Below are 110,964 nucleotides of genomic sequence, written 5' to 3' on the forward strand. Positions count from 1 at the left end.
TCGTCGGCGGCACGTTCCCGGCGGCGGAGCACACCTTCCACTGACGCCCTCACGACCACTGCCGCACCACCGACAGCCCGCCGACTTCCCCCATCGGCGGGCTGTCGCCTGCTGTCGGCCCGCTGTCAGCGACATGTCGGTGACTTGTCGGTGAAGGCTGGTCTGATGGTGTCCATGACGCGAAACGACAAGAACCTCAGGGACGGCAGGAACGCCGTCGAGGTGCGGGGGCTGGTCAAGCACTACGGCGAGACCAAGGCGCTGGACGGTGTGGACCTCGACGTACGCGAGGGCACCGTCCTCGGCGTGCTCGGCCCCAACGGCGCCGGGAAGACCACCCTCGTACGCTGCCTGTCCACCCTGATCCTGCCCGACGCGGGGCACGCGGTGGTGGCGGGCTACGACGTGGTGAAGCAGCCCCGGCAGCTGCGCCGCACCATAGGCCTGACCGGGCAGTACGCCTCGGTCGACGAGAAGCTCTCCGGCTGGGAGAACCTCTACATGATCGGGCGGCTGCTCGACCTGCCGCGCAAGAAGGCCAGGTCCCGCGCCGACGAGCTGCTGGAGCGCTTCTCCCTCACCGACGCGGCGAAGAAGGCCGCGATGGACTACTCCGGCGGCATGCGGCGCCGGCTGGACCTGGCCGCCTCCATGATCGGCAGCCCGGCCGTCCTCTACCTGGACGAGCCGACCACGGGACTCGATCCCCGTACGCGCAACGAGGTCTGGGACGAGGTGCAGCGGATGGTCGCGGAGGGAGCGACCGTGCTGCTCACCACCCAGTACATGGAAGAGGCCGAACAGCTCGCCAGTGAGCTCACCGTCATCGACCACGGAAAGATCATCGCCCGGGGCGGTGTCGACGAGCTCAAGGCCAAGGTCGGCGGCCGCACCCTGCAGATCCGGCCCTCCGACCCCGCCGAACTGGCCGCGATGGCGCAGGCGCTGCGCGAGACCGGTCTCGACGGCGTCGCCGGCGCCCAGGCGGTCCCGGACGAGGGACTGCTCTACGTACCGATCCTCAGCGACGAGCAGCTGACCGCCGTGATCGGCCTGCTCGGCACCCGGGGCTTCTCACTCGCCCATGTCGCCACCGCGCTGCCCAGCCTGGACGAGGTGTTCCTCGCCATCACGGGCGACAAGGCCCCCGTCACCGACACGATTCCCCAGGAGGTCGCGGCATGAGCACGACGACTCTGACACCCACCGACGCGGCCGCGTCCGCACCGGCCAAGGCTCTCCACGACGAGGGCCGGATCGGGCTGCGGAACAACCTGCGCCACATCGGGGCGCTGGTGCGGCGCAACCTGCTCCAGATCAAGAAGGATCCGGAGTCGATGTTCGACGCGCTCCTGATGCCGGTCATCTTCGTGCTGCTGTTCGTGTACGTCTTCGGCGGCTCCGTCGGCAGCAGCCTGGGCGGCGACCGTCAGGACTACCTGAACTACCTGATCCCCGGCCTGATGGCGATGATGGGCATGAACATCGCCATGGCGGTCGGTTCGGGTGTCAACGACGACTTCCGCAAGGGAGTCATGGACCGGTTCCGCACGATGCCGATCGCCCGCTCCTCGGTGCTCATCGCCAAGATCGTGGTCGAGCTCGGCCGGATGACGGTCGCCACGCTGATCCTGCTGGGCATGGGCTTCGCGCTCGGCATGGAGCTCCAGGGATCGGTGCTCGGGCTGATCGGGGCGATCGCTCTGGCGGCCGCGTTCGGCGCCGCCATCATGTGGATCTTCATCCTGCTCGGACTGAGCATGAAGACGGCCCAGGCCGTTCAGGGAATGGGGATGATCGTGATGATGCCGCTCCAGTTCGGGTCCTCCATCTTCGCCCCGACGCAGACGATGCCCGGCTGGCTCCAGACGTTCACCGACTACAACCCGCTGTCCAACCTGGCCGACTCGGCGCGCGGACTGATGATGGGCGGCCCGCTCGGCAACTCCGTCTGGCTGACGCTCGGCTGGACCGTGGTCATCACCGTGGTGATGGCCCCGCTCGCGGTGTCCAAGTTCCGCAAGAAGTCCTGACTCCCACTCAGTCCGCGGACGCGTCGACGAGGGCGTTGGCCTCCTCCAGGGAGAGGCCGACGCCCTCGTCGTACGCCGCCTCGTAGGCCTCGTCCCCGAGGACGCCGCGGACCACTTCCTCGGCCGCGGTGTAGTTGTCCCGCTCCATCGACGTCGGCACGTGCCCGTTCGGCAGCAGCGCCCTTCGGGCGCCCAGCAGCCGCGCCGCGTGGGCAGCCCGGCGCTCCCCGCCCAGCCCGCCCAGCGCCCGCGCCACGGTGACCAGGTAGTGCACGTTCATCTGCGGCGCCACCATCTGCGACAACCGGTCGTCGGCCCGTGCCAGCGCCTCCCGGCTCCGGGCCAGGGCCTCCGCGTACAGCCCCTCCTGGCTGTCCAGCCAGGCCAGACCGCCCAGCACGAACGCCTCGAAGAACTCCACCGTGGACGCGGAGCTGAACTCCCCCTGCAGCGTGACGAGTTGTTCACGGGCCTCGACCGTGCGCCCGGACGCCCCCAGCCACATGGCCAGGAAGAACCGGGCGAACGCCGTCCCCTCGTGCCCCGCGTGCCGCCCCTCGACGAGCACCTCCCGGAAGATCACTTCGGCCTCCGGGCCGCGGCCGAGTTCCACCAGCGCGGCGGCGTACCGGGTGCGGAGCACCAGCACCTGGGCCTTGGCACCGAGCTTCTCCGCGTAACCGATCGCGGCCTGGTAGTCCTCGGCCGCCCGGGCGAAGTCGCCCGTCTTCTCGTTGGCCTCGCCGCGCGAGGAGAGCGCCTCCGCCGCGCCCCAGTCGTCGCCGAGACGGCCGAAGATGCCCAGGCTCTCGTCGGCGTCCGCATGGGCCTCGCCCGCCCAGTCGGGCCGGTTGGCCAGCACGTTGGCACGCACCTGGAGCGCGGAGGCCAGCTCCCACTCGTATCCGAACTCCCGGGAGGCGCGGACCCTCTCGTTCAGCAGCACGCGCAGATCCGAGATGTCCCCGGTGAACATGACGGCGAAGAACCAGAGCGAACCCGGACTGCGGCAGGTCTGCGGCTGCCCGGGCCGGTAGGTGGCGGCGATGACGCGCAGGCGCTCCATTCCGTCCGAGTTCATCCAGACGTCCATGGCGTCGTCCATGCCCGCCAGCTGGACCAGCGCCACCTGACGCCGCGCCTCCTCCAGCAGCTCGGGGCCCATCGGCGGGGGCGCGTCGGTGCAGCGCTCGTGGAGGGAGGGAGCGGGGCGGGCAGGCCCGGCGAACGGGTCGGGGCCCAGCGCGGCGGCGGCCTCGGCCCACTGCAGAGCATCGCTGCGCAGATCGCGCATCTGCCAGTACCAGGCGAGCGAGAGCACCATGCAGAACGATTCCTGCTCGTCGCGGGCGGCGATGGCGCGCCGCAGGGCGGTGCGCAGATTCTCGTAGTCCCGCTGGATCAGTTCGAGGGCGGCGAGCTGTCCGGCGCCCCGGAGTTCGGGGTCGGTCGTACGGGCCAGCTCCCGGAAGAACACGAGGTGCCGGCGTTCGACGACGTCCCGCTCCCCCGCTTCGTCGAGCCGTTCGGCGGCGTACTCACCGACGGTCTCCAGGAGGCGGTAGCGCATCCGGCCGTCCGCGGCGGGGGCGGCGACGACGAGGGACTTGTCGACGAGCGAACCGAGCACCCCGGCGACGTCGTACGCGTCCCCCGGCCGGTCCGCGCAGACCGCCTCGGCGGCGGCGAGCGTGCAGCCGCCGGAGAAGACCGACAGCCGGCGCAGGGCGGTGCGTTCGTCCTGGTCCAGGAGGTCCCAGGACCAGTCGACGACGGCCCGCAGGGTCTGCTGGCGCGGCAGTACGGTGCGGCTGCCGCTGGTCAGCAGACGGAAGCGGTCGTCGAGGCGGTCGGCGATCTGACGCGGGGTGAGCATGCGCAGCCGGGCGGCGGCGAGCTCGATCGCGAGCGGGAGCCCGTCGAGGCGGTGACAGATCTCGGCACAGGCCGCCGCCGTCCGCTCGTCCGCGTCGACCCGGAAGCCGGACAGCGCGGCGGCGCCCCGCTCGGCGAGCAGGCGCAGCGCCATCGGGTCGGGCAGCGGGTCGACCGGCCGGACGAACTCGCCGGGTACGCCGAGGGGTTCACGGCTGGTCGCGAGGACGGTGAGCCCCGGGCAGCGGGCCAGCAGATGGTCGGCGAGGGCCGCGGCCGCCTCGATGAGGTGCTCGCAGTTGTCCAGGAGCAGCAGCATGCGCCGCCCGGAACAGTGATCGGTGAGCCGGGCGAGCGGTTCGCCCGCGCCGCGCTCCGCGGCTCGGAGCTCCTCGGCGCCCGCCCCGCGCAGCACGGTCTCGCGCCCGCCGAGCGCGGTGAGGACGGCCTCCGGCACCGCTTCGGGGTCGTCGACGGGCGCGAGCTCGGCCAGCCAGACGCCGTCCGGCCAGGCGGCGGGGCCGACGGATTCGGCGGCCTCCTGGGACAGCCTGGTCTTGCCCGCGCCGCCGGGGCCCAGGAGCGTGACCAGCCGGGCCCGGATCAGGTCCTCGCGCAGGTCGGCGATGTCCGCCTCACGTCCGACGAAGCTCGTGAGCCGGGCCCGCAGATTGCCCGGCCGCGCGGCCAGGGGGGCGACGGGAGCGGGGGCCGGGGCGGGCGGGTCCTGGTGCAGCAGCCCGTCGTACAGGGCGCGCAGTGCGGGGCCCGGGTCGGTGCCGAGCCGGTCGGCGAAGAGGGTGCGCACCTCGTCGTACGCCGAGAGCGCCTGCGCGGTGCGTCCGGCGTCCCGCAGCGCTCTGATCCGGAGGGCCTGCAGCGGCTCGTCCAGCGGGTGGTCGGCGCAGAGCCCGGCGAGTTCCGGCAGGGTCTCGTCGGCACGGCCCTGCGCGAGGACGGCCTCGATGCGGGTCCGGCGCGCGTCCAGCCGCCTGGCCTCCCAGCGGGCCGCCGCCACGGCGCGGTCCGGCAGATCGGCGAGGGCGGGCCCGCGCCAGAGGGCGAGCGCCTCGTCGAGGACGGTGGCGGCCTTCGCCGCGTCGCCGTCCTGCAGCGCCCGGGCTCCCTCGCCCGTGAGCCGCTCGAAGCGGTGCAGGTCGACGGCGTCCGGATCGGCGGCGAGGCGGTAGCCGTTCGCCGCCGATTCGACCGCGTCCCGGCCCAGCGTCCGCCGGAGCCGGCCCACGAGGGCCTGAAGGGCGCCGGGGGCGTCGGCGGGCGGGTCGCCGTCCCAGACCTCGTCGACGAGCACCCCGGGCGGGAGCGCCCGGCCGGGGCTGAGGGCGAGCACGGTGAGCAGGGCGCGCAGCCGCGCCCCGCCGAGGGTGACGGGAGTGCCGTCGGAGCGGAGAGCGCGGGTGGTACCGAGGATGCCGTAGTGCACGCGCCCATTGTCCGTGAAGGCCCCGTCCTCCGGGGAACTGCCACCCACCCGTGAGACGTTCTCGCGGTGTCACCCGTACTCTCGGGGGCTCCAGCCGCCGTCCAGCCCCAGGAGTGCCGCCGATGACCACCGCGTTCCGCCGACCCAGCGACCGGCGGGTCAGCCCGATCTTTCTCGGGATCGTCGCCGTCATGGCCGTGTCCGGCTGGGCGGTGTGGACGGGCTTCGCGGAGCAGACCGGCTTCGCGGTCTTCCTCTTCGTCACCGCGGCGTGGATCGTCTCGCTCTGTCTCCACGAGTACGCACACGCGCGCACGGCGCTGCACAGCGGCGACATCTCGATCGGGGCGAAGGGCTATCTGACGCTCAACCCGCTCAAGTACACCCATGCCCTGCTGAGCATCGTGCTGCCCGTGCTGTTCGTGATCATGGGCGGCATCGGCCTGCCGGGCGGGGCCGTCTACATCGAGCGGGGCCGCATCAGCGGGCGCTGGAAGCACAGCCTGATCTCGGCGGCCGGCCCCCTGACGAACGTCCTGTTCGCCATCGTCTGCACGGCGCCGTTCTGGCTGGGCGCCCTGGACGGTGTTCCGCTGTCCTTCCGGCTCGCGCTGGCGTTCCTGGCGCTCCTCCAGGTGACGGCGGCGATCCTGAACTTCCTGCCGGTCCCGGGCCTCGACGGCTACGGGGTGATCGAGCCCTGGCTGTCGTACAGGATCCGGCGTCAGGTGGAGCCGTTCGCGCCCTTCGGGCTGATCGCGGTCTTCGCGCTCCTGTGGATCCCGGAGGTCAACGGATTCTTCTTCGACGCCGTGGACGCGCTCCTGCGGGGCCTGGGCGTCAGCGAGGTCGAGACCTACTGCGGGCTGGACACCTACCGCTTCTGGCAGGAGTGGTTCGGTGACCAGGATCCGGGCTGCGCGCTGATCCGCTAGCCGGCGACGGCTTCGGCGTCGGATTCCGCCTTGTGCCTGCGCAGGTAGAACCACGCCAAGTTCGACGAGAGGCCGGCCAGCAGCACCCATACGACGCCGAGCAGGATGCTGCCCTGGACGAAGGAGACCACGGCCGCGGCGACGGCGAGGACGCAGACGATGCTGGCGTAGAGAGCGAGGCGGGGCATGAGGGCTGGTGCTCCTGTCCGGGGATGGTGCGCGGTCCCGTCCAGTGTCCCTCATGCCCGGTTCGGCTCCGGGCAGGGCCTCACACGTCGGTGGTGCGCAGCCCCGCGTGTGCCTTGTAGCGGCGGTTGACGGAGATCAGGTTCGCCACCAGCGACTCGACCTGGTGCGCGTTGCGCAGTCGGCCGGCGAAGATGCCGCGCATGCCGGGGATACGGCCCGCGAGCGCCTGCACGGTGTCGGTGTCGGCGCGCGCCTCCCCCAGCACCAGCACATCGGTGTCGATCTCCTCGATCGTCTCGTCCTGGAGGAGCACCGCCGACAGGTGGTGGAAGGCGGCGGTGACCCGGGAGTCGGGCAGCAGGGCGGCGGCCTGCTCGGCGGCACTGCCCTCGTCGGGCTTCAGGGCGTAGGCGCCCTTCTTGTCGAAACCGAGCGGGTTGACGCAGTCGACGACGAGCTTCCCGGCGAGCTCCTCACGCAGCGACTCCAGCGTCTTGGCGTGGCCGTCCCACGGCACGGCGACGATCACGATGTCGCTGCGGCGCGCGCACTCCGCGTTGTCCGCGCCCTCGACGCCATGGCCCAGCTCGGCGGCGGCGGCCTCGGCACGGTCGGCGGCACGCGAGCCGATGACGACCTTCTGCCCGGCGCGGGCGAAGCGGTAGGCGAGGCCGCGGCCCTGGGGGCCGGTTCCGCCGAGTACGCCCACGGTCAGGCCTGACACGTCGGGGAGGTCCCAGGGGTCCTTGGCGGGGGGCTTGGGGGTGCTGCCGGTGTCATTCGTAGTCATGGCGCCGACCCTACTGCCAGGTAGTGAAGCGGAACCTCACCTCGTCGCTGTGCGACGCGTATCACTGCGGGAGGTTCCCGTTCGGGTGGATCGCACGCGATCGGGCCGCCGACAGGCCGGGAGAGCGGCATGATGCCGGGTCATGGATGCCGTACGTGTCGCGTTGCTGCGTGAGGTGCTCGCCGGGACGGAGTGGCCGGCGGCGGCCCGGGGGTTCGCCCGGACCCTGCGGGCGTCGGTCGTGCCGCAGGGCGGCGGGCTGCTGCTGGTGGGTACCCAGGCCTACGAGCCGTGGCACATGGCCGCGCACCTGGTGGACGAGTCCACGTGGTCGGGTCTGCCGCAGCTGAGGCCCACGCTCGTACGCCACCGGGTGGAGCCGGACGACCCGGTGCACCTGGCCGTCGGTCTGGGCCGGATCGAGACGGCCGGGCGCGGCGAGACGCTGCTCGTGGTGGCGCCCGAGCAGCCGGACGGCGGCCTGCTGGAACGCGTGCACGACGCGCGGCGCGCGGGGGCGACGGTGCTCGCGCTGGACGGCGGCGACCCGGAGGTGCGGGGCCTCGCCCATGAGGCGCTCACGGTCAGCGACAGCGACGACGTCGACCTGGACACGGTCCAGCACCTGGTCAGCGCGGCCGCGGGAGAGAACGGCGCCCCGTCCCCCCGGGGCCGCCGCACGTTCCGCGACCGCCTCTCCCGCCTGGCCGACGAGCTGACGGCCCCGCCCCCGGCCCGCTGGTGAGGGGCCCGCCCCGCGGTGGGCATGGGCCCCGACGGCCTAGTCGGGGGCCTCGTCCGTCGGCCGGTCCGTGCGGTCGTGCCACTTCGGGTCGGTCTCCCACTCCAGGTTCCGCTCACGCGCCGTGTCCATCGCGCGCTGGGCCTCCCCCGGGGTGGCGTACGGGCCGAAGCGGTCCTTGCCGGGGCACTCGGGGCCCTCCTCGACCTTCTTGTGTTCCAGGCAGTAGTACCATTCGCCCGGTTTGCCCACCGCGCGCTTCTTGAACAGGGCCATCGCAGGATCCTTTCCTCTTTGCCATGGTGCCCCGAGGGCGCTGGTTAGACTCGCTGGCATGTCTGGCCAGTCGCTCCTCGCACCAGGGGAGATCACTCCCGTCCGTTCCGTTCCCGGAAAGATCCGGCGCCCCGAGTACGTGGGGAAGCCCGCCCCCACGCCGTACACCGGGCCGGAGATCCAGGACTCCGACACCGTGGAGCGCATGCGGATCGCGGGCCGTATCGCGGCGCAGGCGATGGAGGAGGCCGCGAAGCACATCGCGCCGGGGGCCACCACCGACGAACTCGACCGGGTCGCCCATGAGTTCATGGTGGACCACGGGGCGTACCCGTCGACCCTCGGTTACCGGGGCTTCCCGAAGTCGCTCTGCACCTCGCTCAACGAGGTCATCTGCCACGGCATCCCCGACTCCACCGTGCTGCGGGACGGCGACATCGTGAACCTCGACGTCACGGCGTACATCGACGGCGTGCACGGCGACAACAACGCCACCTACCTCTGCGGGGACGTCGACGAGGAGTCACGGCTGCTGGTGGAGCGCACCCGGGAGTCGCTGAACCGCGCCATCAAGGCGGTGCGGCCCGGCCGGCAGATCAATGTGATCGGCCGCGTCATCGAGTCGTACGCGAAGCGGTTCGGCTACGGGGTGGTGCGGGACTTCACGGGGCACGGGATCAATTCCTCGTTCCACTCCGGTCTGATCATCCCGCACTACGACAGCCCGCACGCGACGACCGTGATGCAGCCCGGGATGACCTTCACCATCGAGCCGATGCTCACGCTCGGTACCCATGACTACGACATGTGGGACGACGGCTGGACCGTGGTGACGAAGGACCGGAAGCGGACCGCGCAGTTCGAGCACACACTGGTGGTGACCGAGACCGGGGCGGAGATCCTCACGCTTCCGTAGCGGCCCGCTTTTGCCGACAGGTGGTCGGGAACCTGTTGACTTAGGTAAGCCTAAGCAGGAGGATCGGCGTATCGGTGCGCGTCAGCATGTACAGCCGCTACCGGTTCATACGTTTCTGTCCGGACTTCCTGTCCCCCTCGGTCCCCGGAGGCCCGCCTTGGACTCGACCGCCACCACCACGCCCTTCTCGACCCTCATCCGCACCGCTTCGCACGAGCAGCACACGGAGGCCGAGTCCTCGACCTTCATGAGCGACATGCTCGGCGGACGGCTCGGGGTGGACGCCTACACGCGCTACACCGAGCAGCTGTGGTTCGTCTACCGGGCGCTGGAGGACGGCGCGGAGGCCCTGCGCGAGGACCCGGTCGCCGGACCCTTCGTCCAGCCGGAGCTGATGCGCACGGCCGCGCTGGAGCGCGACCTCACCCACCTGCGGGGCGAGGGGTGGCGCGAAGGGCTGGAGCCGCTGCCCGCCACCGCCGCGTACGCCGCGCGGGTCGCCGAGTGCGCCCGCGAGTGGTCCGCCGGGTACATCGCGCACCACTACACCCGCTACCTCGGGGACCTCTCGGGCGGCCAGATCATCCGTGGCACCGCGGAGAAGACCTGGGGCTTCGACCGCAAGGGCGACGGCGTGCGGTTCTACGTGTTCGAGCAGATCTCCAACCCGGCCGCCTTCAAGCGGGAGTACCGGGAGCTGCTGGACGCGGTGAACGCCGACGACCTGGAGAAGCAGCGCGTCATCGACGAGTGCAAGCGCGCCTTCGCGCTGAACACCGCCGTCTTCCGTGAGCTGGGCGAGGTGTTCCCGCTCAGCGCGTGATCAGGACGCGGACACGAGAAGGACGCGGCCGCCGATCTCCATCGTGCCGTCCGGCGCGGGTGCGGTGAGGATCTGGGAGCCGCGTCCTTGTGTGATGTTGAGGGCCCGGCCGAGCTCGGCGCTCAGCAGCATGGCCGCCGCACCGGTCGCCTCGTCCTCGTCGATGTTGTCGTCGCGCCGCGGGAAGGCCCGTGCCCGTACGCGCCCGGCGGCCTCGTCCTCCCAGGCCCAGACGTAGAGCCAGCCCTCGCCGGGCGGCGGCCCCGTCAGGGCCTCGACCTCGGCGACGGAGGCGTAACGCTCCAGCGTCCTCGGCGGCGCCCATTCCGGGCGGGCCGTGATCCAGGTGAACTCGCCGTCCTGGCGGGCCGTCACGTCCCCGACGGGCAGCTCCAGGACCTCCAGGTCGAGCAGCCAGGCCGCGCCGACGAGCGGGTGCCCGGCGAACGGCAGCCGCAGCCCGGGCGTGCGGATGTCGACGGTGCCGCGCTCCGGGTCGTCCACGAAGACCGTCTCGCTGAAGCCGAGTTTCCGCGCGAGCGCCTGCCGGGACTCGTTGCCGGGATACCTGCGCCCGTCGCGCACGACGCCCAGCGCGTTGCCGTGGCGGCCGTCCGGGCCGCAGAACACGCGCAGTACGTCGATGCCGTCGGGTACCTCGAAGTCGTTCACCTCCGCATTCAAGCACCGTGCGGGGCCCACCGGCCCCGGGCGACGAAGCAGCCCGGGGATCGGGGGCTCCCCGGCCCACCGGCCGGAGCACCCCTCGTCGTACCGAAAAGGCTTGCTTGACCCGCGCTTGACCTCCCCATGGGCTTCCCATGAGTCGGCCGTGACCAGCCCGTTCCCCGCGCCCCCGGATGAGATCTGAATCACCGGCCGGAGAGGTACAGGCCAGGTAAGGCTCGGTTAAGTTAGGGCCGCCTCACCCAGTAGTTCTCCGCCGTTTCCCGTTCTTACGTCCCCGTGGAGCCCGCATGCGAGCCGTTCGTTTCTCCGTCGTCACCGCTGCCGCGACAGCGGCCGCACTGACCGTCGTCACGGGCTGCGCCGAGAAGAGCGACAGCAAGGGTGACGGCGCCGTCCACGTGGTCGCCAAGGACGGCTCATGCGAGGTGTCGTCGACGAAGATCCCCGCCGGCCACGTCGAACTCGCCGTGGAGAACAAGGGATCCAAGGTGACCGAGGTCTACGTCCTCTTCCCGGACGACCGGATCGTCACCGAGCGCGAGAACATCGGCCCGGGCACCAAGGCGAAGATCACGGCCGAGATCAAGGCCGGCACGTACGAGATCGCCTGCAAGCCCGGCATGAAGGGCAAGGGCATCCGCCAGAAGGTCGAGGTCACCGGCGGCGAGGCGGCGGCGCGCAGCCCCGAGATGGACACGGCGGTCGCCGGCTACCGCACCTATGTGCAGGCGCAGGCCGACGAGACGCTGCCCAAGGTGAAGGTCTTCACGGACGCCGTCGCCGCGGGCGACATCGAGGCGGCGAAGAAGGCGTACGCCGGCTCCCGGATCGGCTGGGAGCGCACCGAGCCCGTCGCCGAGTCCTTCGGCGACATCGACCCGAAGGTCGACGTCCGCGAGGACGGTCTCGAGGACGGCCAGAAGTGGACCGGCTGGCATCGCCTGGAGAAGGCCCTGTGGCAGGACAAGAAGCTCGGCGCCGAGGAGAAGGCGCTCGCGCCCGTCCTCTACGCGGACCTGCTGGACTGGCAGAAGAGGGTCGGCAGGGCCGACATCACCCCGACCTCGATGGCCAACGGCGCCAAGGAGCTCCTCGACGAGGTCGCCACCGGCAAGGTCACCGGGGAGGAGGAGCGTTACAGCCACACCGACCTGGTCGACTTCAAGGCGAACGTCGAGGGTGCGCAGAAGTCGTACAGCCTCCTCAAGCCGATCGCGTCGAAGAACGACGCCGCGCTGACCGCCTCCCTGGACAAGCAGTTCGCGGCGCTGAACACGCTGCTCGACCAGTACCGCGCGGACAAGGCCTCGTACGACTTCACCTCGTACGACAAGGTCGGCAAGTCCGACCGCAAGGAGCTCTCCGACGCGGTCAACGCGCTCGCTGAGCCTCTGTCCAAGCTGGCCGCCGCGGTCACGAAGTAGCGGGGGACCTCATGACCGATACCAATGACACGGCCGGGGGCCCCGTCCCGTCACGCCGGGCGCTGCTCGGCTGGGGCGGTGCCGGGCTGGCGCTGGGCGCCGTGGCGGCGGGCGGCACCGTGGCCGCGGTGCGCTCCGGCGGGAGCACGGAGCCGGCCTCGGACGGCGGCGCGGCGGTGCCCTTCCACGGGGCTCACCAGGCGGGGATCGCCACCGCGGTCCAGGACAGGCTGCACTTCGCCTCCTTCGACGTGACCACGGAGGACCGGGCCGAACTGATCGCCCTCCTCAAGGAGTGGACCCGGGCCGCCGAGCGGATGACGGCCGGCCAGGCCGTGGGCGAGGGGGCGTACGGAGGGCCGGGTGAGGCCCCGCCGGACGACACGGGCGAGGCGCTGGGCCTGCGGCCGTCCCGGCTGACGCTCACGCTCGGCTTCGGTCCGTCCCTGTTCGCCAGGGGCCGCTTCGGCATCGAGGACCGGCGCCCCGAAGCACTGGTGGATCTGCCGAAGTTCCCCGGCGACAACCTGGACGCCGCCCGCAGCGGCGGGGACCTGTGCGTCCAGGCGTGCGCGGACGACCCGCAGGTCGCGGTGCACGCCATCCGGAACCTCGCCAGGATCGGCATGGGGCGCGCCGCCATCCGCTGGTCGCAGCTGGGTTTCGGCAAGACGTCCTCGACGACGCCCGACGCTCAGACCCCGCGCAACATGATGGGGTTCAAGGACGGCACCCGGAACATCTCGGGCACGGACGACGCCGCCCTGAAGAAGCACGTGTGGGCGGCCGGCACGGGAGACGCCGGCTGGATGGCCGGCGGTTCGTATCTCGTCGCCCGCCGTATCCGGATGCACATCGAGACGTGGGACCGGGCCCCGCTCCAGGAGCAGGAGGACATCTTCGGCCGGGACAAGGGCGAGGGTGCCCCGGTCGGCAAGGCGAAGGAGCGCGACGAGCCCTTCCTGAAGGCGATGCTGCCGACCGCGCACGTGCGGCTGGCACACCCGGACACCAACGGCGGGGCGACGATCCTGCGCCGCGGCTACTCCTTCACCGACGGTACGGACGGTCTGGGCAGGCTCGACGCGGGGCTGTTCTTCCTGGCCTACCAGCGGGACGTGCGCACGGGCTTCATCCCGGTGCAGCGCCGTCTCGCGGCCTCGGACGCGCTCAACGAGTACATCCAGCACGTGGGTTCGGCGGTCTTCGCCGTTCCGCCCGGCGTCCGCGACACGGACGACTGGTGGGGCCGGGAGCTGTTCTCATGACCGACACCGTGGAGGGACCGGCATGTTCGGCAATTATCTGATCGGTCTGCGCGAGGGCCTCGAAGCCGGCCTGGTCGTCTGCATCCTCATCGCCTACGTGGTCAAGACCGGCCGCCGCGACGCGCTGCGCCCGGTGTGGGCGGGCATCGCCATCGCCTGCACCATCTCGCTGGCCTTCGGCGCCGCGCTCGAATTCGGTTCCCAGGAGCTGACGTTCGAGGCGCAGGAGATGCTCGGGGGTTCGCTGTCGATCATCGCCGTCGGGCTCGTCACGTGGATGGTGTTCTGGATGCGGCGTACCGCGCGGCATCTGAAGAAGGAGCTGCACGGCAAGCTGGACACGGCACTGGCGATGGGCACCGGCGCCCTGGTGGCCACCGCCTTCCTGGCCGTGGGCCGGGAGGGCCTGGAGACCGCGCTGTTCGTATGGGCGTCGGTGCGGGCGAGTGGCGAGGGGTCCTCGTCGCCCCTGGCCGGGGTCCTGCTGGGCATCGCGACCGCGATCCTGCTCAGCTGGCTGTTCTACCGGGGCGCGCTGAAGATCAACCTGTCGAAGTTCTTCACCTGGACGGGCGGCATGCTCGTGGTGGTGGCGGCGGGCGTGCTCGCCTACGGCGCGCACGACCTCCAGGAGGCCCGCTTCCTCGGCGGCCTTCAGGACAAGGCGTTCGACGTCACCACCACCATCCCGCCGGACAGCTGGTACGGAACCCTGCTGAAGGGAGTCTTCAACTTCCAGGCCGATCCGACCGTTCTCCAGGTCACGGTGTGGGCGCTGTATCTCATCCCCACGCTCGTGCTGTTCCTCGCCCCGGTAGGGTTCAGGCCGTCGGTGCGGATGACGGAGCAGAAGGCGCAGAAGGCGACGGATGACAAGGCTGGGGCGGCTGGCGGCGGGGCTCGCGACGACGACGGTACTCGTCGTGACGGCGAGCGGCTGCGTGACGGTGCACGGTGAACTGGAAGTCGTGCCGGGAGCGACGAAGTCCGAGGCCGCGAAGGCCCTGGAGGACTTCCTCGTCGCGTACAACGAGGCGGACAAGGCCTACGATCCGGCGCTCGACGAGGACCGGGTGACCGGTTCGCTCGGCGCGATCAACCAGGCCGGTCTGGCCGCACGGCAGAAGAACAGTCCGGAGGGCAACGCGGACCACAAGCCTCTGGAGCTGACCGACGCCTCCTACGTCATTCCCAAGAAGGCGGGCTGGCCGCGCTGGTTCGTCGCGGACGCGGACTCCAACCGCGACCAGGACAGCGGGAAGCAGGACACCCGCTGGCTGCTGACGTTCGTCCGCACCGCGCCGGACGCGCTGTGGAAGGTCTCCTATCTGGCGGTCGCCTCCGCGTCCGAGATCCCGGAGTTCCGCAAGGACGCCGACGGCTGGGCCGAGCCCGTGCCCTCGGCGGACACGGACGCGGCACTGGCGACCCCGCCGGCGGAGCTGAGCACCACGTACACGGGCTACCTCAAGGACGGTGCCCCGGACGTGTTCGCTCCGGGGTCGATGACCTCGGGCTGGCGGGAGGCGCGGAAGAACACCCGCAGGGCGGGCTTCTCCTACCAGTACGTCGACCAGGCGCTGGATTCCGGGACGTTCGCGCCGCTGGGCCTGACGACGGAGGACGGCGGGGCACTGGTCTTCTTCAGCAGCAAGCACTTCGAGCGGCAGACGGCGGCGGAGGGACTGCGGCCGACCGTCTCCGAGGACGTGGAGGCGCTGCTGACCGGCGAGGTGAAGAGCACCCTCACCAAGGAGCGGGTCTCCAGTCAGCTGGTCTACGTGCCGAAGAAGGGCGCGGGGAGCGGCGCGGACGGCAAGGTGCGCGTGCTGAACCGGCTGCCCGGTCTGATCGCCGCGCAGGGGTCCTGACCGCCGTCAGCCGGGAGGCGGATTCCGCCGGGCCGAGTGCGTGAGCCGTTCGGCGAAGGCTTCGACGAGGCCGCGGAGCTCGTCCGGGCGTTCGATGACGAACGGCCGGTCGAGCGAGGCGAGTACGGCGGGCAGCCAGTCGAGCCGTTCGACGCGCAGTTCGACCCGGGACCAGCGCTCGGTCTCCGTGTCCCCGTCCTCCGGGGACGGCGGTTCCTCCACGATCGCGATGCCTGCGGGAAGCCGGGCTTGGATGTGCTCGGCCGTGCCCTGGACGCGGAGGGTCACCTCGTGCCGGTACGGCGCCGTGGCGAGCGCCGTCAGTACGCGCTTCGCCGGGTCGAGTCCCTCGGGGGGCTCGAACGAGCCCGGCAGGGTCCTCACCTCCGTGATGCGGTCCAGCCGGAGCGTCCGGTCCTCGCCCGCCGTGAGGTCCGCGGCCGTCACGTACCACTTGCCCGAGTGGGCGACGAGTCCATGAGGGTGCAGCGTGCGTTCGCTGCGGCGGCCGTCCGACGAGGTGTAGCGGATCGAGATCGGCCGGTGGTGGTTCACCGCGTCGGCCACCGGGAGCAGGATCCCGGAGTCCGGGGCGGGCGCTTCGCCGGACGGAGCGGTGAAGGTGAGGGCACCGAGCACGGCGTCGAGCCTGAGGCGCAGCCGCTCAGGCAGTACCCGCCGGATCTTGGCCGTCGCCGTGTCGGTCGCCGTGCCCGTGGTGGAGGTCAGTCCGGCCCGTCGCCCCGCGACGAGGCCGAGCAGCACGGCGAGCGCCTCGTCGTCGCTCAGCATGAGCGGGGGCAGGCGGTGACCGGGGGCGAGCCGGTAGCCGCCGTAGCGGCCGCGCACCGACTCGACGGGCACGTCGAGGTCGGTGAGGTGGTCGACGTAGTGCCGCACCGTGCGCTCGTCGACGCCGAGCCGGTCGGCGAGTTCGGACGCGGTCCGGAGGCCTCCGGACTGCAGGAGTTCCAGCAGGGTGAGCACGCGGGCGACTGGACGGGGCATGTCCGGAAGTCTCCCCCAGATACCGGGCGGGTTCCGCCCGGTATTGGTCGTAGCGTTCGGTCAGAAGCACCGAACGACCAGGAGAGCACCCATGAACTTCGTCTCTGTCCGCATCATCACGGGCGACATCGTCCGCCTTGTCGACTTCTACGAGCGTGCCACCGGAGTGGCCGCCGACTGGTCCACGGAGGACTTCGCCGAGATCAGGACCGCCTCGGCCACCCTCGCGATCGGCAGCACACGCACGGTCCCGCTGTTCTCACCCGGTTCCGCCGGCCCGGCCGACAACCGGAGCGTCATCCTCGAATTCCTCGTCGACGACGTGGACAGGGTGCACGAGAACCTGACCGGGGTCGTGGAGGAGTTCGTCAAGGAGCCCACCACGATGCCGTGGGGCAACCGCTCACTCCTGTTCCGCGACCCCGACGGCAACCTGGTGAACTTCTTCACCCCGGTCACGCCCGCCGCCGTCGAGAAGTTCGCCCGCTGAGGGCAGGGCGTCAGCGGCTGAGCGGCCAGGCCACCGCGTCGTGGTCGAGGTCGCTCGCGTCGGCCGTGTCCGCGTACTGCGCGCAGGCGTCGGTGAGCGTCTCGAGCAGGGTCAGCGGATCGGGCAGCGGGTTCTCCGGGCCACGGATCCAGTGCACGTCCAGCTCACCGGGAAGCCGCGCGGGCGGCAGGAGGACATAGCTGCCGCGGCAGTGCCAGCGGAGCCCGGGATGCTCGTCCATGGTCTCGGGGTGGCAGTCCAGCTCGCAGGGCCACCACTCGTCCTCGTCGTCGGGGGTGCCGCGGGTGGCGGTGAAGAAGAGCATCCGGTCGGTGCCCGACTGGGCCACCGGGCCTACGTCGATGCCCGCGGCGATGAGCCGGTCGAGGGCGGCGCGCCCCGCCGTGAGGGGGACGTCGAGGACGTCGTGGATCAGGCCGGTCGCGGTGATGAAGTTGGCCAGCGGCTGGTTGGCGGCCCAGCGCTCGATCTGGGCGCGGTCCGTCGTGGACTGCGTCTGCCAGGCGAACGAGACGGGGTGCCGCGCGGGGGTCGGGCAGCCGATGCGCTCGCACGAACATCGGTATCCGGACGGGTGCGCTGCGGGTGAGATGGGCATTCCTGCCTCGGCGACGGCCAGGAGCAGCGCCAGCCGCGCCGCGTCGTCGGCTTCCGGCTGCGGTTTCGGCCGCCTGCGCAGCCACTGGGAAATCCTGCCCTCTGTGCCGCGATAGCGGCCGGAATCGGCGCCCATCTATCCCCTCACCTCAGCGGTTACCTCTCCATGGTCCCACCATCCTGCTCCTCGGGTGGCCAGAGTTCCGAAGCGGGGTGCTCGGGCGGTCGCGCAGAGGTCGGCGCACTCGTACGGAATGTCATGGATTGCACCGTCGGGCTCATGGTCCGACCAGGAGCCCCCGCAGGGTGAGATCGACGACCTGGTCCGCGTACGCGTGGGTGAGCGGAAGGGTCCTGAGCAGCCAGCGGTGGGTGAGCGGGGCGACCAGGAGCTCCAGCGCGATCCGCGGATCGATGTCCGCGCGCACCTGGCCGGCCTCCTGGGCGGCCCGCAGGCGTGTGACATACAACTGGAGCTGCGGTTCGAGCAGATTTTCGACGAATTGGGCCCCGAGTGCGGGATCGATGATCCCCTCGGCGGCCAGGGCCCGGGTGGGTGCCGCGCTCACCGGGTCGTTCAGCCCGTCGACCGTGGCCCGCAGGACCAGCTTGAGGTCGGCCGCCAGATCGCCGGTGTCGGGGATCCCGTACGCGCCGCCTTCCGCCTCCGCTTCCGCCGCCTGCCGGTCGATCGAGTCGAGGAACGCCTCCATGAGCACGGCCGCCTTCGACGGCCACCAGCGGTAGATCGTCTGCTTGCCGACCCCGGCCCGGGCGGCGATACCCTCGATCGTCGTCCTCGGGTAGCCCACCTCTCCCACGAGTGCGAGCGCGGCGTCGTAGATCGCGCGTCGGGAGCGGTCGCTGCGGCGGGTGGAGTCGGGGGCCTTCCGAGGTGACATGCGGGTCAGCCTAGAGGTTCACGGTCCGATACGTATCGTCTTGCCGCGCCCGCGGCCACCCGCCCGGGGTCCGCGCGAACCACCCGAACGGATCACAGCGCAACGGCCCGGCACGGCGCACCATGAACTCACGCACACACCCGTGCGCATCCCACCGTTCCGCGGCCGAACGCCGCCGTTCGCGAGGAGCCTGCATTGACCCGTGACGCCACCCCTCGTCGCTACCTGATGTGCGCCCCGTCCCACTTCGAGGTCACGTACTCCATCAATCCGTGGATGGATCCGTCGAAGCCCGTGGATCTGCCCCTGGCCACCACCCAGTGGGAGGACCTGCGCGACCGCTACCGGGCCCTCGGCCACACCGTGGAGCTCCTCACCCCCCGCCCCGACCTGCCCGACATGGTGTTCGCCGCCAACGGGGCCACCGTGATCGACGGCAGGGTGCTCGGCGCCCTGTTCGCCTACCGGGAGCGGTACGCGGAGGCAGAGGCGCACCTGAAGTGGTTCCGGGCCAACGGCTTCACGGAGATCCATGAGCCGGCCCATGTCAACGAGGGCGAGGGCGACTTCGCCGTGACCGCCTCGTACCTGCTGGCCGGGCGGGGCTTCCGGTCCAGTCCGCTCTCCCACGACGAGGCGCAGGAGTTCTTCGGGCGCCCGGTGATCGGCCTCGATCTGGTGGACCCGCGCTACTACCACCTGGACACGGCGCTGTGCGTACTGGACGACGCGGCGGACGAGATCATGTACTACCCCGGGGCCTTCTCGCCGGGCAGCCGGTCCGTGCTGGCCCGGCTCTTCCCCGACGCGCTGCTGGCCGAGGAGGCGGACGCCGCCGCACTCGGCCTCAACGCGGTCAGCGACGGGCGCCATGTGCTGCTCCCGCAGGCCGCCATCGGGCTCTTCGGCCCGCTGCGGGACCGGGGTTTCGACCCCGTCCCGATGGATCTGGGCGAGCTCCTCAAGGGCGGCGGCAGCGTGAAGTGCTGCACCCAGGAGCTGAGGCCCTAACCCTCCTCCGGCGGCGGCCAGGCGTCGCCCCACGCGGTGTCCCTGGCGGCACGGTAGAGCGCGCCGTGCCGCTTGGTGACCGTGGCGCGGCGCAGGCCCTCGTCCCGGGTGCAGAGCTCCAGCAGCACCTGCCCCTTGCGGATCTGCGGCCTGCGGATGACCCGTGCGCCGACCGGGTCGGTGGCGAACCTCGTCGCCACGACGTAGCTGAACTTCTCGTCCTCGTGGCTGAGCGAGCCGCCCTTGACCTGCCGGTGCAGCGAGGAGCGGCTGACCCGCGCCGAGAAGTGGCACCAGTCCGTGCCGCGCTCGATGGGGCACGCGTCGTCGTGCGGGCAGGGTGCAGCGACGCTCAGCCCCGCGGCGATCAGCCGGTCGCGGGCCTCGATGATCCGGTCGTAGCCGTCGGGGGTGCCGGGCTCCACGATCACCACGGCCTGCGCCGCACCGGCGACGGCGTCGACCAGAGCGGCCCGGTCGGCGGGGGTGAGCTCCTTGAGTACGTAGCTGACGGTCGCCAGGTCCGTGGGGGCCGGCTCCAGCGCCGTCCCGATCCTCGCCCGCTCCCAGGCGGCGTGCCGCAGGGCGGGGATGCCGGAGGCCGCGGCCAGCTCACGGCCGAGCGCGAGGGCCGGCTCGGACCAGTCCAGGACCGTCGTCCGCGGCCCGTCCCAGGCCCCGGCGACCGCCCAGCTCGCCGCGCCCGTGCCGCCCCCGAAGTCGGTGTGGGTGGCGGGCGCCCAGTCCGGCGCGGCCTCGCGGAGTGCGGCGAGGCAGGACCGTACGGCCTCGAACGTCGCGGGCATCCGGTAGGCGGCGTAGGCGGCGACGTCCGAGCGGTCCCGCAGGATCGGGGCGTCGGTCGGCGTGGTCCCGCGGTAGCTGGCGATCAGCCGGTCGACGGCCTGCGCGGCCTGCGTCGGGGGCAGCCCGTCGAGCAGGGCGGCCAGCGCGGCACGCAGGGCTTCCGCGGTGGGGAGGGTGGCGTTCACCGCCGAATTGTAGGCGCAGTGGGCCCGCCCTCCGCAGTCCGGTGGTCCGGCACGGAACCGGGACGTAACGGGTACAGAACCGAACTGCTCTTCGCCCAGGGCCCGTTGCTACGCTGACCGCGCCGCGTCGGGAATCGCTCAGGGATCGGCCGGCTCATCGGGGGGACCTTGAGGCAGAGAATCGTGCGTCTGGCGCTGGTGGGCGGGGTACTCGTGCTCGCCCTGCTCCTCCTGACGGCCACCTGCCGGGGCGGCGGGGCCGGCACCGAGGGCGACGACGGGCCGGAGAAGCCCGTGAAAAGGAGCGGACCCGCGACACGGCTGGACGTCCCCGCGGAGTACGCGACGGGGCGCGGCTGGGAGATCGTCGGCGCCGGACCCGACTACGCCGTCTCGCACACGACGGGCCTGCTGGCCTATCTGGTGGAGGCACCCGGGCACCGCTACCGGCTGCGGACCCTGGACACGGAGACCGGCCGGGCCGGCTGGAGCGGCGAGGCCTGGCGGCCGCCGGACGCGCTGAACTTCCCGAAGCTGCTCACCGTCGCCAAGGACGACCGCCAGTTCTTCGTGGCCTGGTCCTACGGGAAGACGGGCGACGGGCCCGCACCCGAGGGGAGCCTCGTCTCCCTCGACGTGTACGACGTGGTGGACGGCGAACGCCGGCGCGTCGAGGTTCCGTGGACCGGTGCGCCGACCGTCACGGCGACCGGACCGGGCGTCCTGATCAGCGACGGCCGGGCGAACAGCGCGGTCGTGGATCCGGTCAGCGGTGAGGTGTCGGAGATCGCCGCGTCCACGGTGGCGTACCCGAAGGGCTGCACGGCCTGCAAGCAGCTCACCGAGGTGCGCGGGCAGACGGCGAAGGGCCTGCTGCTGAGCGGGGTACGCGAATTCTGGGTGCGGGGCGGCTGGTTCAGCAGGAGGACCGCGCCGGAGGGAGCGGACCCGGCGACCGGGGTGCCGACCTCCGTGACACCGGGCCTGATCCTCGCGAAGTGGCGGCTCGCCGAGGGCGCGAGGCGGGCCGCCACCCACCAGTTGTGGGCGGTCCACGACGCGGTGAGCGGGAAGCCGGTCGTCTCCGTCGAGTGCCACGCACCGGCCATGGAGCCGGGGCGTCATCCACGGGCCGTCGTCTCGCCCTCGGGCGGCTACCTGGTGGCGGGGAACCTGGCCTTCGACCTGAAGGCGAAGAAGGGGTTCTGCTTCGAGGAGGAGGACGGTTCGGCGCGGCTGACGTTCGCATCGGTGACGGACGGCGGCAGCGCCTACGGCGCGACGACCGCACGGGACGCGGACGAGGCGCTCGAGGGCGACGGCACCGGCCCGGTCACGATGAGCTTCACGACCTGGTCCGTCGAGGCGCTGCCCCCGAACACGCGGCTGCCGGAGATGGAGACCTCGGGCGTCGGCGTCTTCCGCTGGACGGACCGCAAGGACAGGCTGCACCTTCTGGGCTACCCGCGCGTGGGCTGAGCGGCCGGGCCCCGCCCGGCCGCTCCCCCTTACTTCCCGAGCCGCTCCCGCGCGGCGCCCGTGGTGCGCCACGGCCGGCACAGCAGCAGGAAGCACAGCACCGCGGACAGGGCGCAGACCACCTGCACCACGGCCATCGGCACGGCGGTCTTCTCACCGGCGATCCCGACGAGGGGCGAGGCGATGGCGCCGATCAGGAACTGGGACGTCCCCAGCAGCGCGGAGGCGGAGCCGGCCGCGTGCCTGGTGCGCATCAGTGCCTGGGTGTTGGTGTTCGGCATCGCGAGGCCCATCGCGGACATGAGCACGAACAGCCCGGCGGCCACCGGCACCAGGCCGACCTCGCCGAAGACCCCGGACGTCATCAGCAGCAGCGCGACCGCCGCGACCGAGATGACGGCGAGGCCGAAGCCGAGCGCCTTGTCCAGGCTGACCCTGCCGACGAGCAGCTTGCCGTTGATCTGGCCGACGGCGATCAGCCCGACGGAGTTGATCCCGAAGAGCAGGCTGAAGGTCTGCGGGGACGCGCCGTAGATCTCCTGGACGACGAACGGGGACGCGCTCACATAGGCGAAGAGCGCGGCGAAGGCGAGGCTGCCCGCGACCATGTAGCCCGTGAACACCCGGTCGGCCAGCAGCCCGCGCATGGTGCGCAGCGCGTCGCCGACACCGCCGGTGTGGCGCTGCGCCGCCGGCAGTGTCTCGTGGAGCCACTTCCAGACGACGAGGGTGAGCAGCACGCCGATGAAGGTGAGGACGACGAAGATGCCGCGCCAGTCGGTGAACTGCAGCACCTGGCCGCCGATCACGGGCGCGATGACCGGGGCGACTCCCGAGATCAGCATCAGGGTGGAGAAGAACCGGGCCATCTCGTCGCCGTCGTACAGGTCGCGTACGACGGCCCGGGAGATCACGATGCCGGCGGCGCCCGCCAGGCCCTGGAGGAGGCGGAAGCCGATGAGGAGTTCCGCGGTGGGGGCGACGGCGCAGATCGCGGTCGCGAGCACGTAGACGACCATGCCGAGGAGCAGCGGCTTACGCCGGCCCCAGCGGTCGCTCATCGGGCCGACGACGAGCTGGCCGAGCGCCATGCCGGTGAGGCAGGCCGTCAGGGTGAGCTGGACCGTCGCGGCCGGGGCGTGCAGCGCGTCGGTGACCTCCGGGAGTGCCGGGAGGTACATGTCCATCGAGAGGGGCGGCAGCGCGGTGAGCCCGCCCAGCACGAGGGTGACCAGAATTCCGGCCCGTCGTGCGGTGGTCGTGGAGGCGGCCGGGAGACCCGGCGCGGTGGTCGTGGAGGCGGCCGGGGCACCCACAGCGGTGGGGGTGGTGGCCGGGGCGTCATGTACGGCGCCCTTGCTGCTCGTCGGTATGTGCTCGTGTTCTTGCTGGGCCCGGCTCACGCCGCTGTCCGGCATCCTCGTCTCCGCTTCGTTGAATCCACATCTATGCTCTCAGCTCAGCCGTAGTGGTCGATACCTTTTTGCTGGGGAGCGGGCGGGCATGAGTGGGACTGTGCGTTGGGGTGTACTGGCGACGGGCGGCATAGCCGCGACCTTCACCGGGGATCTGCTGGCGATGAAGGACTCCGGTGCCGAGGTCGTGGCGGTCGCGTCCCGGAGCGAGGCCTCCGCGAAGGCGTTCGCCGACCGGTTCGGGATCGAGCGGGCGTACGGCAGCTGGGCGGAGCTCGTCGCGGACGACACCGTCGACGTCGTCTACGTCGCCACCCCGCACTCGGCGCACCGGGAAGCGGCCGGGCTCGCTCTGCGGGCCGGCAAGCACGTGCTGTGCGAGAAGGCGTTCACGCTCAACGAGCGTGAGGCGCGGGAGCTGGTGGATCTGGCCCGTGAGCGCGGGCTGTTCCTCATGGAAGCCATGTGGACGTACTGCAATCCGCTCATCCGCCGGATGACCGAGCTGGTGGCGGACGGCGCGATCGGCGAGATCCGCACGGTGCAGGCCGACTTCGGCTTCGCGGGCGACTTCGGGGCTGAGCACCGGCTGCGCGATCCCGCGCTGGGCGGCGGCGCGCTGCTGGACCTCGGGGTCTACCCGGTGTCGTTCGCGCAGCTGCTGCTGGGCGAGCCGGACCGGGTGCAGGCGGACGCGCTGCTGTCCCCGGAGGGCGTCGACCTGAACACCGGGATGCTGCTGGGCTGGGACTCGGGGGCCACGGCGCTGCTGAGCTGCTCGATCGTGGGGAACCTGCCGACCGTCGCGTCGGTCACCGGCACGGCGGGGCGCATCGACTTCCCGCAGGGCTTCTTCCACCCGGAGCACTTCCTCCTCCACCGGGCGGGCCGGGAGCCCGAGAAGGTCGTCACGGGCCCGGGCCCCCAGGGCCTGACGGGCATGCAGTACGAGGCGGCCGAGGTGACGCGCGCGCTGCTGGCCGGCGAGAAGGAGTCCCCGCTGGTGCCGCTGGAGGGCTCCCTCGCCGTGATGCGGACGCTCGACGCGGTACGTGACCGTGCCGGCGTCCGCTACCCCGCGGACGAGCGCGCCTGACCTCGTGCGGGGCCGGGTTACGCGGGGGTGAGCCCCGGGTTCCCGGCCTCGGTCACGAAGGAGGCGGCCGTGGTGACCGGCGCGCCGGGCGTGGTGACCGCCGACACCGTACGGAAGTCGGCACGCGCCTGCTCCGTGCCGAGGGTGACGAGCGCGTAGCCGCGGCGGCCGTTGTAGAACTTCATGTGCGGGTTGGCCTGGGTCAGGTTGTTGAAGTTGGCCGGCTTCTCGGAGCCGTCCTTGCCGCTGGCGATCGAGGTGGCCACGACCTCCGTGCCGACGGTCCGGGACGCCGGGTCGTCGAAGTCCTTCTTGAGGTCGAAGGCGTAGCCGACGTGCACGTCGCCGGTCAGGACCATCAGGTTCTCGATCCCGGCGGCCTCCGCACCGTCCATGACGCGCTGCCGGGAGGCCGGGTAGCCGTCCCACGAGTCCATGGAGAGCTTGTAGGCGTCGGTCGGCACGTCGCGCCGCTGGGCGAAGGTGACCTGCTGGGGCACGACGTTCCAGCGGGCGTCCGAGGTCTTCCAGCCGTCGAGCAGCCAGCGCTCCTGGGCGGCTCCCGTCATGGTGCGCGCCGGGTCCTCGGACTCCGGTCCGGGGACCTTCCAGCCGTCGCCGTACGCCTGGTTGCTGCGGTACTGGCGGGTGTCGAGGATGTCGAACTGGGCGAGCCGGCCGAAGCGCAGCCGGCGGTAGAGCCGCATGTCGGGGCCGGTGGGGCGCTGCGGGGTGCGCAGCGGCTGGTTCTCCCAGTACGCGCGGTAGGCGGCGGCCCTGCGCAGCAGGAACTCCTCCGGGGGGACGCTGTTCTCCGGGGTGTCCCCCGCGTAGTTGTTCTCGGTCTCGTGGTCGTCCCAGGTGACGACGAAGGGGTGCGCGGCGTGGGCGGCGCGCAGGTCCGGGTCGGACTTGTAGAGGCCGTACCGCATGCGGTAGTCCTCCAGCGTCAGCGTCTCCCGGTTGAAGTGGTCCGGCAGGACGCGGTCGGTGTAGTTGCGGGCGCCGCCGACGGCGGTGACCGCGTACTCGTAGAGGTAGTCGCCGAGGTGGAAGACCACGTCGACGTCCTCGTCCGCGAGGTGCTGGTAGGCGGTGAAGTAGCCGTCGTGGTAGGCCTGGCAGGAGACGGCGGCCAGGGTCAGGGAGCTGTTGCGGGCGCCCCGGGCGGGTGCGGTGCGGGTGCGGCCGGTGGGGCTGGTCCAGCTGCCGGCACGGAAGCGGTAGTAGAAGTTCCGGTCGGAGTCGAGGCCGTCCACGTCCACATGGACGCTGTGCCCGAATTCCGGGTGTGCGGTGGCGGATCCGCGCCGGACGACCCGCCGGAAGCGCTCGTCGCGGGCGATCTCCCAGCGGACCTCGACGCGCTCGGCGGGCAGCCCGCCGTCGGCCTCGTACGGTCGGGGCGCGAGTCTCGTCCACAGGAGCACGGATTCCGGCAGCGGGTCCCCGGACGCCACCCCGAGAGTGAACGGATCCTCGGTGATCTTCCGCGCGTCGAGCTCGGCCGCGGCCGCGGTGCCCGCACCGGGCAGGTTGACCGCGAAGGCCAGCGCGGCGGCGGCACCGGTGACGGTGAGGAAACGGCGGCGGCCCACACCGGATCCGAGCCGCTGCGCCGCGCGGCGCAGTTCGGCGGAATGGCTGTACTGACCGGGCGTCCTGCTCATCTGTGCGGGTGTCATATGCCCCTCCCCTGCCGGATGTTGTCAGAGGCATTGGAGTGCGGGGCGACGACCGGCCGTTGGCGGGTACACAACGTCCTTATGGCGGTGTGATGAGCACCGGGTGCCGGCCGCCGCGAAACCTCCCGTACGCTGCCGGGCCATGAACGCTGAGCAGAGAATCGCTGTCGTCACAGGTGCGGGATCGGGGATCGGCAGGGCCGTCGCCATCACTCTTACGGGTGCAGGCTGGACGGTGGCCCTGGCGGGCCGTCGGGCCGCCGCCCTGGAGGAGACGGCCGCCGCGGCCGGCCCGGGCGCCACGGTGTGCCTGCCCACCGACGTGAGCGACCCGGACGGGGTGGCGGCGCTCTTCACCTCCGTACGGGACCGTTTCGGCCGGCTGGACCTGCTCTTCAACAACGCGGGTACGTTCGGGCCGAGCGCGACGCCCGTCGAGGACCTCGCGTACGAGGACTGGCGGACGGTGGTGGACGTCAATCTGACGGGAACGTTCCTGTGCGCACAGGCGGCGTACCGCCTGATGAGGGAGCAGGACCCGCAGGGCGGCCGGATCATCAACAACGGCTCGGTCTCGGCCCACGCGCCGCGCCCGCACTCCATCGCCTACACGGCGACGAAGCACGCGGTTACCGGCCTGACGAAGTCGCTCTCGCTGGACGGGCGGCCGTACCGGATCGCCTGCGGGCAGATCGACATCGGCAACGCGGCGACCGACATGACGGAGCGGATGAGCGCCGGGATCCTCCAGGCCAACGGCGAGGTCGCCGCCGAGCCGGTCATGGCGGCGGACGATGTGGCCCGGACGGTCCTTCACATGGCCGAGCTGCCGCTGGAGGCCAATGTGCAGTTCGCGACGGTACTGGCGACAGCGATGCCGTACGTCGGCCGAGGCTGATCCACTCAGGTCCACTCGGACCCGCGCTTGCCCGGACCACGCCGGAACTCGCTCCCGAATGACGGAGTTTGCGGGTTTCCCTCTCCGCGTCCGGGCAAGCGCATGCTGCCCGTATGCTGCTGACCTTCACCGGATGAACACAGAAGGACCACAAAGCATGCGCATACGCACCGCCGCGCCCCTCGCCCTGGCCGCCGCCACCGCCCTGGCCGGCTCGCTCCTCGCCACGGCCCCGGCCTCGGCGGCCTCCCACCAGGGCGGTCTGCACCTCGGCAAGATCCAGTACGACAGCCCCGGCAAGGACACCCGGACGAACACGTCCCTGGTCGCCGAGTACGTGGACATCCACAACAACGGCACGTCCAAGCTGCAGCTCAAGGGCTACAAGCTGAAGGACAACACCGGCTACACGTACACCTTCCCGAGCTTCGGCGTCGCCGCCGGGAAGACGGTCCGGGTCCACACCGGCAAGGGCAGGAACTCCGCGGCCCACGTGTACTGGAACCGTGGCTCGTACGTCTGGAACAACACCGGCGACAAGGCCCGGCTGATCAAGCCGAGCGGTGCGCTCCTGGACTCCTGCTCCTGGGGGAAGGGCACCGGCGTGAAGGTCTGCCACTGACCACAGTGAAGAGGCCGCCGCGGCCGGGGGGTCCGCCGAGCGGCCGGGGGTGGCGGTCCGGGAGGTCAGGACCCCGGGCCGTCACCCCGCGGAACCCGTGCGGCCCGCCCCGGACCTCGAAGGCCGCCGGCGGGAATGCGCGGCCGCGTCCCCCGGTTGAGGTGCGGCATGAGCTCACACACCGCCACCGACGTCCTCCGCTACACCGCGTTCTCCGCCGATCCCGGCGGAGGCAACCCGGCAGGGGTCGTCCTGGACGCCTCCGGGCTCGACGACGCGGCAATGCTCGCGGTGGCGGCGGAGCTGGGCTACAGCGAGTCGGCCTTCCTCACCTCGCCGGACGGCCGCGGCGGGTACACGCTCCGCTACTTCAGCCCGAAGGCCGAAGTCCCCTTCTGCGGCCATGCCACGGTGGCCGCCGCCATCGCGCTCGCCGAGCGGGACGGCCCGGGCGACCTGGTGTTCTCCACGCCCGCGGGCACGGTCCCGGTCACCGTCACCCGTGAGGGCGACGAGCTCCGCGCCACCCTCACCAGCGTCGAGCCGCACACCGAGGACGCCGGCCCCGAGGACGTGGCGGAGGCCCTGGCCGCCCTGGACTGGCGCGCCGCCGAGCTGGACGCCGCACTGCCGGCCCGCATCGCCTACGCGGGCGCCCGCCACCTGGTGCTGGCCGCCGCGACCCGGGAGCGGCTGGCGGACCTCTCGTACGACTTCGCCCGGCTGGAAGCCCTCATGCAGCGGCTCGGTCTGACGACGGTCCAGCTGGTGTGGCGGGAGTCCGCCACGGTCTTCCACGTCCGCGACCCGTTCCCGGTCGGCGGGGTCGTCGAGGACCCGGCGACGGGCGCGGCGGCCGCGGCGTTCGGTGCGTACGCCCGCGAGCTCGGCCTCGTCCCGCACGACGCCGTCCTCACCCTGCACCAGGGCGCCGACATGGGCCGCCCCGGCACCCTCACCGTCGAACTGAGGCCGGGTGACGCACGGATCAGGGTGTCCGGGACGGGGACCCGTATCGGCTGAGTCCCTGAGCGGGGCTCAGCTCACGTACACGCCCGCCCGCGCCGCCACCGCCGCCGCCTCGGCCGCCCGGTCGGCGACCGCCTCGTCGAGGGGGTCGCCGCTGGCCAGCAACCGGTAGTAGAGGGGCGCCGACACCGCCCGGATGACCTCGCGGGCGTCGGTGCCCCGGGGAAGCTCGCCCCGCTCCACCGCCGCGTCGACGCAGCCGGCCCACTCCTCGATGCGTACGGCGTAGAAGCGGTGCAGGGCCTCGGCCGTCCGGGCGTCGCACGTCGCCGCCGCGACGACGGCGGTGAAGAGGGGGCCTTGGTGCGCGTCGGTCAGCGTGCGCACCACCAGCCGCGCGTTGGACCGGAGGTCCTCGTCCAGGGAACCGGTGTCCGTACGCGGGACCGACTGCTCCGCCATCTCCGTCAGCAGGTCGGCGACCAGTCCTGCCGTGGTGGACCAGCGCCGGTAGACCGTCGTCTTGCCGACCTCGGCGCGGCGGGCGACGTCCGCGAGGTCGAGCCGGTCGAAGCCGTGCTCGACCAGCGCGTCACCGGCCGCGCGCAGCACGGCCTCCCGCACCCGGGCCGTACGACCGCCGGGTCTGACCGTGCCCGGCTCCACATCCCCTGCGTCCACGAAAGGCCTCCACTTCCGTCACCGGCCCCTGCCAGGAGACAGTACACACTAACGGGAACACGGGGCCGTTAGCTCTCGAAGGTCCGCCGGGTGAGTCGGGCCCGGGTGGAGGGACGCGGGCGCGGCAGGATGACGGCATGGCACCACCGCTGACCGTTCCCAGCATGACCGCCGGAGCCGACTTCGTCCTGCGCCCCTGGGAGATGAGCGACCTGCCCCTCGTCCGCGAGGCGGCGGAGGACGGCTACATCCCGCTGGTCACCACGATCCCCACGCCGTACTCCGACGAGGCTGCCGAGGCCTACGTCAGGCGCCAGTGGGACCGGGCGGCCGACGGGGACGGATATCCGTTCACCATCGCGCGCACGCGGGACCGACGGCCGGTCGGCTCCATCGGGCTCTGGCTCGCGGACGCGGACGCGGGCCGGGCGACCCTCGGCTACTGGATGACGGCCCCGGGCCGTGGCCAGGGCGTCGCGGGAGCGGCCCTGCGCACGGTCACCGCCTGGGCCCTGCACGAGCTGGGCATCCCCCGGGTGCAGCTCCTCATCGAACCCTGGAACACGGCCTCGGTGCGGACCGCCGAGAGCGCCGGCTACCGGCGCGAGGGTCTGCTGCGCGGCTGGCAGGAGATCGGTGGCCGGCGCCGGGACATGCTGATGTACGCCCGGCTGAACGGCGACCGCCCTTCCGATGACCGGTCACCCACCGCGAGCTGAACACGAGACGTTACGATCACGGGCACCGCGGTGGTGCCGCGGTGCCGCAAGCCACCGAAATCCCCGGGAGAGCCGAGCCTTGTCCGAACCGCGTATCGGCGTATCCATCGTGACCATGGGAGACCGCCCGCAGCAGGTCGAGGCGCTGCTGGCGTCGGTGGCCATGCAGGACGCGCGCCCCTCCCGCGTGGTCGTCGTGGGCAACGGCTCGCCGCTCCCCGACTACAGCTCCTTCCCCGGCCTGACGGGGCTGGCCGGCGGCGTGACCATGCTCGAACTCGACGAGAACCTCGGCTGCCCCGGCGGCCGCAACGAGGCCCTGGACGCGCTCGCCGCCTACGGTGACGTGGACGTGGTGATCGAGCTGGACGACGACGGCCTCCTGGTGGACAAGGACGTGTTCCGCAGGGTCCAGGAGCTGTACGCCGCGGACCCGCGTCTCGGTATCGTCGGCTTCCGCATCGCTGACGAACACGGTGAGACCCAGCGCCGGCACGTGCCGCGCCTCCGTGCCAAGGACCCGATGCGCCGGGGCCAGGTCACCGCGTTCCTCGGCGGCGGCCACGCGCTCTCCATGAGGATGCTCGCCGAGACCGGCCCCTGGCCGGCCGAGTTCTTCTTCACCCACGAGGAGACCGACCTGTCCTGGCGGGCGCTCGACGCGGGCTGGAAGATCCTCTACGAGCCCGGCCTGCTGCTCCAGCACCCCAAGACGTCTCCGGCCCGCCACGCGGTCTACTACCGCATGACCGCCCGCAACCGCGTCTGGCTGGCCCGCCGCAACCTGCCCCTGCCCCTGGTCCCCGCCTACCTCGGCACCTGGATCCTGCTCACCGCGGCCCGCACCCGCTCGGCCACCGGCCTGCGCGCCTGGGCGGCCGGCTTCGCCGAGGGGCTGCGCACCGAGTGCGGTGAACGGAACCCGATGCACTGGCGCACGGTGTGGCGGATGACGCGCCTGGGCCGCCCGCCCCTCGTCTGACCGCTCGGCCCAGGCCGCCCGCCGCTCAGCCGGCGGCCGTCCACCTGTACCGCACGTCCGGCTCCTTCTCCTCGTTGCGGGCGCCGTCGTCGTACGCCTCGGCGACGAAACCGTGCCGCTCGTAGAAGGCGCGCGCGGCGGAGTTGCGCTGGAAGGTGTACAGGCCGAGCTCGCCGCGCGAGGCCTCCTTCACCCGTTCCAGAAGCAGCGTCCCCAAGCCCCGCCGCAGGGTGTCGGGCCGCAGATAGAGCTGGTCGAGCTCGTCCCCGTCCAGCGAGGCGAATCCGAGCAGCTCCCCCTCCTCCCCCTCGGCCACCCACACCCTGCAGCCGGGCAGCACGCCATGGGTGATCCACGCGAGCGTGTCCTCGTCGCTGTGCACCCGCGGCAGGTAGGGCAGCGCGGCGGCCCGTGAGGCCAGGAAGACCCGGGTGATCGCCTCCGCGTCCCCGGCGGTCGCCGTCCGCAGGCGTACCGATGTGTTCCGGTTCATGCTCCGCTCCCCCGTATCGGTGAACGCACAGATATAGCAGGGGTGTCGGCCGGGACGGCGGGTTCCGCCGCCGTAACGGGGCGAGCGTTGCATAATGCCGCCTTGAGGCACCACCGACCGCCCGACCGAGGAGCCCAGCCATGGCTTTGACCCGCACCGAGCGTGAGCAGTTCCTGGCCGAACCGCATATCGGCGCACTGGCCGTGGACGCGGCCGAGGAGGGACGGGCCCCGCTCACCGTGCCGATCTGGTACCAGTACGCACCTGGCGGCGACCTGTGGATCATGACCGGTCGAGACTCCCGCAAGGGGACCGCCATCGCCCGGGCGGGCCGCTTCAGCATCATGGCGGACCGTCTCACACCGACCATCCGCTACGTCTCCGTCGAGGGCCCGGTCATCGCCACGCTGCCCGCCACCCGCGAGCAGCTGGTGGAGATGTCCTCGCGTTACCTCCCCGCCGAGAAGGTCGAGGGCTACGTCGACTTCGCCTGGAAGGAGCACGGCGCACAGGTCGTCATCCACATGCGCCCCCAGCGCTGGCTCAGCTCGGATCTGGGCCAGGTCTGAGCCTGCGGCGCAGGGGCATGGAGGCGCCGGTTCCGGAAGATCTTCTTCGAGGCGATCTTGCGGCATAGATCGTTTAGGGTCTGGGCAGCATGAGGGCGCACATGATGGACCATCAATTTGTGGCTCAAAATGCGCACTTCAAGTCAATGGGCGTCATTTTCGATCGCCCGGTCACGGGGCGGGGGCCTGTGAACTGTCTCAAGAGAGGACCCGCCACATGCCGCAGGACGTCACATTCGACCTCCCCTTCAAGACGCCGGTGAGCGAACACCTGGCGTACGCACGGGAGCACCACCTGCGCTGGGTGTGGGAGATGGGCCTGGTGCGCAGCCAGGCCGGCTTCGAGGAGTACCAGTCCTGGGACCTGCCGCAGGCGGCGGCGCGTACGTACCCCTACGCCTCGGCCGAAGACATGGTCGTCCTGATGAACTGGTTCTCCCTGGCCTTTCTCTTCGACGACCAGTTCGACTCCGGGAGCCCGGACCGCGCCGACCGCATAGCGGAGGTCGCGCGGGAGCTGATAGCCACACCCCTGCGCCCCGCCGGGACGCCTCCCCGCGTGCTCTGCCCCATCACCCTGGCCTGGGCCCAGGTGTGGGCCCGTCTCTCGGATGGTATGTCCCTGACCTGGCGGACGCGGTTCGCCGCCTCCTGGGGGCGCTTCCTCGTGGCCCACACCGAGGAGGTCGACCTGGCGGCCGAGGGGCGTGCGGGAACACTCGGCATCGAGGAGTACGCGGAGTTCCGCCGTCGCACGGTGGGCATCCACCACAGCATCGACGCGGGTGAGCGCAGCCGCGGCTTCGAGGTGCCGGCGCAGGTGCAGGCGCACCCGCTGATGGTCAGGATGCGGGACCTCGCCGCGGACACGATCGGCTTCATGAACGACATCCACTCCTTCGAGCGCGAGAAGCGCCGGGGGGACGGTCACAACCTCATCGCCGTCCTGCACCGGGAGCGCGGCTGCACGTGGGAGGAGGCCGCCGCCGAGGCGTACCGGATGACGACGGCGTGCCTCGACGAGTACCTCGCACTCGAGACGCACGTCCCGGGGATGTGTGAGGCGCTCGGCCTCGGCCCCGAGGAGCGGGCCCAGGTCCGGATGGGCGTGGAAGCCATCCAGCACTGGATCAGCGGCAACTACGAGTGGGCGCTGACCTCGGGCCGTTACGCCGCCGCGAAGGAGGGCCCGGCCGCCACGGCGGAGCTGGCGGGCCGGGGATCGCTGGACGATCTGCTCACCGTCTGACACCCGCGTCCCCGCCCGGCCGGAGGATCCGGCCGGGCGGGGACGCGGGGCGCGGTCAGACCGCGGTGAACTCGACCGGGAGGGTGTCCAGACGCGCTTCCCAGGTGGAGGCGGTCGAGGTGAGTTCGCCGGCGGGTACGGACAGACGCAGTCCGGGCAGCCGGTGCAGCAGGGTGTCGACGGCGGTCTCGATGATGGCCTGGCCGATGTTCTGGCCGGGGCATTCGTGCGGACCTCCGCTGAACGCCAGGTGCGACTGGTTGCCGTGTACGGAGACACCCGAGTCCGGGCGGATGTCCGGGTCGAGGTTGCCCGCGGCGAGCCCGAGCACCAGCAGGTCGCCCTCCTTGATCTGCGTACCGCCCAGTTCGAGGTCCGCGGTGGCGAAACGCCCCGGGAGGACCGCCAGCGGCGGGGTGCTCCACATGACTTCCTCGACGACCTCGGAGACGGCCCGCTGGCCGCTGACGAGCCCCGAGAGACGGGCGGGGTCGGTGAAGACCGCCTCCAGCACCCGGGCCAGCAGGTTGCTGGTCGTGGTGTGCGCGGTGATCAGCACCAGACGCAGATGGCTGAGGATCTCGCCCTCGTCGAGTCCGGCGTCGTGCGCGAGCAGCCCGGTGGTGAAGTCGGGCCCGGGTTCGAGGCGCTTGCGCTCGGCGAGCTCCCCCAGGATCTCCATGATGCGGTCGTTGTGCGCGAGGGCGTCCGGACCGCCCTTGATGACCTGGGCGCAGGAGACCGCGAGGCTTCGCCCCTCGGCGGCCGGGAGCCCGAACAGCCGCGTGAGCACGAGCATCGGCAGGTACTCGGCGTACTCGCCCACCAGGTCGGCACTGCCCTTGCCGGCGAACGCGTCGATCTGCTTGTTCGCGAAGTGCGTGACATGGCGCCGGATACCGCGCCCCGCCAGGGTGTCCAGGTTGTCGGTGACGGCCCTGCGCAGCCTGCGGTGCGGCTCGCCGTCCTGGGAGACGCAGTCCGGACGCCAGCCGAGCATCTGCATCAGCGGCGAGGTGTCCTCGACCTCCCCCTCCTTCCAGTCCCGCCAGATGCGCGAGTCCCGGCTGAACTGGAGGGGGTTGTCGAGCACGCGCCGGCTCTCGCGGTAGCCGAGGACCAGCCAGGCGCGGACGTCCCCCTCCAGGAGCACCGGTGCCACGGCTCCGTGTTCCTTGCGCAGCCGTCCGTAGATGCCCTGCGGGTCGATCGCCGCGTCCGGCCCGTACAGCCGGGTCAGGTCGTCGGCGCCGCCGTGCATGACGGGGCAGCCCCGGGTCGCTTCCCCGTCGGCCGGGTGGTCGGTCATCGGGGCTCCAGAGCGACGGCGGAGCGTGCCTTGAGGTGACGTATCAGCGCGATCAGCACGTCACGGCTGGAGTTCCGGTCACGGGCGTCGCAGGTCACGACCGGCGTGTGTTCGGGAATGTCCAGGGCGTCCCGGATCTCCTCGACCGGATGGTCCTTGGAGTCGGGGAACACGTTCAGGGCGATGACGAAGGGCACGTCCTGCCGCTCCATCTCCTCGATGGCCCGGAAGCTGGAGGCGAGCCGGCGGGTGTCCACCAGGACCACCGCCCCGAGGGCGCCCTTGAACAGGCCGTTCCACAGGAACCAGAACCGCTCCTGCCCCGGGGTCCCGAACAGGTACAGCACCAGCTCCTCGTTGATGCCGATCTTGCCGAAGTCGAGGCTGACGGTGGTCTCCTGCTTGTCCGCCACCCCGATCAGGTCGTCGACGTCCACGCTGGCCTGGGTCAGCGTCTCCTCGGTGGTGAGGGGCTTGATGTCGCTGACCGAGCGCACCAGGGTGGTTTTCCCGGTGCCGAAACCACCGGCGATCATCACCTTCACCGAGCGGGTGCCGCCTCCCGCCGTCTGCCGGTCGGGATGGTCAAAGCCTTTGAAGTCCACTGAGTACCTCCTCAAGGAGCGCGAGGTCGGGCCCGCGGCCGGCTCCTGACGCCGGGATGGGATCACGGGCTTCGACGCGGCCTGCGTCCAGCAGATCGGCCAGGAGCACCGCGAGAATGTTGAAGGGCAGTCCGAGGTGGGCGCCGAGTTCGGCCACCGACAGCGGATCGCGGCAGCGCCGGAGTATCTCCTCGTGCTCGTGCTGCAGACCGGTCCCGGGTGCGGCACGGGAGATGATGAGTGTCGCCACGTCCAGGGTCGACGCCGAACCACCCGGTCCGCTGCGCCCCCCGGTGAGGACGTAGTAGCGCTCGAGACCGGGTGGGTCCGTGGGCCGGCGGGGACCGCTCATCCAGGATTCTCCTCCAGGCGCGGACTCGTGCCGAGGAGCTCACCCATCCTCCGCGCCAGATCCCTCATCTGATGGCCGAGCAGGCCCTGGTCGAGCCCTTCCCTGGCCAGCACCCCGAGGTAGGTCTCCACACCTGCCCGCACCACGAAGAGATGGCCGCCGTCGACCTCGATCATCGCCAGGCGGAGCTGTCCCGCGTACGTGGGGAATTGCTCGGCCACCGGCTGCGCGAGCGCCTGCAGCCCCGCGACGACGGCGGCGAAGCGGTCCACGTCGTCGGGGTCGTCGGCGCCGTAGGAGGTGATGGCCTTGCCGTCGCTGGAGGCCACGAGGGCGAAACGTATCTCCCGGATGCTCTCCGTGAGATCGCGGAGCGCCCAGCTCACGTCGGTTCCCTGTTGCGTCATGTGGACTAGTCGCTCTCTTCAGTGCGGTTGGACTCACGGCCGGCAGTCGTCTCGCGGGCGCCCGGGTCGGCGTCCGCGGTCGACTCCCCTGGTGGAGCGCTTTCGCGCCCGGCCGTGGCGAAGGCGGCGAGACCGGCGAACGAGGCGTCCGGCGGCACGGCGACCACGGACTCCGTGGTCCGGTCGGATCCGCCCGGCCGGGCTGTCGGCGTGTCCGCCCGCCTGCTCCTGCGTCGCGGCAGGCCGCCGGGCGTGGTGTCCATGGCATCGATGGCTTCGGTGCTTTCCACGGGCACGGCGGCCCGGGCCGGCTCGGGGACCGGCTCGGCCCTCTCCACGGCGGGCCTGGCCGGCTCGGTGACGGGGACGGGCAGATGGCTGAAGTACTTGTGGGGAACCACCACGACCACCGAGGTGCCGAGCCACGGCGAGTCCGCGAAGGTGACCCGGATGCCGTAGCGGCGCGCGAGGGCACCCACCACGCGCAGGCCGAGGTTGGCGTCCTCCGAGATGCCGCCCAGGCCGGGTCCCTGCGAGGTACCCGCGATGGCCTGCTCCGCCTCGCGCTTGCGCTCGTCGCTCAGACCCTTGCCCGCGTCCTGGATCTCGATGCCGACGCCGTTGGGCACCTCCTTGCCGGAGACGACCACGGGCTCGGTGGGCGGCGAGTAGCGTGCCGCGTTGTCGAGGAGGTGCGCGAAGATCAGCGTGAGGTGGTCCACCAGACCGCCGTCGACGCCGAGTTCGGGCAGATGGCGGACCTGGATGCGGTTGAAGTCCTTGATGCGTCCGATGCCGCCGCGGACCACGCTGAGCAGTCGCTGCGGCTCCTGCCACTGGCGTCCGGGCCGGTCCGAACCACCGAGTACGCCGATGCTGGCGGCGAGACAGTCGGCGGGGCCGATCTCCTGGTCCAGCTCCATGAGGCCCTGGGCCACGGCGGGCAGCCGCCCGTGTTCGCCCTGCATCTCGTGGAGCCTGCCGCGCAGCCGTCCCGTCAGGACGTGGATCCGGCTGCCGATGCCGACCACGGCCTGCTCGGCCGACGTGGAGCGGTTCAGCTCCTCCTCCACGGCGAGCAGCGCGGTCCGCTGGACCTTGCGCAGTGCGGCGCGCAGCTCCGGACTCGCGTCGGCCTCCTGCGCGGCCTCGGCCAGGATGTCGTCGATGGCCTCGCCGTCCCGGAGCCGCGCGACGGCTTCGGGGAGGTGGTGGTCGCCGAGCCTGACGACGACGGCCTGCTGGAGCGCGAGCCGCTCCTCCGTCGCGCGGGCCCGGTCGGCCATGTCGGCCTCGTACGCCTGGGTGTGCTCCGCGAGCCGGGCCTCGAAGGTGGCCGCCTGCTCGCCCAGCTGCGCCTCGAGGGCGGAGCGCTCGGCCGCGAATCTCTGCTCCCGGCCCCGCACATCCGCGTACAGCTGCTGGGAGTGCTCGACCTGGGCCGAGCGGAATTCGTCGTTCGCGCGGCCGAGCCGGGCCCGGGTCCGCACGAGGAGCCGTACACAGACCGCACCGGCGACGGTGACCGCGGCACCCGCGAACGTCGCGGGTATCTGGACCTCATCGGGCCCCGCCACCGCGGTGACGACGGTTCCGGCTCCTAAGGCCAGCGGCATCAGCCACCAGCCGTACCAGGCGACCGGTGCGCGTGCCGCCGGGGGTGGAGTGGCAAGTTCCATCTGCATCCTTCGAGAGCAACACAATCGAACAGGGGGAATCGCGCACACGCCGCAACGCCGCACGCGGAGCGGGCAGCGCGGCGGCGGCCGAGTGAGTTCGAGTCAACTCGCCGCGCCGCAGGGGAGCCTATCGGGTCACGGACGCAAGTGATCAACTCCCCTCCGCATACCGGAAGGTATGGGATCGGCCTCTGGCCGGAACCCGACTGCGGCCGTGGCGCCGATGCGGATGAAGGCGTCGGCACGGGGTACGAAGCGGAGGGGGCGTGGACGGGGCCGCCCCGGGCGGGAAAGCCGCCAAATGACCGGAAAGGGCCTCAGGTGCCGGACGGAGCCCCTTCACCCCGGCCCCGGACGGGAGTTCGGGAGGGCAGACGAGCGGGGAAGAAGGGGCAGACTCCCCGCACCCCTTCGGACATCCGGTGTGCCCCTGGGCTTGCTGACACGCGGACCGGCGCGGTCCTACCGTCAACTGGTGGACCTATGGACTTCTTTGGAACCCGCGTCGACCACGGTGGATCCGGGCAGCAGTACGACCGTCCGGCTGCGGCTGCGGAACACCGGCGACGTCGTCGACGAGTACCGCTTCGAGCCCGTAGGCGACATCGCCCCCTGGATGACGGTGGAGCCGCAGACGGTCCGGCTCTATCCGGGTACGACCGCGACGGTGGAGCTGACGATCGCGCCGCCCCGCACTCCCGACGCGACGGCCGGGGCGAATCCGTACGCGGTGCGGATCACACCGACCGAGCACCCTGAGGCCACCACGGTCCCCGAGGGCAACGTCACGATCACCCCGTTCACCGAGCTCAGGGCCGAGCTGGTCCCTCCCACGGTCAAGGGGCGCTTCCGGGCCCGGCCCAAGCTGGCCGTCGACAACCTCGGGAACACCAGGCTCACCGCGTCGGTCAGCGGGAGCGACAACGGGGACTCCCTCTCGTACGACATCCGCCCGGGCAGCATCCAGGTCGAGCCGGGCCGTGCCGTCTTCGTCGACGCGACGCTGAAGCCCCGGCAGATCACCTGGTTCGGGTCGAAGGAACAACGGCCCTACACGCTGGCCGTCCAGAGGTCCGGGGCGCAGCCCGTCGACGTGGACGGCACCTACGTCCAGCGAGGGTTCCTGCCGGGGTGGCTCGCCACGGCACTCGGTATCGCCCTGGCCCTCACCATCACGTTCGTCGTCATCTGGCTCGCCTACAAGCCGCAGGTACGCAGCCTCGCCACGGAGAAGGTCGCCGACTCCCCGGTCAGCACCCTGCCGCCGTCCGCTTCGCCCCCGGCCCAGCCGTCGCCGCAGGCCGAATCCAAGGCGCCCACTCCGGATCCCGCACCGGAGAAGGAGGACTCCGGCGCGGGCGCGCCGGAGGAGCCTCCCGCCGGCGGCGGGGAGCCCGAGGAGCCGGCCGCCCCGGCGCCTGGATCCCACATCATCAGCAAGGCCGCCGGTTTCTGCATCGAAGCCACGGATCAGGTGCAGGGCGAAGCCAGGGACGGCACGCGTCTGACCATCGGGAAATGCGAGGAGAAGGCCAACCAGAAGTGGGAGTTCCTCGGCGACGGCACCGTTCACTCGCTCGGCATGTGCATGGACGTCGCCGGGGCCGGCAAGGAGGACGACACCCCGATCCAGCTGGCCCGGTGCACCGGCGTCCCGGCTCAGAAGTTCGTACTGAGCGGCGAGGGAGACCTGGTCAACCCGCAGGCGAACAAGTGCGTGGACGCGAACAACCTCGGCCGCGCCGACGGGGACGTGCTGCGGCTGTGGACGTGCGCCGGAGTGGCCCATCAGAAGTGGCGGATCGAGGGCTGAACCGCGCGGCCGGTGTCGTCGCGTCGTAGGCCGGAGGGCCGAAGTGGTGACAGCCGCACCGTCCTCCAGCGCGTCTGTGTCCGGGCGCCCCTCCGGGGCACGAGGGTGAAAGGGCTGCGCACCGGTCCGGCCGTGGGACGGCGTCGGCCGTCTGCGGCTTCCGGGACGACGCCGTGCACCCGTCTCCTGGGGGCCGCAGGGCGCGTCCGTTCTCCCTGGAATGGAGTGATCCGCATGGCCCGGGCCCGCCGCCTGATCCTGGCTCCGCCATCCGAGGTCTGGCGGCTTCTCTCGGACGGCTACCGTTACCGGGAATGGGTGAGCGGCACGCGGCAGGTCCTCGCCGTCGACTCCCACTGGCCGGACGTGGGCGCCCGGCTGAAGGTCCGCGTCGGCGCAGGCCCACTGGTGATCGACGACACGTGCGTCGTCCGCATCTGCGAGCCGGAGCGCCGTCTGGAACTGGAAGCGAAGGCGGATCCCTTCGGTGCGGCCCGCATCGCGATGTATCTGACTCCCTGGGCTCAGCACACCCTCTTCCATCTGACCTGGCACCCCCTCCGAGGCCCCGGGACGCGGATGCACGGACTGCCCGTGGACTACGTCGTCGGCGTCCGCAACGGGGTGATGCTCACCAAGTTCGCGCGCATCGCCCTGCGCGAACGCAATGCGGGCGCTCAGGGCACGCCCCTCCCCAGCTGACCTCTGACGCCCTCGCAGCCCGGCCGTGGCAGGGCAGCACGGGACTCGGAGGCGGAACCGCTGGTGGCGGCAGACGAGTCGGGCTGTACGCCGGGTTCTGTCGCCCGGTCGCCTCGCGGCGGCCGGGGAGACGGCCATCCATCTAGGACCGGCATTGCTGCCGGTCTCGTGCGGTCTACCCGCGAACTCGGGCGGGCAGCCCTCGGACGTTCGCGCAGGAGCACCGGGGTGCTCCCTCTTGACCTTGCTCCGGGTGGGGTTTACCTAGCCGCCTGAGTCGCCTCAGGCGCTGGTGGTCTCTTACACCACCGTTTCACCCTTACCGGGGACCGAGGTCCCCGGCGGTCTGTTTTCTGTGGCACTGTCCCGCGGGTCACCCCGGGTGGCCGTTAGCCATCACCCTGCCCTGTGGAGCCCGGACGTTCCTCGGGAGGATCCGGGGATCCTCACGCGGCCGTCCGCCCGGCTCGTCTGCCGTGGTGACCATGCTACCCGGCGGGGCCGGCGGTGAAGGCCGCGATGCCGGCCTCCCAGGCCGCCGAGAGGTCGGCGCCCGGGGGGAAGCGGCCGTTGAGCTCCAGGACCACCATTCCGTGGGCGAAGGCCCAGGCCGCCCGGGCCCGGTCCTCGTCGCCCCCGGCGGCACGGAACAGCGGGGCCGCCGCCGCGTCCGCCGCCCGCGTGGCGGGGAGGGTGCGGCCCATGGTGAGGAGGTAGAGGTGCGGGTGGGCCAGGGCGTAGGTGCGGTACGCGGTGGCGAGCGCGGAGAAGGAGCCCGGGGCCGCCGCCTCGGCTGCCGCCAGGACCCCGGCGGTCTCCCGGAGCATCTCGGTGGCCAGCGCCTCCACGACGGAGGACTTGTCCGGGAAGTGCTTGTACAGGGACGGCGCCTTGACGCCCACCCGGTCCGCCAGCCGGCGCATGGTGAGCGCTTCGGGGCCTTCCGCCTCCAGCAGGACGCGTGCGGCGGCGATGATCTGCCGGGGTCTGCCGGCCGCGGGGGCGGTGGCGAGGTCAGTCACGCATGAGACCTTCCCTGGTACGGAGTCGCTACGCAGTCCGCAGCCGAGGACGTGATCGTACGAGATGCGGACAAGCCCCCCTCACTCGGGCGCGAACAGCACCTTCGACGAGCCGGGGTCGGCCTGGACGAGGCGGACCCGCAGCCGTTCGCCGAGGGGGAGAGGGTCTTCGGACTCGATCCGGGCGACGATCGCCGGGTCCTCGATGTGGACGGTGCCGACGGCCGGTTCGTTGTCCTTGACGTCGATCACGTAGCCGTCGAAGACCTCGCCGGCCTTGTCCCCGAGCAGCGCCGCCTCGACGAGGTCGACGCACTCGCGCTCCACGGTGTTCGCGCGGCGGGCGCCCTCGGCCATCTCCTCCGGCAGTCCGGGCAGCGCCTGGAGCACCCATTCCGGCGGCTGCCGTCCGGCGACCGCCGCGAGGCACAGCTCGGCGGCGTGACGGTCGACGAGGCGGCGCAGCGGCGCGGTGCAGTGCGTGTAGAGCTCGGCGACGGCGGCGTGCACGGCGGGGGCGGGGAGGTCTCCGTGTTCGAAGACGGAGTAGCCGGCGCCGCGCAGGAGCGTGGTGCACTCCTGGAGGAACGCCGCGTGGCTGCCCTTCGAGGGGTCGAGGGAGCGCACCACTTCGGCGTACGGGACGTGGTGCGGCCAGTCGATGTGCAGGGCTTCGGCGGAGCGCCTGAGCCGGGTGACGGCGCCGTCGGGGGCGACCGGCAGCGTACGGAGGATGCCGGTGCCCGAGTCCCGCATGAGCCCGGCGGCCGCCATGCCGGTGAGCAGGGAGATCTGGGCGTTCCAGCCGTCGGCGGGCACGGGCGCGCGGTAGTCGAGGTCGTAGCCGCCGTCGCGTTCGACGATCTCCTGCTCGGGCACGTCGAGCGAGATGCCGCCCCGGGCGAGCTCCTGCTGTTCGCGCAGCAGGCCGATGTCCTTGAGCAGGGCGAGGGGCTCCTCGGCCGTTCCCGCGTCGATCTGCCGCTGGACGCCCGCGTGGTCGAGCTTCGCGCGGCTGCGCACGAGGGCCCGGCGCACGTCGGTGGCGACGGTACGGCCCTCGGTGTCGAGGTCGATCCGCCAGAGTGCGGCGGGGCGCGTCTCACCGGGCAGGAGGCCGGCGGCTCCCTCGGAGAGCACCGGGGGGTGCAGGGGGACCTTGCCGTCCGGGAAGTACAGGGTGGTCACCCGCCGGTGGGCCTCGGTGTCCAGCGCCCCGCCGGGCCGGACGAAGGCAGCGACGTCGGCGATGGCGTAGTGCACGCGGAAGCCGTGCGCGCGCCGCGCGAGATGCATCGCCTGGTCGAGGTCGGTGGAGGCCGGCGGGTCGATCGTGAAGAACGGCAGGTCCGTGGCGTCCTGGTGGCCGGAGAGATCCGGGGACTTCGCCGCCTCCCCCGCCTCGGCGAGGACGGCGGGCGGGAAGCCGTCGGGCAGGCCGAGCTCGGTGCGCAGGGCACGCAGGGCCGCCCGCAGCGGGGTGCCGTCTGCGCCGGTCATGTGGAGGTGGCGGCGGGGCATGCCATCGAGCCTAGGCCGGGGCGGTGGGGTCGGCATCCCGGTCTCCGGGGCGGGCTCCGGGTGGACCGGCCCGTACCCTTGCCGGGGGTTCCCACGCGCCGCGGAGCCCTGTGCCGCGTGTGAAGGAGAAACCCCCGTGCTCGTGCTGTTGCCGCCCTCCGAAGGTAAGGCCGCTTCAGGGCGCGGGGCACCGCTGAAGCCGGAGTCCCTGTCCCTGCCGGGCCTCTCCGACGCCCGGGCCGCGGTCCTCGACGAGCTGGTCGAGCTGTCGATGGCGGACGAGGAGAAGGCCCGTGAGGTGCTGGGCCTGAGCGAGGGGCTGCGCGGCGAGATCGCGAAGAACGCGGAGCTGCGCACGGCCGGGACGCGGCCCGCCGGGGAGATCTACACCGGGGTGCTGTACGACGCCCTCGGCCTGGCCTCGCTGGACACGGCGGCCAAGCGGCGTGCCGGCAAGTCGCTGCTGGTGTTCTCCGGGCTGTGGGGCGCGGTGCGGGTGGGCGACCGGATCCCCTCGTACCGCTGCTCGATGGGGGTGAAGCTGCCGGGCCTGGGAGCGCTGAACGCGTACTGGCGCGCCCCGATGGCGTCGGTGATGCCGGAGGCTGCCGGGGAAGGACTGGTCCTGGATCTGCGCTCGTCCGCGTACGCCGGGGCGTGGAAGCCCTCGGGCGAGGTCGCGGAGCGCACGGCGAGTGTGCGGGTGCTCCAGTCCCAGATGGTCGACGGGGTGGAGAAGCGGTCCGTGGTCAGCCACTTCAACAAGGCGACGAAGGGCCGGATGGTCCGCGACCTGCTGCTGGCCGGAGCCGCCCCGAAGGGCCCGGCGGAGCTGGTGGAGGCGGTGCGCGACCTCGGATACGTGGTGGAGGCGCAGGCCCCGGAGCGTGCGGGGCGGCCGTGGGCGCTCGATGTGGTGGTCACCGAGATCCACTGATCCACCGCCGACCCACCCGCGATCACGTTGCAGCATGCGCAACGCGCGTTGCGCAGTGTGCGGTTCTCGCGGCAGGATGACCCCATGACCTCCTCCGTGCCCGCCGCCGTGTCCGCTTCCGTCCTGGACCTTGCCCCCGTCGTCCCCGTCGTCGTGCTGGAGGACGCGGCCGACGCGGTGCCGCTGGCGCGCGCGCTCGTGGCGGGCGGGCTGCCCGCGATCGAGGTCACGCTGCGGACGGCCGCCGCTCTCGACTCGATCCGGGCGATCGCCGCGGAGGTCCCCGACGCCGTGGTCGGCGCCGGCACGGTGATCTCTCCGGCGCACGTGACCGAGACCGTCGCGGCCGGAGCGCGCTTCCTGGTCAGCCCCGGCTGGACGGACGCCCTGCTGGACGCGATGAAGGCGTCGGGTGTGCCGTTCCTGCCGGGCGTCTCGACGACGTCCGAGGTGGTCGCGCTGCTGGAGCGCGGGGTCACGGAGATGAAGTTCTTCCCCGCCGAGGCCGCGGGCGGCACCGCCTATCTGAAGGCGCTGGCGTCCCCGCTCCCCCAGGCCCGGTTCTGCCCGACGGGCGGCGTCTCGCTCGCCTCCGCTCCGTCCTACCTGGCGCTGCCCAACGTGGGCTGCGTGGGCGGCAGTTGGATGGTCCCGGGCGACGCGGTGGCGGCGAAGGACTGGGCGCGCGTGGAGCGGCTGGCCGCCGAGGCGTCGGCGCTCGGCGGCCGCTGAACCGTACTACCGCAGGTGGGAGGTGTCGTTGAGGAGCCTCAGCGACGGGTTCCCGTCCGCGTAGTACGCCACCGTCGAGACGGACGCGGGCGAGAGCTCCATGCGGAACAGCGACTCGGGCGGTGCGCCCAGCGCGAGCCGGACCAGGGTCTTGATCGGGGTGACGTGCGTGACCAGGAGCGCCGTGCGGCCCGCGTAACGGGCGATCAGCCGGTCGCGCGTCACCGACACCCGCTCCGCCACCTCGGCGAAGCTCTCGCCGCCGCCCGTGGGCGCCGCGTCGGGGGACGCCAGCCAGGTGGTGAGGTCGGAGCCGTAACGCTCCCGCACCTCGCCGAAGGTGAGCCCCTCCCAGACCCCGAAGTCCGTCTCGCGCAAACCTTCCTCGATACGGACCTGAAGGCCGAGCCTGGCCGCCACGGCCTCCGCCGTCTCACGGCAGCGCCGCAGCGGGGAGCTCACGACCTCCTGGACGGTGCCCCGGGCGGCGAACGCCTCGGCGGCGCACGCCGCCTGGTGGCGGCCGGTCTCCGAGAGCTCCGGGTCGCTGCCGCCGCTCCCCGAGAACCGCTTTTCGGGGGTGAGGGCCGTCTCGCCGTGGCGGAGCAGGATGAAGGTGGCGGGCACGCCCAGGTCGGGTGCGCTCCCCCAGCCCACCTGCGGGGTCGCGGACGCGCTCTGCGCGGCGCCCTCCGGGGGGCGGGCGGCCGCCATGGCGGCGCGGACCCTCGCCGCGCCCGCCGCCGCGTCGCCGGGCGGTCCTGACCGGGGCGGCGGATCCGGGACGACCAGCGTGCGCACCGTCTCCACGTCGGCCGTCGAGGCCGCCGGGTCCCACTGCCCGCCCCGCTTGCCCGCGTCCATCGCCTCGTTGGCGAGCCGGTCGGCGTGCTTGTTCTCCGCGCGCGGGATCCACTCGTAGGTGACCGAGGAGGCGGGCAGGACACGTCCGGCCTCGGCGGCGAGCGGCTTCATGCCGGGGTGCTTGATCTTCCAGCGGCCCGACATCTGCTCGACCACCAGCTTGGAGTCCATCCGGACACGGACCTGCACGTCCGTGTCCGGGAAGAGCTCCTTCACCGCCTTCAGGCCGGCGATCAGGCCCCTGTACTCGGCGACGTTGTTCGTCGCGACGCCGATGTACTCGGCCTTCTCGGCGAGGGTGTGGCCGTCGGCCGGGTCGACGACGACAGCGCCGTAACCCGCGGGTCCCGGGTTGCCCCGGGAGCCACCGTCGGCCTCGACGACCAGCTGGCGGGGAGCGGACATTACAGGCCCGACTCCGAGGTGCGGACGAGGATGCGGTGGCAGTTCTCGCAGCGCAGCACGGTGTCGGGGGACGCGGCCTTCACGTCGTTGACCTCGGTGATGTTCAGCTCCAGGCGGCAGCCCTCGCAGCGGCGCTGGTAGAGCCGTGCGGCGCCGACGCCGCCCTGCTGGGTGCGCAGCTTGTCGTACAGCTTGAGCAGGTCGGCGGGGACGGCACCCGCGACGACCTCGCGGTCCTTGGCCACGGTGGCGGCCTCGGCGTCGAGCTCCTGGGAGGTCGCGTCCCGGCGGGCGGTCGCGTCGTCGACCTTGGCCTGCACCGCGCTCACGCGCTCGGTCAGTTCGGCGACGCGCTCCTGGGCGGACTCGCGGCGCTCCATGATCTCGAGGACGACGTCCTCCAGGTCGCCCTGGCGCTTGGCCAGCGAGGTGATCTCACGCTGGAGGCTCTCCAGGTCCTTCGGCGAGGAGACCGCGCCGGAGTCGAGCCGCTGCTGGTCGCGGACGGCGCGCTGACGCACCTGGTCGACGTCCTGCTCCGCCTTGGTCTGCTCGCGGGTGGTGTCGCTCTCCTCGGTCTGCGAGGCGACGAGCAGGTCGCGGAGCTGCGCGAGGTCGCTGTTGAGCGAGTCCAGCTCGGCGTGCTCGGGCAGCGAGGTGCGCTTGTGGGAGAGCTGCGACAGACGTACGTCGAGTGCCTGGACTTCGAGGAGTCGGATCTGGTCGGCGGGCGCGGCGTTCAGTTGGGGGCTCCAGAAGAGTGGTGGGTGGTCCAGGGGTCGGTGACCTGCTTCGAGACATGGACCCGCAGGTCCCATCCGTGGCGGTCGGAAATTGCGTCGAGCTGCGCGGCGGCCTGCTCGCACCAGGGCCATTCGGTGGCCCAGTGTGCGGCGTCGACGAGGCCGAGCGGCGAGTGCTGGACGGCCTCGGAGGCCGGGTGGTGGCGCAGGTCCGCGGTGAGGAAGGCGTCCACACCGGCTGCGCGTACGGCGTCGAAGAGGCTGTCGCCGGAGCCGCCGCTCACCGCGACCCGGCGCACGGGGGCGTCGGGGTCGCCGGCCAGCCGGACGCCCTGCGCGGTGACGGGCAGCCGGGCGGCCGCGCGGGCGGCGAGGTCGCGGAGGGTCTCGGGGTGGTCGAGCTCGCAGATCCGGCCGAGCCCGCGGCGCCCGTCGGCGTCGGTGGGGTCCGGCACGAGGGGGCCCGTGACCCGCAGGTCCAGGGCGCCCGCGAGGGCGTCGGACACCCCGGGGTCGGCGGTGTCGGCGTTGGTGTGCGCGACGTGCAGGGCGATGTCGTGCTTGATGAGCCCGTGCACGACCCGGCCCTTGAAGGTGGAGGCCGCGACCGTCGTCGTACCGCGCAGATAGAGCGGGTGGTGGGTGACGATCAGCTGGGCGCCGAGGGTGCGGGCCTCGTCGGCGATCTGCTCGACGGGGTCGACGGCGAAGAGGACCCGGTCGATCTCCGCTCCGGGATCACCGCAGACCGTGCCGACGGCGTCCCATCCTTCGGCCCGCTCGGGAGGCCAGAGGGCGTCGAGCTCGGCGATGACTTCAGACAGACGGGGCACGTAGGAAAGGCTACCTGTCCGCCGTGGCCCGGCGCCCCTGGCCGCCGGGGCCCGTGCAGCGGGACCGGCGGCCAGGGGCGAATCGTTACAGGGCGAGGCCGTTCGCCGTCACTTGACGAGGTCGGCGCGGAGGTCGTCGAGGACCAGGTTCGCGGAGGTGACTCCGAGGCCCAGGTACCAGGTCTCGTCGGAGACGTCCTTGGCCTGGCCGGCCTTCACCGCGGCGAGGTTCTTCCACAGCGGGTTGGCGCGGGCGGTGTCGCGCTTGGTGGCCTTCGCGTCGCCGTAGACACCGGTGAAGATCCAGTCTGCGTCCGCCTGGTCCATGTTCTCGGAGCTGATCTCCGCGGCGAGGTCGTCGATCTGCTGGTTCTTCGGCCGCGGCAGGCCCACGTCCTGAAGGATCGTGCCGATGAAGGATGCCTTGGCGTAGAGCCGGATCTTGTCCGGCATGTAGCGGACCATGGAGACGGTCGGCTTGTCCGGGCCGATGTCCGCGCCGAGCTTCTTCGCCTTCGCCTCGTAGGCCGCGAGCTCGGACTCCGCCTTCGCGGTCCTGTCGAGCGCGGCGGCGTTCAGCAGGTAGTTCTCCTTCCAGGTGAATCCCGGGCGGATGGAGAACACGGTCGGCGCGATCTTCGAGAGCTCGTCGTACTTGTCCGCCGCGCGCAGCTGGCTGCCGAGGATCAGGTCCGGCTTCAGACCGGCGATCGCCTCCAGGTTGAGGCTGTTGATCGTCCCGACGCTCGCCGGGTTCCCCGCCTCCTTCTTCAGGTACGACGGGATGGCCTCGTCGCCCTCGGACGGGGCGTAGCCGACGGGCTTCACACCGAGCGAGACGACGTTGTCGAACTCGCCGACGTCCAGCACGACCACGCGCTTCGGCGCGGCTTCGAGCTTCGTGCTTCCCATGGCGTGGGTGAGCGTACGGGGGAACTCACCGGCTTCGGCGTCGGTCCCGTACGCCGCCGTCTTCTTCGCGGCGTCGGCGAAGTCCTTGCCGCCCGTGGCGACGGCCGCCTTCTTGTCTCCGCCCGCGTCGCCGCCCGCCGCCCCGCCGGCCGTGTCGTCGCCGCACGCCGAGAGGGAGAGGGCGGCCGCCACCGCGAGACCGATCGCGGCGGTGCCGCGGCGCCTGAAGGACATGTTCTGCTCCAGTTCGGGACATACACAGGAAATTCTTAGGGAAGGCTCACCTTAGCCCGCACGGAACCGGCAGCACAGCCACCCCCGGCTTCGCAGGCGAACAGGGACATCGGCACCCTTATGTGTGAAGTGGCGTAGCTCGTGTTGTCCGGTGGGGAGTGCGAAACCTAGCTTCGGTTGCCGGAGGTGACCGGACCATGACTGCCTGTGCCATCGAGGACGAGACCGCCGGAACCGCGAGGACCACCGCGGCGGCCGGCCCCACACCCGAGGCCGCGGAGCCCGACGGGCCGGCCGAGCCCGTGAAACCCCTCGGCGCGGGCGCCCCGGACGAGGGCGCGGACCCGGCCGGAGCGGGGACGCCGGACGAGGACGCCGATCCGGGCGGGGCGCGGACCGGCCCCGAAGGGACTGCCGCATCCACCGGATCCGGGCCGCACGAGGGGCCCGACGGCGCAGTCGCCTCCGCCGGTACGGGCCCGCACGGCGCATCCGGCGGGGCAGCCCCCTCCCTCGTTACGGGCCCGCACGGCACTTCCGTACCGCCTGCCCCCTCCGCACCACCGGTCCCGTCCGAGCCGCCCGCTCCCCCCGCACCACCGGTCCCGTCCGAGCCGCCCGCTCCCCCTGCCCCGTCGGCACCCCCCGCGCAAGCCGCGTCCCGCGGGGACCGTGCCGGAGCACCCCGCCCCCGGACGCCGTCGCGCCTCGTGCCGCCCGCGCTCACCCTCGCCGCCGACCACGCCTACGCGGCGCGGCTCACCCCGGCCGGGGAGGCTGAGGGGCCCGGCTGGTTCCCCGAGCGCTGGACGCTGGACGGCCCGGAGCCCTACGCCGTGCCCCTCCCGCTGGACCGCCCGGAGGACGCCTCCTCCGACGTACTGCCGCTCTCGGACGGGCGGGTCCTGATCCGGCGGGAGGTGGAACCCGGCACGCACACGTTCTCCCTCCTCTACCCGACCGGGCCCGGCACGGGCGAGGTCTCGCTGGGCGCCCTCGACTGCCCGGAACTCGTGCTCCTCCCCCCGCCCCCGGACGGCATGAGCGCCTACGCCCTGCTCCCCGGTGAACGCTCCACCGGCGTCTGGCTGGTGGCGGGCGGCGCGTTCGGTCCCGAGCATGTCGCCGATGTCCCGGGACGCTGTTCGGGCGGCGTCTGGCTCGACCGCGAGGGCCGGCTGCTGGCCCTGGACCGGCAGATGCCGGGCGGTGGCCCGGTGAAGGCGGTCGTCGTGGACCTGGAGCGCGGCGGGGAAGTCACCCCTCTGCTGCAGATCGCGCCGGAGAGCAACGACCGGCTGCTGATGGCCGACGCGGACAGCGGCCTGCTGCTGGTCCGGTCGGACGCGCCGGGCCACGACCGGCTCGGCTGGGGCGTGCTCGGCAGCTGCCTCCCCATGCGTTTCCCGGAGTGCCTGCGCACACCGGACGGGACGCTGACACCGTTCGCCGTGCAGCCCGGCCAGATGCTGATGCCGGAGAGCTGCGCGGTGGCTCTGCGGATCGACGGGGCGGCGGGCAGCTGGGTGGGGCTGTGGCGTCCGGCGGGGCGCCGGCTGCACCAGTTCGCGGCGCCCGGCGGGTGGATGACCGGATCCGGCTTCTGGACCCGGGAAGGGGTGCTGCACCTGCCCTACTCGCAGGAGGGCGCCCCCTGTGCCGTGGCGTTGCTGGAGGCTCCCGTGGACGATCCGCACCCGGCCGCCGCGTTCGGAACGAACACGTCCGATGCCGCCCCGGCCCGCGGCGTGTGCACGCCCGTTCCCCTGGGGCAGGCGCCTCTCACCGGGCGTACGCCACCTGGATAAACTCGGCTCCGGGCTACGCAGCCGTTCCGCGCGGAAGCCGACGGTGACCGTGACGGGGTGGCGGCGGGCTGCGACACACACGTAAGCGATTGCAACGGGGAGACTTCCCACATGTCTGAAGCCCGAACCGACACGACCCAGACGCGTCCGCCCGAGGCGGACGCGGAACGGGTCGAAGCCGGCGGCTACGGAAAGCACCGAGGAGGCGCATCTGCGGAGAGCGTGACGGCGCAGCCGCACGGCCGTCACCGCCGTCCCTCCGAAGGGGGTGGCAGCGCGGCGGCCTGAACCGCTCCGTACCGCATGCGGGAGCCGTCGCAGCCGCCCGGCTGCGGCGGCTCCCGGCGTCACGGCGGCTGCGTCCCGCCCCCAACAGCGCGCGCACCCAGGACATTTGTCATCGCGGAGTCCGTACACACGCCCCTGCCGCCGGGGGCGCCCCGGTCCGTAGCGTCGTCGCCATGACACGGACAACGGGGACCAAGGGGAAGGGACCTGCGGTGGTGTTCACCGCGGCGGTCAAGACGTTCGGCCGGGCGGGGAGCACCGTCCGGGCGGTCGACGGTATGGATCTCACGATCGGACGGGGCGAGACCGTCGCCCTGCTGGGCCGCAACGGCGCGGGGAAGTCCACGGCCATCAGTCTGCTGCTCGGCCTGAACGAGCCCGACTCGGGGACGGTGCGCCTCCTCGGCCGCGCCCCCGGCCGGGCGGTCCGCGCCGGGCTGGCCGGGGCGATGCTCCAGGACGGCCGCCCGGTCCCCCGGGTGACGGTGGGTGAGCTGGTCCGCTTCGTCGCGTCCCTCTACCCGCGCCCGCTGCCCGTGGCCGACGCGCTGGCCCTCGCGGGGGTGACGGAGTACGCGGGCCGGCGCGTGGACAAGCTGTCCGGGGGTCAGATCCAGCGCGTCCGGTTCGCCGTCGCGCTGGCCGGCGGTCCCGAACTGGTCGTGCTGGACGAGCCGACATCCGCTCTGGACGTGGAGGCGAGGCGCGCGTTCTGGGCGTCGATCCGGTCCTTCGCCGAACGAGGTAACACCGTCCTGTTCTCCACGCACCATCTGGAGGAGGCCGACGGGAACGCCGACCGGATCGTGGTCCTGCACAAAGGCCGGGTCGTCGCGGACGGCAGCGGCGAGGTGATCAAGCGGTCGGCGGGCGGCGGTCTGGTCTCCCTCGACCTGGCGGGCCGCTCGGCCACGGAACTCGGGTCGCTCCCCGGCGTCCTGGGCGTCGAGGTGCGCGGGGGCCGGGCCCTGCTGCGTACGGACGACTCGGACGCGACGGTCGTCGAACTGGCGCGGATCGGCGCGGTACGCGGTCTCCAGGTCGGCAGGGCCACCCTGGAGGACGCGTTCCTCTCCCTCACCGAACCGACGGCCGACCTGGTGAAGGAGGCCGCGTGATGTTCCCCTACATCGCACTCGAGATCCGGCGGACCCTGCGTGACCCCACGTTCCTGATCTTCGGGACGGGCATGCCGGTGATGATGTATCTGCTCTTCACCAATCTCGGCGGGAGCGGCACCTACGACGACTGGAAGGCCGCGTCGATGGTCGGCATGGCGGCGTACGGGGCGCTCGGCTCCGCCATGGCCATCGGGACGGGCATAGCGTCGGACAAGTCCCTGGGCTGGCTGCAGCAGTTGAGGATCACACCGCTGGACCCGTGGCGCGCGGTGACGGGCCGCGCGATCAGCGGCTCGGTGACGGTCCTGCCGACCGTCCTGACCGTGCTGCTGGCCGGGGCGCTCGTCAACGGGGTGCGGCTGGCGGTCTGGCAGTGGGTCGCGCTGGTGCTGCTGCTGTGGACCGGCGCGCTGCCGTTCACCCTGCTCGGCATCGGCAACGGGTACCGGCTGACCCCGCAGGGCACCGGTGTGGTCAACGTGGCCTGCCTGATGGGCTTCGCGCTCGTCGGCGGGCTGTGGTTCCCGCTCGGCGCGTTCCCCGGATGGCTGCGCGCCGTCGGCGGGTTCACCCCCGCGCACGGGTTCGCCGACCTGGGCTGGTCGACGATCGCCGGGCACGCCCCGGGGGCCGGGTCCGTGGCCGTACTGGGCGGGTGGCTGATGCTGTTCGGCGGGTACGCCGTGATGTCCTACCGTCGGTCGGCGAGGACCATGTGAGTGGAGCGACCGTGTCCAGGAAGACGAGGAAGGGGAACAGGCGGCCCGGCCCGCCCGGACCGTACGCCCTGCTGCCCACACTGCTGATGGGACTCGGCGCGTTCTCCAACCTCCTGCAGGGCGAGACGTCGAACCCCTGGGTCGGCGGTCTCGGGCTGCTGGCCTTCAACTCCCTCTACATCTCGGTGGTGTTCCGGGGCTTCGACAGGAGGAGGCGGGAGAGCGCCACGTCCTACGCGCTGCTGGCGGCGATGGGTGCCATCACGTTCGGTCTCGCGATCGCGTACGGCGGCAACTGGCTGCTGTTCTTCCCCTTGTTCGCACTGGCCTGCGGGACGATCCTGCGCGGCCGGCGGCTGGGCATCTGCCTGATCGTCCTGGCCGGGTGTGCGTGCGCGGTGGCCGTGTGGCGCGGCGACCACGTGTCGGAGCCCTGGACGATCGGCTACGGCACCTTGATCTCCGGGGGTGTGACCGCCGCGATCCTCACCCTGTCCGAGACGGTGATGGAGCTGCGCGCGACCCGTCAGGAGCTCGCACGGAGCGCCGTCGAGCAGGAGCGGCTGCGCTTCTCGCGCGACCTGCACGATCTGCTCGGCCACACCCTGTCGGTGGTCGTCGTCAAGTCCGAGGCGGCCCGCAGGCTCGCTCCGCACGACATCGACGCCGCGCTCGCCCAGGTCTCCGACATCGAGTCCGTGGGCCGCCAGGCCCTCACCGAGATCCGTGAGGCGGTGACGGGCTACCGCCAGGGCAGCCTGGCCACCGAGCTGGACCGGGCCGGTCCGGTGCTGGCCGCCGCCGGGATCGAGCAGGCCGTCCACCGCTCGGGGCCGCCGCCGGCCCCGCAGACCGACGCGCTGCTGGGCTGGGTGGCGCGGGAGGCCGTCACCAACGCCGTACGCCACAGTGGCGCGACCCGCTGCGAGTTCGTCCTCGACTCCACATCCGAACGGGTCCGGCTGACGGTGACGGACGACGGCGCCGGGCCCGGACAGCCCGTGGGCCCGGCCGGGGGTACGGGACTGAAGGGACTGGCCGAACGGCTGACCGCCGCGGGCGGCTCCCTGAAGTCGGGCCCGGGCCCGGGCGGCGGCTTCGTCGTGACCGCGGAACTGCCGGCCGAGGCGTCGGAGGTCCCCGGGGAGCGGGACTGCGGCTAGGGCGCGCCACCCGGCGAGGTGGTGGCGTCGGGCCTCCGCCGGCGCCCCGGCGGCCTACTCTGAGCCCGTGAACGAGATGCCGCAGGACCACCGCCCCACGGGGTCGGTACGCATCCTGCTCGCCGAGGACCAGGGCATGATGCGCAGTGCGCTCGCGCTGCTGCTCGGGATGGAGCCGGACTTCGAGGTGGTCGCCCAGGTGGCCGCCGGGGACAGGATCGTGGACGAGGCGCTCCTGTCACGCCCGGATGTGGCGTTGCTGGACATCGAGCTTCCGGGCCGCAGCGGCCTGGACGCGGCCGCCGATCTGCGTACGGAGGTGCCGGACTGCCGGGTGCTGATCCTGACGACGTTCGGCAGGCCGGGCTATCTGCGGCGTGCCATGGAGGCCGGAGCCTCCGGTTTCCTGGTGAAGGACGGCCCGGTCGGGGAGCTGGCGAAGGCGATCCGGCAGGTGCTGGGCGGCGAGACCGTGATCGATCCGGCGCTGGCCGCCGCAGCGCTGGGCGCGGGCCCGAGCCCGCTGACCCCACGGGAGCGGGACGCTCTGAACGCCTCGGTGGACGGGGCGACGGTCGCCGACATCGCCGCGAAGCTGAGCCTGTCGGAGTCCACGGTCCGGAACTACCTCTCCTCGGCGATCGGCAAGACGGGCACCCGCAACCGCATGGAGGCGATGCGCGCGGCACGTCAGGAAGGCTGGCTCTAGGGGGTGTCCGGCGAGTGCAGCGCCGCCGGCGTGGACTCCTTCCCGGGGCGGCCCCCGGCCCGTGTGCCCGGGCGTCCGCCGGTGCGCCGGCCCCGGCCGCCCGGCAGCCAGAGCAGCATCATCGCCGCCCCGCACACCAGCACCACGGCGGACGTGCGGAAGGCCAGCGCGTATCCGGCCGTGATCTCCGCCGCCCCCGTCGAACCGGCCGTACGGGCCGCCGCGACCGTGGAGAGCACGGCGAGGCCCAGCGCGCCGCCCATGGTGCGGGAGGTGTTGACCAGCCCGGAGACGAGTCCGGCGTCGCCGGGTGCCGCCCCGGAGGTGGCGAGTGTGGCCAGCGGGGTGGAGGCCAGTCCGGCGCCGGCCATCATCAGGACGCCGGGGAGACAGACCGCGGTGAGGTAGGAGCCGTGCACGCCCATGGTGGACTGCCAGCCGAAGCCCGCGGCGGCGAGCAGGGTTCCGGCCACGGCCAGGGACTTGGCACCGGCCCGCGCCATGAGCGCGGGCGCGGCCTTCGCGCCGATGAAGACGGCGGCGGAGCTCGGTACGAGCGCGAACCCGGCCTCCAGCGGCGTGTAGCCCAGCACGTTCTGGGCGTAGACGGTCATGAAGTACCACATGCCGAACGTCGCCGAACCCAGCAGCAGCATCGACACGTTCGCCGCCGAGACGGCGCGCACCCCGAGCACCCGCAGCGGCATCAGCGGCGCGGCCGTCCTGGCCTCCACCAGGACGAAGACGCCGAGCAGCGCCAGGCCGCCCAGGAGGGGCACCAGGGTGGCGGCGGCGGTCCAGCCGGCGGCCTCGGTCTGCACGATGCCGTACGCCGTCGTCGCCAGGCCCGCCGTGACGAGCACCGCGCCGAGCAGATCGACGCGGCGGCGGTCGCCCGCCCTGCCCTCGGCGAGCCACACCGCCGCGCCGGCGATGACGAGGACGCCGACCGGCACGTTGATGAGCAGCACCCACCGCCAGGAGAGGAGATCGGTGAGCACCCCGCCGATCAGTCCCCCGGCCGCTCCGCCGCCCGCGCCGACGGCCATCCAGGTGCCGATCGCCCTGGACCGCGCGGGGCCCTCGGGGACGGCGGCGGTGAGGATCGTGAGGGTCGCCGGGGACAGTACGGCGGCGCCGAGTCCCTGCCCGGCACGGGCGACGAGGAGCTGCCAGCCCTCCTGAGCGAGCCCGCCGGCCAGGGAGGCCGCGGTGAAGAGGGCGAGCCCGGTCAGGAACATCCTCTTGCGGCCGTAGATGTCCGCGGCCCGGCCCCCGAGCAGCATGAAGCCGGCGAAGGCGATCGAGTAGGCGTTGACGACCCACTGGAGTCCGGGTGCGCTGAGGCCGAGGTCGGTGCGCATGGACGGCAGCGCCACGTTGACGACGGACACATCGAGGACGACCAGGAACTGCCCGGTGCAGGCGGCCGCGACCACGGCCCAGGTACGGGTTCTCGATCGTGCGGGCAGCCGTGCGGGCGGGGTGACGTCAACCATGGGTGTCATACTCGCAGGCGTCTCGTGCCCCGTACATCGGTTTCCGGGCCCCTTCGGTCTCATCATCTCTCCGCCTCCTGGCGTAGGTCCTCCACCCGACTTCCCCGTTGTTACGCCGCGTTCACCGGAATATCGCAGGCACAAGGAAGCGTTCAGCATGCACACACTTGGCGGTCGGCGCTGCCCGTCGGCGCGCCGCCGCATGCTCCATCCAGCTCGATCTTCTGCTTCTTCCCCTGCCCGGAGGCCACACGTATGCAACGGACGACGAACGGACAGCAGGGCTCGCGCGCAGAGCTCCCCGACCCGCGCAGGGGCAAGGGCGGCGGCGTCGTACCCGTACTCGCGTTCGCGGGTATCACCGTCGCGGTGATGCAGACCCTGCTCGTCCCCGTCATCAAGGACCTGCCGTCCCTGCTCGGCACCGATCCGGCGAACGCGACCTGGGTGATGACGGCCACCCTGCTCGCCGGGGCCGTCGCGACCCCGATCATGGGGCGGCTCGGCGATCTGTACGGCAAACGCCGGATGCTGCTGGCCAGCCTCGCCGTGATGGTGGTGGGCTCGCTGATCTGCGCGTCCACCGACAACCTCGTGATCATGATCGTCGGCCGGGCGCTCCAGGGCTTCGCCATGGGCGCCATCCCGCTGGGGATCGGCATCATGCGCGACGTGCTGCCGCGCGAGAAGCTCGGCTCGGCGATGGCCCTGATGAGCTCGTCCATAGGGGTGGGCGGCGGACTCGCGCTGCCCGCCGCCGCGATCGTCGCCCAGCACGCCGACTGGCACGCGCTGTTCCTCGCTTCGGCCGGGCTCGGGGTGCTGGCCATGACCCTGACCGTCCTCGTCGTGCCGGAGCCACCGCTGCGCGCGCCGGGACGCTTCGACCACGTCGGGGCGCTGGGCCTCTCGCTCGGCCTGGTCTGCCTGCTGCTGCCCGTGACCAAGGGCGGCGACTGGGGCTGGACCTCTCCCCTGACTCTCGGACTGATCGCCGCGTCCCTGGTGATCCTGGTGCTGTGGGGCCTGTTCGAGCTGCGCTCCCCGGCGCCGCTGGTCGATCTCCGCACCAGCGCCCGCCGCGAGGTGCTGCTCACCAACCTCGTCTCGATCATGGTCGGGGTCGCCTTCTACGCCGTCTCCCTGGTCCTGCCGCAGCTGCTCCAGCTGCCCGCCTCGACGGGTTACGGCCTGGGGCAGTCCATGGTGGTGGCGGGGCTCTGCGTGGCGCCGCTGGGTCTGACCATGATGTTCGTCGCCCCGCTGTACGCACGGCTCTCCGCCCGCCGCGGGCCCAAGACCACACTGATCCTGGGCATGCTGGTCATCGCCGTCGGTTACGGGGCGGGGCTCGGCCTGATGAGCGCCGCGTGGCAGACGGTGGTCATCGCGGTCGTGCTCGGCGCGGGGATCGGGCTCGCGTACTCCTCGCTGCCGGCCCTGATCATCGGCGCGGTCGACGCGTCGGAGACGGGCGCGGCCAACGGCCTGAACACGCTGATGCGGTCGATCGGCACCTCGCTGTCGAGTGCGGTGATCGGCATGGTGCTGGCGAACACCTCGGTGCGGATGGGCGCGGTGGACGTCCCCACCATGGAGGGCTTCCGGACCTCGTTCATGATCGCCACGGGGGCGGTGCTGATCGGCCTCGTGCTGGCGGCGTTCCTGCCGGCGCAGCGGAAGGCGCATCCGGTGCTGCTGGCCAGCAGTGCGGGCGACGCGCTCGCCGCGGCCGAGTCCGCCCCCGTGGCGGCGCCGGTCAGCGCGCCGGGGCGTCGAACCTCGGCTCCGTAGCCAGCAGCCGCGACACATCGGTTCCGGCCGCGAGCTCCTGCGGCCGGACACCGCGCGTGAACAGCCGGGCGGGCCGCGCGCCCTGGACCGTGGCCGTGCCCTCCTCGACGCGGAGCCAGGAGCCCTCGCGCAGCCCGAGCACGGGGACGTCGTTCTCCTCGAGGAATTCGGTGAGCCGCTCCTCGCGGGTCTCGCCCTTGTGGGTGCTGTCCGGGTCCGGGTCCAGGTAGTGCGGGTTGATCTGGAACGGGACCAGGCCCAGCGCGTCGAAGGAGGGCGGCTGCACGATGGGCATGTCGTTGGAGGTCCGGAGGGTGGGCGCGGCCATGTTGGTGCCCGCGCTGGCGCCCATGTACGGCAGTCCGTCCCGTGCGGCGTCCCGCACGGCCTCGCGCAGGCCGGTGCGGTACAGGGCGTCGAGAAGCCGGAAGGAGTTGCCCCCGCCGATGAACACGGCGTCCGCGGCGGCGAGTTCGGCGAGGGGGTCGGCGCCCTCGTGGACGCCGCGCACGACAGTCCCGGACGGCTCCAGCGCCGCGCGGACACGTGCGGTGTACGCGTCGTGGTCGGCCAGCGCGTACGGCACGAAGGCCAGCCGCGCGTTCGCCGGAAGGAACGCGGTGACGGTGTCCAGGGCGTGTTCCAGATAACCGCGGCCGTACTGGGTCGAGTTGGAGAGAAGCAGCAGATTCACAGAGGTTCCTCGTGCGGTGGGAGCGGAAAGCCGGTCGGGCGGCTCGCGGACAGGGTCAGGCGGTACGGGGGCGTCCCGCGCGGGACTTCGGCCGCTGGGGCGGGTGGGTGAGCCGCTGCTCCAGCAGGTGGGCGGCGTGGCGCAGGGCTTCGAGCCGGTCCTCGGGGGCGCCCCGGAAGCGGTCTTCGCCTCCGCCGAGGCTGAGGCTGCCGTAGGGCTCGCGCCTCAGGAACACCGGCACGGCGACGGTGGCGATGCCGGTGTCGTACTCGCCGACGGTCCACGCGAACCCCTGGGCGCGGACCTTCATGAACTCCTTCTCCAGCAGATCCGGGTCGGTGACGGTCCGGTCGGTGAACCGCGCCATGGGGCGGCCCCGGAAGAGCCGGTGGCGCTGGTCGTCCGGCAGGTAGGCGTAGAAGGACTTGCTGGTGGCCCCGGCGTGCGCGGGGTAGAGCTCACCGACCAGCGGGTAGTAGCGCAGCGGCCCGGTCTCGCCCTCCTCTGCCGCCACGCACCTCATGTGGAAGTTGTCCGGCAGACAGAACAGGACGGTGTCGCCGGTGGTCCGGCGGAGCTCCTCCAGCACCGGGCCGGCCAGCAGCTCCAGTGACCCCGAGCGCTCCCAGAGCCGGCCGAGCCGGAGCACGGCGGGGCCGATGCGGTAGCGGCGGGTGACCGGGTCGGACACCAGGAAGCCGCGGCCCGCGAGCGTGGCCAGCAGGCGCTGGGCGACCGAGGTGTCCCAGCCGAACTCCTCGGCGACCTCGGTGACGCCCCAGTCGGGCCGGGTGCGCTCGAAGGCGAGCAGCACCAGGAGCGCCCGGTCGACGGTCTGCAGCGCCCCTGCGGGGGTCCGGCGGTCCGGATCGAAGTCGGCCATCAGCAGCATCTCACCATTCAGACCTGAATTGCAGATAACGGGAAAGCATTGCGTTCGACGGTAGCGGATCCCGAATGTTGCTCCAGCACCCCGCCCGGCGCTTCCCCGTAGAAGCGCCGGGCGGGTGTCCCGCTCCGGAGAAAGGCCCCCATGCTCAAGTACGTACTGGACATCGTCGAGCTGCTGGACGACCCGCAGGTCAGCGGCAAGTCCGTCGCCGGATACCTCGACTCCGTCGCCGGGGCACCCGGCTCGGCGGCCGAGGTCACGACGGTCACCGGCGACCGGGGGGCGACGGACTTCGTACTCGTCCGCATCCCGGGCACCCACGGGCGCACCTCGGGCGGCAGCGCCCGGACCCTCGGTGTGGTCGGCCGGCTCGGCGGCGTCGGCGCCCGGCCGGAGGTGACCGGGCTCGTGTCCGACGCCGACGGCGCGGCCTCGGCGCTCGCCACGGCCGCCAAGCTGCTGGACATGCGCCGCCGGGGCGACGCGCTGCCCGGCGACGTGATCGTCGCCACGCACATCTGCCCGAACGCTCCGACCGAGCCGCACGACCCGGTTCCGTTCATGGGGTCCCCGGTGGACATCGCCACGATGAACCGGCACGAGGTCACCGGCGAGATGGAGGCCGTGCTCTCCATCGACACCACCAAGGGCAACCGGATCATCAACCACAAGGGCCTGGCCCTCTCGCCCACCGTCAAGGAGGGCTGGGTGCTCCGGGTGTCCGAGCAGCTCGGCGAGCTGCTCGCCGTGGTGACCGGTGAGCCGTTGGTCACGTACCCCGTGACCACCCAGGACATCACCCCGTACGGTAACGGTGCACACCACATCAATTCGATCCTGCAGCCCTCCACCGCGACCGCGGCTCCGGTCGTCGGTCTGGCGGTCACCTCGGCCGCGGCGGTGCCGGGCTGCCAGACGGGCGCGAGTCACGAGACGGACATCGCGTCCGCCGCCCGGTACGCCGTCGAGGTCGCCAAGGCCTTCGGCGCCGGAATCCTGGACTTCCACGACGCGGTGGAGTTCGACAACCTCGTCAACCGCTACGGGTCGCTGGCTCACCTGCAGACCTTCGGCCGCACCACCCAGGAGTCCTGATGGCATCCGACAGCCGGGGCGCCGCCACCGCCCCCGAGGCCAAGAGCATCGGCAGCGACGACTACTCGCTCTCCCGGGTGCCGCGCGACAAGCGCTTCGGCTTCTGGTCGATGCTCCTGCAGTGGCTGGCCCAGTCCGGGTCGATCTCGCAGTTCACGCTCGGCGCCACCATCGGTGTGGGCATGACCTTCGGGGACGCGTTCCTCGCCTTCACGCTCGGCGCGGTGATCCTGGAGATCGTGATCTTCGCGATCGGACTAGCCGGGATGCGCGAGGGCCTGGCCACTCCGATGCTGACCCGCTGGGTGGGCTTCGGCCGCAACGGTTCGGCGCTGGTCAGTTTCGTCATCGCGGTCAGCCTGGTGGGCTGGTTCGGTGTCCAGAACACGATCTTCGGCGACAGCGTCTCGGCGCTCGTCGGCGGCCCGTCCTGGATGTGGTGCGTCATCGCGGGCGTCGCCATCACCGCCTTGGTGATCTTCGGCTTCCGCTACATGGCGCTGTTCGCGAAGATCGTCACCCCGCTCTTCTTCGGCATGGTCGCCTGGTCGGTGATCACCACGCTGAACGACCACTCGCTCGGCGACCTGATCAGCTCGCCGCCGCCCGGCGAGACGATCCCGCTGGCGGTGGCCGCCACCGCGATCGCCGGCGGCTACATGACCGGCGCCATCGTCTCGCCCGAGATGACCCGCTACAACAGGAAGGGCTCGCACGTCTTCGTGCAGAGCGCCTCCTCGATGATCCTCTCCGAGTACATCGTCGGCATGGTCGGTGTGCTCCTCGGCCACCTGGTGAAGTCCAGCGAGGTCTCGCACATCGTGCTCTCCACCTCGGGCGCGTTCGGCGTGATCGTGGTCCTGATGTCGACCGCGAAGATCAACGACTGGAACCTGTACGGCTCCTCGCTCGGCGTCGTCAACTTCTTCCAGGTCGTCTTCGGCAGGCGGCTGCACCGCGGAGTCGTCACCGTCGCCCTCGGAGTCGCGGGCACGCTCCTCTCCGCGGTCGGCATCATGACCCACTTCACGGAGTTCCTCTCCCTGCTGGGCGTGATGATCCCTCCGATCGGCGGCATCATCGTCGCGGAGTACTGGGTCGTGAAGCGGATGCGGCGGCCGCTGGACGAGACCCGCGAGGCGCAGACCCTCCCCGCGACCTCTCCCACCTGGGTGCCGATGTCCGTGGCCATCTGGCTCGCCGCGTTCTGCGTCGGCAAGTTCTACGACGGCGGTATCCCCGCCCTCAACTCGCTGGCCACCGCCTTCCTCCTGTACTGCGCGCTCGGCCTGCTGGGCTGGGTCAGGCCGTACGGCACCTCCGCCCTGGACGACGACGCGCACACCCCCGCACCCGCCGCCGCCCACGCCACCACCCCGACAGGAACAGCATGAGCATCGTCCCCGCGTCCGAGCAGGCCCAGGAGGAGGTCGTCGGTCTCTGCGCCGAGCTGATCCGCTTCGACACCTCCAACCCCACCAGCGACGAACGCGCCGCGGCGGACTGGGTGGTGGCCCGCCTCGCCGAGGTGGGCATCGAATCCGTCCTGGTCGAGACGGCCCCCGGCCGGGCCAACGTCATCGCGCGCGTCGCGGGTGCCGACCCGTCGCGGGGCGCCCTGCTGGTGCACGGCCACCTCGACGTCGTACCCGCCGACGCCTCCGAGTGGCAGGTGCCGCCGTTCTCCGGGGAGATCCGCGACGGCTACCTCTGGGGGCGCGGCGCGATCGACATGAAGGACACGGTCGCGGTCATGCTGGCCACCGCGCGGCATTTCGCCCGGACCGGCACGCGGCCTGCGCGCGATCTGGTCCTCGCCTTCCTCGCCGACGAGGAGGCCGGCGGGAAGTTCGGCGCGCACTGGCTGGTCGAGCACCGCCCCGAGCTCTTCTCCGGGGTCACCGAGGCGATCGGCGAAGGGGGCGGATTCTCCTTCGCGATCGACGACACCCGGCGGCTGTACCCGATCGAGAACGCCCAGCGCGGCATGGCCTGGATGGAGCTCACCGCCACCGGCCGCGCCGGCCACGGCTCCTCCCCCAACGACGAGAACGCGGTCACCGACCTGGCCGAGTCCCTCACCCGGATCGGCCGCGAGACCTTCCCGGTCCGGCTGATCGAACCGGTCCGTGCCCTGCTGGAGGAGGCCGCCCGCCTCTACGGTGCGGAGTTCGACGAGGACGACATCGAGGGCACCCTGTCCCGGCTGGGGCCGGTCGCGGACTTCATGCAGGTGGTGCTGCGCAACTCCGCCAACCCCACCATGTTCAACGCGGGTTACCAGACCAACGTGATCCCCGGGAAGGCGACCGCCCGCGTCGACGGCCGCTTCCTGCCGGGCCACGAGCAGGAGCTGATCGACACCATCGACCGGCTGCTGCTGCCCTCCGTCAGCCGAGAGTGGGTCAACCACGACATCGCGATGGAGACGACGTTCGACGGGCCGCTGGTCGAGGCGATGTGTGACGCGGTCCGCGCGGAGGACCCGGACGGCCACCCCGTCCCGTACTGCAACCCCGGCGGCACCGACGCCAAGGCCTTCACCCACCTGGGCATCCGCTGCTTCGGCTTCAAGGGGCTGAAGCTCCCGCACGACCTGGACTACGGCCGGCTCTTCCACGGCGTGGACGAACGCGTCCCGCTGGAGGGCCTGCGCTTCGGTGTCCGGGTCATGACCCGGCTCTGGCAGAGCTGCTGACCTGACCGGGCAGCCCTGCCAGGGGCCCCGACCCGGGCCCACCCCACCCGTACGCCCCCGCCGACCCCTGTCGCGGGGGCGTACGGCACGATGGGACGCCGTCCGATCCACCGCCCCACCAGGAGGAACCACGTGGCCGCCGAGTCGACCGCCCGTCCCGACCCGGAGGTTCTCGCCGCCTTCGAGGCGGCCAAGGGCTTCATGCCGGTCCACGAAGGGCTCGCCCTGTACGCCGCCGCCGTCGAGGCCGCCGCGCTCGGGCTCCCGCTCCTGGAGGTAGGCACCTACTGCGGGCGGTCCACGATCCTGCTGGCCGCCGCCGCCCGCGCCGCCGGGCTGACGGCGCTCACCGTCGACCACCACCGGGGCAGCGAGGAACAGCAGCCCGGCTGGGAATACCACGACACGTCGGTGGTGGACCCGGAGATCGGCCTGATGGAGACGCTGCCCACCTTCCGGCGTACCCTGCACCGGGCCGGACTGGAGGAGCACGTGGTCGCCCTCGTCGGACGGTCCCCGCAGGTCGCGGGCGTCTGGGGCGGGGCGCTCGGCCTGGTCTTCATCGACGGCGGGCACACCGACGAGCACGCGAACGGCGACTACGAGGGCTGGGCCCCGAAGGTCGCCGACGGCGGTCTCCTGGTCATCCACGACGTGTTCCCGGACCCGGCGGACGGCGGCCAGGCCCCGTACCGGGTCCACCAACGCGCCCTGGCTTCGGGGGCGTTCACCGAGATCTCGGCGACGGACTCGCTGCGCGTCCTGCGGCGCACGGGGGCGGGGATCTGAGGGTAAACAACTGTTCCTATTTTTCTCAGTGGATATGCGGCATTCTCTGTGAATAACCTGATGCCGTGAAGGTTTGCCGCCCGTACGGCCGTTGCTCGGCGAGTAATTGTGCCGCCCGGGCTATCGCGGTTGCCGCCGCCCGGCAGGATGTGGCCGGGTGAAGAGGTTCACGCCGCAGCCGGGCTTCACCGTCCTGGCGTACAGGCTGGCCCTGGACCCGAGCGCCACGGCCGTGGGCCGTCTGCACTCGCATGCGGGTGCCGCGCGTGCCGCCTACAACTGGGCTGTCGGCCATGTCACCGCGGTGTGGTGGCAGCGCAAGGCCGAGCAGTCGTACGGCATCCCGGAGGATGAGCTGACTCCGTGGCGGTCGTGGTCGCTGCCCGCGCTGCGCAAAGCGTTCAACCTGGACAAGCGCACGGATCCGCGTTTTGCAGGTTGGTGGGAGGAGAACTCCAAGGAGGCCTACAACACCGGTCTGGCGAACGCGTCGGCTGCGTTCGACAACTACGCGAAATTCAAGGGCGGTAAGCGTAAGGGTGCGCGGGTGGGTGTTCCGCGGTTCAAGTCGAAGCGTAAGGCACGTCTGTCGTGCCGGTTCACGACCGGGGCGATCCGTGTGGAGCCGGACGGCAGGCACGTGACCCTGCCCAGGATCGGCACGGTCCGCCTTCACGAGCACCGACCGGACCTGCGGGCTTTGATCGACGCGGGGAGCATGCGGATCCTGTCCGCGACGGTGCGCATGGACCGAGGACGCTGGTTCGTCTCGTTCCAGGTCGAGCAGCGGCACGAGCTGGTGAGGGTGGCCCGCCCGGACGCGGCGGTCGGTATCGACCTGGGCATCAAAACCCTCGCGGTCCTCGCGGACAGCGACGGGACCGTGACCCAGGAGCCGAACCCGCGCCACCTCGACCACGCCCAGAAACAGCTGCGGCGCGCCAGTCGTGTCGTGTCGCGCCGCCGGGGCCCCGACCGGCGCACCGGACAGAAGCCCTCACGCCGGTGGGAGAAGGCGAACCGGGCACGGAACAGGGTGCATCACCGGGTGGCGAACCTTCGTGAGGACGCTCTTCACAAGCTGACGACGCGTATCACCCGTGAGTACGGCACCGTCGTGGTCGAGGATCTCAATGTGGCGGGGATGGGCCGTAACCGGCGTGTGTCCCGACGTATCGCGGATACGGCGTTCGGTGAGATCCGGCGCCAGCTGACGTACAAGACCCGCCGGCACGGGACACGGCTTGTTGTTGCCGACCGGTGGTTTCCCTCCTCGAAGACGTGTTCACGCTGTGGTGCGGTGAAAGCCAAGCTGCCCCTGAGCGTGCGTGTCTTCGAGTGCGACACCTGCGGGCTCGTCCTGGACCGGGACGCGAACGCGGGACACAACCTGGTCGCTCTCGCGACCCGCACCACCCTCACAGGTACCGGAGTGGCCGGAGACCTGGACCCCGCCGCGACGGCGGGGCCGAAGCCCCGTGGAGCCGACCGCAAGACCCGCACCACCCTCCCACGCCTCACGGCGCGGGAGGGGCGGGCAGGTGGCACAATCCCCAGCCTCCGGGCCGGGACAGAAACGGGAGACCGGCAACAGGACACCAGAACGCAACTCGCACTCTGGTGACACTGTTACGGACCATTCCGGCAGAAACGCCGGGATTGCTGAGATCTACTGATACTCAAAGCAACGGTCACGGATAGCATCGCGACGTGCGTCACGACGATTTCCCTCCCCCCACACCCCGCCGCGGGCCCGTGTTCGCCGCCGCCGCGCTGGCCGGCGTCTGTCTGACCGCCGCGGGATGCGCGGGCGACGGCGGGCAGGGCCCCGGGGCCGGACCGGAGAGTGCGTCGCGGTCCGCCGCGTCCTCGCCCGCGTCCACCCCCTCGACCCCGCAGCCGTCCGCGCCGGCCGCGACTCCGTCCGCCTCCCCCAAGCCCCAGGGGCCGCTCACGGGCCGGACCGTGGTGATCGACCCCGGGCACAACCCGGGCAACCGCGACCACACCCGGGAGATCAACAGCCAGGTGGACATCGGCACCGGGCACAAGGAGTGCGACACCACGGGCACGGCGACCGACGCGGGTTACGCGGAGGCCCGGTTCACCCTCGACGTCTCGCGCCGGCTGCGCACGCTGCTGGAGGAGAAGGGCGCGAAGGTCGTCCTCACCCAGGACGGCGACCGCCCCTACGGCCCGTGCGTCGACGAGCGGGCACGGATCGGCAACAAGGAGCGGGCCGACGCGGTCGTCTCGGTTCACGCGGACGGTTCCGCAACCGGGAACCGTGGATTCCACGTCATTCTCCCCGCAGCGGTGAACGGGGACGGCGCGGACACCGCGAAGATCGTTGCCCCTTCGCGTGAACTTGGAGTACGGATTGCCGGGAATTTCGTACGCGTTACCGGAAGCGCGCCTTCCAATTACATCGGCGACAACACGGGGCTGGACACCCGGAACGATCTCGGCGGCCTGAATCTGTCGACCGTGCCCAAAGTGTTCATCGAATGCGGCAATATGCGTGATCCGAAGGACGCCGCCCTGCTCACCAGTTCGGGCTGGCGACAGAAAGCCGCTCTCGGTATCGCCGAGGGCGTCGGCAGCTATCTGAAGAGGTAGTTCTGCGGTGATGGTGGCGACATTGGGGGGATAGCCCGTCCGAGGTCCGGGCAGCATCACAACCCGCCCGGGCAGACGATAGATTCATCCGTACGATGGGGAGCCGCCCCCGAGCTTCGCGCCGTAACCCGCCGATCGGGCGGCATCGACGACCGCCCCGACGAGACGACCGACTAAGGACCTTCACGTGAATATCCGCTCCCTCACTCGAGGCGACGGCGTGGTGATCGGAGCAGCGGTCGTGCTGTTCGTCGCCTCTTTCCTCGACCTCTCCGGCTACGACTGCCCCTCGGGCGTGGACTGCTCGGGCTACAGCGCGGCGAACGCCTGGGACTCGCTCTCCGTCCTGATGGGCATCTACCTCGCCGGCATCATCGGCGCCGCGCTGCTGATCGTCAGCCGCGCGATGCCGGGCCGCAAGGTGGCCGGCTTCGAACTCGGCCGGTTCGGCGCCGCGTTCACCGTGTTCTCCCTGTGGACCATGTTCTGGACGATCATCGACGCGGGTGACGCGGGCGCCGGTCTGATCCTCGGACTGCTGGCGGCCCTCGTGCTGGCCGGCGGCGCGGTGGCCACTCCGATGGTTCCCGCGCTCCAGGCCCCGCTCCTGGGCGCCCCGCGCCCGGCGCAGGCCGTGCAGCCGGCGTACGGCCAGCAGCCCGGCCAGGGCTACGGCTACCCCGGTGGCCAGCAGCCGTTCGGCGCGCAGCCGGGCCAGCCCCAGCCGTACGGCGCCCAGCCGGGCCAGCCCGGCCAGCAGGGTCAGCCGGAGCACCAGCAGCAGGCCGCGCAGCAGGCTCCGCAGGGCGGTGGGGCACCGGCCGGTGACTTCACCCCCTTCTGGTTCGCGGTTCCGGTGGCCCGCCCGCTGTACGGCGAGGACGGCGCCCCCAACCCGATCGCGGAGCTCGCGCCGGGTACGTGGTACCTCGCGGTCGAGCAGCGTGGCCCCGGGCTCATCGCCCAGACGCAGGACGGCCGTCGTGGCGTCCTCCAGGACACCACGGGCATCCAGCGCGGCTGAGCCGTCGCACCCGAGTGGCCCCCGTCCTCAAGGGCGGGGGCCACTGCCGTACCCGGGCCTCTCAGCCGAAGGACGACCTCTCCAGCCAGAAGTCCAGCAGCCCCCGGTCCCCCAGGACTTCCAGTCCGCCCTCGTCCGGCTTCTGCCGGCGGTTGAACGCCAGCATCAGTTCGGTCAGCGGGCCACGGAGAGCCACGGTCGCCTTCCCGTGGGCGTGGCGCCAGGTGAAGCCGTCCTCACCGAACTCGATCAGCCACTCCGCCCCCGGGACATCCGTGGCATGCAGGTGCAAGGACCGTCCGCCGCCGCGCAGTTCGGCCGCTTCCGGGTCGCCCTGCGTCTGGGCGAAGGCGACGATCTGAAGCCATTCGGTGATGGTGTCGGCGGCCAGGCCGGGTGCCACCTCGTAGGCCGTCCCCGCGGCGAGGGCCGCGTCCGCACGGTGTACAGCCGTCTCATGGGCCATGCGCCGGGCCCAGAAAGCGGTGCGGCGTTCCCACCCCCAGGTCCAGACCTCGGTGTCCGGACCCGCCTCCCGCAAGGCGTCCACCGTCGCGGCGGCGCCTGCGGCCAGCCATTCCGCGAGAGCGTCCGCGCCGCCACCGGCCGGCCCCGAGGTGTCCGGGACCTGGTCGTCGGGGATCGCGTCAGCGGCCCGGCGGCGGATGATCTCACCGGCCCAGCGGTGCGCGCCGCCGACGTGGACGACGAGTTCGCGCAGATTCCAGTCGGGGCAGGTGGGGACGCGCCCGGTCAGGTCGGCATCCTTGACCAGCGCGCCCAACAGGTCGGTCTCCACAAGGATTTCGTCGCAGTAGCGCACGTGCGCGAGGAGGGTCATCCCCGCACCCTATGCGGCGTACGGAGTTCCGTTCAGCTGGTTATCCGCCCAGCTGCGAGGTCGACGGGACCTTGTTCTTCACCTCGGCGCCCGCGCTCTTCCCGGCGTCCTTGACGCTGTTGATGACACTCTCGAAGGCCCCCACGTCCCCGGCGCCCGCCTCGCCCTTGCTCATCCTGGTGGCCACGTCCTTGAGCGAGGCGATCCCGGCGGTCAGCGGGGCGACGGCCTTCGCCAGGAGCGGGTCGCCCTTGGCGTTCTCCGCCGCGGCGTTGAGCCGGTTGTACGCGAAGGCGCCCGCCACCCCCGCCTTGACCATGGCGAAGGTGCGACCGTCCGCGCCCTTCTTGAACGTGCCGGCCCTGTAGGGCTTCACGATCCACTGGTACGCCGCCCCTGCCGCCAGGCCCGCGTTGGCCACGAAACGCGCCTTGGCGTACTTCTGCTTCTGCGCCGACGTCGTGGGGCTCGGGCTCGCGGAACTGCTGGCGGCCCGGGTGCCGCCGTCGTCGTCCCCGCAGGCGGTGACCCCCGCCAGGAGGGCGCAGGACAGCATCAGCGCCACGACGAGCCGGCGGAGCGGTGCGGAACGGGGCACGACGAGCCTCCCTGACCAGGGTCATCACGGTGAGTGACGCGGGCCGGCACTCGTCGCCAGGCTCACCCGTGCGGGCGCGGGCCGCCACCTGGCGCCCGCCGTACGGGTTTCACTCAACGTAGAGCGGCAATCCGGAGAACATGTCTCCCAGAACAGGCACAGGAAGCAGCACCGCAGCACGCGTCATAGCCGTCGTCGCGGACATCATGGCCTTCATCATCATTCTGTGGATCCTGATGTACCTGCTCGACGCCAACCGGGGTAACGACCTCGTTCAGTTCGTCCAGGACTCGGCCCGCTGGCTGGCCGGCTGGTCGTACGACCTGTTCACCTTCGACGAGGCGTGGGCGCGCGTCGTCACGGGCTACGGACTGGCCGCGGTCGTCTACCTGTTCATCGGTCACGCCGTGGCGGGCCGGGTCCGCCGCTTCTAGGGTCTTTCGTCCGGATCAGGCTGGGTCACCCCGCGAGCCCGGCATGATCCAGACGAGAGGCCCTAACCGACCCGGCAGCAGTCGGGTTCCAGCCCCGCCGGCAGCCGTTCGCCGCTGAAGACCGCGGTGGTCGCCTCGTCCCCTCCGAGCGCGGCCACCGCGAGCAGCAGTGATCCGGCCGTCCAGGTGGTGAGTTCCTCCGGCCATATGGCCCGCTCGCCCTCGAAGACGTACCCCGTCCAGTAGAGGCCGCCCTCGGCCCGCAGGTGCTGGATGGACTGCAGGATCTCCAGAGCGCGGTCCGACTCCCCCGTCACCCAGAGCGCCAGGGCCAGTTCGCAGCTCTCGCCGCCCGTCACCCACGGGTTGGGGAGCACGCAGCGCACACCGAGTCCGGGGACCACGAAGCTGTCCCAGCCGTCCTCGATCCGCCGTGTCGCGGCGGCTCCGGTGACCGCGCCGCCGAGGACCGGGTAGTACCAGTCCATCGAGTAGCGGCTCTTGTCCAGGAAGCGCTCGGGGTGGCTGCGGATCGCGTGGCCCAGGGCCCCGGCCGCCAGCTCCCAGTCCGGCTGGGCCTCCTCGCGCTGCTCCGCCAGCGCCAGCGCGCAGCGCAGCGCCTGGTACACGGAGGAGGAGCCTGTCAGCAGGGCGTCGCCGACGGGGGTGCCGTCGGCCTCCCGCTTCCAGCCGATCTCCCCGCCGGGCTGCTGGAGCCGCAGCACGAACTCGACCGCGGCGAAGACCGTCGGCCACATCCGGTCGACGAACGCGTCGTCGCCGGTGGCGAGATAGTGGTGCCAGACGCCGACGGCCACGTAGGCGCAGAAGTTGGTCTCCCGCCCCAGGTCGGTCGGCCTGTCGGGGTCACCGTCGTGGTACGCGGCGTACCACGAGCCGTCCTCGTTCTGGTGGCGGGCCAGCCACGCGTAGGCGCGGGCGGCGGCCTCGTGCTCGCCGGCCGCGTCCAGCGCCATCGCGGCCTCGGTGTGGTCCCACGGGTCGAGGTGGTGGCCACGGAACCAGGGCAGCGCCCCGTCCTCGCGCTGCACGGCGAGCAGCGCGGCCACGGTCTCGGCGGCCTGTTCGGCGGTGAGGACGCCCGGCAGGACGAGGTGTTCGGTCTGCTCCGGCGTGCTCACGCCTCGGCCTTCGGCAGGTGCGGCTTGGTCGCGTACGCGACGAAGCTCTTGCCGACGACCGGGTTGAGCAGCTGCTCGGCGACCCGGGTGGCCAGGGGCTTCTTCATGATGTCCCAGACCAGCAGCTTGTGGTACGCGCGCACCGGCAGCGCCTTCTCGTTGTCCACGCCGAAGGCGCACTTCAGCCACCAGTAGGGGCTGTGCAGCGCGTGCGCGTGGTGGGTGCCGTAGGGCTTGAGCCCGGCCTCGCGGATCTTGCCGAGCAGCTCGTCGGCCTTGTAGATGCGGATGTGCCCGCCCTCGACCTCGTGGTACGCGTCGGAGAGCGTCCAGCAGACCTTCTCGGGGCCGTAGCGGGGCACGGTGATCGCGATCCGGCCGCCGGGCTTCAGCACCCGGACCATCTCGGCGAGGACGCCCTTGTCGTCGGGGATGTGCTCCATCACCTCGGAGATGATGACGACGTCGAAGGAGTCGTCGGGGAACGGCAGGTTGAGGGCGTCGCCCTCCATCGCGGTGGCGGTCGCGCCCGCGGGTGCCTCACCGGCCTCCTTCATCGCGGCGAACCACTTCGCGACCTCGCGGATCTCCTCGCCGTTCTGGTCGAGGGCCACCACCTGGGCGCCGCGCCGGTAGCACTCGAAGGCGTGCCGGCCGGCGCCGCAGCCCAGATCGAGCACCCGGTCGCCGGCGGCGAGCGGGAAGCGGGTGAAGTCGACGGTCAGCACGGGGGCCTGCCTTCGAGGTCGGAGGTACGGATTCCGGGAGCCACGGGGGTCGTCACCTGCGGGCCCCCCGGGCTGCGATCGACTGACGGTACAACTCGACGGTGCCGAGGGCGGCCTTGGCCCAGGTGAAGTTGGCCAGCACCCGGGCGCGGCCGGCCCCGCCGAGGCGGGCGCGCAGCTCGCGGTCGCCGAGGAGCCGGCCGAGGGCGGCGGCCAGTGCCCCCGCGTCGCCGGGCGGCACGGCGAGGCAGGTCTCCCCGTCGGGCCCCGTCACCTCCGGGATGGCGCCGCCGGTGGTGGCCACCAGCGGGGTCCCGGTGGCCATGGCCTCGGCGGCGGGCAGCGAGAAGCCCTCGTACAGCGAGGGGACGCAGGAGATCTGGGCGCTGCGGACCAGGTCGACGAGTTCGGCGTCGCTGATGCCCTTGACGAACTCGACGGCGTCCTGGAGCCCGTGGCGCGCGATGGCCTGGGCGACGGGGCCGCGTTCGGCCCGCTTGCCGACGACCACGAGGTGCGCATCCGGGTTCTCGGTGCGGAGCTTGGCGAGGGCCTCCACGAGATGGACGAGGCCCTTGAGCGGGACGTCGGCGCTGGAGGTGGTGACGATCCGTCCGGGGACCTCCGCGACCGAGGGGTCGGGCGACCAGAGGTCGGTGTCGGCCCCGATGTGCACGACCTGGATACGGTCCCGGCGCACCCCGAGGTGCTCGACGATCTCCTGCTGGGACGAGCCGGAGACGGTGAGGACGGACGGCAGGCGGCGGGCGACGCGCTTCTGCATGCGGGTGAAGCCGTACCAGCGGCGCACGGCGAGCCGGCGGCGCGCGGAGCCGGCGGCGTCCAGGTCCAGCCGGCGGTCGACGGTGATCGGGTGGTGGATCGTGGTGACGAGGGGTGCGCCGATGTCGCCGAGCAGGCCGTAACCGAGCGTCTGGTTGTCGTGCACCACGTCGAAGTCACCGCGCCTGGCGAGGAGATGACGGCGTGCCCGCAGGCTGAAGGTGAGCGGCTCGGGGAAGCCGCCGGTCCACATGGTGGCGACCTCGGCGACGTCGATCCAGTCGCGGTACTCACCGGGTCCCGGGGTCCGGAACGGGTCGGGCTGGCGGTAGAGGTCGAGGCTCGGCAGCTCGGTGAGCGGAACGCCCTCGTCGAGCACCGGATAGGGCTGGGCACCGATCACTTCGACGCTGTGTCCGAGCCGGGCCAGCTCGCGGCCGAGGTGGCGGACGTAGACGCCCTGGCCACCGCAGAAGGGGTTGCCCTTGTAGGTCAGGAGTGCGATGCGCAGAGGCCGGTCACCGTCGGTGCCCGACGTGTCGCCGCCCGCGAAGGGGCCCGTCTCTACGGCCTCAGCGGTCACGCTCGGCCCCCTTCTCACTACGTTCGCCGGAGCGTAACCGGTCGCGCTAATCTAGAACAAGTTTCAGACTGAGTGGTTCAACCCGCACCGAATCTACCGGCAGGTAGCGTCGGCGTGACGGCCGGATCAGGTGATTCGCGCCACGGCGGTCACCCTGGCATGCTGTGCGCGCCCGGAAACGGACGCCCGGCCGGGCAGGGAACCGGTTCTCCCTTTTTGGATGGGGACAGATGACAGCGGAAGCCAGGCCTGCGGAGCCTCCCTTGACGGAACGCCAGGAGGCCCGCCGCCGGAGCATTCTGCGGGCCGGCGCCCAGCTCGCGGGGCGCGGCGGTTTCGAGGCCGTGCAGATGCGTGAGGTGGCGGACGCCGCCGGGGTCGCCCTGGGCACGCTGTACCGCTACTTCCCGTCCAAGGTCCATCTGCTGGTGGCACTCATGCAGGACCAGCTCCGGCATCTGCACGTCACGCTCCGCAGACAGCCGCCCGCCGGGGACGACGCCGCCGAGCGGGTCGCGGAGACCCTGATGCTGGCCTTCCGGGCACTCCAGCGCGAGCCCCATCTGGCGGACGCCATGGTGCGGGCGCTGACCTTCGCCGACCGCGGGGTGAGCCCGGAGGTGGACGCCGTGTCCCGGCTGACGACGGCCATCGTCCTGGACGCGATGGGGGTCGAGGACCCCACGCAGGAGCAGCTCTCCGTGGTCCGCGTCATCGAGCACACCTGGCACTCGGCGCTGATCACCTGGCTGTCGGGGCGGGAGTCGATCGCACAGGTGAGGCGGGACATCGAGACGGTGTGCGGGCTGATCGACCTCCCGGCGGACACCCGCTGAGAGGTGCCCATGTGCGGTGCCCACACCGGCACCCGCCCAGGTGAGGTTCCCTGCACCATGTCGACGGCGCCACGGTGTTCGTACGGTTCGGCCGACATCACCCGAACCACGCCGAGGAGCCGGTCCCCATGCGTCGCAGAGCCGTAGGCACCGTCCAGAGAAGAACCCTGACCGCGACCGCTCTCGGCGCCGCCGGCCTGCTCCTGGTGGGATGCACCGCCGCCGGGCAGGCGGGCAGCGGGTCCGGGGCCGGCAAGGGTGGGGACGAGGCCGTGAAGGTGGGCCTCGTCTACTCCCGTACGGGACTGCTCGCCGCCTACGGGAAGCAGTACCGCGACGGGTTCATGGCGGGCCTCGACCACGCGACGAAGGGCACCGGCAAGGCGGGCGGCCACCCGATCGAGGTCACCGAGCAGGACGACGCGGGCGACCCCGGCAAGGCCGTCTCCGCCGCGAAGAATCTGATCGGCAAGGGCTACAAGGTGCTGGCCGGCACCACCGACTCCGGCGTCGCGCTCCAGATGGCCCCGCTGGCCGCCCAGAACAAGGTGCTGTACGTCAACGGCCCTGCCGCCACGGACGCGGTGACCGGGATCAACGCGTACACCTTCCGGTCCGGCCGGCAGTCCTACCAGGACATCCTGACCGCGGGCACCATGCTCGGCGACCCCGGGGGCAAGAAGGTCACCGTCCTCGCGCAGGACTCGACCTTCGGCCAGGCCAACGTCGCCGCCGTCAAGGCGGTCCTGGGCGCCGAGGGGGCGAAGGTGGGCTCCGTGCTCGCCCCGCCCAGCGCCACGGACCTCACGCCCTTCGCCCGGCAGGTGAAGGCGGGCGGTCCCGACCTGGTCTTCGTCGCCTGGGCCGGCGCGACCGCCCCCGCCCTGTGGACCGCACTGGACCAGCAGGGCGTGCTGAGCGCCGGCAAGGTCGTCACCGGGCTGGCCGGGACGGCGTCGTACCCGGTGTTCGGCGCGGCCGGCGCCAAGGTCTCCTTCCTCGCGCACTACTTCCCCGGCGCGGGCGGCGGCAACGCCGTGGAGAAGGCCATGCTCGACGGCGTCGAGAAGGCGGGCGGCACCCCCGACCTGTTCAGCACCGACGGTTTCACCGCGGCGCAGATGATCGTGCGGGCCGTCGAGGAGGGCGGTGCCACCGACACCGCCGCCATGGTGAAGGCCCTGGAGGGCTGGAGCTTCGACGGGGTGAAGGGCAGGCAGCAGATCCGCGCCGAGGACCACGCGCTGCTTCAGCCGATGTTCGTCGCCAGGCTCAACGGCACCGGAGCCGCCGCGAAGCCCGAACTGGTGAGCACCCGGCCGATGGACGCGGTGGCCCCGCCCGCGAAGCCCTCGGCGGGCTGACCCGTGACCGTATCCGGCACCGCCACCGCGCGGGACGAGGGGGCGCGTACGGGCGCTCCGGTGCTCCGGCTGGACGGACTGGGGTGGCGCGTCGGCGGGGCGGCCATCGTCGAGGACGTCACGCTGGACGTCCGGGAGGGCGAGTTCCTCGCCTTCATCGGGCCCAACGGGGCAGGCAAGACCTCCCTGTTCAACCTGATCAGCGGGATCGTCACCCCCACCACGGGCACCCTCGCGCTGGACGGCGCGGACCTCACCGGACTGCCCGTGCACACCCGTGCGCGGCGCGGGATCGGGCGGACGTTCCAGACGTCCAGCCTCTGGCCGCAGATGACCGTGGCCGAGCACGTCCGGCTGGCCGCGCAGGCCAGGAAGGGCGGTTCGCACCGGCTCTGGAGGCGCGCTTCCCCGTACACCGCCGAGGTGAGCGGCGTGCTGGAGCGCACCGGCCTCGGCCACCGCGCCGGGGCCACGGCGGCCGAGCTCTCCCACGGCGAGAAGCGCAAGCTGGAGCTCGCCGTGCTGCTGGTGGGCGAGCCGCGGCTGATGCTGCTCGACGAGCCGATGGCCGGGGTGAGCGCCGAGGAGGTCCCGCCCCTCACGGAACTGATCCGGGCGCTGCACCGCGAGGAGGGCCGCACCGTGCTCATGGTCGAGCACCACATGGACGTCCTGCTGGGACTCGCGGACCGACTGGCGGTGATGCACCACGGCAGCCTGCTCGCCCTGGACACCCCGGGCGCGGTGACCGCCGACCCGGTCGTCCAGCAGGCCTACCTCGGGGAGGGACTGTGAGGCCGCCCCCGGTGACCACGCCGCCCGCACTCCTCGTCGTACGGGACCTGCGCGTCCTGATCGGCGGCCGGCACATCCTGCACGGGGTCGACCTGGACGTGGCACGCCACGGCGTGACGGCGCTCCTCGGCCGCAACGGCGCCGGCAAGACCACGACCGTGCGCGGCGTACTCGGCCTGGTGCCGCGCGACGGCAGCGTGCTCCTCGACGGCGAGGAGACCGTGGGCCTGCCCACCCACACCCTGGTCCGCCGGGGCATCGGATACGCCCCCGAGGACCGGGGAGTCTTCGCGGGGCTCACCGTCGCCGAGAACCTGCGGCTGGCCGAACGCCGGGGCGCCGAGGGGCCCGCCTACGGCCTGGTCCACGAGCTCTTCCCCGAACTGAGGCTTCGCGAGAAGCAGTTGGCGGGGACGCTCTCCGGCGGCCAGCAGCAGATGGTGGCCATCGGCCGCACCCTGCTCAACGGCAACCGGCTGATCATCGCCGACGAGCCCACCAAGGGCCTGGCCCCCAAGGTCGTCACCGAGGTCGCCCAGGTGCTGGAACGCGCCGCCGAGGCGGTGCCGGTGCTCCTGGTCGAGCAGAATCTCGCCGTCGTCCGCAGGCTCGCCCAGCACTGTGCGGTGCTCGCCGACGGGCGGACGGCCCATCAGGGCGAGGCGGCCGCGCTCCTGGGCGACGCGGAGGCCACCCGCCGGCTGCTCGGCGTCGGCAAGGGCCCGCTCACCCCGACCACCGCGGAGGCGGATTCCTGATGTCCACCATCGTGCTGCTCACCATGACCGGGCTCGGTCTGGGGGCGCTCTACTTCCTCATCGCGTCGGGCCTCTCGCTGATCTTCGGCCTGATGGACGTGCTCAACTTCGCCCACGGGGCGCTGCTCTCCATCGGGGCGTACGGCACCTGGTGGGCGGCGTCCGGGAATCTGCCCGGCGCCGGCCCGGGCGGCTGGGGCTTCGCCCTGGCGGTCCTGTTCGGCACCGCGGCGGGCACGCTCGCCGCCGTGGTGCTCGAACTGACCGTCGTACGCCCCCTCTACACCCGGCCCCGGGAGCAGGTGCTCGCGACGGTCGGGGTGGGGCTGGCCGTGCCCGCTCTGCTGTCGGGCATCTGGGGTTCGGACGCCCGGACCTTCCCCGGGCCCGAGGCCCTGTCCGGCACCTTCGGGCTGCTGGGCGCGGACGTGCCGGTCAACCGGCTGGTGCTCGTCGCGGCGGCCGTCGTCGTCCTGGCCGCGCTGCGGCTGTTCCTGGGCCGGACCCGGCACGGTCTGGTCGTACGCGCCGGGGTCGAGGACCGGGCGATGGTGACGGCGCTCGGCATCGACGTCCGCAAGGCGTTCACGCTGGTCTTCGCGATCGGTGGCTGCGCCGCCGCACTGGGCGGCGCGCTCGGCGGGCTGTACTTCGGTTCGGTCGACCCCCGGCAGGGCACCTCGCTGCTGATCTTCGCGTTCGTCGTCGTGGTCACGGGCGGCATGGGCTCGGTGACCGGTGCAGCCGTGGCCGCCGTGGTCATCGGCCTGGTCCAGCAGTTCGCCAACTACTACACCGCAGCGGGCCTCGGCGACCTGGCGGTCGTCGTCCTGCTCGCCGCGCTGCTGCTCGTCCGGCCGCGCGGACTGACCGGGAGGCTCGCGTGAGCACCGCCACCACACCCGCACCCGCCGCCGTGACCACGGCGCCCGGGCGGAACAGGCCCCGGCTGCTGCGCTGGTGGCCGGCCGCCGTCCTCGTGCTCCTGATCGTCGCGCCGTACAGCACGCTGCCCGTCCCCGGACTGCTGGAGGGCCCGCTCGGCAGTCCGGGAAGCCTGCAACTACTGGCCACCTGCCTGCTGTTCGGCGCCCTCGCCACCGGCTACGACCTGCTGCTGGGCCGTACGGGGCTGCTCTCCTTCGGGCACGCGCTGTACTTCGCGGCGGGCAGCTACGCCACGAACATGTTCCTGCTGGAGGCGGGCCTCCCGTTCGCCGTCGCCGCGGTCCTCGGACTGTGCTCCGGAACCGCGCTCGCCCTGGTGCTGGGCTCGGTGAGCCTGCGGGTCACCGGCATCGGCTTCTCCATGGTGACGCTCGCCTTCGCGCAGGCCGGCTCGATCCTCGTGTCCCGCAACCCGGGCGGCCTCACCGGCGGCGAGGAGGGCCGGGCCGCACCGGCGGAGCTGCTGCCCTCATGGCTGGTCGGCATCGACCACACCGCGAACCTCTACTGGATCGCGCTCGCCTACCTCGTCCTCACCCTCGGCGTCGTCCACCGGGCGGTGCGCTCCCCCACCGGCCGGGTCTGGGAGGGCATCAAGGAGAACGAGCGCCGGGTGGAGGTGCTGGGCCTGAAGCCGTACGGATTCAAGCTGACGGCTTTCGTCCTGGCCGGGGCGCTGGCGGCGGCGGGCGGGCTCGTCCACCTGCTGCTGACCGGCGGTTCGACACCCCAGACGACGACCTCGGACTTCACCCTGTCGCTGCTGGTGATGGTGGTGCTGGGCGGTTCGGGCACCCGCTGGGGCCCGATGGTCGGCGGCATCCTCTACACCTGGGCCGACCAACGGCTCGGCGACCTCGCCGGCTCGGGCGCGGTCGCCGATCTGCCCGCGGTCCTGCGCGTGCCGCTCTCCCAGCCGCTGTTCCTGCTCGGGGTGCTGTTCGTGGCCGTGGTACACCTGCTGCCCGGCGGCCTGGCCCGTCTCCCGTCCCGTCTGCGCAGGACCCGTGAGGAGCACCGATGATCCCGTACGAGGAGATACGCGTCCCCGTCGCCGGCGGCGAACTGGCCGCTCTGCGCTGGCCCTCCCCCGATCCGGACGCGCCGGTGGTCGTGGCCCTGCACGGCATCACGGCCAACGCGCTGTCCTGGGGAGCGGTGGCCCGCGTGCTCGCCGGCCGGGCCACGCTGGTCGCCCCCGACCTGCGGGGCCGGGCCGGCAGCGCCGGGCTGCCCGGCCCGTACGGCATCGCCGCCCACGCGGACGACGCGGCCGCGCTCGCCGGGGCGCTGGGCCGGGAGCGGGTGGTGCTGGCGGGCCATTCGATGGGCGCGTTCGTCGCGGCGCTCGCGGCCGTACGTCATCCGGGACGATTCGGCCCCCTGGTGCTCGTCGACGGCGGGTTCGGCTTCCCCGCGCCCACGCATCTCTCGGCGGACGAACTGCTGACGGCCGTGATCGGGCCGGCCATGGACCGGCTCTCGATGACCTTCACCGACCGGGACGCGTACCGCTCGTTCTGGCGTGCCCACCCCGCGTTCGGGGACGGAGACTGGTCGCGGGAGGTGGACGCCTACATCCAGCGGGACCTGACGGGCGAGGAGCCGGCGCTGCGGTCGGGCTGCCGGCTGGAGGCGGTCCGCACGGACGGCGGGGGCCTGTTCCAGGACGAGGTGCTCGCGGCCGTGCACGAACTCCCCGGGCCCGCCACCCTGTTGTGGGCCGAGCGCGGGCTGATGAACGAGGAGCAGGGGCTGTACGACGAGTCCCGGCTGGCGGCGGCGGGCCAGCCGGGCACGAAGGTCAGGGCGGTGCGCGTCGAGGACGTCAACCACTACACGGTGCTGACGGGCGAGAAGGGGGCCGGCCGGATCGCCGACACCCTGCTGCGGGCGGCGGTCCCCCGCTGAGGGCGGCCCCTAGCCCTCCCGGCCGCCCGACAGGAGGTGCAGCCGCAGGGCGAGTTGAAGCTCCAGCGCGCGGTCGGGCTCGTTCCAGTCGCGGCCCAGCAGCACCTGGATCCGGTCGAGACGCTGCACCACCGTGTTCACATGGACGTGCAGCTCGTCCTTGGCCCGGATCAGGCTGCCGCCCGCGCCGAAGTACGCCCGTAGCGTCCGTACGAGATGGGTGCCGCGCCGTTCGTCGTAGCGCAGCAGCGGGCCCAGCACCGCTGTCACGAAGCCGTCCACGTCCTTCGCGTTGCCCAGGACGACGCCCAGGAAGCCGAGTTCGCCGACGCCGGCCCCCTCGCCCTCGCGTCCCAGCACCCGCATGGCGCGCAGACAGCGGGCGGCTTCCGCGTAGGCGGCGGCGAGTTCGCGGGCGCCGCGCGCCGGGCCCGTACCGGCGACGGTGACGGGCTCCTGGACGAGGTGGCCGAGCTGCGTGGCCGCCGCGCGTGCGGCGGTGCCCGCCGGCGTGCGGTCGGCGTCGCAGTCGATCAGCAGCACGACGGTGCCCGCGTGTTCGGCGCTCACGCCGTGGATGTCGCCGCCGAACAGATACCGCATCGCGGCGCCGCCGAGTCTCTCCCTGGCGGACGCCTCGGCGACCAGCACCAGATGCGGCCGGTCCAGGTCGATGCCGAGCCTCCGGCCCCGCTCGGCCAGCCCGGCCGGATCGCGCTCCGGGTCGCCGAGCAGGTCGCTGATCAGCTCGCCCCGTATCCGGTTCTCGGTCTCGGCGACCGTGCGGCGCAGCAGCAGGAGCAGGCCGGTGACGACGGCGGCGCGTTCGAAGAGCCGGCGGTCGGAGTCGTCGAGCCGGTCCGGCCGGTGCAGCACCAGGCTGGCGAGGAGCTCCTGGCCGGCGAGCACCGCGCAGATCCACCGGCCGTCGCGGTGCACGGCCCGCGCCCCGTGCCGGGACTCGTCCGCGGTGCCCGCGAGCCAGCCGGCGTCCATGCTGTCGGCGGCGAATCCCGTGCCGTCGGGCCGTACGGCGGCCAGCGGGCGCCCGCCGGGGTCGTGGATGGTGAGCGGGCTGTCGAGCAGTCCGGCGACGGACACGGCGACGTCCTTCACGTCGCCGCCGCGCAGCACCAGGTCGGTGAGCCGGTCGTGGGCCTCCTCGGCGCGCTGCATGGCGGCCGAGTGCGCGCGTACGGCGGCGTTGGCCTCGGCCAGTTCCGCGTTGGCGCCGGCTAGTTCCGCGAGGGCGGTCCGGGTGTCGTCCAGGGCCCGGGCGGTGTCGATCGCGATCGCGGCGTGCGCGGCGAGCGAGCAGAGCAGGGCCACCTCGTCGGGGCTGAAGACCCGCGCGGCCCGGTCGGCCGCGAAGAGCACCCCGATGACCTTTCCCGTGCCGCCCCGGCTGGAGCCGAGGAGCAGGGGGACTCCGAGGATCGCGACGAGACCTTCGTCCAGCACACCGGCGTTGATGTTGCGGGTGTGGTGGAAGCGCTCGTCGGTGCGGTAGTCGGGGGTCGCGTACGGGCTGGCGGTCTGTGCCACCAGGCCGCCGAGCCCTTCGCCCAGTTCGAGCCGGAGCCGCTGGAAGAGCACGGACACCGATCCGTCGGTGACCCGCATGTAGGTGTCCCCGGCCTCCTCGTCGGGGAGCGTGAGATAGGCGGTGTCGGTCCCGAGCAGCATCCTGGCCCGCCGCACGATCGCCTTGAGCACATCGTCCAGGTCCCGGGAGGCCGCGAGGTCGCCGGCCGTGTCGAAGAGGGCGGTGAGCTGGAGTTCCCTGCGCCGGTGCTGGCGCAGGGCGCCCCTGATCCGCAGGGCGGTGGCGGCCGCCCGCTCCACCTCGGCCAGGTCGGCCGCGGGCACACCGGCGGCCCTCGCCTCCGAGGCGACGGCACCGAGCTCCTCGGCGGGCGCGTCGTCGGCCAGCAGGTCGAGGAGGCGTGACAGGAGGGGCGTGGCGGAGGGGGGCGGTTCAGACATGGGCGGCCATCGTTCTCCGGGCTTCCGTGGGCGGTCGGGCGTCAGTTGGCGGTCCAGCCGCCGTCCATCGTGAGGGAGCTTCCGGTGATGTGCGCCGTGCCGGGCCCGCACAGCCACAGGACGGCCCCGGCCACGTCGGCGGGCTCGATCAGCGACTTGAGGGCGCTGCGTTCCAGCAGCACCCGGCCCACCACCTCCTGTTCGGAGATGCCGTGGCTGCGTGCCTGGTCCGCGATCTGGTCCTCGACCAGGGGTGTGCGGACGTAGCCGGGGCTGACGCAGTTGCTCGTCACGCCGTGCGGCGCCGCTTCGAGTGCGACCACTTTGCTGAGCCCCTCCAGTGCGTGCTTGGCCGAGACGTAGGCCGACTTGTAGGGGCTGGCGCGCAGCCCGTGCACGGACGAGATGTTGACCACGCGGCCCCAGCCGCGTTCGTACATGCCGGGGAGCGTGCGGCGCAAGATGCGGAACGGTGCTTCCACCATGACGCGGTGGATCAGCGCGAAGGTGTCCGGCGGGAACTCGTGCACCGGCGCCACGTGCTGCAGCCCCGCGTTGTTGACCACGATGTCCGCGTCGGCGGGCAGTCCGTCCACCGCCTCGGCCACGGAGAGGTCGGCCACCCAGGCCGTTCCGCCGATCCGTTCGGCCAGGCTCTTGGCGGCGTCGCCCGCCTTGTCCACCACGTGCACATGGGCTCCGGCGGCGGCGAGTGCCTCCGCGCAGGCCAGTCCGATGCCGCTCGCGGCCCCGGTGACGAGGGCGGTGCGTCCGGCGAGGGCGGAGGGGGCGAGGGGGTCGTGCCGGGGGGTCAGGGAAGTCTGCATGGGCGTCACCGTAAGGATGTCGCGGTCCGCATCACACGGGGTCGGTGCACACACCCCGGGGCGGCCGCATGGTGGCGGAGTACATGGTGCGGGCCGGCGGGCCCCGCGCGCACCGGCGGTCCGGGACGCGGGCGCAAGAGGAGCGCCGCACACACCGGTACGCGGCCGGTGTCCGCCTGCCACATGGGCGGCTCCGCCCCCTGCTCATAGGTTTCGGCAGCAGTCCGCACGTCCGACGAGGAGGCCCCACCGTGCGCCCACCGATCCTGCGACGCCTGCTCCGCCGCGTCGCCTCCGTCGCCGTCCTGACCCTGCTCGCCGCGCACCCGGTGTCCGCCGTCGCGGCACCCGCGGCCCCGGCCGCCGCCGGTCTCCAGCAGGTCACCGGCTTCGGCTCGAACCCCGGCAATCTGCAGATGTTCGCGTACACCCCCGACAACGTCGCCGCGGGCGCGCCCCTGGTGGTCGCGCTGCACGGCTGCACCCAGTCGGCCAACGCGTACTACACCAACTCGGGCTGGACCAAGTACGCCGATCTGTGGGGCTTCGACGTCGTGTTCCCGCAGACCACCTCGGCGAACAACGCCCTGTCGTGCTTCGGCTGGTTCGACCAGGCCGAGAGCACCCGGGGCCGGGGCGAGGCGGCGTCCGTCGTGCAGATGGTCGAGTACGCGAAGCAGACGTACGGCTCGGACGGCCGCAGGGTCTACGTCACCGGGCTGTCGGCGGGCGGCGGGATGACCGCCGACCTGCTGGCCGCCTACCCGGACGTCTTCGCGGGCGGGTCCGTGGCCTCCGGGCTGCCCGCGCAGTGCGCCACCAGCCAGGCCGCCGCGTCGGGCTGCCAGACGGGCCCGCAGAAGCTCTCCCCCGCCCAGTGGGGCGACAAGGTACGCAACTCCCACCCGGGCTGGACCGGCCCCTGGCCCCGGGTCGCGATCTGGCAGGGCACCTCCGACTACACGGTCTACCCGGCCAACGCCACGGCGCTGCGCGACCAGTGGACCGATGTCTGGGGCATCGGCCAGACCCCGGCCGGCACCCAGAGCCTGCCCGGCAACACCACCCGGAGCGTCTACGAGGACGCGTCGGGGCAGCCCGCCGTGGAGACGTTCTCCGTGTCCGGCATGGGACACGGTCTGCCGGTGAGCCCGGGGTCCGGCGCCGACCAGTGCGGGTCGACGGCCGCGTACTTCCTGAACACCATCTGCTCGGCGTACCACACCGGCGTGTTCTGGGGGCTCGACAAGGACGCACCGGGCGGTGGGGGCGGGCTGCCCGCCCCCGCCGGCCTGAAGGTCACCGGGGTCACGGACAGCAGCGCCTCACTGGCGTGGAACACGGTCGAGGGTGCGGCCTCCTACGCGGTGCACCGCGACGGCGCGAAGGTGACCACGACCGCGTCGACGTCCTTCACGGACACCGGCCTGACCGCGGGCACCTCGTACCGCTACACCGTGACCGCGACCGACTCCTCGGGGGCCGCCGGGGCGGGCTCGGCCGCCGTGACCGCGACCACGTCCGGCGGTACGGAACCGGCGCGCTGCTTCACGGCGACGAACTACGCCCATGTGACGGCCGGCCGGGCCCACACCTCGGGCGGCCACGCCTACGCGAACGGTTCGGAACAGGACATGGGGCTGTACAACGTCTTCGTCACCCACACCCTCAGGGAGTCCCCCGCGGGCCACTTCGTGATCGCCGACTCCGGCTGTCAGGCCGGGTCCTCGTAGTCGTCCCTGACCTTCTCCGGGAGCCGGCAGCCGTCCTCGACGGCGGTGAGGGACACGGTCCGCCCGGCGTTCTCCACGGCGTAGTACCGGGCGTACAGCTTCCAGCCCCGCTTGGCGAGAGTGCGGTAGGTGACGTCCTGCTCGGCATGGCTGGAGACGATCTCCCAGTCGTACTGCCGCAGACGCATCACCGTCGCCTCGAAGGCGCCGGCGGCGTCCGCCGCCGGCGCGTAGCCCGTCCAGGGCGCGACGCATCCGTGCCAGTCGCCCTTCGGCAGCCTGGCTGTGGAGGTGTCGCCGGGCGGCAGGCCCGCGGCCTCGGCGAAGCCGGCTATCTCGTCGGCGACCGTTGGCGTGGTGAACGGCGGGGTGGGGTCCGGGGAAGGTGGCGGGGCGCTCTCGCTGTCACTGATGAGGCCGCAGCCCGTGGTCACCGTCATGAATCCGGCCGCCACGGCGGCGACGGCCGCCGTCCTTCGTCTGCGCACTGGTGCTTCCCACCGGTCGTCCCAACCCCACGGGCACGCGCCCGTGTGACCCCCCGCCGGAGTCTCGCATGGGGTCTGACCTGCTGGGAAGGCCCTTCGCCCAGGGAGTGCGGCTGTCCGCCCGGAGGGGCCCGGGAGCACCCCGGTAGAGTGGGCGGGTCGTCATCATGCCCGTACAGGGGGAAGCCGGTGCGAATCCGGCGCCGACCCTTCCCCGAGCGCTCGGCCAGCTCGAGCAGGGGAGAAACCCCATTCGAGAGGCCCAGTCCGCCATGTCCGTACGCCGCCGCGCGGCAGCGCTCGCGATCACCGCCGTGCTCTGTGGAGCGGCCGCCCCGGTGGCGGTCGCCGCGCCGAGTCCGACCCCGTCCACGCCTGAACGTCCGGCTGGGCTGTACGGCACCAAGGACCCGACGTACGACGGGGTGTGGCGCCAGTCGCTCGCCTTCCTCGCCCAGAAGATCGAGCTGGTCACGCCCGCCACGCAGTCGGTGGACTGGCTCGTCGGCCAGCAGTGCGACAGCGGGGCCTTCCCCTCCTACCGCGACGCCTCCGAGCCCTGTGACGCGAAGACGGTCGCGGACACCAACGCCACCGCGGCGGCGGTCCAGGCCATGGTCGAACTGGCCGTGCACCGTGAGGTCGTGGACAACGGCGTCAGCTGGCTGAAGTCCGTACAGAACGAGGACGGCGGCTGGGGCTACAACCCGGGCAGCCCGAGCGACGCCAACTCCACCGGCGTCGTGGCCGGGGCACTGGCGCGGGCCGGTGTGCCGCTCGCCGAGGTCACCAAGAAGGGCGGCAGGACGCCGTACACGGCGCTGCAGACCTTCGCGCTGCCCTGCGGGGGCGCGGACGGCGGGGCGTTCGCCTACCAGCCGGACAAGAAGGGCGAGCTCACCGCCAACGCGGACGCCACGGCGGCCGCGGTCCTCGGCGCGATGGGCAAGGGCATGGCCTCGGGGAACTACAACGCGGCGAAGGCACCCGTCTGCGCCGAGGGCTCCGATCTCACCCCCGAGCAGTCCGCGCAGAACGGCGCCTACTACCTGGCGAAGACCCTCGCCGGGCCGGGTCACCTGGAACTGCCGCCCATGCCGGGCGCCGAGGAGTCGGCGCCGCCGCAGCCGGACTTCGGCAACACGGCCGACGCGGTCGTGGCGCTGTCGGCGGCCGGCCACAAGGACAAGGCGGCCGGAGCGGTCGCGTACCTGGAGAAGCACGCCCAGGGCTGGGCGAAGGAGGGCGGCCCCGCCGCCACCGCCCAGCTGGTGCTCGCCGCCCACGCGACCGGCACCGACGCACGTGACTTCGGCGGCGTCGACCTCGTGAAGCAGCTCAACGCGACGGGCCCCGCGCCCGCCGCGACCGCCGTGCCCTCGCCGACCGCGACGGCACCGGAGAAGCCGGCGGACACGAGCAGCGACGACGAGGGGCTCGGCCTCTGGTGGATCATCGGCATCGGTCTCGCCTTCGGCGCCGGCATCGGCTTCCTGCTCAGCGGACGCCGGAAGAACCAGCAGCTGTGAGGCGTCCGCTGCGGACGGCGGCGGTGCTGCTCCTCGTCGGCGCAGTCCTGGCCGTGCTGGGCGCGGGGAGCGCACAGGCGGCCGGTTACCGCTACTGGTCGTTCTGGGACAGTGACGGCGGGAAGAGCTGGACGTACGCCACCCAGGGGCCTTCCGTCGTCCGGCCGGACGACGGCGCGGTGCAGGGTTTCCGCTTCTCGGTGAGCGCGGATTCCCAGGACTCGGCGCAGCCGCGCCGCGCGCCCGATTTCGGGGCCGTCTGCGCGGACACCCCGGCGAAGGACGGCCGCAAGCGGATCGCGCTGGTCATCGATCCGGGCACGGCGGCGGACGCGCCGGACGGCGAGAAGCCGCCCGCGCCGCGTACGGCCTGCGCCCAGGTCGCGCCGGACGCGAGCACGGCGGAGGCCCTCGCCTCGGTGGCGAAGCCCCTGCGGTACGACAGCTCCGCGATGCTCTGCGCGATCTCCGGCTATCCGCGGTCGGGCTGCGGTGAACAGGTCGACGGGAGCTCCGACGGACCGGACGCCGGCGTTCCGGCCACCGCGTCCACCGCCGGCGCGACGGCCGGTGGTTCCGAGGGCGGCGGCCCGTCGGTGGGTGTGCTCGCCGGTGTCGGCGCGGTCCTCGTCCTGGGTGTCGCCGCTGTGCTGCAGGCCCGCCGCCGCCGATGACCCGCTCCACCGGCCCGGCCCGGCTCCGCCCTGCCCTGCGCGCCCCCGGGGCCACCCGGGGCAACGCGCTGCCGGCCGGGGCCTGGTGGCTGTGGGCGCTCGGGCTGGCGACCGCCGCGTCCCGTACGACCAACCCGCTGCTGCTCGGGCTGCTGGTGGGCGTGGCCGGCTATGTGGTGGCGGCGCGCCGCACGGACGCGCCGTGGGCCCGTTCGTACGGGGCGTTCATCAAGCTCGGGCTGGTCGTCGTCGGCGTACGGCTGCTGTTCTCCGTCGTCCTGGGCTCCTCGGTCCCCGGCACGCACGCCCTGTTCACGATGCCCGGGGTGCCCTTGCCCGACTGGGCGCAGGGGATCAGGATCGGCGGCCGGGTCACGGCGGAGCAGGTGGTGTTCGCGCTGTACGAGGGCGCGAAACTGGCCACGCTGCTGATCTGCATCGGGGCCGCGAACTCGCTGGCCAACCCGGCCCGGCTTCTGAAGTCGCTGCCCGGCGCCCTGTACGAGGTGGGGGTCGCCGTCGTCGTCGCGATGACCTTCGCGCCGAACATGGTCGCCGACGTGGCGCGGCTGCGGACGGCCCGCAGGCTGCGCGGCCGTCCGACCGGCGGGGTCGGGGCGGTGCTCCAGATCGGGCTGCCGGTGCTGGAGGGGGCGCTGGAGCGTTCGGTGGCCGTCGCGGCGTCGATGGACGCGCGGGGGTACGGGCGCACCGCGCAGGTCCCGCCCGCCGTCCGCCGCACCACCCATGTGCTGACGCTCGGCGGGCTGCTGGGTGTGTGCGCGGGGACGTACGGGCTGCTGGCGGCGCAGGGCGCCGTGCACGGGCTGCCGTTGCTGCTGGCCGGGCTGCTCGCGGCGCTGGCCGGGCTCCGACTCGGCGGGCGCCGCTCGGTGCGTACCCGCTACCGGCCGGACCGCTGGGGCGTACGCGCCTGGCTCGTCGCCGCCTCGGGTGCGGCCGTCGCGGCGGCGATGATCTGGGCGGGCGCCGCCGCCCCGGACGCCCTGCGCCCGGGCGTCGTCCCGCTCTCCGCCCCCGTACTGCCGCTGTGGCCGGCCGCCGCCGTGCTGATCGGGCTGCTGCCGGCCGTGGTGGCCCCGCTGCCCCCTTCCCCCTCGGACTCCAAGGAGCGCTCATGATCCGGTTCGAGAACGTCTCGGTGCGGTACGAGGGCGCGGAGCGCCCCACCCTGTCCGGGGTCGACCTCACCATCCCCGAGGGCGAACTGGTGCTGGCCGTCGGCCCGTCCGGTGTCGGCAAGTCGACTCTGCTGGGTGCCGTGTCCGGTCTCGTGCCGCACTTCACGGGCGGGGTGCTGACCGGCCGGGTCACCGTCGGCGGCCGGGACACCCGGACCCACAAGCCGCGTGAACTCGCCGACCTGGTGGGCACGGTGGGCCAGGATCCGCTCGCCCACTTCGTGACGGACACCGTGGAGGACGAGCTGGCGTACGGCATGGAGTCGCTGGGCCTGGCCCCGGACGTGATGCGCCGCCGCGTCGAGGAGACGCTGGATCTGCTGGGACTGGCTGAGCTCCGCGACCGGCCGATCGCCACGCTCTCCGGGGGCCAGCGGCAGCGGGTCGCGATCGGCTCGGTCCTCACCCCGCACCCCAGGGTCCTCGTTCTCGACGAGCCGACGTCCGCCCTGGACCCGGCGGCGGCCGAGGACGTGCTGGCGGTCCTCCAGCGGCTGGTGCACGACCTGGGCACGACGGTGCTGATGGCCGAGCACCGGCTGGAGCGTGTGGTGCAGTACGCCGACCAGGTCCTCCTGCTGCCCGCGCCCGGCGCCGCCCCGGTGATGGGCGCGCCCGCCGACATCATGGCCCTCTCGCCCGTCCGCCCGCCGGTGGTGGCGCTGGGCCGGCTCGTGGGCTGGGATCCGCTGCCGCTGTCGGTGCGCGACGCCCGGCGCCGTGCGGTGGACCTGCGGGAGCGTCTCGCCGATGTGGAACCGCCGGCGCGCGAGACCCCGGCGGCCGCCACGGTGGCTCCGCTCCCCGCTCCCCCCGCCGTCCGCCCCGGTCTGCTGGGCCGGCTGCTCGGCCGCCGGCCGGCCGCGGCGCCCGCGATCCTCCCCGTGCTCGACGCGGTCACCCGGGTCGAGGGGCTCGGGGTCCGGCACGGGCGGGTCCAGGCGCTGCGCGGGGTAACACTGTCCGTCGCGCCGGGCGAGACCGTGGCCCTGATGGGCCGTAACGGCGCGGGGAAGTCGACCCTGCTGACCACCCTTGTCGGGATGACCGAACCCACCACGGGATCCGTCCTGGTCGGCGGCCTGCATCCGTCCCGTACGCCGCCGCGCGACATGGTGCGCCGGGTGGGGCTCGTACCGCAGGAGCCGCGCGACCTGCTGTACGCGGACACGGTCGCCGCCGAGTGCGCGGCGGCCGACTCCGACGCGGGCGCGCCCGGGGGGACCTGCCGGGCGCTGGTCTCCGAGCTGCTGCCCGGGGTGCCCGACGACATCCACCCCCGTGATCTCTCGGAGGGCCAGCGGCTCGCGCTGGCCCTCGCCCTGGTGCTCACCGCCCGGCCCCCGCTCCTCCTCCTGGACGAGCCGACACGGGGGCTGGACTACGCGGCGAAGGGGCGGCTCGTCGGCGTACTGCGCCGGCTGGCCGCCGAGGGCCACGCGATCATCCTGGCCACGCACGATGTGGAGCTGGCGGCGGAGCTGGCCGACCGGGTGGTGATCCTGGCCGACGGTGAGGCCGTCGCCGACGGCCCGACCCGGCAGGTGGTGGTCTCCTCGCCCGCGTTCGCCCCGCAGATCTCGAAGATCCTGGCGCCACGGGAGTGGCTGACGGTGTCGCAGGTGCGCAGGGCTCTGGAGGCTCTCGCATGACGGCCCGGTCCACGCGCCCGGTCCGGCTGGGTCCGCACGCCGTCGCCGCGCTCGTCCTGATCAGCGCCGTCGGGCTGGTCGCCTTCGGCTGGCCGCTGCTGGCGGGGACGGACTCCGGTCTCGCCCACGCGCAGGACGCGCCGTGGCTCTTCGCCGTCCTGCTGGTGCTGCTCGTCGGGGTGGTCCTCGCGACGATCGCGGACTCCGGTCTGGACGCGAAGGCCGTCGCGATGCTGGGCGTCCTCGCCGCGGTCGGTGCGGCGCTGCGTCCACTGGGCGCGGGGACGGCCGGCCTGGAGCCCATGTTCTTCCTGATGGTGCTGAGCGGCCGGGTGCTGGGCCCGGGCTTCGGCTTCGTGCTCGGCTCGGTCACGATGTTCGCCTCGGCGCTGCTCACGGGCGGGGTCGGGCCGTGGATGCCGTTCCAGATGCTGTCGATGGGCTGGTTCACCATGGGCGCGGGTCTGCTGCCGGGCCCGGACCGGCTGCGCGGCCGGGGCGAGCTGCTGATGCTGGCGGGGTACGGCTTCGCGGCGGCGTTCGCGTACGGCACGGTGATGAATCTGTACGGCTGGACGATCGTGCCTGGCCTCGGCTCGGGAATCTCCTTCGTCCCGGGCGACCCGCTCACCGAGAACCTGGTCCGCTTCCTCGCCTACTGCACGGCCACCTCGATCGGCTGGGACCTGGGCCGCGCCGTCCTCACGGTCGTCCTGACGGTGGCGATCGGCCCCACGCTGCTGAGAGCCCTGCGCCGGGCCACCCGCCGCGCCGCGTTCGACGCGCGGGCGGACTTCGAGGCACTCCCGGACTGATCAGTCGGCCAGTGCGTGCTGCGCGGCGAGCCGGACGGGGGCGTTCCTGGCGCCGTACCCGTCGTATCCGCCGACGCGCTCGACGAGTTCGAAGAAGACGCGGCCGGTCGTCACGGTGTAGCAGTGCCGGAACTCCCCCTTCCCGTCCCGGTCGTAGAGGATGCCGAGCTCGCGGTAGCTCTCCAGCTCGCCCGGGGCGAACTCGTAGTGCGCGGCCAGGTCGTCGTAGTAGTTGGCGGGCACGGGCAGCATCCGGGCGCCGGCCGCGAGGGCGCGGCGGACGGTGGTGACGAGGTCGTCGGTGGCCAGGGCCACGTGCTGGGGGCGCCCTCCCCGGGCCGGGTCCTGGGTGGGGGAGGCCCCCACGCCGAGGGCGATGCGCACCGTGCCGTCCTCGTTGCTGACGGCACGGCTGCGGAGCAGGCCGTACGGGTCGGCGAGGTCGACGCTCGCATGCGGCCGGAGACCGAGGACGCCGCGGTGGAAGAGGGTCGCCTCGTCGAAGTGGTGCCAGGGCTGGGTCAGCGCCACATGGTCGAGGCGGGTGATGCCGATGGGGTCCGGGGTGTGCGGCGCGGGCGCGAAGTCACCGGTCCAGCCGATTCGCTTCTTCTCGGCCGGGTCGGTGCGGTCGGTGACGCAGAAGAAGAACTCGGTGCCGTCGGGCGCGGCCACCGCGTCCAGCGGGGCGTCACCGGGGGCGCGGCGCCGGGGCAGGACGGGGGCGAGCAGCGACTCGGCCCGTGCGGAGGCACCCGCCGGGTCGGGGCTCTCCAGGCCCACCGCGGTGAGCGAGGGCTCCGGCCGGTGGCTGCCGGTGTCGGTGTTGAGCAGGATGCGGGCATCGCCCTGTTCCCAGAGGTCCACCGGCTTCCCGGAGTGCCTGGCCGTACGGGAGAAGCCCAGCGCGGTCAGCAGGGGCGCGATCCTGGCCGTGTCGGCCGTGGCGATCTCGACGAAGGCGAACCCGGTGGGGACGACCGGCGCCGGAGGCACGGTCAGCCCGGCCGACTCCTGGAGCAGTGCCAGCGAGCGCAGGGCGTCCACCGCGGTGCGGCCCGCGTCCGCCTGGCGGAAGACGTCGTTGAACACCTCCAGGGAGAGGGGCCCGTCGTATCCGGCGCGGACGGCCGCCCGCACAAGACCGGTGACGTCGAGGTCGCCCTGGCCCGGGAAGCAGCGGTGGTGGCGGCTCCACTGCAGCACGTCGAGCGACATCTGCGGGGCGTCGGCGAGCTGCAGGAAGAAGATCTTGTCGCCGGGTATGGCCTCGATCCCCGCGACGTCGGAGCCCCGGGCCAGGATGTGGAAGCTGTCCAGGCAGACCCCGAGGGCGGGGTGGTCCGCGGCCTCGACGATGCGCCAGGCGTGCTCGTACGTGTTGACATGGCGGCCCCATGCCAGCGCCTCGTACGCGACGCGGATACCGGACTCCTGCGCGAGGTCCGCCAGCCGGCGCAGCTGTCCGGCGGCGAGGGCGTCGTCGTCGACGGCGTACGGCGAGACGCTGGAGCAGACCAGGACGGTGTCGGCGCCGAGCCGCCGCATCAGCCGGAACTTGTGCTCGGCGCGCCGCAGGTTGCGGGCGAACTCGTCGGCGGGGACGGCCTCGATGTCACGCATCGGCTGGAAGAGGTCGATCGTCAGACCGAGGTCGGCCGCCCGTTCCCTGATCTCCTCGGGGCTCAGCGGGCTCCCGATCAGGTCGTTCTCGAAGATCTCCACACCGTCGAAGCCGGCGCGCGCCGCCGCGGTGAGCTTCTCGGTGAGCGTGCCGCTGAGCGAGACGGTGGCGATGGACGTACGCATGTCGGTCCTCCTGCGGGCTTCCTGCGGGTGTCAGTGGGCGGACGTGAGCTCGGCGATGTCCGCGAGCATGCGGGCGGTGTCGGGTTCGCGGCCGGTGAAGAGCCGGAAGGCGTCGGCGGCCTGGTAGGCGGCCATGCCCCCGCCGTCGAGGGTGGGGCAGCCGATCGCGCGGGCGGTGCGGACGAGCGTGGTCTCCAGCGGCCGGTAGACGACCTCGGCGACCCACAGGCCGGGGTGCAGCAGTTCCGCGGGGAGCGGGAGCCCGGGGTGGGCGGCCATGCCGATGGGTGTGGCGTTGACCAGGCCGTCGGCGCCCGCCGTCCGTGCCGCGATGTCCAGGAGGTCGGCCGCCGCCGCCCGGCCCGGGCCGAAGTGGTGGTTCAGGGAGTCCGCGAGCGCCGCGGCCCGGTCGGGCAGGGCGTCCAGCACGGTGAGCCGGCCGGCGCCCAGGGCGAGGAGGGCGTGGGCGACGGCGGCTCCGGCACCGCCGGCTCCCAGCTGCACGACGCGCTCCAGCGGCGCGTCGGGCAGACCACGTGCGAAGGAGGCGGCGAAGCCGGTGGCGTCGGTGTTGTGCCCGGTCGCCCGGCCGCCCTCGAAGACCACCGTGTTGACGGCGCCGAGCGCCTCGGCCTGCGGCGAGAGCGCGTCGAGGTGGGCGAGGACCTGCTGCTTGCAGGGGTGGGTGACGTTGAGGCCGTCGTAACCCATGTCGCGTGCGGAGCGGACGAGTTCGCCGGTCCTCTCCGGCGGGACACCGAGCGTGCCGATGTCGATGAGGCGGTAGAGGTAGCGCAGGCCCTGCCGGTCCGCTTCGCGTTCGTGGAGCGCGGGGCTGAGGGAGGGGCCGATACCGGAGCCGATGAGGCCGACGAGATAGGAGTCCGGGCTCACCGGTTGTCCTCCAGGAGCAGGGCGAGGTGGGTGAGGGCAAGGGCGTATCCGTGGGCACCGGCCCCGCAGATGACGGTGTGGGCGACGGCCGAGACGTAGCTGTGGTGGCGGAAGGCCTCCCGCCGGTGGATGTTCGAGAGGTGGACCTCCACGACCGGCAGCTCCACGGCGGCGAGCGCGTCCCGCAGGGCGACCGAGGTGTGGCTGTACCCGGCGGGGTTGATCACGATGCCCCGGTGCGCGGTGCGGGCTTCGTGGACGGCGTCGATGAGCACACCCTCATGGTTGCTCTGCCGGCAGTCGGCACGCAGCCCGAGGGCCGCCGCCGTGCTCCGGCAGAGCTCGTCGATGCCGGCCAGGGTCTCCTTCCCGTACACCTCCGGCTCGCGCAGGCCCAGCAGATCGAGGTTGGGGCCGTTCAGCACGAGGACCGGGGCGCCGGGGGGCGGGGCCGGGGTGTTCGGCATCGTTCACTTCCCGTGGATGCATCGACGTAATGTACGGACTGGTTAGTTAGTCATACCGAAAGACGGCCGCCCAGGGAAGACCCCGGGCCGAATCAGCCCCCTCGTGCACCCGCTCTAGAATCGCGAGCACGCACCGCCTGCCGTGAAGGATCCGGATGACAAGCACCGAAGGACCCGCCCAGCCCGCCGTGCGGACCCGTGACGCGGCGCGCACCAAGGACGAGATCCTCACCGTGGCGACGCGGGAGTTCGCCCGCATCGGCTACGCGGGTGCCCGGGTCGACGAGATCGCCGCCCGGACCCGCACCACCAAGCGGATGATCTATTACTACTTCGGCGGCAAGGAGCAGCTGTTCACCGCGGTCCTGGAGCGGGCGTACACCAGGATCAGGGAGGCGGAACAGCTGTTGGACGTCGAGCACCTCGACCCCGTGGCAGCGGTGCGCCGGCTGGCCGAGGTGACGTTCGACCACCACGAGGACCACCCGGACTTCATCCGCCTGGTCAGCATCGAGAACATCCACGAGGCCGAACACATCGCGGCCTCGGCCGAGTTGAGCCGCATCAGTTCCCCGGCGATCGAGGTCCTGCGGCGCATCCTCGACACGGGGCGCGCGTCGGGGCTGTTCACGGCGGACGTCGACGCCGTGGATCTGCACGCGATGATCAGCTCGTTCTGCTTCTTCCGCATCGCGAACAGACACACCTTCGGCGCGCTCTTCGGCCGCGACCTGGTGGACACCGGACGGCGCGAGCACTACCGGACCATGCTGGGCGACATGATCATCGCGTACCTCACGGCCGACCGGGCGGAGTAGGGCCGGACCTTTCGGGGAGGAAGGGCCGGATTTCGCACAGAACCCAGGACCTGGATTCTGTGCGAACTCTTGACAGGGGCGACAACTGCTCGCAACATCCGTAGCCATCCGCAACTAACTACCTAGTGCGTTAATTAGCCGGGTCCTCGCCTCTCCCCGCACGGAACGTCCCCCCGAAGGAGCCCCGACGTGACCGCTCACGCCCCTGCCCCCGCTCCCCCACCGCAGGCCCAGCCCCGTAAAGCGGCGCTCGCCGCATGGATCGGCAGCGCGCTGGAGTACTACGACTTCTTCATCTACGGGAGCGCGGCGGCGCTGATCTTCCCCGAGGTCTTCTTCGACGAGTCCGATCCGGCGAACGCGACCCTGCTGTCCCTGGCCACCTTCGGTGTCGCCTACGCGGCCCGTCCGGTCGGCGCGCTCTTCCTCGGACACGTCGGGGACCGGGTCGGCCGCAAGAAGATCATGGTCTTCACCCTGATGCTGATGGGGCTCTCGACGTTCCTCATCGGCTGTCTGCCCACCCGGGACCAGATCGGCGGTGCGGCACCCGTGCTGCTCGTCCTCCTGCGGATCCTTCAGGGCATCTCCGCGGCGGGTGAGCAGGCCAGCGCCAACTCGATGAGCCTGGAACACGCTCCCCAGCACCGGCGCGGCTACTTCACCAGCTTCACCATCAACGGGACGCAGGCCGGTCAGCTGATCGCGACCCTGGCGTTCATCCCGGTCGCCGCCCTGCCCGAGGAACAGCTCCTCTCCTGGGGCTGGCGCATCCCGTTCTGGCTGAGCGTCGCCGTCGCGGTCGCCGGTTACGTCATCCGGCGCACCCTGGAGGAGACCCCGGTCTTCACCAAGCAGGCGGCGACCGAGGGCGTGGCCAAGATGCCGCTGGCCGTGCTGCTGCGCGACCACTGGGCCGATGTGCTGCGGGTCGTCGCGGCCTCCGTGATCGCCACGGTCAGCACGGTCTTCACCGTCTGGGCGCTGTCGTACGCCACGAGCGACGCCGTCGGCCTGAGCCGCACCGGCATGCTCTGGGTGGGCGCGCTGGCCAATGTGGTCGCCCTGTTCACCATCCCGCTCTGGGCCCGGCTCTCCGACCGCATCGGACGCCGGCCGGTCTTCCTCATCGGCGCCGTGGGCAGCGCGGTGGTGATGCCCCTGTACCTGTGGGCGATCTCCACGGGCAGCTATCCGCTGGTGCTGATCCTCGGCGTGCTGGTCTTCGGCGTCGTCTACAGCGCGGCCAACGGCATCTGGCCCGCCTTCTACGCCGAGATGTTCCCCACCCGGGTCAGGCTCTCGGGCATGGCGATCGGCACCCAGACCGGCTTCGCCATCGCCGGCTTCGCCGTGGCCTTCGCCTCGCAGATCGCCGGCCCCGACGGCGACAACTGGGCCGGGGTCGCCGTCTTCGCCGCCGTGCTCTGTCTGCCGCCGGTCGTCGCGGCGCTCTCCGCCCGCGAGACGGCTCATGTGGACACGGAACAGCTCGGGGAGCGCAGCGGCGCCGTCGCAGCGGAGCCCGGAGTGTCGGTCCAGGCCTGATCCCCCGCACGGCGCCGCCCCCGGCGCTGAGCCGTTCGAGTGGCGGAACCGCCGCCGCGGGCGGACCCTGGGGGGACGCGGCGATCCACGCCGAAGGGGTGCGGGGCCGGCTCGGGAGGGCCGCCCCGCACCCCTTCGGCCCGTGTACCGGTCGGGCCGGTGTCCGCCCTACGCCTTGCTGCCGGCCGGTTCGGGGGCCGGCTCCCCGACCGCGTCCCCGGCGTCCCCGGCCTCGCGGTCCGGCCGCCCGGCCGCACCGGGGACGGCCTGGAGCCTGCGCGGCCCCGCCAGGGCGTACGCCAGCCCGAAGCCCGCGGCCACCACCGCCGCACCGCCGACCGCGTCAAGCACCCAGTGGTTGCCCGTGGCGATGATCGCGGAGACCGTGAACAGCGGGTGCAGCAGCCCCAGGACCTTCATCCACGCCTTCGGCGCGAGCAGGGCGATCACCACACCGCACCACAGCGACCAGCCGAAGTGCAGGGACGGCATCGCCGCGTACTGGTTGGTCATCGCGGTCAGCGCCCCGAAATCGGGGCTGTCGAGGTCCTGCGCACCGTGGACCGTGTCGATGAAGCCGAGCCCCGGCATCAGACGCGGCGGTGCCAGGGGATACAGCCAGAAGCCGACGAGGGCGAGGACCGTGGCGAAGCCGATGGTGCTGCGGGCCCAGCGGTAGTCCGGGGGCCGCCGCACGTACAGCACCCCGAGGATCGCGAGCGGCACGATGAAGTGGAACGTCGAGTAGTAGTAGTCGAAGAAGTCCCGCAGCCAGGGGATGCCGACGACGGTGTGGTTGGCCCAGTGCTCGATGTCGATGTGCAGCCACTGCTCCGCGGAGTGGATCTGCCGGCCGTGCTCCTCCGCGGTGGAGCGCCCGGCGGTGGCCGCCAGCCGGACCTTCGCGTAGGCGGAGTAGACGACCCTGATGAGCAGGAGCTCCAGCAGCAGGTTGGGGCGGCTGAGCACGCGCCGCCAGAACGGCAGCAGCGGCACCCACGCGTGACGCGCCGGCACCGGCTTCGCGTAGTCCGTGGGAATCGGCCGCTGCCAGTAGGGCGAGGTGCGGGAGAGGAACGGCACGGCGCAGGCCGCGCCGAGCGCGGCGACGAGCAGGACGTTGTCGCGCACGGGAAGGACCACGCCGACGTTCGGCAGCAGCATCTTCCCCGGCAGGGTGAGGACGAGCACCACGACCGCCGGCCAGACCAGCCGGTCCGAGGCCCGGGTGCCGACCCGGCCGACGACGGCGAGCAGCACCCAGAGAAGCTGGTGCTGCCAGGCGGTGGGAGAGACGGCGACGGCCACGCATCCGGTGATCGCGACGGCCAGAAGCAGCTGCCCGTCCCGGGCGTAGTGCACCGCCCGCCGCAGTCCGAGGAAGGCGACGGCGGCGGCGAGGATGAGGAACAGCGCGATCTCGAGCGGGCCCTGGAGCCCGAACCGCAGCAGCGCGCCGTGCAGCGACTGGTTCGCCAGGCTGTCCGGGCGGTCCCCGAGGCCGGCCCCCGCGAGATGGTGCACCCAGTACGCCCATGAGTCACGCGGCATCACCGCCCAGGCCAGCGCCGTGCAGACGGCGAAGGTGGCACCGCCGGTCGCGGCGGCCCTGCGTCTGCCGGTGAGCCAGAACAGGACGGCGAAGAGCAGCACGGCGGGCTGGAGGGCCGCGGCGACACCGGTCAGCACGCCGGGGAGGCGCTCACCGCGTACGGCGAAACAGGCGAGAAGCACCAGCAGGACCGGCAGGATGCTGGTCTGGCCCAGATGCAGGGTGGTGCGGACGGGCAGCGACACCATCAGCAGGGTGATCGCGACGGGCGCCGCCACGAAGGCGGTACGCCTGCTCACCGGCGCGGGCAGGGCGCGGACGGCGACGAAGCCGAGTCCCACGACGAGCAGCAGCGAACCGAAGGTCCACACGACGCCGAGTGCCTGCTGGGCGGAGACCGTCAGCGGCTTCAGCACCAGCCCGGCGAACGGCGTCCCCGTGAACCGGCCCGGGTCGTACAGGGACCCCGCGATGTGCAGGACCCCGGTCGCACCGGTCCAGGTCTCCAGATCGGTGAGGCGTTCACCCGGCGGCCGCCGGAGCACCACCGCCACCTGCCGTACCGCCAGGACGCCGACGAGCAGCCAGAGGACGGCTCTCGCCGTGGCGGCTCTCGCCCCCGGATCCGCCGCCGCATCCCCCCGCACACTGCGCTCCACATCTGTCACGCTGCGCCGACCCTCCCGTTTTCATGCACTGTCCCCTCGGCCCGGGTATGTGCGGATGAAGCCTCGCATTGCCCTATGAGGTAGACACAATCAACCCCCACTTAGCCTGACTGTCACCACCGATTTGCCGAAAGAATGCCCGAATACGACTCGGCGGCCCCTCGGACGGCGCCCGTCATCGGGCCGGGTCAGCCCTCGTACGCCGGTATGTCCGCCTGCCACCCCGCGAAGAGGGGGACGTCCGAGGAGCCGTCCAGGACGACGATCCCGAAGGGCCGGGTGAAGGCGATGTGCCGCCCCGGCCGTGCGACCGACGTCCGCAGGGCCACGACCGTGACCGCCGCGGCCTCCACACCCTCCTCCGCGACCTTCAGCACGGCCTCCTGGACCACGTCGGAGATGCAGGCGGGCTGACGGGAGAGCCCCGAGAAGTCCGCCAGGGCCATCGTGGTCGCGCGCCGTACACCGAGGGCGGGCAGCTGGTCGTCGACCTGAATGTTCGTACGCAGGGTGAACCTCGGAACGGCGACGGTCACCTCGTCGGCGTCGAGCGGGACACGCTCCTCGCGGGACGCCCACGCCGCGGGCAGGACCTGCGCGGCGCCCGCTCCCGGCTCCCCCAGGACCAGCCTGATCCGCGCCGGAGCCGCACCGCCCCGCTCCGTACGGCAGCGCAGCTCCACGACGTGCGCGCCGGCGACCGTCCACACGTCCCGCACCGGCACCGGAGCGTGCATCGTCGCTGCGGGGCGGATCCTGCCCGCCTCGTCGGTGAACGGGACCTCGCGCGTGCGGTTCACCTCGAACGGGGTCTCCCAGAGCGCTTTCAGGGCCAGCGCGTTGACGAGTGCGAAAGAGACACCGTCGAGCTCCATCGGCAGCCGTTCGATCAGGCCACCGGTCCGCTCGCACACCCAGGCGTCGATCTCGTCCTGGCCGACCGGCCCGAACGCGATGCCGGGGAGCGCGTCCTTGTACTCCTGACGGACGGTCAGCCTGCTCCACACCCGGGTCGCCACATTCAGCGCCTCGGTACGCTCCCAGTCCCGCGCCGCCTCCGTCACCACGGCCGCGGCCTCCGGGCCCGCCACACCGAGCAGGGTGCGCAGCTCTGCGGCCGTCTCCGTACGGGCGCCCGCGGCGACGGCCGTCAGGGCCAGCCACAGTCCGGCGGGCGAGCACACGAAGCCACCCCCGCCGGGCCGCGCCAGCTCCCGTATCCACTGCTCCCCGAGCCGCTGGACGGCCGCCGTGCTGGTCGTGTCCCGCATGTTCACTGCCCCCTGCACCTATTAATGGTTCGTCATCCCGTCACACCCTGGACAGAATGTACGAATGACGTGGACCGTGACCCCCGAACACTTCGGCAGCCCCGAGGCGGCCCTGCTGCGGCGGGACTACTACGACGACGTGGCGAGCCGCTACTGGGGCCGTCCGGCGACCACGGCGGAGATCGACGACGGGCTGAGGGACGACGGCGTCGACCGGCTCGCCCCGCCCACCGGGGAGTTCCTGGTGGGCCGGTACGGCGGCAAGCCGGCGAGCTGCGCGGGCCTGCGGCTGGTGGACGCGGCGACGGCGGAGCTGACCCGGGTGTACGTCCGGCCCGCCTTCCGCTCGACGGGCGGTGGCGGCCTGCTGCTCGCGGGCATCGAGAGCGCCGCGCGGGCGTACGGGGTGCGGCGTATCCGGCTCGACACCCGTGACGACCTGGTGGAGGCGCGCGGGCTGTACGCGAAGCACGGTTACGCGGAGATCCCGGCGTTCAACCAGGGCCCCTACGCGGAGCACTGGCTCGCCAAGGAGCTCTGAGCCCCTCCGGGCGGGCCGTCAGCCCACCGAGTGGTCGCGGCGCGGTTCGGGCATGTGCGGCCGCTCCTTGCTCGACCCGCTCACCTCGGACGACAGCTCCGTCACCAGCCGGATCAGGTCGGTGGGCCGGTCCGGGCCCCACCAGTCGCCCAGGAGCTCGGCCAGTGACTCCTCGCGGGCGTGCGAGAGCTTGACCACGGCCTCCGCGCCCTTCTCGGTGAGCACCAGCTGCATGCCCTCGCGCCGGGCGAAGCCGTGCCCCTCCACCTGGCGGGCGGCCGAGGTGATCACCCTCAGCGGCACGGGGGCGACCTCGGCCAGCCGGCCGGGCTCGACGGTGCCGTGCCGTTTGATGCGCAGCAGCAGCCAGCTGGCGGCGGGCTGCAGGTCGTACCCGGCCTTCTCGGTGATCTTCTCGTAGATCTCCCGGCGCCCCTCCCGGGTGGCGAGCACCGACAGGGCGCGGGCGCATTCGTCGTACGAGGAGCGCTGGACCGGGTTGGAGGCCAGGGTCTCGCTGGTGTCGGGCGCCGTCACCGATCCGCGCAGGGGCTCCTCCTTGAGGAACCAGGCGAAGACGAACGCGACGAGGACCACGGGCACGGCGTACAGGAAGACGTCGGTGATCGAGGTCGAGTAGGCGCTCAGCACCGAGGGGCGCAGATCGGCCGGGAGCCGGCCGATGGCCCGGGGGTCGGCGGCCAGTGCCCCGGCGTCGACACCGGGCGGCAGGGAACGGCCGCTGAGCGCCTCCTCGAGTTTGCCGGAGAGCCGGTTGGTGAAGATGGTGCCGAACACGGCCACGCCGAAGGACGCTCCGATGGAGCGGAAGAAGGTCGCTCCGGAGGTGGCGACGCCGAGGTCCTCGTAGCCGACGGAGTTCTGCACGATCAGCACGAGCACCTGCATGACCAGGCCGAGTCCGGCGCCGAAGACGAAGAAGCAGAGGCTCATCGTCCAGGTGGAACTGTTCTCGGAGAGAGTGTGGAGCAGCAGCAGGCCGACCAGGGTGAGGGCGGTGCCGGCGATCGGGAAGACCTTCCAGCGGCCTGTCCGGCTGACGATCTGGCCGGAGCCGGTCGAGGTGATCAGCAGCCCGAAGACCATCGGCAGCATGTGCACACCGGACAGGGTGGGGGTGATGCCGTGCACCACCTGGAGGAAGGTCGGCAGGTAGGTCATGGCACCGAACATCGCGAAGCCGATGACGAAGCTGATGACGGCGACGAGAGTGAAGGTCCTCTTCCGGAACAGTTTCAGCGGCAGCACCGGTTCGACCGCCCGGCGCTCGGCCGCGACGAACGCGACGAGCAGCACGACGGCGAGGACCGCGAGGGCGATGATCTGCACGGAGCCCCAGGCCCAGGTGGTCCCGCCGAGCGAGGCGACGAGGACCAGGCAGGTGGCGACGGAGGCGATGAGGAAGGTGCCCAGGTAGTCGATGGTGTGCTTGGTGCGGCGGACCGGGATGTGCAGAGCCGCGGCGATGACGAGCAGCGCGACGACGCCGACGGGCAGGTTGATGTAGAAGACCCAGCGCCAGCTGAGGTGCTCGGTGAAGAAACCGCCGAGCAGCGGTCCGAGCACGCTCGTCGCACCGAAGACCGCCCCGAACAGGCCCTGGTACTTGCCTCGCTCGCGAGGGGTGACGATGTCGCCGACGATCGCCATCGACAGCACCATGAGCCCGCCGCCACCGAGGCCCTGGAGGGCTCGGAAGCCGATCAGCTGCGGCATGTTCTGGGCCACACCGCAGAGCGCGGAGCCCACGAGGAAGATGACGATGGCCGTCTGGAAGAGCTTCTTGCGCCCGTACTGGTCGCCGAGCTTGCCCCAGAGCGGGGTCGCCGCGGTCGCCGCCAGCAAGTAGGCGGTCACCACCCACGACAGGTGGTCCAGGCCGCCCAGCTCGCTGACGATCGTGGGCAGAGCGGTGGACACGATGGTCTGATCGAGTGCGGCGAGCAGCATGCCGAGGAGCAGTGCGCCGATGGACACCAGGACGTTCCGCCGGGACCGCCCCTCACCTTCCGCCAGGGTGGGCGGGCTCAACTGCTGGGCCATGAGCATCTCCTCGGGTCCGCTTCCCCCCTATCCTGTCCGCTCCGTGCCGTTATGGCCTGCCGAGCAGTGGTACGGGCGTCGGGCTTCACCGTGGCGGCCTGCATAATCGCAGGCAGTTCGATGGGGAGGGGAACCCACAATGACCGGACATGTATGCCCGGAGCGCGGTGGCGGGCGGGGCGCGAGACCTGGGGCGGATTGCGGCTGCGGTGCCCGTACGGCCGAGCGGGACGCCCGGTCGGCGGAGATCGCTGCGGCCGAGGACTTCGACCCGCTGCGGATCCGGCCTTATGTGACGCTGAGCAGCGACGACACCCAGGACTCCGGCGCCCCGGCGGCGGAGACGACGATGCCGCTGTTCCTGGACGGCGCGGGGGACGGAGCGCCGGGGCCCGGAACCTCGCCGGGCGCGCCGCCCGACGCGGTCGCCGCGGACGAGACCCGTCGGCGCACGGCCGCGGCCTACGCGGGCGGTGGCCCCGACCCGGTGCAACCCCGCCGTCGGCGGCCGTTCGCCGTTGCCGCCGTGGGGGCGGCGGTGGCCGCGGTGGTGGGCACGGCCGCTTTCGCGAGCGGGCTGTTCGACGACGAGGACCGCCGGGCCACGGCGCTGCCCGAGGTCACGACGAGCGTGCCGGCCACGGGCGACGGGCCGTCAGCGTCGGTGTCGGAGTCCCCGTCCGCGTCACCCTCGGCCACGCCGTCCGGGTCCGCGTCGGCGTCGCCCTCGACGTCCGCCTCGCCGTCGAAGAGCCCGTCGGCGTCGCGTTCGGCCACCGCTTCGACGTCACCGTCGCCGTCCGTGTCCGCGACGAAGGCGCCCGCCCCCACCACGGCGGCGCCGCCCGTCGAGGAGGCGTCCGGGAGCACGCTGCGGCGCGGCGACCGCGGCGCGGAGGTCTCCGAGCTCCAGCGGCGGCTGCAGGAGGTCTGGGTCTACCGGGGGCCGGAGGACGGTGACTACTCGGAGCGGGTGGAGGACGCCGTCGCCGAGTTCCAGAGGTGGGTGTCGGTCAAGGGCGACCCCCCGGGGGTCTACGGCCCGGAGACCCGCCGCGCCCTGGAGGCGCAGACGAGCGGCGACGGGCGCCGGTCCTGAGCGTCCTGGTGCGGATCCCCGTCGGCGTGGGCTCCATGACATCCCCGACCGCAGGATTGGCGTTTCGGCGTACGTTTTTGTATCGTGGTGGAACAAAGTAGCCTCCGCTCGTTCTCCCTGACCGGCGGGCGGGGCTACTTGTTTTCTTCACCGCAGCTACGAGCTGTTCCCCCGCGCTCTGGAGCATGCCGATGTCGGCCACCGTCCTCGAAGCCCGTGCCCTCCTGTTGGACATGGACGGCACCCTCGTGAACTCCGACGCGGTGGTGGAGCGCTGCTGGCGCCGCTGGGCGATCGCACAGGGGCTCGACCCCGAGGCGGCGCTCAAGGTGGTCCACGGCCGCCAGGGTTACGCCACGATGGCCGCCCTGCTGCCGGACCGCCCCATGGAGCAGAACTACGCGGAGAACCGGATCATGCTCGCCGAGGAGACCGCCGACACGGACGGCGTGGTGCCCATTGGCGGCGCCACCGCCTTCATGGCGTCGATCGCCGGCCTCCCCCACGCACTGGTGACCTCTGCCGACGAGGCGCTCGCCCAGGCCCGGATGACGGCCGCGGCCCTGCCGGTGCCGGAGACCCGCGTGACCGCGGAGATGGTCGGCGCCAGCAAGCCCGACCCCGAGGGCTTCCTCAAGGGCGCGGCCGAGCTGGGCTTCGACCCGGCGGACTGCATCGTCTTCGAGGACTCCGAGGCGGGCATCGCGGCGGGCCGTGCGGCCGGCATGCGCGTCGTGGGCGTCGGCCCGCGCGCGGCGGCGCTCTCCCCCGACGCCCACGTCGAGGACCTGACGCGACTCCGGGTGGAGGCGGGCCCGGACGGCTCGATCCGCCTGCACATCGACACCCCGTAACCCTTTCCCTGGTTCACCCTTCGGGGACGGCCCCGCTCGGCGTACAGCCCGAGCGGGGCCGTCCCCGTCTCACTCCCGGTGCAGCACCCCCCGGGCGACCAGTTCCAGCACCAGTGCGACGGCGACCGTCTGCACCGCCATCAGCGCCACCAGGACGAACAGCTGAACGGCGCCCGCCTCCACCGGCGAGGCGCCGCCCAGCAGCATGCCCACGAAGGCCCCGGGCAGGGTGACGAGCCCCACGGTCCGGGTCTGATCCAGCCCCGGCAGCAGCGCGTCCGAAGCGGCGGGGCGGGCGATCTCCAGCCGGGCTTCCCGGTCGAGCAGACCGAGCGCCATCCCCGCCTCCACCTCCCCGCGCCGCACCTCGAGCTCGTCCAGCGCGCGGCGCCCGCCGAGCACGGTCGCGGTGAGCGCGCCCCCGATGAGGATGCCGGTGACCGGGATCAGGACGATCCCCCGCGCCGGAAGGAGCCCGGTGAGCAGGAGCGCCACCACCACCGGCGCGACGCCCGCCGCGATCGGCGCGGCGGCCCACCACCAGGTGCGGTTACGGGTGATCCGCCGGCCCGCGGTGCGCACCGCGACCGCGAACATCAGCGCCAGGAAGCCGAGCAGGGGCCCCAGGGAGCGCACCACCCAGCCGATGAGCAGGGAGACGACGGCCAGCTGGGCCGCGGCCCGCAGTCCGGCGACGGCGATCTCACGGGACCTGCCCAGCGAGGCCCACGCGGCGACGGCGGCGGCGCACACCAGGAGCACGGCGAGCACGACACCGAGGGCGGGACCGACCTGAAGCAGCACGGGGCAACCCTAAGGGCTGCCTGCCCGTCAACCTCCGTACTCGAACAGCCTTCGGACGGGACGTCAGGACGATCGCCCTGCCCCTTGATATGACGTGCGCATGTCGTCACTCTGTTACCTGGTGACCACCCCGACGAAACCCGGCGCCGCCACGATGGTCCGGCTCGACAGGTCGCCCGCTCAACATTCCCCCACATCAAGGGAGTTCACATGTCCGGTATCTACGCGCGTCGCATAGCCGTCGTCGCCGCCTCGGCCGCGCTCGCCGCCACCACCGGGCTCCTCACGGCCCCGACCGCCCAGGCCGCGATGCCCACCCCGGTCAGCGCCTCGACCGCCCGTACGTATCTGGGTCAGCTCACCGTCTCCACCGAGGGCTCCTCGTCCGGCTACAGCCGCGACAAGTTCCCGCACTGGATCACCCAGTCGGGGGCCTGCAACACCCGTGAAGTGGTGCTGAAGCGCGACGGCACCGGCGTCGTCCAGGACTCCGCCTGCGCCGCGACCAGCGGCAGTTGGTACTCGGAGTACGACGGCGCCACCTGGACCGCCGCGGCGGACCTGGACATCGACCACATGGTCCCGCTCGCCGAGGCCTGGCGCTCCGGTGCCAGTGGCTGGACCACCGCCCAGCGCCAGTCCTTCGCCAACGACCTGACCCGCCCTCAGCTCATCGCTGTGACCGACAACGTCAACCAGTCCAAGAGCGACCAGGATCCGGGTGAGTGGCTCCCGTCACGCACCACCTACCGCTGCACCTACGCCCGCGCCTGGGTGCACGTGAAGCACTACTACGGCCTCAGCGTCGACTCCACCGAGAAGAGCGCCCTGCAGTCCGTCCTGAACGGCTGCTGACCACCCTCCCGCCCCGGCGGAACCCGCCCTCCTCCGTCGCCCCGTACCCTACGGAGCCATCGACGACGGCGACGCGAGGAGGGCACACATGGCCGGGCTACGCCTCGGACCACTGCTGAGGTACGTCGACTGGGAGTCCGGCTCCCGGGCGACGGTCTGGGTGGAGGCGACCAGGCCCTGCACGGCGGAGGTCCGCTGCGCCGACGGGGCGCGCGGGACCTCCCCCACGTTCGCCGTCCAGGGGCACCATTACGCCCTGGTGGTGGTGACGGGCCTGACTCCCGGCTCGACCACGCCGTACGAGGTGCTGCTCGACGGCCACCGCGTATGGCCGCCCGAGGACTCCCCCTTCCCGCCGAGCACCATCAGCACGCCCGCCGTGGACCGGCCGGACGACGTGGATCCGGTCCGGGTCGCGTTCGGGTCCTGCCGCTGGGCGGCCCCGCCCGCCCACGGGCACGACGCCATCGGCCCGGACGCGCTCGACGCGCTGGCCACCCGCCTCGCCGCCGACCCCGGCGCCGTACGCCCGGACGTCCTCCTGCTCCTCGGCGACCAGGTGTACGCGGACGAGACGTCGCAGGACACGCAGAGACGGCTCGCCGCCCGTCGCGATCTCGACGAGGCTCCCGGCGCGGAGGTCGCCGACTACGAGGAGTACACCCACCTCTACGACGAGTCCTGGCGCGACCCGGACGTGCGATGGCTGCTCTCCACGGTCCCCAGCTGCATGATCTTCGACGACCACGACGTCATAGACGACTGGAACACCAGCGCCGCCTGGGTCCAGGACATGCGTCGCACGCCGTGGTGGCACGAGCGCATCGTCAGCGGGCTCATGTCGTACTGGGTCTACCAGCACCTCGGCAACCTCTCCCCCGACGCCCTGGAGGCCGACCCGGTCTACGCGGCCGTGCGCGCCGTACCGGACGGCACCGAGACCCTGCGCGACCACGCGGCGGCGGCGGACGCCGACCCCACGCTGACCCGGTGGAGCTACCGGCGTGTTTTCGGCCGAGTACGGCTGCTGATGGTGGACACCCGGGCGGCCCGGTCCCTCGAGGAGCAGCACCGGTCGATGCTCCGCGAGGAGGAGGAGCGGTGGCTGCGCGACGAGGCGCTCGCGGACCCCGGTGCGTACGACCATCTGCTGATCGGCACCTCGCTGCCGTGGCTCCTGCCGCCTCTCATACACGAGGCGGAGACGTGGAACGCCGCACTGTGCCGAGGGGACCGTGGCGAACGCTGGGCGCGCCGCGGGGAGAAGGTGCGGCGGGCCGGTGACCTGGAGCATTGGGCCGCGTTCCCGGAGTCCTTCCGCCGTCTGTCGGAGCTGCTGAGGAAGGCGGGCAGCGGGCCGGACGCACCTGCGACGGTATGTGTGCTCTCGGGCGATGTGCACCACGCATACATCGCCGAACCCCAGTGGTCCGGTTCCGCCACGGACGGCACTCCCGCCGCACACGTCCTGCAACTGACCTGCTCCCCCGTCCACAACTCCATCCCCGGGTACGTACGCGCCGGCTTCCGTTTCGGCTGGAGCCGGGTGGGCCGATGGCTCGGGCGCGCGCTGGCGCTCCACGGACGGACGGGGAGCCCTCCGATGCGCTGGCGCAAGTCGGGTGGGCCGTGGTTCGGCAATCAGCTGATGACCCTCACCCTGCACGGCCGGAAAGCTGCGCTGACATTGGTTCAGGCCAGAGCCAGGCCCACGGGAGCACAGCTCGAGACGGTTCTGGAGCGCTCACTGACTTCGAACGAATGACCAATTCTCAGCCAGTCGACAAAATGTTGAACTTGCAAGCAATAATGAGGTCACCCTAACCTGATGGGCCCCGATCGGTTCACGTCCCCAGACCGAAGGAGCCCCACCCCCCATGTTCATACGTCTGAACCGGGCCCAGCCCTACGCACTCGGCCTTTTCCGCGTCGTCATCGGCTTTCTCTTCGCCTGCCACGGCGCCGCCTCGCTCTTCGGAGTCCTGGGCGGCTCCATGGGCGGCGGCACCGTCCCCACCGGCACCTGGCCGGGCTGGTACGCCGCGGTGATCCAGCTCGTCGGCGGCATCCTGGTCGCGCTCGGCCTCGGTACCCGCATCGCCGCTCTCGTCTCCTCCGGCTCCATGGCCTACGCGTACTTCAAGGTGCACCAGCCCGAGTCGCTGTTCCCCCTGCAGAACGGCGGCGAGGCCTCGGCGGTCTTCTGCTGGGCCTTCCTGCTGCTGGTCTTCACCGGCCCCGGCGCCATCGCCCTGGACCGGCTGTTCTCCTCGCGCGGCGGCTCCGCGAGCGAGAGCGAACCCGCTCGCGAGAAGGCCCGGGCCGTCTCGGCCTGACCCCACGCTCCCCACGCCCCGGCCCCCCTCCTCCGAGGGGGGCCGGGGTCGTACGTGACCTGCGCGACATCGGCCGCCGAGCCGGTGAATACCAGGTGAACCGGGTGAACAGCAGGCGTACGCTGTACAGCTGGCCCTGCCGCTCCTGCCGCTCCCCTGCGACGCCGCGGCGTTGACACGGAACACGGGAACGGGGAGTAGAAAGTGCTCGAGAGTGTGGGTGCGCTGACAGGCAGCCCATGGATCTACGCGGTGGTCGCCCTCTCGGTACTCCTGGACGTCTTCCTGCCCGTCCTCCCCAGCGGCGTCCTGGTGATCACCGCGGCCACCGCCGCGGCCGCGAGCACGACCACGGTCACCGCCGCGGCCGGTGAGGCCACCCGGCACGTGCCCTCACTGCTGGTGCTGACCCTCTGCGCCGCCACCGCCTCCGTCCTCGGTGACCTGGTCGCCTACCGCCTCGCCTGGCGCGGAGGCGAACGCCTCGACCGTGCCATCGCCCGGTCCCGCCGCCTCACCTCCGCCCAGGAGCGTCTCGGCGCCGCGCTGAGCCGCGGCGGAGGGGCGCTGGTCGTCGTCGCCCGCTTCGCCCCGGCCGGCCGCTCCGTCGTCTCCCTGGGGGCGGGCGCCGCTCACCACAAGGTGAAGGAGTTCCTGCCCTGGTCGGCCGTGGCCGGAGTGGCCTGGGCGGTCTACAGCGTGGGCCTCGGCTACTTCGGCGGCCAGTGGCTGGGCGCGGGCTGGCTGGGCACGGCCGTCTCCGTCCTCGCCCTGTTCCTGGCGGGCGCACTCGCGGCGGTCGTCGTCCGCCGCCCCGCGCACGCCTCAGCCGCGCCGGTCGCCGGAGCCCCGGCCGGGACCTGACGGCCCAGGTCCGCTCAGACCTGGGCGGCTCAGACCCGGGCGGCGCCCCGGATCTCCAGACCGTCCAGCAGCCGCTGGGTGGCCTCGGTGATCTCTTCGACCGCGCGGTCGAAGACCTCCTGGTTGTGCGCGGCGGGCGCACGGAAGCCCGAGACCTTGCGCACGTACTGCAGGGCGGCGGCTCTCATCTCCTCCTCGGTGGCCTCTTCGGGGATGGACGGTGGACGAAGCGTCTTGATGCTGCGGCACATGTCTCCAGTGTGCGACGCGCCACCGACAACGCGCCCGGGGATCTATGGACCCAGCCCGTCCCCGAGCCGCTGGAGCGCCGGGACGACGTAACTCCCGTCGAGAATCGCCTGGCCGGGGAGGTGGAGCCGCAGCACCGGACGGAAACCGCCGGCCGGCAGCGGCAGCCAGTTCGCCGCACCGGCCGCGTCCGCCGGCGGATCCGCGGACAGGCGCAGCGTCAGCGACCCGTCGCCGCCGTGGACGAGCCCGGGTGTCCGGTCCCCGATCACGTACCGGTCCGCGGCGTTCGTCACGAGGTGGCCCCCGGGGCTGTCGTACACGGTCAGCGACCAGAACGCCCCGACCGGCGGCGGCTGCGTGAGGTGCAGCGCATAGCGGTGGGCCCCGTCGAGCGGGCGGCCCCGTGAGTCACGGGACGTGTGGGCGTACACCGCCTCGTACCCATGGGGCAGCCAGCGTCCCCGCCGGGCCGCCACCGCCCTGACCAGGTACGACGCCTCCCGGTCGGGGATCTTCCACTCCGGTGAGCCGAGCGTGCCGACGCCGAAGTGGTCCAGGTTGTAGTCCCGCAGGTGCGGAATCATCCGCCAGGCGCCGGGGGCGCCCTCGGCCGCGACGGTGTGCGGGCGCGCCGCCTGCTCCACCCGCAGCCTTCCCAGCGCGAGCCCGCGCCGCAGCGCGCGTACGAGGCCGGCCCCGGCCGACACGTACGGCGAGATCCCCTCCTCCAGGAGTCCCAGGGGCTGGAAGCGGTCCTGGTAGGCGCGATCGGCGGCGGCGGGCGGGAAGTCGGCCATCCAGACCCGGAGCTCTTCGAAGAACCGCAGTTCGCCCGGGACTCCGGACTCCGTCGCCGGGAGCCCGGTCCGGTGGGCGCGGTCGCCCAGATGCGTGAGCGTGAGCTCCTGCTGGAGCGCCCTGACCCGGGGCATGTCCTCCGGTCCGTCGCAGGCGAGCCGGCCGAGGACGGAGACGACGGAGGTGGGCGCGTCGATCACCCCGGACACCACATCGGGGACGGTGCCGGCCCATCCGGGCGGCACGACCATCCAGTCGCCCTCGTCCGTGCCGGTGGCCCGGGTGCCGAGGTAGGCGAAGGCGTTGCCCCAGGCGTCGACGAACTGGAGGACGTAGTACGCCCCGCCGGTGTCCGGGACGTGCAGCCGGACCGGCCCTCCGGAGAGGTCGAGCTGGGCGAGCGCGTCGACGAGGTCGGCCGGGGCGTACGGGGTGTGCGTGCCGGGCGTGGCGGGCCCGTCGGCGTGGGCGAAGTCGTTGAAGGGTGCGGGTGCCGGCGTCCCGCAGCCCTCCTGGAGACAGGCCTGGACGGCCGACAACTGACGGACGAGCGGGGATCCGTAGACGTACGCGTCTGCGGCCAGCGCCGTGACCGCGTCCGGTTCCAAGCCGCCTCGCCCCGGGTTCACGTCAGATGACCGGCTTCGCCCGGTGGGCGCACAGGGCCCAGATCACGAAGGTGTCGAGCGCGATGGAGATGATCGCCCACACCGGCTGGTACGGCAGCCAGATGAAGTTGGCGATCAGGTTCAGGGCCGCCAGCCCGACGCCCACGCCCCACGCCCAGGCCGCGCCCTTGAGGATGCTCCATCCGACGAGCACCAGGAGCACCCCGAGGATCAGGTGGATCCAGCCCCAGGCTGTGATGTCGAACTTGAACGTGTAGTTGCTGATGCGCGTGTACACCTCGTCCGAGGCGATGCCCGCGATCCCCTTGACGATGGCGAGGATGCCGTCGACGAGGAGCACGATCCCCGCGAACAAGACCCCGGTGGCCGCCCAGGGGCTGCCGGGGCCGGGGGCGGACGGGCGCGAGGAGCCGGGGGCGGACGCTGACTGGGCCATGGGGTTCCTCCACTCGACGGGCCACGCCGCATCACGGCGGACAGATCCGACCCTGTGCGAGGACCTCACCGGCCACGACCCGGCCGCGCCCGTCCGGGTGACGGCCCTTCCTCGCTGTCCCGACGCCCCGCTCAGGGCGCACCTACGGTCACGACCTGACCCTGCGCGTCGACGGTGAGCACCACTCGCTCGACCTTGTTCGTCACTGCCAGCGCCCCCCAGACGACGCCCCAGAGGCAGCACGAGAAGACCGTCAGAAAGGCGTGCAGCACATGGTTCACCGGCTGCCCTCGCACCAGCACGGCCTGGCTTCCGGACCGCGACTCCACCCGCCATCCGGCGGCGACCCGCCGGCTCACCACCCAGTCGAGGATCAGGCCCCGCTGCGTGTCGTCGGGTGTTCCCGCGCCCGCCCCGTAGTAGCCGGGGGGCGGTTCGAGTGACGCCTCGTGCCGGTGTGCTCCACGACGCTTCACCTGGCTCACCTCCAGGTTTCGAGGTCTCCGCCCCGCCACTCGATCAACTCCGGCTGGTCCAGGTCGATCTCCTCCGCCCCCTGGGCGAGCCCGGCCCGCCGGAGGAACGAGGCCACGTCACCGCGCCCGTGCGCGAGCCCGACGATCTGCCCGCGTACGGTCACCC

The 110,964-nt window shown here is 72.3% G+C and carries 109 protein-coding genes, 1 other RNA gene and 1 pseudogene (2 of these 111 cut by a window edge); 63 read left to right on the top strand and 48 right to left on the bottom strand.

What is annotated here, in order from left to right; genetic code table 11:
- From panB to ACIBCU_RS02490, 3 genes are all read left to right on the top strand, one after another.
- On the top strand, positions 1–44 hold the 3' portion of the coding sequence (gene panB, locus ACIBCU_RS02480; RefSeq protein ID WP_362931225.1) for a 3-methyl-2-oxobutanoate hydroxymethyltransferase. 844 nt of this gene lie to the left of the window's left edge; only the last 44 of its 888 coding nucleotides appear in the window; its start codon lies beyond the left edge, outside the window; its stop codon occupies positions 42–44.
- A gap of 121 nt (positions 45–165) precedes the next feature.
- Positions 166–1,185, top strand: coding sequence for an ATP-binding cassette domain-containing protein (locus ACIBCU_RS02485; RefSeq protein WP_399228698.1), 1,020 nt, complete (start codon positions 166–168; stop codon positions 1,183–1,185).
- A complete protein-coding gene (locus ACIBCU_RS02490) occupies positions 1,182–2,033 on the top strand; it encodes an ABC transporter permease (RefSeq protein WP_362931229.1) in 852 nt (283 codons plus the stop codon). Before ACIBCU_RS02485 ends, ACIBCU_RS02490 begins: the two co-directional genes overlap by 4 nt.
- Before the next feature lie 7 nt (positions 2,034–2,040).
- Here ACIBCU_RS02490 and ACIBCU_RS02495 read toward each other — a convergent pair whose 3' ends face one another.
- Positions 2,041–5,352, bottom strand: a complete 3,312-nt coding sequence (locus ACIBCU_RS02495) for a BTAD domain-containing putative transcriptional regulator (RefSeq protein WP_399228700.1) — start codon at positions 5,350–5,352, stop codon at positions 2,041–2,043.
- A 122-nt stretch (positions 5,353–5,474) separates the two neighbouring features.
- Here ACIBCU_RS02495 and ACIBCU_RS02500 point away from each other — a divergent pair, with 122 nt between their 5' ends.
- A complete protein-coding gene (locus ACIBCU_RS02500) occupies positions 5,475–6,287 on the top strand; it encodes a site-2 protease family protein (RefSeq protein WP_399228702.1) in 813 nt (270 codons plus the stop codon).
- On the opposite strand, the gene ACIBCU_RS02505 is transcribed toward ACIBCU_RS02500, so the two are convergent.
- Complete coding sequence (locus ACIBCU_RS02505) at positions 6,284–6,475, bottom strand: hypothetical protein (RefSeq protein WP_399228705.1); 192 nt, start codon at positions 6,473–6,475, stop codon at positions 6,284–6,286. The genes ACIBCU_RS02500 and ACIBCU_RS02505 overlap by 4 nt on opposite strands.
- A gap of 80 nt (positions 6,476–6,555) precedes the next feature.
- On the bottom strand, positions 6,556–7,266 hold the full coding sequence (gene npdG / locus ACIBCU_RS02510) for an NADPH-dependent F420 reductase (protein WP_362931237.1): 711 nt from the start codon (positions 7,264–7,266) through the stop codon (positions 6,556–6,558).
- Between the two features lie 142 nt (positions 7,267–7,408).
- Here npdG and ACIBCU_RS02515 point away from each other — a divergent pair, with 142 nt between their 5' ends.
- The gene (locus ACIBCU_RS02515) at positions 7,409–8,011 is read left to right on the top strand and encodes a hypothetical protein (RefSeq protein ID WP_399228707.1); all 603 of its coding nucleotides are present in this window, start codon (positions 7,409–7,411) and stop codon (positions 8,009–8,011) included.
- A gap of 36 nt (positions 8,012–8,047) precedes the next feature.
- On the opposite strand, the gene ACIBCU_RS02520 is transcribed toward ACIBCU_RS02515, so the two are convergent.
- A complete protein-coding gene (locus ACIBCU_RS02520) occupies positions 8,048–8,284 on the bottom strand; it encodes a hypothetical protein (RefSeq protein ID WP_362931243.1) in 237 nt (78 codons plus the stop codon).
- A 58-nt stretch (positions 8,285–8,342) separates the two neighbouring features.
- Between ACIBCU_RS02520 and map the strand changes: the two genes are divergently transcribed.
- Positions 8,343–9,200, top strand: coding sequence for a type I methionyl aminopeptidase (gene map, locus ACIBCU_RS02525; RefSeq protein WP_399228709.1), 858 nt, complete (start codon positions 8,343–8,345; stop codon positions 9,198–9,200).
- A gap of 157 nt (positions 9,201–9,357) precedes the next feature.
- Positions 9,358–10,023: a heme oxygenase (biliverdin-producing) gene (locus ACIBCU_RS02530; RefSeq protein WP_399228712.1), complete on the top strand. Its 666-nt coding sequence runs from the start codon at positions 9,358–9,360 to the stop codon at positions 10,021–10,023.
- Here the strand turns inward: ACIBCU_RS02530 and ACIBCU_RS02535 are convergent, their stop codons facing one another.
- Complete coding sequence (locus tag ACIBCU_RS02535) at positions 10,024–10,695, bottom strand: PhzF family phenazine biosynthesis protein (protein WP_362931248.1); 672 nt, start codon at positions 10,693–10,695, stop codon at positions 10,024–10,026.
- A gap of 305 nt (positions 10,696–11,000) precedes the next feature.
- Here ACIBCU_RS02535 and efeO point away from each other — a divergent pair, with 305 nt between their 5' ends.
- The 4 genes from efeO to ACIBCU_RS02555 are packed head-to-tail and all read left to right on the top strand — an operon-like array spanning position 11,001 to position 15,276.
- Positions 11,001–12,137, top strand: a complete 1,137-nt coding sequence (gene efeO / locus ACIBCU_RS02540; RefSeq protein WP_362931249.1) for an iron uptake system protein EfeO — start codon at positions 11,001–11,003, stop codon at positions 12,135–12,137.
- Between the two features lie 11 nt (positions 12,138–12,148).
- The gene (gene efeB / locus ACIBCU_RS02545; RefSeq protein ID WP_399228715.1) at positions 12,149–13,405 is read left to right on the top strand and encodes an iron uptake transporter deferrochelatase/peroxidase subunit; all 1,257 of its coding nucleotides are present in this window, start codon (positions 12,149–12,151) and stop codon (positions 13,403–13,405) included.
- 22 nt (positions 13,406–13,427) lie between these two features.
- Positions 13,428–14,363, top strand: a complete 936-nt coding sequence (gene efeU, locus ACIBCU_RS02550; RefSeq protein WP_362931251.1) for an iron uptake transporter permease EfeU — start codon at positions 13,428–13,430, stop codon at positions 14,361–14,363.
- The gene (locus ACIBCU_RS02555) at positions 14,275–15,276 is read left to right on the top strand and encodes a hypothetical protein (RefSeq protein WP_362931253.1); all 1,002 of its coding nucleotides are present in this window, start codon (positions 14,275–14,277) and stop codon (positions 15,274–15,276) included. The genes efeU and ACIBCU_RS02555 overlap by 89 nt, the downstream gene beginning before the upstream one ends.
- Before the next feature lie 6 nt (positions 15,277–15,282).
- Here the strand turns inward: ACIBCU_RS02555 and ACIBCU_RS02560 are convergent, their stop codons facing one another.
- Positions 15,283–16,284: a YafY family protein gene (locus tag ACIBCU_RS02560; RefSeq protein WP_362931255.1), complete on the bottom strand. Its 1,002-nt coding sequence runs from the start codon at positions 16,282–16,284 to the stop codon at positions 15,283–15,285.
- Between the two features lie 91 nt (positions 16,285–16,375).
- On the opposite strand from ACIBCU_RS02560, the gene ACIBCU_RS02565 reads away from it, so the two are divergent.
- The gene (locus ACIBCU_RS02565; protein WP_362931257.1) at positions 16,376–16,774 is read left to right on the top strand and encodes a VOC family protein; all 399 of its coding nucleotides are present in this window, start codon (positions 16,376–16,378) and stop codon (positions 16,772–16,774) included.
- Between the two features lie 10 nt (positions 16,775–16,784).
- Here ACIBCU_RS02565 and ACIBCU_RS02570 read toward each other — a convergent pair whose 3' ends face one another.
- Together ACIBCU_RS02570 and ACIBCU_RS02575 are read right to left on the bottom strand one after the other, a co-directional pair.
- Positions 16,785–17,528 (bottom strand): bifunctional DNA primase/polymerase, encoded by a 744-nt coding sequence (locus ACIBCU_RS02570; protein ID WP_362931259.1) that lies wholly within the window; start codon positions 17,526–17,528, stop codon positions 16,785–16,787.
- Positions 17,529–17,670: 142 nt separating this feature from the next.
- Entirely contained in the window at positions 17,671–18,294 is a 624-nt protein-coding gene (locus ACIBCU_RS02575) for a TetR/AcrR family transcriptional regulator (protein WP_362931261.1), read from the bottom strand.
- Between the two features lie 132 nt (positions 18,295–18,426).
- Here ACIBCU_RS02575 and ddaH point away from each other — a divergent pair.
- Positions 18,427–19,305, top strand: a pseudogene (ddaH, locus tag ACIBCU_RS02580) (dimethylargininase); the annotation flags it as partial.
- Here ddaH and ACIBCU_RS02585 read toward each other — a convergent pair.
- Positions 19,302–20,297: a small ribosomal subunit Rsm22 family protein gene (locus ACIBCU_RS02585; RefSeq protein ID WP_362931263.1), complete on the bottom strand. Its 996-nt coding sequence runs from the start codon at positions 20,295–20,297 to the stop codon at positions 19,302–19,304. The pseudogene ddaH and the gene ACIBCU_RS02585 overlap by 4 nt on opposite strands.
- Before the next feature lie 168 nt (positions 20,298–20,465).
- Here ACIBCU_RS02585 and ACIBCU_RS02590 point away from each other — a divergent pair, with 168 nt between their 5' ends.
- A complete protein-coding gene (locus tag ACIBCU_RS02590; RefSeq protein ID WP_399228721.1) occupies positions 20,466–21,776 on the top strand; it encodes a hypothetical protein in 1,311 nt (436 codons plus the stop codon).
- Between the two features lie 29 nt (positions 21,777–21,805).
- On the opposite strand, the gene ACIBCU_RS02595 is transcribed toward ACIBCU_RS02590, so the two are convergent.
- Positions 21,806–23,194 carry a Bcr/CflA family multidrug efflux MFS transporter gene (locus ACIBCU_RS02595; RefSeq protein WP_399228723.1) on the bottom strand — a complete coding sequence of 463 codons (1,389 nt, stop codon included), beginning with the start codon at positions 23,192–23,194 and terminating at the stop codon, positions 21,806–21,808.
- Positions 23,195–23,279: 85 nt separating this feature from the next.
- Between ACIBCU_RS02595 and ACIBCU_RS02600 the strand changes: the two genes are divergently transcribed.
- The gene (locus tag ACIBCU_RS02600; protein ID WP_362931269.1) at positions 23,280–24,287 is read left to right on the top strand and encodes a Gfo/Idh/MocA family oxidoreductase; all 1,008 of its coding nucleotides are present in this window, start codon (positions 23,280–23,282) and stop codon (positions 24,285–24,287) included.
- A gap of 17 nt (positions 24,288–24,304) precedes the next feature.
- On the opposite strand, the gene ACIBCU_RS02605 is transcribed toward ACIBCU_RS02600, so the two are convergent.
- Entirely contained in the window at positions 24,305–25,972 is a 1,668-nt protein-coding gene (locus tag ACIBCU_RS02605; protein ID WP_399228725.1) for an alkaline phosphatase D family protein, read from the bottom strand.
- A gap of 142 nt (positions 25,973–26,114) precedes the next feature.
- Here ACIBCU_RS02605 and ACIBCU_RS02610 point away from each other — a divergent pair, with 142 nt between their 5' ends.
- The 3 genes from ACIBCU_RS02610 to ACIBCU_RS02620 all read left to right on the top strand — a co-directional run bounded on the left by ACIBCU_RS02610 (position 26,115) and on the right by ACIBCU_RS02620 (position 28,515).
- Entirely contained in the window at positions 26,115–26,870 is a 756-nt protein-coding gene (locus ACIBCU_RS02610; protein ID WP_399228727.1) for an SDR family oxidoreductase, read from the top strand.
- Between the two features lie 157 nt (positions 26,871–27,027).
- Complete coding sequence (locus ACIBCU_RS02615; protein ID WP_399228729.1) at positions 27,028–27,492, top strand: lamin tail domain-containing protein; 465 nt, start codon at positions 27,028–27,030, stop codon at positions 27,490–27,492.
- Between the two features lie 168 nt (positions 27,493–27,660).
- Positions 27,661–28,515 carry a PhzF family phenazine biosynthesis protein gene (locus ACIBCU_RS02620; RefSeq protein WP_399228731.1) on the top strand — a complete coding sequence of 285 codons (855 nt, stop codon included), beginning with the start codon at positions 27,661–27,663 and terminating at the stop codon, positions 28,513–28,515.
- A gap of 15 nt (positions 28,516–28,530) precedes the next feature.
- Here ACIBCU_RS02620 and ACIBCU_RS02625 read toward each other — a convergent pair whose 3' ends face one another.
- A complete protein-coding gene (locus tag ACIBCU_RS02625) occupies positions 28,531–29,142 on the bottom strand; it encodes a TetR/AcrR family transcriptional regulator (protein WP_362931280.1) in 612 nt (203 codons plus the stop codon).
- 137 nt (positions 29,143–29,279) lie between these two features.
- Between ACIBCU_RS02625 and ACIBCU_RS02630 the strand changes: the two genes are divergently transcribed.
- Together ACIBCU_RS02630 and ACIBCU_RS02635 are read left to right on the top strand one after the other, a co-directional pair.
- Positions 29,280–29,861 carry a GNAT family protein gene (locus ACIBCU_RS02630; protein WP_362931282.1) on the top strand — a complete coding sequence of 194 codons (582 nt, stop codon included), beginning with the start codon at positions 29,280–29,282 and terminating at the stop codon, positions 29,859–29,861.
- A gap of 79 nt (positions 29,862–29,940) precedes the next feature.
- Complete coding sequence (locus ACIBCU_RS02635; protein WP_362931284.1) at positions 29,941–30,843, top strand: glycosyltransferase; 903 nt, start codon at positions 29,941–29,943, stop codon at positions 30,841–30,843.
- Between the two features lie 25 nt (positions 30,844–30,868).
- Here ACIBCU_RS02635 and ACIBCU_RS02640 read toward each other — a convergent pair whose 3' ends face one another.
- The gene (locus ACIBCU_RS02640) at positions 30,869–31,336 is read right to left on the bottom strand and encodes a GNAT family N-acetyltransferase (RefSeq protein WP_362931286.1); all 468 of its coding nucleotides are present in this window, start codon (positions 31,334–31,336) and stop codon (positions 30,869–30,871) included.
- A gap of 140 nt (positions 31,337–31,476) precedes the next feature.
- Between ACIBCU_RS02640 and ACIBCU_RS02645 the strand changes: the two genes are divergently transcribed.
- Together ACIBCU_RS02645 and ACIBCU_RS02650 are read left to right on the top strand one after the other, a co-directional pair.
- Positions 31,477–31,905: a pyridoxamine 5'-phosphate oxidase family protein gene (locus tag ACIBCU_RS02645; protein WP_362931288.1), complete on the top strand. Its 429-nt coding sequence runs from the start codon at positions 31,477–31,479 to the stop codon at positions 31,903–31,905.
- A gap of 217 nt (positions 31,906–32,122) precedes the next feature.
- Positions 32,123–33,154 (top strand): 7-epi-alpha-eudesmol synthase, encoded by a 1,032-nt coding sequence (locus ACIBCU_RS02650; protein ID WP_362931290.1) that lies wholly within the window; start codon positions 32,123–32,125, stop codon positions 33,152–33,154.
- A gap of 55 nt (positions 33,155–33,209) precedes the next feature.
- Here ACIBCU_RS02650 and ACIBCU_RS02655 read toward each other — a convergent pair whose 3' ends face one another.
- The 5 genes from ACIBCU_RS02655 to ACIBCU_RS02675 are packed head-to-tail and all read right to left on the bottom strand — an operon-like array spanning position 33,210 to position 37,506.
- A complete protein-coding gene (locus tag ACIBCU_RS02655) occupies positions 33,210–34,463 on the bottom strand; it encodes a cytochrome P450 (RefSeq protein WP_362931292.1) in 1,254 nt (417 codons plus the stop codon).
- Positions 34,460–35,068 (bottom strand): ATP/GTP-binding protein, encoded by a 609-nt coding sequence (locus ACIBCU_RS02660; RefSeq protein WP_362931294.1) that lies wholly within the window; start codon positions 35,066–35,068, stop codon positions 34,460–34,462. Before ACIBCU_RS02660 ends, ACIBCU_RS02655 begins: the two co-directional genes overlap by 4 nt.
- Positions 35,049–35,420 (bottom strand): DUF742 domain-containing protein, encoded by a 372-nt coding sequence (locus ACIBCU_RS02665; protein ID WP_362931296.1) that lies wholly within the window; start codon positions 35,418–35,420, stop codon positions 35,049–35,051. Before ACIBCU_RS02665 ends, ACIBCU_RS02660 begins: the two co-directional genes overlap by 20 nt.
- The gene (locus ACIBCU_RS02670) at positions 35,417–35,827 is read right to left on the bottom strand and encodes a roadblock/LC7 domain-containing protein (RefSeq protein ID WP_356707453.1); all 411 of its coding nucleotides are present in this window, start codon (positions 35,825–35,827) and stop codon (positions 35,417–35,419) included. The genes ACIBCU_RS02665 and ACIBCU_RS02670 overlap by 4 nt, the downstream gene beginning before the upstream one ends.
- Before the next feature lie 5 nt (positions 35,828–35,832).
- A complete protein-coding gene (locus tag ACIBCU_RS02675) occupies positions 35,833–37,506 on the bottom strand; it encodes an ATP-binding protein (protein ID WP_399228738.1) in 1,674 nt (557 codons plus the stop codon).
- Positions 37,507–37,981: 475 nt separating this feature from the next.
- Between ACIBCU_RS02675 and ACIBCU_RS02680 the strand changes: the two genes are divergently transcribed.
- Positions 37,982–39,319: a ricin-type beta-trefoil lectin domain protein gene (locus tag ACIBCU_RS02680; protein WP_362931300.1), complete on the top strand. Its 1,338-nt coding sequence runs from the start codon at positions 37,982–37,984 to the stop codon at positions 39,317–39,319.
- 234 nt (positions 39,320–39,553) lie between these two features.
- Positions 39,554–40,021: an SRPBCC family protein gene (locus ACIBCU_RS02685; RefSeq protein ID WP_362931302.1), complete on the top strand. Its 468-nt coding sequence runs from the start codon at positions 39,554–39,556 to the stop codon at positions 40,019–40,021.
- Positions 40,022–40,091: 70 nt separating this feature from the next.
- Here ACIBCU_RS02685 and rnpB read toward each other — a convergent pair.
- The 3 genes from rnpB to ACIBCU_RS02700 all read right to left on the bottom strand — a co-directional run bounded on the left by rnpB (position 40,092) and on the right by ACIBCU_RS02700 (position 42,564).
- Positions 40,092–40,491, bottom strand: an RNA gene (gene rnpB, locus ACIBCU_RS02690) — RNase P RNA component class A.
- Positions 40,492–40,509: 18 nt separating this feature from the next.
- Positions 40,510–41,043 (bottom strand): TetR/AcrR family transcriptional regulator, encoded by a 534-nt coding sequence (locus ACIBCU_RS02695; RefSeq protein WP_362931305.1) that lies wholly within the window; start codon positions 41,041–41,043, stop codon positions 40,510–40,512.
- 81 nt (positions 41,044–41,124) lie between these two features.
- Positions 41,125–42,564, bottom strand: coding sequence for an RNB domain-containing ribonuclease (locus ACIBCU_RS02700; protein WP_399228741.1), 1,440 nt, complete (start codon positions 42,562–42,564; stop codon positions 41,125–41,127).
- 136 nt (positions 42,565–42,700) lie between these two features.
- Here ACIBCU_RS02700 and yaaA point away from each other — a divergent pair, with 136 nt between their 5' ends.
- Positions 42,701–43,501: a peroxide stress protein YaaA gene (gene yaaA, locus ACIBCU_RS02705; RefSeq protein ID WP_362931309.1), complete on the top strand. Its 801-nt coding sequence runs from the start codon at positions 42,701–42,703 to the stop codon at positions 43,499–43,501.
- Positions 43,502–43,585: 84 nt separating this feature from the next.
- On the top strand, positions 43,586–44,233 hold the full coding sequence (gene eda, locus ACIBCU_RS02710) for a bifunctional 4-hydroxy-2-oxoglutarate aldolase/2-dehydro-3-deoxy-phosphogluconate aldolase (protein ID WP_362931311.1): 648 nt from the start codon (positions 43,586–43,588) through the stop codon (positions 44,231–44,233).
- 6 nt (positions 44,234–44,239) lie between these two features.
- On the opposite strand, the gene ACIBCU_RS02715 is transcribed toward eda, so the two are convergent.
- The 4 genes from ACIBCU_RS02715 to ACIBCU_RS02730 form a co-directional block, all read right to left on the bottom strand.
- Positions 44,240–45,502 (bottom strand): bifunctional RNase H/acid phosphatase, encoded by a 1,263-nt coding sequence (locus ACIBCU_RS02715; protein ID WP_399228744.1) that lies wholly within the window; start codon positions 45,500–45,502, stop codon positions 44,240–44,242.
- Positions 45,502–46,245: a C4-type zinc ribbon domain-containing protein gene (locus ACIBCU_RS02720; protein WP_362931401.1), complete on the bottom strand. Its 744-nt coding sequence runs from the start codon at positions 46,243–46,245 to the stop codon at positions 45,502–45,504. The genes ACIBCU_RS02715 and ACIBCU_RS02720 overlap by 1 nt, the downstream gene beginning before the upstream one ends.
- Entirely contained in the window at positions 46,242–47,078 is an 837-nt protein-coding gene (locus ACIBCU_RS02725) for a Nif3-like dinuclear metal center hexameric protein (protein ID WP_399228746.1), read from the bottom strand. Before ACIBCU_RS02725 ends, ACIBCU_RS02720 begins: the two co-directional genes overlap by 4 nt.
- Positions 47,079–47,186: 108 nt before the next feature.
- A complete protein-coding gene (locus tag ACIBCU_RS02730; protein ID WP_399228749.1) occupies positions 47,187–48,224 on the bottom strand; it encodes an ABC transporter substrate-binding protein in 1,038 nt (345 codons plus the stop codon).
- A gap of 197 nt (positions 48,225–48,421) precedes the next feature.
- Between ACIBCU_RS02730 and ACIBCU_RS02735 the strand changes: the two genes are divergently transcribed.
- The 6 genes from ACIBCU_RS02735 to ACIBCU_RS02760 all read left to right on the top strand — a co-directional run bounded on the left by ACIBCU_RS02735 (position 48,422) and on the right by ACIBCU_RS02760 (position 54,032).
- Entirely contained in the window at positions 48,422–50,032 is a 1,611-nt protein-coding gene (locus ACIBCU_RS02735; protein WP_399228751.1) for a hypothetical protein, read from the top strand.
- 111 nt (positions 50,033–50,143) lie between these two features.
- The gene (locus tag ACIBCU_RS02740; RefSeq protein WP_399228753.1) at positions 50,144–50,320 is read left to right on the top strand and encodes a hypothetical protein; all 177 of its coding nucleotides are present in this window, start codon (positions 50,144–50,146) and stop codon (positions 50,318–50,320) included.
- Positions 50,321–50,532: 212 nt separating this feature from the next.
- A complete protein-coding gene (locus ACIBCU_RS02745; RefSeq protein ID WP_399229724.1) occupies positions 50,533–51,438 on the top strand; it encodes an ABC transporter ATP-binding protein in 906 nt (301 codons plus the stop codon).
- Entirely contained in the window at positions 51,438–52,160 is a 723-nt protein-coding gene (locus ACIBCU_RS02750; RefSeq protein ID WP_362931321.1) for an ABC transporter permease, read from the top strand. Before ACIBCU_RS02745 ends, ACIBCU_RS02750 begins: the two co-directional genes overlap by 1 nt.
- 71 nt (positions 52,161–52,231) lie before the next feature.
- Complete coding sequence (locus ACIBCU_RS02755) at positions 52,232–53,323, top strand: sensor histidine kinase (RefSeq protein ID WP_399229726.1); 1,092 nt, start codon at positions 52,232–52,234, stop codon at positions 53,321–53,323.
- A 76-nt stretch (positions 53,324–53,399) separates the two neighbouring features.
- On the top strand, positions 53,400–54,032 hold the full coding sequence (locus ACIBCU_RS02760; RefSeq protein ID WP_362931405.1) for a response regulator transcription factor: 633 nt from the start codon (positions 53,400–53,402) through the stop codon (positions 54,030–54,032).
- On the opposite strand, the gene ACIBCU_RS02765 is transcribed toward ACIBCU_RS02760, so the two are convergent.
- Complete coding sequence (locus ACIBCU_RS02765) at positions 54,029–55,540, bottom strand: MFS transporter (protein ID WP_362931325.1); 1,512 nt, start codon at positions 55,538–55,540, stop codon at positions 54,029–54,031. The genes ACIBCU_RS02760 and ACIBCU_RS02765 overlap by 4 nt on opposite strands.
- Positions 55,541–55,786: 246 nt before the next feature.
- On the opposite strand from ACIBCU_RS02765, the gene ACIBCU_RS02770 reads away from it, so the two are divergent.
- Positions 55,787–57,325 carry an MFS transporter gene (locus tag ACIBCU_RS02770; RefSeq protein ID WP_399228756.1) on the top strand — a complete coding sequence of 513 codons (1,539 nt, stop codon included), beginning with the start codon at positions 55,787–55,789 and terminating at the stop codon, positions 57,323–57,325.
- Here the strand turns inward: ACIBCU_RS02770 and pepE are convergent.
- On the bottom strand, positions 57,291–58,019 hold the full coding sequence (pepE, locus tag ACIBCU_RS02775) for a dipeptidase PepE (RefSeq protein WP_362931329.1): 729 nt from the start codon (positions 58,017–58,019) through the stop codon (positions 57,291–57,293). The genes ACIBCU_RS02770 and pepE overlap by 35 nt on opposite strands.
- A gap of 55 nt (positions 58,020–58,074) precedes the next feature.
- Positions 58,075–58,902, bottom strand: coding sequence for an IclR family transcriptional regulator (locus tag ACIBCU_RS02780; protein ID WP_362931331.1), 828 nt, complete (start codon positions 58,900–58,902; stop codon positions 58,075–58,077).
- 150 nt (positions 58,903–59,052) lie between these two features.
- Here ACIBCU_RS02780 and ACIBCU_RS02785 point away from each other — a divergent pair, with 150 nt between their 5' ends.
- The 7 genes from ACIBCU_RS02785 (at position 59,053) to ACIBCU_RS02815 (ending at position 67,136) form a co-directional block, all read left to right on the top strand.
- On the top strand, positions 59,053–60,006 hold the full coding sequence (locus tag ACIBCU_RS02785) for a DUF1177 domain-containing protein (protein WP_362931333.1): 954 nt from the start codon (positions 59,053–59,055) through the stop codon (positions 60,004–60,006).
- Entirely contained in the window at positions 60,006–61,400 is a 1,395-nt protein-coding gene (locus tag ACIBCU_RS02790) for a cytosine permease (protein WP_362931335.1), read from the top strand. The genes ACIBCU_RS02785 and ACIBCU_RS02790 overlap by 1 nt, the downstream gene beginning before the upstream one ends.
- A complete protein-coding gene (locus ACIBCU_RS02795) occupies positions 61,397–62,704 on the top strand; it encodes a M20/M25/M40 family metallo-hydrolase (RefSeq protein ID WP_362931337.1) in 1,308 nt (435 codons plus the stop codon). Before ACIBCU_RS02790 ends, ACIBCU_RS02795 begins: the two co-directional genes overlap by 4 nt.
- A 90-nt stretch (positions 62,705–62,794) precedes the next feature.
- Complete coding sequence (locus tag ACIBCU_RS02800) at positions 62,795–63,493, top strand: class I SAM-dependent methyltransferase (protein WP_399228760.1); 699 nt, start codon at positions 62,795–62,797, stop codon at positions 63,491–63,493.
- Between the two features lie 157 nt (positions 63,494–63,650).
- Entirely contained in the window at positions 63,651–65,117 is a 1,467-nt protein-coding gene (gene tnpB, locus ACIBCU_RS02805; RefSeq protein ID WP_399228762.1) for an IS607 family element RNA-guided endonuclease TnpB, read from the top strand.
- A gap of 86 nt (positions 65,118–65,203) precedes the next feature.
- The gene (locus tag ACIBCU_RS02810) at positions 65,204–66,112 is read left to right on the top strand and encodes an N-acetylmuramoyl-L-alanine amidase (RefSeq protein ID WP_399228764.1); all 909 of its coding nucleotides are present in this window, start codon (positions 65,204–65,206) and stop codon (positions 66,110–66,112) included.
- A gap of 187 nt (positions 66,113–66,299) precedes the next feature.
- Entirely contained in the window at positions 66,300–67,136 is an 837-nt protein-coding gene (locus ACIBCU_RS02815; protein WP_362931343.1) for a hypothetical protein, read from the top strand.
- 61 nt (positions 67,137–67,197) lie between these two features.
- On the opposite strand, the gene ACIBCU_RS02820 is transcribed toward ACIBCU_RS02815, so the two are convergent.
- Entirely contained in the window at positions 67,198–67,977 is a 780-nt protein-coding gene (locus ACIBCU_RS02820; RefSeq protein ID WP_399228766.1) for a maleylpyruvate isomerase family mycothiol-dependent enzyme, read from the bottom strand.
- Between the two features lie 40 nt (positions 67,978–68,017).
- Positions 68,018–68,575: a hypothetical protein gene (locus ACIBCU_RS02825; RefSeq protein ID WP_362931347.1), complete on the bottom strand. Its 558-nt coding sequence runs from the start codon at positions 68,573–68,575 to the stop codon at positions 68,018–68,020.
- A gap of 140 nt (positions 68,576–68,715) precedes the next feature.
- Here ACIBCU_RS02825 and ACIBCU_RS02830 point away from each other — a divergent pair, with 140 nt between their 5' ends.
- Positions 68,716–69,009 (top strand): hypothetical protein, encoded by a 294-nt coding sequence (locus ACIBCU_RS02830; protein ID WP_104785126.1) that lies wholly within the window; start codon positions 68,716–68,718, stop codon positions 69,007–69,009.
- 62 nt (positions 69,010–69,071) lie between these two features.
- Here the strand turns inward: ACIBCU_RS02830 and ACIBCU_RS02835 are convergent, their stop codons facing one another.
- The 3 genes from ACIBCU_RS02835 to ACIBCU_RS02845 are packed head-to-tail and all read right to left on the bottom strand — an operon-like array spanning position 69,072 to position 72,245.
- On the bottom strand, positions 69,072–70,151 hold the full coding sequence (locus tag ACIBCU_RS02835; protein ID WP_362931349.1) for a prenyltransferase: 1,080 nt from the start codon (positions 70,149–70,151) through the stop codon (positions 69,072–69,074).
- Positions 70,148–70,879 carry a class I SAM-dependent methyltransferase gene (locus ACIBCU_RS02840; protein WP_362931351.1) on the bottom strand — a complete coding sequence of 244 codons (732 nt, stop codon included), beginning with the start codon at positions 70,877–70,879 and terminating at the stop codon, positions 70,148–70,150. Before ACIBCU_RS02840 ends, ACIBCU_RS02835 begins: the two co-directional genes overlap by 4 nt.
- Positions 70,880–70,931: 52 nt before the next feature.
- Positions 70,932–72,245: a glycosyltransferase family 4 protein gene (locus tag ACIBCU_RS02845; protein WP_362931353.1), complete on the bottom strand. Its 1,314-nt coding sequence runs from the start codon at positions 72,243–72,245 to the stop codon at positions 70,932–70,934.
- A gap of 230 nt (positions 72,246–72,475) precedes the next feature.
- Between ACIBCU_RS02845 and ACIBCU_RS02850 the strand changes: the two genes are divergently transcribed.
- From ACIBCU_RS02850 to ACIBCU_RS02880, 7 genes are all read left to right on the top strand, one after another.
- Positions 72,476–73,081 (top strand): TetR family transcriptional regulator, encoded by a 606-nt coding sequence (locus tag ACIBCU_RS02850; protein WP_362931355.1) that lies wholly within the window; start codon positions 72,476–72,478, stop codon positions 73,079–73,081.
- A 128-nt stretch (positions 73,082–73,209) separates the two neighbouring features.
- Entirely contained in the window at positions 73,210–74,445 is a 1,236-nt protein-coding gene (locus tag ACIBCU_RS02855; RefSeq protein WP_362931357.1) for a substrate-binding domain-containing protein, read from the top strand.
- Positions 74,446–74,448: 3 nt separating this feature from the next.
- Positions 74,449–75,240, top strand: a complete 792-nt coding sequence (locus tag ACIBCU_RS02860; RefSeq protein WP_399228771.1) for an ABC transporter ATP-binding protein — start codon at positions 74,449–74,451, stop codon at positions 75,238–75,240.
- A gap of 11 nt (positions 75,241–75,251) precedes the next feature.
- A complete protein-coding gene (locus ACIBCU_RS02865) occupies positions 75,252–75,998 on the top strand; it encodes an ABC transporter ATP-binding protein (RefSeq protein ID WP_399228773.1) in 747 nt (248 codons plus the stop codon).
- Positions 75,998–76,885: a branched-chain amino acid ABC transporter permease gene (locus ACIBCU_RS02870; RefSeq protein ID WP_362931363.1), complete on the top strand. Its 888-nt coding sequence runs from the start codon at positions 75,998–76,000 to the stop codon at positions 76,883–76,885. Before ACIBCU_RS02865 ends, ACIBCU_RS02870 begins: the two co-directional genes overlap by 1 nt.
- Complete coding sequence (locus ACIBCU_RS02875; RefSeq protein WP_399228776.1) at positions 76,882–77,970, top strand: branched-chain amino acid ABC transporter permease; 1,089 nt, start codon at positions 76,882–76,884, stop codon at positions 77,968–77,970. The genes ACIBCU_RS02870 and ACIBCU_RS02875 overlap by 4 nt, the downstream gene beginning before the upstream one ends.
- Positions 77,967–78,857 carry an alpha/beta hydrolase gene (locus ACIBCU_RS02880; RefSeq protein ID WP_362931365.1) on the top strand — a complete coding sequence of 297 codons (891 nt, stop codon included), beginning with the start codon at positions 77,967–77,969 and terminating at the stop codon, positions 78,855–78,857. Before ACIBCU_RS02875 ends, ACIBCU_RS02880 begins: the two co-directional genes overlap by 4 nt.
- Positions 78,858–78,866: 9 nt before the next feature.
- Here the strand turns inward: ACIBCU_RS02880 and ACIBCU_RS02885 are convergent, their stop codons facing one another.
- Positions 78,867–80,843 (bottom strand): helix-turn-helix domain-containing protein, encoded by a 1,977-nt coding sequence (locus tag ACIBCU_RS02885; RefSeq protein ID WP_399228778.1) that lies wholly within the window; start codon positions 80,841–80,843, stop codon positions 78,867–78,869.
- A gap of 41 nt (positions 80,844–80,884) precedes the next feature.
- Positions 80,885–81,670, bottom strand: a complete 786-nt coding sequence (locus ACIBCU_RS02890) for a 3-hydroxybutyrate dehydrogenase (RefSeq protein WP_362931369.1) — start codon at positions 81,668–81,670, stop codon at positions 80,885–80,887.
- Between the two features lie 251 nt (positions 81,671–81,921).
- On the opposite strand from ACIBCU_RS02890, the gene ACIBCU_RS02895 reads away from it, so the two are divergent.
- The gene (locus ACIBCU_RS02895) at positions 81,922–83,403 is read left to right on the top strand and encodes a PHB depolymerase family esterase (protein WP_399228781.1); all 1,482 of its coding nucleotides are present in this window, start codon (positions 81,922–81,924) and stop codon (positions 83,401–83,403) included.
- Here ACIBCU_RS02895 and ACIBCU_RS02900 read toward each other — a convergent pair.
- A complete protein-coding gene (locus ACIBCU_RS02900; RefSeq protein WP_362931373.1) occupies positions 83,385–83,891 on the bottom strand; it encodes a hypothetical protein in 507 nt (168 codons plus the stop codon). The genes ACIBCU_RS02895 and ACIBCU_RS02900 overlap by 19 nt on opposite strands.
- Positions 83,892–84,163: 272 nt before the next feature.
- On the opposite strand from ACIBCU_RS02900, the gene ACIBCU_RS02905 reads away from it, so the two are divergent.
- From ACIBCU_RS02905 to ACIBCU_RS02925, 5 genes are read left to right on the top strand one after another with little or no spacing between them, the layout of a single operon-like run.
- Positions 84,164–85,420, top strand: coding sequence for a prenyltransferase/squalene oxidase repeat-containing protein (locus ACIBCU_RS02905; protein WP_399228784.1), 1,257 nt, complete (start codon positions 84,164–84,166; stop codon positions 85,418–85,420).
- Positions 85,417–86,094, top strand: coding sequence for an SCO2322 family protein (locus tag ACIBCU_RS02910; protein ID WP_399228786.1), 678 nt, complete (start codon positions 85,417–85,419; stop codon positions 86,092–86,094). The genes ACIBCU_RS02905 and ACIBCU_RS02910 overlap by 4 nt, the downstream gene beginning before the upstream one ends.
- Entirely contained in the window at positions 86,091–87,236 is a 1,146-nt protein-coding gene (locus tag ACIBCU_RS02915; protein ID WP_399228788.1) for an energy-coupling factor transporter transmembrane protein EcfT, read from the top strand. Before ACIBCU_RS02910 ends, ACIBCU_RS02915 begins: the two co-directional genes overlap by 4 nt.
- Entirely contained in the window at positions 87,233–88,948 is a 1,716-nt protein-coding gene (locus ACIBCU_RS02920) for an ABC transporter ATP-binding protein (protein WP_399228790.1), read from the top strand. Before ACIBCU_RS02915 ends, ACIBCU_RS02920 begins: the two co-directional genes overlap by 4 nt.
- Complete coding sequence (locus ACIBCU_RS02925; RefSeq protein ID WP_399228792.1) at positions 88,945–89,763, top strand: ECF transporter S component; 819 nt, start codon at positions 88,945–88,947, stop codon at positions 89,761–89,763. Before ACIBCU_RS02920 ends, ACIBCU_RS02925 begins: the two co-directional genes overlap by 4 nt.
- On the opposite strand, the gene ACIBCU_RS02930 is transcribed toward ACIBCU_RS02925, so the two are convergent.
- From ACIBCU_RS02930 to aroQ, 3 genes are read right to left on the bottom strand one after another with little or no spacing between them, the layout of a single operon-like run.
- Entirely contained in the window at positions 89,764–91,572 is a 1,809-nt protein-coding gene (locus tag ACIBCU_RS02930) for a bifunctional sugar phosphate isomerase/epimerase/4-hydroxyphenylpyruvate dioxygenase family protein (RefSeq protein ID WP_399228794.1), read from the bottom strand.
- 30 nt (positions 91,573–91,602) lie between these two features.
- A complete protein-coding gene (locus tag ACIBCU_RS02935) occupies positions 91,603–92,466 on the bottom strand; it encodes a shikimate dehydrogenase (RefSeq protein ID WP_399228796.1) in 864 nt (287 codons plus the stop codon).
- The gene (aroQ, locus tag ACIBCU_RS02940) at positions 92,463–92,933 is read right to left on the bottom strand and encodes a type II 3-dehydroquinate dehydratase (protein ID WP_399228798.1); all 471 of its coding nucleotides are present in this window, start codon (positions 92,931–92,933) and stop codon (positions 92,463–92,465) included. Before aroQ ends, ACIBCU_RS02935 begins: the two co-directional genes overlap by 4 nt.
- Positions 92,934–93,088: 155 nt before the next feature.
- Here aroQ and ACIBCU_RS02945 point away from each other — a divergent pair, with 155 nt between their 5' ends.
- Both ACIBCU_RS02945 and ACIBCU_RS02950 read left to right on the top strand, forming a co-directional pair.
- A complete protein-coding gene (locus tag ACIBCU_RS02945) occupies positions 93,089–93,751 on the top strand; it encodes a TetR family transcriptional regulator (protein WP_104785160.1) in 663 nt (220 codons plus the stop codon).
- Positions 93,752–93,940: 189 nt separating this feature from the next.
- Positions 93,941–95,299: an MFS transporter gene (locus ACIBCU_RS02950; protein WP_399228800.1), complete on the top strand. Its 1,359-nt coding sequence runs from the start codon at positions 93,941–93,943 to the stop codon at positions 95,297–95,299.
- A gap of 168 nt (positions 95,300–95,467) precedes the next feature.
- Here ACIBCU_RS02950 and ACIBCU_RS02955 read toward each other — a convergent pair whose 3' ends face one another.
- On the bottom strand, positions 95,468–97,519 hold the full coding sequence (locus ACIBCU_RS02955; RefSeq protein ID WP_399228803.1) for a bifunctional glycosyltransferase 87/phosphatase PAP2 family protein: 2,052 nt from the start codon (positions 97,517–97,519) through the stop codon (positions 95,468–95,470).
- Positions 97,520–97,707: 188 nt separating this feature from the next.
- The gene (locus ACIBCU_RS02960; RefSeq protein WP_399228805.1) at positions 97,708–98,790 is read right to left on the bottom strand and encodes a serpin family protein; all 1,083 of its coding nucleotides are present in this window, start codon (positions 98,788–98,790) and stop codon (positions 97,708–97,710) included.
- Positions 98,791–98,854: 64 nt separating this feature from the next.
- On the opposite strand from ACIBCU_RS02960, the gene ACIBCU_RS02965 reads away from it, so the two are divergent.
- A complete protein-coding gene (locus ACIBCU_RS02965; protein WP_399228808.1) occupies positions 98,855–99,331 on the top strand; it encodes a GNAT family N-acetyltransferase in 477 nt (158 codons plus the stop codon).
- Positions 99,332–99,349: 18 nt separating this feature from the next.
- Here the strand turns inward: ACIBCU_RS02965 and ACIBCU_RS02970 are convergent, their stop codons facing one another.
- Positions 99,350–101,401, bottom strand: a complete 2,052-nt coding sequence (locus tag ACIBCU_RS02970) for an MDR family MFS transporter (RefSeq protein WP_362942218.1) — start codon at positions 101,399–101,401, stop codon at positions 99,350–99,352.
- Positions 101,402–101,534: 133 nt separating this feature from the next.
- On the opposite strand from ACIBCU_RS02970, the gene ACIBCU_RS02975 reads away from it, so the two are divergent.
- Positions 101,535–102,494 carry a peptidoglycan-binding protein gene (locus ACIBCU_RS02975; protein WP_399228811.1) on the top strand — a complete coding sequence of 320 codons (960 nt, stop codon included), beginning with the start codon at positions 101,535–101,537 and terminating at the stop codon, positions 102,492–102,494.
- 191 nt (positions 102,495–102,685) lie between these two features.
- Positions 102,686–103,348, top strand: coding sequence for an HAD-IA family hydrolase (locus ACIBCU_RS02980; protein WP_362942212.1), 663 nt, complete (start codon positions 102,686–102,688; stop codon positions 103,346–103,348).
- A 69-nt stretch (positions 103,349–103,417) separates the two neighbouring features.
- Here the strand turns inward: ACIBCU_RS02980 and ACIBCU_RS02985 are convergent, their stop codons facing one another.
- A complete protein-coding gene (locus tag ACIBCU_RS02985) occupies positions 103,418–104,152 on the bottom strand; it encodes an ABC transporter permease (protein ID WP_362942209.1) in 735 nt (244 codons plus the stop codon).
- A 210-nt stretch (positions 104,153–104,362) separates the two neighbouring features.
- On the opposite strand from ACIBCU_RS02985, the gene ACIBCU_RS02990 reads away from it, so the two are divergent.
- The 4 genes from ACIBCU_RS02990 (at position 104,363) to ACIBCU_RS03005 (ending at position 108,207) form a co-directional block, all read left to right on the top strand.
- Complete coding sequence (locus tag ACIBCU_RS02990; protein WP_362942206.1) at positions 104,363–105,007, top strand: HNH endonuclease family protein; 645 nt, start codon at positions 104,363–104,365, stop codon at positions 105,005–105,007.
- Between the two features lie 88 nt (positions 105,008–105,095).
- The gene (locus tag ACIBCU_RS02995; RefSeq protein ID WP_399228815.1) at positions 105,096–106,772 is read left to right on the top strand and encodes an alkaline phosphatase D family protein; all 1,677 of its coding nucleotides are present in this window, start codon (positions 105,096–105,098) and stop codon (positions 106,770–106,772) included.
- 112 nt (positions 106,773–106,884) lie between these two features.
- Positions 106,885–107,343 (top strand): DoxX family protein, encoded by a 459-nt coding sequence (locus ACIBCU_RS03000; RefSeq protein ID WP_362942201.1) that lies wholly within the window; start codon positions 106,885–106,887, stop codon positions 107,341–107,343.
- Positions 107,344–107,547: 204 nt separating this feature from the next.
- Positions 107,548–108,207, top strand: a complete 660-nt coding sequence (locus tag ACIBCU_RS03005; RefSeq protein ID WP_399228818.1) for a DedA family protein — start codon at positions 107,548–107,550, stop codon at positions 108,205–108,207.
- 29 nt (positions 108,208–108,236) lie between these two features.
- Here the strand turns inward: ACIBCU_RS03005 and ACIBCU_RS03010 are convergent, their stop codons facing one another.
- From ACIBCU_RS03010 to ACIBCU_RS03030, 5 genes are all read right to left on the bottom strand, one after another.
- A complete protein-coding gene (locus ACIBCU_RS03010) occupies positions 108,237–108,458 on the bottom strand; it encodes a DUF2277 domain-containing protein (protein WP_104785181.1) in 222 nt (73 codons plus the stop codon).
- Between the two features lie 42 nt (positions 108,459–108,500).
- Complete coding sequence (locus ACIBCU_RS03015; protein WP_362942198.1) at positions 108,501–109,886, bottom strand: DUF1254 domain-containing protein; 1,386 nt, start codon at positions 109,884–109,886, stop codon at positions 108,501–108,503.
- 1 nt (position 109,887) lies between these two features.
- On the bottom strand, positions 109,888–110,322 hold the full coding sequence (locus tag ACIBCU_RS03020) for a hypothetical protein (RefSeq protein WP_399228820.1): 435 nt from the start codon (positions 110,320–110,322) through the stop codon (positions 109,888–109,890).
- A 131-nt stretch (positions 110,323–110,453) separates the two neighbouring features.
- Positions 110,454–110,798 (bottom strand): hypothetical protein, encoded by a 345-nt coding sequence (locus ACIBCU_RS03025; RefSeq protein ID WP_399228822.1) that lies wholly within the window; start codon positions 110,796–110,798, stop codon positions 110,454–110,456.
- 5 nt (positions 110,799–110,803) lie between these two features.
- Positions 110,804–110,964, bottom strand: partial view of a hypothetical protein gene (locus ACIBCU_RS03030; protein ID WP_362942189.1) — the 3' portion only. Its footprint extends 55 nt past the window's final position; only the last 161 of its 216 coding nucleotides appear in the window; its start codon lies off the right edge, out of view — the gene reads right to left on this strand; it ends in the stop codon at positions 110,804–110,806.

The sequence above is a fragment of the Streptomyces sp. NPDC051064 genome (genome assembly GCF_044455985.1).
In the GTDB taxonomy this organism is placed as follows: Bacteria; Actinomycetota; Actinomycetes; order Streptomycetales; family Streptomycetaceae; genus Streptomyces.

Bases quoted from the DNA above. Each gene is read 5' to 3' on its own strand.
- ACIBCU_RS02485 (WP_399228698.1), top strand. From the start codon at position 166: ATGGTGTCCATGACGCGAAACGACAAGAACCTCAGGGACGGCAGGAAC.
- ACIBCU_RS02490 (WP_362931229.1), top strand. From the start codon at position 1,182: ATGAGCACGACGACTCTGACACCCACCGACGCGGCCGCGTCCGCACCG.
- ACIBCU_RS02500 (WP_399228702.1), top strand. From the start codon at position 5,475: ATGACCACCGCGTTCCGCCGACCCAGCGACCGGCGGGTCAGCCCGATC.
- ACIBCU_RS02505 (WP_399228705.1), bottom strand. From the start codon at position 6,475: ATGCCCCGCCTCGCTCTCTACGCCAGCATCGTCTGCGTCCTCGCCGTC.
- npdG (WP_362931237.1), bottom strand. From the start codon at position 7,266: ATGACTACGAATGACACCGGCAGCACCCCCAAGCCCCCCGCCAAGGAC.
- ACIBCU_RS02515 (WP_399228707.1), top strand. From the start codon at position 7,409: ATGGATGCCGTACGTGTCGCGTTGCTGCGTGAGGTGCTCGCCGGGACG.
- ACIBCU_RS02520 (WP_362931243.1), bottom strand. From the start codon at position 8,284: ATGGCCCTGTTCAAGAAGCGCGCGGTGGGCAAACCGGGCGAATGGTAC.
- map (WP_399228709.1), top strand. From the start codon at position 8,343: ATGTCTGGCCAGTCGCTCCTCGCACCAGGGGAGATCACTCCCGTCCGT.
- efeO (WP_362931249.1), top strand. From the start codon at position 11,001: ATGCGAGCCGTTCGTTTCTCCGTCGTCACCGCTGCCGCGACAGCGGCC.
- efeB (WP_399228715.1), top strand. From the start codon at position 12,149: ATGACCGATACCAATGACACGGCCGGGGGCCCCGTCCCGTCACGCCGG.
- efeU (WP_362931251.1), top strand. From the start codon at position 13,428: ATGTTCGGCAATTATCTGATCGGTCTGCGCGAGGGCCTCGAAGCCGGC.
- ACIBCU_RS02555 (WP_362931253.1), top strand. From the start codon at position 14,275: ATGACAAGGCTGGGGCGGCTGGCGGCGGGGCTCGCGACGACGACGGTA.
- ACIBCU_RS02560 (WP_362931255.1), bottom strand. From the start codon at position 16,284: ATGCCCCGTCCAGTCGCCCGCGTGCTCACCCTGCTGGAACTCCTGCAG.
- ACIBCU_RS02565 (WP_362931257.1), top strand. From the start codon at position 16,376: ATGAACTTCGTCTCTGTCCGCATCATCACGGGCGACATCGTCCGCCTT.
- ACIBCU_RS02570 (WP_362931259.1), bottom strand. From the start codon at position 17,528: ATGGGCGCCGATTCCGGCCGCTATCGCGGCACAGAGGGCAGGATTTCC.
- ACIBCU_RS02575 (WP_362931261.1), bottom strand. From the start codon at position 18,294: ATGTCACCTCGGAAGGCCCCCGACTCCACCCGCCGCAGCGACCGCTCC.
- ACIBCU_RS02595 (WP_399228723.1), bottom strand. From the start codon at position 23,194: ATGCCGGACAGCGGCGTGAGCCGGGCCCAGCAAGAACACGAGCACATA.
- ACIBCU_RS02600 (WP_362931269.1), top strand. From the start codon at position 23,280: ATGAGTGGGACTGTGCGTTGGGGTGTACTGGCGACGGGCGGCATAGCC.
- ACIBCU_RS02605 (WP_399228725.1), bottom strand. From the start codon at position 25,972: ATGACACCCGCACAGATGAGCAGGACGCCCGGTCAGTACAGCCATTCC.
- ACIBCU_RS02610 (WP_399228727.1), top strand. From the start codon at position 26,115: ATGAACGCTGAGCAGAGAATCGCTGTCGTCACAGGTGCGGGATCGGGG.
- ACIBCU_RS02615 (WP_399228729.1), top strand. From the start codon at position 27,028: ATGCGCATACGCACCGCCGCGCCCCTCGCCCTGGCCGCCGCCACCGCC.
- ACIBCU_RS02620 (WP_399228731.1), top strand. From the start codon at position 27,661: ATGAGCTCACACACCGCCACCGACGTCCTCCGCTACACCGCGTTCTCC.
- ACIBCU_RS02630 (WP_362931282.1), top strand. From the start codon at position 29,280: ATGGCACCACCGCTGACCGTTCCCAGCATGACCGCCGGAGCCGACTTC.
- ACIBCU_RS02640 (WP_362931286.1), bottom strand. From the start codon at position 31,336: ATGAACCGGAACACATCGGTACGCCTGCGGACGGCGACCGCCGGGGAC.
- ACIBCU_RS02645 (WP_362931288.1), top strand. From the start codon at position 31,477: ATGGCTTTGACCCGCACCGAGCGTGAGCAGTTCCTGGCCGAACCGCAT.
- ACIBCU_RS02650 (WP_362931290.1), top strand. From the start codon at position 32,123: ATGCCGCAGGACGTCACATTCGACCTCCCCTTCAAGACGCCGGTGAGC.
- ACIBCU_RS02655 (WP_362931292.1), bottom strand. From the start codon at position 34,463: ATGACCGACCACCCGGCCGACGGGGAAGCGACCCGGGGCTGCCCCGTC.
- ACIBCU_RS02665 (WP_362931296.1), bottom strand. From the start codon at position 35,420: ATGAGCGGTCCCCGCCGGCCCACGGACCCACCCGGTCTCGAGCGCTAC.
- ACIBCU_RS02670 (WP_356707453.1), bottom strand. From the start codon at position 35,827: ATGACGCAACAGGGAACCGACGTGAGCTGGGCGCTCCGCGATCTCACG.
- ACIBCU_RS02675 (WP_399228738.1), bottom strand. From the start codon at position 37,506: ATGGAACTTGCCACTCCACCCCCGGCGGCACGCGCACCGGTCGCCTGG.
- ACIBCU_RS02685 (WP_362931302.1), top strand. From the start codon at position 39,554: ATGGCCCGGGCCCGCCGCCTGATCCTGGCTCCGCCATCCGAGGTCTGG.
- ACIBCU_RS02700 (WP_399228741.1), bottom strand. From the start codon at position 42,564: ATGCCCCGCCGCCACCTCCACATGACCGGCGCAGACGGCACCCCGCTG.
- eda (WP_362931311.1), top strand. From the start codon at position 43,586: ATGACCTCCTCCGTGCCCGCCGCCGTGTCCGCTTCCGTCCTGGACCTT.
- ACIBCU_RS02715 (WP_399228744.1), bottom strand. From the start codon at position 45,502: ATGTCCGCTCCCCGCCAGCTGGTCGTCGAGGCCGACGGTGGCTCCCGG.
- ACIBCU_RS02730 (WP_399228749.1), bottom strand. From the start codon at position 48,224: ATGTCCTTCAGGCGCCGCGGCACCGCCGCGATCGGTCTCGCGGTGGCG.
- ACIBCU_RS02735 (WP_399228751.1), top strand. From the start codon at position 48,422: ATGACTGCCTGTGCCATCGAGGACGAGACCGCCGGAACCGCGAGGACC.
- ACIBCU_RS02740 (WP_399228753.1), top strand. From the start codon at position 50,144: ATGTCTGAAGCCCGAACCGACACGACCCAGACGCGTCCGCCCGAGGCG.
- ACIBCU_RS02750 (WP_362931321.1), top strand. From the start codon at position 51,438: ATGTTCCCCTACATCGCACTCGAGATCCGGCGGACCCTGCGTGACCCC.
- ACIBCU_RS02760 (WP_362931405.1), top strand. From the start codon at position 53,400: ATGCCGCAGGACCACCGCCCCACGGGGTCGGTACGCATCCTGCTCGCC.
- ACIBCU_RS02765 (WP_362931325.1), bottom strand. From the start codon at position 55,540: ATGACACCCATGGTTGACGTCACCCCGCCCGCACGGCTGCCCGCACGA.
- ACIBCU_RS02770 (WP_399228756.1), top strand. From the start codon at position 55,787: ATGCAACGGACGACGAACGGACAGCAGGGCTCGCGCGCAGAGCTCCCC.
- ACIBCU_RS02780 (WP_362931331.1), bottom strand. From the start codon at position 58,902: ATGGCCGACTTCGATCCGGACCGCCGGACCCCCGCAGGGGCGCTGCAG.
- ACIBCU_RS02785 (WP_362931333.1), top strand. From the start codon at position 59,053: ATGCTCAAGTACGTACTGGACATCGTCGAGCTGCTGGACGACCCGCAG.
- ACIBCU_RS02790 (WP_362931335.1), top strand. From the start codon at position 60,006: ATGGCATCCGACAGCCGGGGCGCCGCCACCGCCCCCGAGGCCAAGAGC.
- ACIBCU_RS02795 (WP_362931337.1), top strand. From the start codon at position 61,397: ATGAGCATCGTCCCCGCGTCCGAGCAGGCCCAGGAGGAGGTCGTCGGT.
- ACIBCU_RS02800 (WP_399228760.1), top strand. From the start codon at position 62,795: ATGGGACGCCGTCCGATCCACCGCCCCACCAGGAGGAACCACGTGGCC.
- ACIBCU_RS02820 (WP_399228766.1), bottom strand. From the start codon at position 67,977: ATGACCCTCCTCGCGCACGTGCGCTACTGCGACGAAATCCTTGTGGAG.
- ACIBCU_RS02830 (WP_104785126.1), top strand. From the start codon at position 68,716: ATGTCTCCCAGAACAGGCACAGGAAGCAGCACCGCAGCACGCGTCATA.
- ACIBCU_RS02850 (WP_362931355.1), top strand. From the start codon at position 72,476: ATGACAGCGGAAGCCAGGCCTGCGGAGCCTCCCTTGACGGAACGCCAG.
- ACIBCU_RS02855 (WP_362931357.1), top strand. From the start codon at position 73,210: ATGCGTCGCAGAGCCGTAGGCACCGTCCAGAGAAGAACCCTGACCGCG.
- ACIBCU_RS02870 (WP_362931363.1), top strand. From the start codon at position 75,998: ATGTCCACCATCGTGCTGCTCACCATGACCGGGCTCGGTCTGGGGGCG.
- ACIBCU_RS02880 (WP_362931365.1), top strand. From the start codon at position 77,967: ATGATCCCGTACGAGGAGATACGCGTCCCCGTCGCCGGCGGCGAACTG.
- ACIBCU_RS02885 (WP_399228778.1), bottom strand. From the start codon at position 80,843: ATGTCTGAACCGCCCCCCTCCGCCACGCCCCTCCTGTCACGCCTCCTC.
- ACIBCU_RS02890 (WP_362931369.1), bottom strand. From the start codon at position 81,670: ATGCAGACTTCCCTGACCCCCCGGCACGACCCCCTCGCCCCCTCCGCC.
- ACIBCU_RS02905 (WP_399228784.1), top strand. From the start codon at position 84,164: ATGTCCGTACGCCGCCGCGCGGCAGCGCTCGCGATCACCGCCGTGCTC.
- ACIBCU_RS02915 (WP_399228788.1), top strand. From the start codon at position 86,091: ATGACCCGCTCCACCGGCCCGGCCCGGCTCCGCCCTGCCCTGCGCGCC.
- ACIBCU_RS02920 (WP_399228790.1), top strand. From the start codon at position 87,233: ATGATCCGGTTCGAGAACGTCTCGGTGCGGTACGAGGGCGCGGAGCGC.
- ACIBCU_RS02925 (WP_399228792.1), top strand. From the start codon at position 88,945: ATGACGGCCCGGTCCACGCGCCCGGTCCGGCTGGGTCCGCACGCCGTC.
- ACIBCU_RS02930 (WP_399228794.1), bottom strand. From the start codon at position 91,572: ATGCGTACGTCCATCGCCACCGTCTCGCTCAGCGGCACGCTCACCGAG.
- aroQ (WP_399228798.1), bottom strand. From the start codon at position 92,933: ATGCCGAACACCCCGGCCCCGCCCCCCGGCGCCCCGGTCCTCGTGCTG.
- ACIBCU_RS02945 (WP_104785160.1), top strand. From the start codon at position 93,089: ATGACAAGCACCGAAGGACCCGCCCAGCCCGCCGTGCGGACCCGTGAC.
- ACIBCU_RS02960 (WP_399228805.1), bottom strand. From the start codon at position 98,790: ATGCGGGACACGACCAGCACGGCGGCCGTCCAGCGGCTCGGGGAGCAG.
- ACIBCU_RS02965 (WP_399228808.1), top strand. From the start codon at position 98,855: ATGACGTGGACCGTGACCCCCGAACACTTCGGCAGCCCCGAGGCGGCC.
- ACIBCU_RS02970 (WP_362942218.1), bottom strand. From the start codon at position 101,401: ATGCTCATGGCCCAGCAGTTGAGCCCGCCCACCCTGGCGGAAGGTGAG.
- ACIBCU_RS02975 (WP_399228811.1), top strand. From the start codon at position 101,535: ATGACCGGACATGTATGCCCGGAGCGCGGTGGCGGGCGGGGCGCGAGA.
- ACIBCU_RS02980 (WP_362942212.1), top strand. From the start codon at position 102,686: ATGTCGGCCACCGTCCTCGAAGCCCGTGCCCTCCTGTTGGACATGGAC.
- ACIBCU_RS02990 (WP_362942206.1), top strand. From the start codon at position 104,363: ATGTCCGGTATCTACGCGCGTCGCATAGCCGTCGTCGCCGCCTCGGCC.
- ACIBCU_RS02995 (WP_399228815.1), top strand. From the start codon at position 105,096: ATGGCCGGGCTACGCCTCGGACCACTGCTGAGGTACGTCGACTGGGAG.
- ACIBCU_RS03000 (WP_362942201.1), top strand. From the start codon at position 106,885: ATGTTCATACGTCTGAACCGGGCCCAGCCCTACGCACTCGGCCTTTTC.
- ACIBCU_RS03010 (WP_104785181.1), bottom strand. From the start codon at position 108,458: ATGTGCCGCAGCATCAAGACGCTTCGTCCACCGTCCATCCCCGAAGAG.
- ACIBCU_RS03020 (WP_399228820.1), bottom strand. From the start codon at position 110,322: ATGGCCCAGTCAGCGTCCGCCCCCGGCTCCTCGCGCCCGTCCGCCCCC.